Origin of the sequence: Planctomonas psychrotolerans (assembly GCF_008642235.1) — a bacterium.
In the GTDB taxonomy this organism is placed as follows: Bacteria; Actinomycetota; Actinomycetes; order Actinomycetales; family Microbacteriaceae; genus Planctomonas; species Planctomonas psychrotolerans.
Genome location: NZ_SJEV01000001.1, coordinates 173,015 through 288,357, shown reverse-complemented (window position 1 = coordinate 288,357; position 115,343 = coordinate 173,015). Strand labels below are relative to the sequence as shown.

The 115,343-nt window shown below is 67.1% G+C and carries 96 protein-coding genes, 1 tRNA gene and 2 pseudogenes (2 of these 99 running past the window's edge); 67 read left to right on the top strand and 32 right to left on the bottom strand.

Translation table 11 applies throughout. From position 1 onward, the window contains the following. The 5 genes and pseudogenes from scpB to der form a co-directional block, all read left to right on the top strand. On the top strand, positions 1-320 hold the end of the coding sequence (gene scpB / locus EY822_RS01205) for an SMC-Scp complex subunit ScpB (RefSeq protein WP_150306604.1). 445 nt of this gene lie to the left of the window's left edge; only the last 320 of its 765 coding nucleotides appear in the window; the start codon falls outside the window, past its left edge; it ends in the stop codon at positions 318-320. A 490-nt stretch (positions 321-810) separates the two neighbouring features. Further along, positions 811-1,527: pseudogene (locus EY822_RS15220) on the top strand (pseudouridine synthase); the annotation flags it as partial. Between the two features lie 1,637 nt (positions 1,528-3,164). After that, complete coding sequence (locus EY822_RS01195) at positions 3,165-4,250, top strand: prephenate dehydrogenase (RefSeq protein WP_150306602.1); 1,086 nt, start codon at positions 3,165-3,167, stop codon at positions 4,248-4,250. 47 nt (positions 4,251-4,297) lie between these two features. Continuing rightward, positions 4,298-4,978, top strand: a complete 681-nt coding sequence (gene cmk / locus EY822_RS01190; RefSeq protein ID WP_150308698.1) for a (d)CMP kinase — start codon at positions 4,298-4,300, stop codon at positions 4,976-4,978. Between the two features lie 2 nt (positions 4,979-4,980). After that, positions 4,981-6,561 (top strand): ribosome biogenesis GTPase Der, encoded by a 1,581-nt coding sequence (gene der, locus EY822_RS01185; protein WP_150306601.1) that lies wholly within the window; start codon positions 4,981-4,983, stop codon positions 6,559-6,561. A gap of 369 nt (positions 6,562-6,930) precedes the next feature. On the opposite strand, the gene EY822_RS01180 is transcribed toward der, so the two are convergent. Further along, positions 6,931-7,278, bottom strand: a complete 348-nt coding sequence (locus EY822_RS01180; protein ID WP_264673997.1) for a VOC family protein — start codon at positions 7,276-7,278, stop codon at positions 6,931-6,933. Positions 7,279-7,384: 106 nt separating this feature from the next. On the opposite strand from EY822_RS01180, the gene EY822_RS01175 reads away from it, so the two are divergent. Then, positions 7,385-8,293: an NUDIX hydrolase gene (locus EY822_RS01175; RefSeq protein ID WP_150306599.1), complete on the top strand. Its 909-nt coding sequence runs from the start codon at positions 7,385-7,387 to the stop codon at positions 8,291-8,293. A gap of 75 nt (positions 8,294-8,368) precedes the next feature. Here the strand turns inward: EY822_RS01175 and EY822_RS01170 are convergent, their stop codons facing one another. Next, positions 8,369-10,081: an ABC1 kinase family protein gene (locus EY822_RS01170; protein ID WP_150306598.1), complete on the bottom strand. Its 1,713-nt coding sequence runs from the start codon at positions 10,079-10,081 to the stop codon at positions 8,369-8,371. 5 nt (positions 10,082-10,086) lie between these two features. After that, positions 10,087-10,632, bottom strand: a complete 546-nt coding sequence (locus tag EY822_RS01165; protein ID WP_150306597.1) for a PadR family transcriptional regulator — start codon at positions 10,630-10,632, stop codon at positions 10,087-10,089. A gap of 345 nt (positions 10,633-10,977) precedes the next feature. Between EY822_RS01165 and EY822_RS01160 the strand changes: the two genes are divergently transcribed. The 5 genes from EY822_RS01160 (at position 10,978) to EY822_RS01140 (ending at position 16,736) form a co-directional block, all read left to right on the top strand. Beyond that, on the top strand, positions 10,978-13,296 hold the full coding sequence (locus EY822_RS01160; protein WP_150306596.1) for a glycosyltransferase family 2 protein: 2,319 nt from the start codon (positions 10,978-10,980) through the stop codon (positions 13,294-13,296). Continuing rightward, a complete protein-coding gene (locus tag EY822_RS01155; protein WP_150306595.1) occupies positions 13,293-14,894 on the top strand; it encodes a chitinase in 1,602 nt (533 codons plus the stop codon). Before EY822_RS01160 ends, EY822_RS01155 begins: the two co-directional genes overlap by 4 nt. Before the next feature lie 149 nt (positions 14,895-15,043). Continuing rightward, positions 15,044-15,826 carry a dienelactone hydrolase family protein gene (locus EY822_RS01150; protein WP_150306594.1) on the top strand — a complete coding sequence of 261 codons (783 nt, stop codon included), beginning with the start codon at positions 15,044-15,046 and terminating at the stop codon, positions 15,824-15,826. Positions 15,827-15,919: 93 nt separating this feature from the next. Then, a tRNA-Pro gene (locus EY822_RS01145) sits at positions 15,920-15,993 on the top strand. Between the two features lie 191 nt (positions 15,994-16,184). Beyond that, positions 16,185-16,736 carry a hypothetical protein gene (locus EY822_RS01140; protein ID WP_150306593.1) on the top strand — a complete coding sequence of 184 codons (552 nt, stop codon included), beginning with the start codon at positions 16,185-16,187 and terminating at the stop codon, positions 16,734-16,736. Positions 16,737-16,923: 187 nt separating this feature from the next. Here the strand turns inward: EY822_RS01140 and EY822_RS01135 are convergent, their stop codons facing one another. Continuing rightward, complete coding sequence (locus EY822_RS01135; protein ID WP_150306592.1) at positions 16,924-17,376, bottom strand: very short patch repair endonuclease; 453 nt, start codon at positions 17,374-17,376, stop codon at positions 16,924-16,926. Between the two features lie 246 nt (positions 17,377-17,622). Between EY822_RS01135 and EY822_RS01130 the strand changes: the two genes are divergently transcribed. The 7 genes from EY822_RS01130 to EY822_RS01100 all read left to right on the top strand — a co-directional run bounded on the left by EY822_RS01130 (position 17,623) and on the right by EY822_RS01100 (position 33,544). Continuing rightward, a complete protein-coding gene (locus tag EY822_RS01130) occupies positions 17,623-19,155 on the top strand; it encodes a DNA cytosine methyltransferase (protein WP_150306591.1) in 1,533 nt (510 codons plus the stop codon). Positions 19,156-19,906: 751 nt separating this feature from the next. Then, the gene (locus EY822_RS01125; protein ID WP_150306590.1) at positions 19,907-24,631 is read left to right on the top strand and encodes a DEAD/DEAH box helicase; all 4,725 of its coding nucleotides are present in this window, start codon (positions 19,907-19,909) and stop codon (positions 24,629-24,631) included. Next, positions 24,615-26,387: a UvrD-helicase domain-containing protein gene (locus tag EY822_RS01120; RefSeq protein WP_227496926.1), complete on the top strand. Its 1,773-nt coding sequence runs from the start codon at positions 24,615-24,617 to the stop codon at positions 26,385-26,387. The genes EY822_RS01125 and EY822_RS01120 overlap by 17 nt, the downstream gene beginning before the upstream one ends. Positions 26,388-26,604: 217 nt before the next feature. Next, complete coding sequence (locus EY822_RS01115; RefSeq protein ID WP_227496925.1) at positions 26,605-29,592, top strand: helicase-related protein; 2,988 nt, start codon at positions 26,605-26,607, stop codon at positions 29,590-29,592. After that, positions 29,579-31,303 carry a DUF1998 domain-containing protein gene (gene drmB / locus EY822_RS01110; RefSeq protein WP_150306587.1) on the top strand — a complete coding sequence of 575 codons (1,725 nt, stop codon included), beginning with the start codon at positions 29,579-29,581 and terminating at the stop codon, positions 31,301-31,303. Before EY822_RS01115 ends, drmB begins: the two co-directional genes overlap by 14 nt. A gap of 1,261 nt (positions 31,304-32,564) precedes the next feature. Beyond that, positions 32,565-32,798, top strand: a complete 234-nt coding sequence (locus EY822_RS01105) for a helix-turn-helix transcriptional regulator (RefSeq protein ID WP_150306586.1) — start codon at positions 32,565-32,567, stop codon at positions 32,796-32,798. Between the two features lie 86 nt (positions 32,799-32,884). Further along, complete coding sequence (locus EY822_RS01100; RefSeq protein WP_150306585.1) at positions 32,885-33,544, top strand: hypothetical protein; 660 nt, start codon at positions 32,885-32,887, stop codon at positions 33,542-33,544. Here the strand turns inward: EY822_RS01100 and EY822_RS01095 are convergent. After that, entirely contained in the window at positions 33,541-34,650 is a 1,110-nt protein-coding gene (locus EY822_RS01095; protein ID WP_150306584.1) for a DNA cytosine methyltransferase, read from the bottom strand. The two genes, EY822_RS01100 and EY822_RS01095, sit on opposite strands and share 4 nt — an antisense overlap. Before the next feature lie 515 nt (positions 34,651-35,165). On the opposite strand from EY822_RS01095, the gene EY822_RS15215 reads away from it, so the two are divergent. From EY822_RS15215 to EY822_RS01060, 10 genes and pseudogenes are all read left to right on the top strand, one after another. Next, complete coding sequence (locus EY822_RS15215; protein WP_227496924.1) at positions 35,166-36,086, top strand: DEAD/DEAH box helicase family protein; 921 nt, start codon at positions 35,166-35,168, stop codon at positions 36,084-36,086. Continuing rightward, complete coding sequence (locus tag EY822_RS01090) at positions 36,002-37,636, top strand: helicase C-terminal domain-containing protein (protein WP_227496923.1); 1,635 nt, start codon at positions 36,002-36,004, stop codon at positions 37,634-37,636. Before EY822_RS15215 ends, EY822_RS01090 begins: the two co-directional genes overlap by 85 nt. 309 nt (positions 37,637-37,945) lie before the next feature. Then, positions 37,946-38,146: a BTB/POZ domain-containing protein gene (locus EY822_RS01085; RefSeq protein WP_150306583.1), complete on the top strand. Its 201-nt coding sequence runs from the start codon at positions 37,946-37,948 to the stop codon at positions 38,144-38,146. Positions 38,147-38,347: 201 nt separating this feature from the next. Next, positions 38,348-38,986 carry a DNA cytosine methyltransferase gene (locus EY822_RS15210; protein ID WP_227496922.1) on the top strand — a complete coding sequence of 213 codons (639 nt, stop codon included), beginning with the start codon at positions 38,348-38,350 and terminating at the stop codon, positions 38,984-38,986. Positions 38,987-39,725: 739 nt separating this feature from the next. Continuing rightward, a complete protein-coding gene (locus EY822_RS01075) occupies positions 39,726-41,480 on the top strand; it encodes a DUF262 domain-containing protein (protein ID WP_227496921.1) in 1,755 nt (584 codons plus the stop codon). A gap of 157 nt (positions 41,481-41,637) precedes the next feature. After that, positions 41,638-41,741 (top strand): annotated as a pseudogene (locus EY822_RS15590) (IS481 family transposase); the annotation flags it as partial. Further along, the gene (locus tag EY822_RS15585; protein ID WP_406609771.1) at positions 41,697-41,912 is read left to right on the top strand and encodes a helix-turn-helix domain-containing protein; all 216 of its coding nucleotides are present in this window, start codon (positions 41,697-41,699) and stop codon (positions 41,910-41,912) included. The pseudogene EY822_RS15590 and the gene EY822_RS15585, both read left to right, overlap by 45 nt. Positions 41,913-42,061: 149 nt before the next feature. Continuing rightward, a complete protein-coding gene (locus EY822_RS15580; protein ID WP_406609769.1) occupies positions 42,062-42,559 on the top strand; it encodes an integrase core domain-containing protein in 498 nt (165 codons plus the stop codon). Between the two features lie 460 nt (positions 42,560-43,019). Then, positions 43,020-43,340: a nucleotide pyrophosphohydrolase gene (locus EY822_RS01065; RefSeq protein ID WP_150306581.1), complete on the top strand. Its 321-nt coding sequence runs from the start codon at positions 43,020-43,022 to the stop codon at positions 43,338-43,340. Beyond that, complete coding sequence (locus EY822_RS01060; protein ID WP_150306580.1) at positions 43,327-45,114, top strand: DUF2075 domain-containing protein; 1,788 nt, start codon at positions 43,327-43,329, stop codon at positions 45,112-45,114. The genes EY822_RS01065 and EY822_RS01060 overlap by 14 nt, the downstream gene beginning before the upstream one ends. 206 nt (positions 45,115-45,320) lie before the next feature. On the opposite strand, the gene EY822_RS01055 is transcribed toward EY822_RS01060, so the two are convergent. After that, positions 45,321-45,587, bottom strand: coding sequence for a hypothetical protein (locus tag EY822_RS01055; protein WP_150306579.1), 267 nt, complete (start codon positions 45,585-45,587; stop codon positions 45,321-45,323). A 248-nt stretch (positions 45,588-45,835) separates the two neighbouring features. On the opposite strand from EY822_RS01055, the gene EY822_RS01050 reads away from it, so the two are divergent. Next, positions 45,836-46,507, top strand: coding sequence for a VOC family protein (locus EY822_RS01050; protein ID WP_150306578.1), 672 nt, complete (start codon positions 45,836-45,838; stop codon positions 46,505-46,507). Between the two features lie 117 nt (positions 46,508-46,624). On the opposite strand, the gene EY822_RS01045 is transcribed toward EY822_RS01050, so the two are convergent. After that, a complete protein-coding gene (locus EY822_RS01045) occupies positions 46,625-47,677 on the bottom strand; it encodes an aldo/keto reductase (RefSeq protein WP_150306577.1) in 1,053 nt (350 codons plus the stop codon). A gap of 215 nt (positions 47,678-47,892) precedes the next feature. On the opposite strand from EY822_RS01045, the gene ppk2 reads away from it, so the two are divergent. Further along, positions 47,893-48,798, top strand: coding sequence for a polyphosphate kinase 2 (gene ppk2, locus EY822_RS01040; RefSeq protein WP_227496920.1), 906 nt, complete (start codon positions 47,893-47,895; stop codon positions 48,796-48,798). Between the two features lie 25 nt (positions 48,799-48,823). Here ppk2 and EY822_RS01035 read toward each other — a convergent pair whose 3' ends face one another. Continuing rightward, positions 48,824-49,561: a phosphotransferase family protein gene (locus tag EY822_RS01035; protein WP_150306575.1), complete on the bottom strand. Its 738-nt coding sequence runs from the start codon at positions 49,559-49,561 to the stop codon at positions 48,824-48,826. A gap of 146 nt (positions 49,562-49,707) precedes the next feature. Between EY822_RS01035 and EY822_RS01030 the strand changes: the two genes are divergently transcribed. Together EY822_RS01030 and EY822_RS01025 are read left to right on the top strand one after the other, a co-directional pair. Next, on the top strand, positions 49,708-50,208 hold the full coding sequence (locus EY822_RS01030; RefSeq protein ID WP_150306574.1) for an AAA family ATPase: 501 nt from the start codon (positions 49,708-49,710) through the stop codon (positions 50,206-50,208). Positions 50,209-50,361: 153 nt separating this feature from the next. After that, positions 50,362-50,613, top strand: coding sequence for a glutaredoxin family protein (locus EY822_RS01025; RefSeq protein WP_227496919.1), 252 nt, complete (start codon positions 50,362-50,364; stop codon positions 50,611-50,613). A 28-nt stretch (positions 50,614-50,641) separates the two neighbouring features. Here the strand turns inward: EY822_RS01025 and EY822_RS01020 are convergent, their stop codons facing one another. Continuing rightward, positions 50,642-50,833, bottom strand: coding sequence for an RAMP4 family protein (locus EY822_RS01020; RefSeq protein WP_150306572.1), 192 nt, complete (start codon positions 50,831-50,833; stop codon positions 50,642-50,644). Between the two features lie 299 nt (positions 50,834-51,132). Between EY822_RS01020 and EY822_RS15205 the strand changes: the two genes are divergently transcribed. Next, on the top strand, positions 51,133-51,303 hold the full coding sequence (locus tag EY822_RS15205) for a hypothetical protein (RefSeq protein ID WP_227496918.1): 171 nt from the start codon (positions 51,133-51,135) through the stop codon (positions 51,301-51,303). A gap of 187 nt (positions 51,304-51,490) precedes the next feature. On the opposite strand, the gene EY822_RS01015 is transcribed toward EY822_RS15205, so the two are convergent. Next, entirely contained in the window at positions 51,491-51,736 is a 246-nt protein-coding gene (locus EY822_RS01015; RefSeq protein ID WP_150306571.1) for a hypothetical protein, read from the bottom strand. 202 nt (positions 51,737-51,938) lie between these two features. Here EY822_RS01015 and arfB point away from each other — a divergent pair, with 202 nt between their 5' ends. Next, positions 51,939-52,361: an alternative ribosome rescue aminoacyl-tRNA hydrolase ArfB gene (gene arfB / locus EY822_RS01010; protein ID WP_150306570.1), complete on the top strand. Its 423-nt coding sequence runs from the start codon at positions 51,939-51,941 to the stop codon at positions 52,359-52,361. Between the two features lie 95 nt (positions 52,362-52,456). On the opposite strand, the gene EY822_RS01005 is transcribed toward arfB, so the two are convergent. Then, positions 52,457-52,663, bottom strand: a complete 207-nt coding sequence (locus tag EY822_RS01005) for a dodecin family protein (RefSeq protein ID WP_150306569.1) — start codon at positions 52,661-52,663, stop codon at positions 52,457-52,459. A 242-nt stretch (positions 52,664-52,905) separates the two neighbouring features. On the opposite strand from EY822_RS01005, the gene EY822_RS01000 reads away from it, so the two are divergent. Then, positions 52,906-54,576, top strand: coding sequence for an alkaline phosphatase D family protein (locus EY822_RS01000; protein WP_227496917.1), 1,671 nt, complete (start codon positions 52,906-52,908; stop codon positions 54,574-54,576). 116 nt (positions 54,577-54,692) lie between these two features. Here EY822_RS01000 and EY822_RS00995 read toward each other — a convergent pair whose 3' ends face one another. After that, positions 54,693-55,883: a glycosyltransferase gene (locus tag EY822_RS00995; RefSeq protein ID WP_227496916.1), complete on the bottom strand. Its 1,191-nt coding sequence runs from the start codon at positions 55,881-55,883 to the stop codon at positions 54,693-54,695. Between the two features lie 142 nt (positions 55,884-56,025). Here EY822_RS00995 and EY822_RS00990 point away from each other — a divergent pair, with 142 nt between their 5' ends. Continuing rightward, complete coding sequence (locus EY822_RS00990) at positions 56,026-56,886, top strand: UbiA family prenyltransferase (RefSeq protein WP_150308695.1); 861 nt, start codon at positions 56,026-56,028, stop codon at positions 56,884-56,886. A gap of 67 nt (positions 56,887-56,953) precedes the next feature. Then, the gene (locus EY822_RS00985) at positions 56,954-58,408 is read left to right on the top strand and encodes a phytoene desaturase family protein (protein WP_150306567.1); all 1,455 of its coding nucleotides are present in this window, start codon (positions 56,954-56,956) and stop codon (positions 58,406-58,408) included. Between the two features lie 64 nt (positions 58,409-58,472). On the opposite strand, the gene EY822_RS00980 is transcribed toward EY822_RS00985, so the two are convergent. Beyond that, a complete protein-coding gene (locus EY822_RS00980; protein ID WP_150306566.1) occupies positions 58,473-59,387 on the bottom strand; it encodes a phosphotriesterase family protein in 915 nt (304 codons plus the stop codon). A gap of 202 nt (positions 59,388-59,589) precedes the next feature. Between EY822_RS00980 and EY822_RS00975 the strand changes: the two genes are divergently transcribed. Further along, a complete protein-coding gene (locus EY822_RS00975) occupies positions 59,590-60,492 on the top strand; it encodes an alpha/beta fold hydrolase (RefSeq protein WP_227496915.1) in 903 nt (300 codons plus the stop codon). Positions 60,493-60,580: 88 nt separating this feature from the next. On the opposite strand, the gene EY822_RS00970 is transcribed toward EY822_RS00975, so the two are convergent. Beyond that, positions 60,581-62,077, bottom strand: a complete 1,497-nt coding sequence (locus EY822_RS00970) for an MFS transporter (RefSeq protein ID WP_150306564.1) — start codon at positions 62,075-62,077, stop codon at positions 60,581-60,583. Between the two features lie 334 nt (positions 62,078-62,411). On the opposite strand from EY822_RS00970, the gene EY822_RS00965 reads away from it, so the two are divergent. The 3 genes from EY822_RS00965 (at position 62,412) to EY822_RS00955 (ending at position 66,071) form a co-directional block, all read left to right on the top strand. Beyond that, positions 62,412-64,472 (top strand): PhoX family protein, encoded by a 2,061-nt coding sequence (locus tag EY822_RS00965; protein WP_150306563.1) that lies wholly within the window; start codon positions 62,412-62,414, stop codon positions 64,470-64,472. Positions 64,473-64,594: 122 nt separating this feature from the next. Continuing rightward, entirely contained in the window at positions 64,595-64,939 is a 345-nt protein-coding gene (locus EY822_RS00960; protein WP_150306562.1) for a TfoX/Sxy family protein, read from the top strand. A gap of 121 nt (positions 64,940-65,060) precedes the next feature. Next, complete coding sequence (locus tag EY822_RS00955) at positions 65,061-66,071, top strand: putative FMN-dependent luciferase-like monooxygenase (protein WP_150306561.1); 1,011 nt, start codon at positions 65,061-65,063, stop codon at positions 66,069-66,071. Between the two features lie 104 nt (positions 66,072-66,175). Here the strand turns inward: EY822_RS00955 and EY822_RS00945 are convergent, their stop codons facing one another. Together EY822_RS00945 and EY822_RS00940 are read right to left on the bottom strand one after the other, a co-directional pair. After that, a complete protein-coding gene (locus EY822_RS00945; protein WP_150306560.1) occupies positions 66,176-67,279 on the bottom strand; it encodes a COG1470 family protein in 1,104 nt (367 codons plus the stop codon). Between the two features lie 112 nt (positions 67,280-67,391). Beyond that, on the bottom strand, positions 67,392-69,233 hold the full coding sequence (locus EY822_RS00940) for an alkaline phosphatase (RefSeq protein ID WP_227496914.1): 1,842 nt from the start codon (positions 69,231-69,233) through the stop codon (positions 67,392-67,394). A gap of 467 nt (positions 69,234-69,700) precedes the next feature. On the opposite strand from EY822_RS00940, the gene EY822_RS00935 reads away from it, so the two are divergent. The 9 genes from EY822_RS00935 (at position 69,701) to EY822_RS00895 (ending at position 79,415) form a co-directional block, all read left to right on the top strand. Continuing rightward, positions 69,701-70,531 (top strand): ABC transporter ATP-binding protein, encoded by an 831-nt coding sequence (locus EY822_RS00935; protein WP_150306558.1) that lies wholly within the window; start codon positions 69,701-69,703, stop codon positions 70,529-70,531. Further along, positions 70,528-71,286 (top strand): ABC transporter permease, encoded by a 759-nt coding sequence (locus EY822_RS00930; RefSeq protein WP_150306557.1) that lies wholly within the window; start codon positions 70,528-70,530, stop codon positions 71,284-71,286. Before EY822_RS00935 ends, EY822_RS00930 begins: the two co-directional genes overlap by 4 nt. After that, the gene (locus tag EY822_RS00925; RefSeq protein WP_150306556.1) at positions 71,283-72,038 is read left to right on the top strand and encodes an ABC transporter permease; all 756 of its coding nucleotides are present in this window, start codon (positions 71,283-71,285) and stop codon (positions 72,036-72,038) included. The genes EY822_RS00930 and EY822_RS00925 overlap by 4 nt, the downstream gene beginning before the upstream one ends. A 147-nt stretch (positions 72,039-72,185) precedes the next feature. Beyond that, the gene (locus EY822_RS00920) at positions 72,186-73,259 is read left to right on the top strand and encodes an ABC transporter substrate-binding protein (protein ID WP_150306555.1); all 1,074 of its coding nucleotides are present in this window, start codon (positions 72,186-72,188) and stop codon (positions 73,257-73,259) included. 89 nt (positions 73,260-73,348) lie between these two features. Then, the gene (gene add / locus EY822_RS00915; RefSeq protein WP_227496913.1) at positions 73,349-74,416 is read left to right on the top strand and encodes an adenosine deaminase; all 1,068 of its coding nucleotides are present in this window, start codon (positions 73,349-73,351) and stop codon (positions 74,414-74,416) included. Next, a complete protein-coding gene (locus EY822_RS00910; RefSeq protein ID WP_227496912.1) occupies positions 74,413-75,819 on the top strand; it encodes an NtaA/DmoA family FMN-dependent monooxygenase in 1,407 nt (468 codons plus the stop codon). Before add ends, EY822_RS00910 begins: the two co-directional genes overlap by 4 nt. Positions 75,820-75,874: 55 nt before the next feature. Beyond that, the gene (locus tag EY822_RS00905) at positions 75,875-76,492 is read left to right on the top strand and encodes a TetR/AcrR family transcriptional regulator (RefSeq protein ID WP_227496911.1); all 618 of its coding nucleotides are present in this window, start codon (positions 75,875-75,877) and stop codon (positions 76,490-76,492) included. A gap of 114 nt (positions 76,493-76,606) precedes the next feature. Further along, the gene (locus EY822_RS00900) at positions 76,607-77,971 is read left to right on the top strand and encodes an NtaA/DmoA family FMN-dependent monooxygenase (protein ID WP_227496910.1); all 1,365 of its coding nucleotides are present in this window, start codon (positions 76,607-76,609) and stop codon (positions 77,969-77,971) included. 73 nt (positions 77,972-78,044) lie between these two features. Next, complete coding sequence (locus tag EY822_RS00895) at positions 78,045-79,415, top strand: NtaA/DmoA family FMN-dependent monooxygenase (RefSeq protein ID WP_150306551.1); 1,371 nt, start codon at positions 78,045-78,047, stop codon at positions 79,413-79,415. A gap of 170 nt (positions 79,416-79,585) precedes the next feature. Here EY822_RS00895 and EY822_RS00890 read toward each other — a convergent pair whose 3' ends face one another. Further along, positions 79,586-80,146: a flavin reductase family protein gene (locus EY822_RS00890; RefSeq protein ID WP_150306550.1), complete on the bottom strand. Its 561-nt coding sequence runs from the start codon at positions 80,144-80,146 to the stop codon at positions 79,586-79,588. Continuing rightward, the gene (locus EY822_RS00885) at positions 80,143-80,694 is read right to left on the bottom strand and encodes an NADPH-dependent FMN reductase (protein ID WP_150306549.1); all 552 of its coding nucleotides are present in this window, start codon (positions 80,692-80,694) and stop codon (positions 80,143-80,145) included. Before EY822_RS00885 ends, EY822_RS00890 begins: the two co-directional genes overlap by 4 nt. 294 nt (positions 80,695-80,988) lie before the next feature. Between EY822_RS00885 and EY822_RS00880 the strand changes: the two genes are divergently transcribed. Then, complete coding sequence (locus EY822_RS00880) at positions 80,989-81,618, top strand: GyrI-like domain-containing protein (RefSeq protein WP_150306548.1); 630 nt, start codon at positions 80,989-80,991, stop codon at positions 81,616-81,618. Between the two features lie 25 nt (positions 81,619-81,643). Here the strand turns inward: EY822_RS00880 and EY822_RS00875 are convergent, their stop codons facing one another. Continuing rightward, positions 81,644-82,051 (bottom strand): DUF6157 family protein, encoded by a 408-nt coding sequence (locus tag EY822_RS00875; RefSeq protein ID WP_150306547.1) that lies wholly within the window; start codon positions 82,049-82,051, stop codon positions 81,644-81,646. A gap of 194 nt (positions 82,052-82,245) precedes the next feature. Here EY822_RS00875 and EY822_RS00870 point away from each other — a divergent pair, with 194 nt between their 5' ends. The 5 genes from EY822_RS00870 (at position 82,246) to EY822_RS00850 (ending at position 87,018) form a co-directional block, all read left to right on the top strand. Continuing rightward, on the top strand, positions 82,246-82,842 hold the full coding sequence (locus EY822_RS00870) for a peptidoglycan-binding domain-containing protein (protein WP_227496909.1): 597 nt from the start codon (positions 82,246-82,248) through the stop codon (positions 82,840-82,842). A gap of 95 nt (positions 82,843-82,937) precedes the next feature. Beyond that, positions 82,938-84,461: an ATP-dependent DNA ligase gene (locus EY822_RS00865; RefSeq protein WP_150306546.1), complete on the top strand. Its 1,524-nt coding sequence runs from the start codon at positions 82,938-82,940 to the stop codon at positions 84,459-84,461. A 7-nt stretch (positions 84,462-84,468) separates the two neighbouring features. Next, positions 84,469-84,771: a DUF1905 domain-containing protein gene (locus EY822_RS00860; protein ID WP_150306545.1), complete on the top strand. Its 303-nt coding sequence runs from the start codon at positions 84,469-84,471 to the stop codon at positions 84,769-84,771. A 154-nt stretch (positions 84,772-84,925) separates the two neighbouring features. Then, positions 84,926-85,984, top strand: coding sequence for a zinc-dependent alcohol dehydrogenase (locus EY822_RS00855; RefSeq protein WP_150306544.1), 1,059 nt, complete (start codon positions 84,926-84,928; stop codon positions 85,982-85,984). Beyond that, positions 85,981-87,018, top strand: coding sequence for a glycoside hydrolase 5 family protein (locus tag EY822_RS00850; RefSeq protein WP_150306543.1), 1,038 nt, complete (start codon positions 85,981-85,983; stop codon positions 87,016-87,018). The genes EY822_RS00855 and EY822_RS00850 overlap by 4 nt, the downstream gene beginning before the upstream one ends. A 39-nt stretch (positions 87,019-87,057) precedes the next feature. On the opposite strand, the gene EY822_RS00845 is transcribed toward EY822_RS00850, so the two are convergent. Next, positions 87,058-88,860, bottom strand: a complete 1,803-nt coding sequence (locus tag EY822_RS00845; RefSeq protein ID WP_150306542.1) for a DEAD/DEAH box helicase — start codon at positions 88,858-88,860, stop codon at positions 87,058-87,060. A gap of 179 nt (positions 88,861-89,039) precedes the next feature. On the opposite strand from EY822_RS00845, the gene EY822_RS00840 reads away from it, so the two are divergent. After that, positions 89,040-89,312, top strand: coding sequence for a hypothetical protein (locus EY822_RS00840; RefSeq protein WP_150306541.1), 273 nt, complete (start codon positions 89,040-89,042; stop codon positions 89,310-89,312). A 117-nt stretch (positions 89,313-89,429) separates the two neighbouring features. Here EY822_RS00840 and EY822_RS00835 read toward each other — a convergent pair whose 3' ends face one another. The 4 genes from EY822_RS00835 to EY822_RS00820 all read right to left on the bottom strand — a co-directional run bounded on the left by EY822_RS00835 (position 89,430) and on the right by EY822_RS00820 (position 92,600). Next, positions 89,430-90,383, bottom strand: a complete 954-nt coding sequence (locus tag EY822_RS00835; RefSeq protein ID WP_150306540.1) for a manganese catalase family protein — start codon at positions 90,381-90,383, stop codon at positions 89,430-89,432. Between the two features lie 174 nt (positions 90,384-90,557). Further along, positions 90,558-90,800 (bottom strand): hypothetical protein, encoded by a 243-nt coding sequence (locus tag EY822_RS00830; RefSeq protein ID WP_150306539.1) that lies wholly within the window; start codon positions 90,798-90,800, stop codon positions 90,558-90,560. A 177-nt stretch (positions 90,801-90,977) separates the two neighbouring features. Further along, positions 90,978-91,235 (bottom strand): hypothetical protein, encoded by a 258-nt coding sequence (locus EY822_RS00825; RefSeq protein WP_150306538.1) that lies wholly within the window; start codon positions 91,233-91,235, stop codon positions 90,978-90,980. A 390-nt stretch (positions 91,236-91,625) separates the two neighbouring features. Continuing rightward, positions 91,626-92,600, bottom strand: coding sequence for a serine hydrolase domain-containing protein (locus tag EY822_RS00820; protein ID WP_150306537.1), 975 nt, complete (start codon positions 92,598-92,600; stop codon positions 91,626-91,628). A 247-nt stretch (positions 92,601-92,847) separates the two neighbouring features. On the opposite strand from EY822_RS00820, the gene malQ reads away from it, so the two are divergent. Beyond that, entirely contained in the window at positions 92,848-94,980 is a 2,133-nt protein-coding gene (malQ, locus tag EY822_RS00815) for a 4-alpha-glucanotransferase (protein ID WP_150306536.1), read from the top strand. Between the two features lie 60 nt (positions 94,981-95,040). On the opposite strand, the gene EY822_RS00810 is transcribed toward malQ, so the two are convergent. The 4 genes from EY822_RS00810 to EY822_RS00795 all read right to left on the bottom strand — a co-directional run bounded on the left by EY822_RS00810 (position 95,041) and on the right by EY822_RS00795 (position 98,967). Beyond that, complete coding sequence (locus tag EY822_RS00810) at positions 95,041-95,679, bottom strand: TetR/AcrR family transcriptional regulator (RefSeq protein WP_150306535.1); 639 nt, start codon at positions 95,677-95,679, stop codon at positions 95,041-95,043. An 81-nt stretch (positions 95,680-95,760) separates the two neighbouring features. Beyond that, on the bottom strand, positions 95,761-96,639 hold the full coding sequence (locus tag EY822_RS00805) for a carbohydrate ABC transporter permease (protein WP_150306534.1): 879 nt from the start codon (positions 96,637-96,639) through the stop codon (positions 95,761-95,763). Continuing rightward, positions 96,636-97,595, bottom strand: coding sequence for a carbohydrate ABC transporter permease (locus EY822_RS00800; RefSeq protein WP_150306533.1), 960 nt, complete (start codon positions 97,593-97,595; stop codon positions 96,636-96,638). The genes EY822_RS00805 and EY822_RS00800 overlap by 4 nt, the downstream gene beginning before the upstream one ends. 43 nt (positions 97,596-97,638) lie before the next feature. Then, positions 97,639-98,967, bottom strand: a complete 1,329-nt coding sequence (locus tag EY822_RS00795; protein WP_150306532.1) for an ABC transporter substrate-binding protein — start codon at positions 98,965-98,967, stop codon at positions 97,639-97,641. Positions 98,968-99,412: 445 nt separating this feature from the next. On the opposite strand from EY822_RS00795, the gene EY822_RS00790 reads away from it, so the two are divergent. The 3 genes from EY822_RS00790 to EY822_RS00780 are packed head-to-tail and all read left to right on the top strand — an operon-like array spanning position 99,413 to position 102,206. Continuing rightward, a complete protein-coding gene (locus EY822_RS00790) occupies positions 99,413-100,477 on the top strand; it encodes a Gfo/Idh/MocA family protein (RefSeq protein WP_227496908.1) in 1,065 nt (354 codons plus the stop codon). Further along, positions 100,474-101,274, top strand: a complete 801-nt coding sequence (locus EY822_RS00785) for a hypothetical protein (RefSeq protein ID WP_150306530.1) — start codon at positions 100,474-100,476, stop codon at positions 101,272-101,274. The genes EY822_RS00790 and EY822_RS00785 overlap by 4 nt, the downstream gene beginning before the upstream one ends. Before the next feature lie 2 nt (positions 101,275-101,276). Beyond that, positions 101,277-102,206, top strand: a complete 930-nt coding sequence (locus tag EY822_RS00780; protein WP_150306529.1) for a zinc-binding dehydrogenase — start codon at positions 101,277-101,279, stop codon at positions 102,204-102,206. Positions 102,207-102,318: 112 nt separating this feature from the next. Here the strand turns inward: EY822_RS00780 and EY822_RS00775 are convergent, their stop codons facing one another. Further along, positions 102,319-104,097 carry a glycoside hydrolase family 88 protein gene (locus tag EY822_RS00775; protein ID WP_150306528.1) on the bottom strand — a complete coding sequence of 593 codons (1,779 nt, stop codon included), beginning with the start codon at positions 104,095-104,097 and terminating at the stop codon, positions 102,319-102,321. A gap of 204 nt (positions 104,098-104,301) precedes the next feature. On the opposite strand from EY822_RS00775, the gene EY822_RS00770 reads away from it, so the two are divergent. After that, entirely contained in the window at positions 104,302-105,045 is a 744-nt protein-coding gene (locus tag EY822_RS00770) for a Pr6Pr family membrane protein (RefSeq protein WP_150306527.1), read from the top strand. A gap of 82 nt (positions 105,046-105,127) precedes the next feature. Here the strand turns inward: EY822_RS00770 and EY822_RS00765 are convergent, their stop codons facing one another. Continuing rightward, on the bottom strand, positions 105,128-105,325 hold the full coding sequence (locus EY822_RS00765; RefSeq protein ID WP_150306526.1) for a DUF1918 domain-containing protein: 198 nt from the start codon (positions 105,323-105,325) through the stop codon (positions 105,128-105,130). A 219-nt stretch (positions 105,326-105,544) separates the two neighbouring features. Between EY822_RS00765 and EY822_RS00760 the strand changes: the two genes are divergently transcribed. Continuing rightward, a complete protein-coding gene (locus EY822_RS00760; protein WP_150306525.1) occupies positions 105,545-106,840 on the top strand; it encodes an endo-1,4-beta-xylanase in 1,296 nt (431 codons plus the stop codon). Between the two features lie 82 nt (positions 106,841-106,922). Continuing rightward, positions 106,923-107,711 carry a transglutaminase-like domain-containing protein gene (locus tag EY822_RS00755; protein WP_150306524.1) on the top strand — a complete coding sequence of 263 codons (789 nt, stop codon included), beginning with the start codon at positions 106,923-106,925 and terminating at the stop codon, positions 107,709-107,711. Positions 107,712-107,790: 79 nt separating this feature from the next. Here the strand turns inward: EY822_RS00755 and EY822_RS00750 are convergent, their stop codons facing one another. Continuing rightward, positions 107,791-109,017 (bottom strand): MFS transporter, encoded by a 1,227-nt coding sequence (locus tag EY822_RS00750; protein ID WP_227496907.1) that lies wholly within the window; start codon positions 109,015-109,017, stop codon positions 107,791-107,793. Positions 109,018-109,231: 214 nt separating this feature from the next. Between EY822_RS00750 and EY822_RS00745 the strand changes: the two genes are divergently transcribed. From EY822_RS00745 to EY822_RS00735, 3 genes are all read left to right on the top strand, one after another. Then, positions 109,232-111,799: a cell wall-binding repeat-containing protein gene (locus tag EY822_RS00745; protein ID WP_150306522.1), complete on the top strand. Its 2,568-nt coding sequence runs from the start codon at positions 109,232-109,234 to the stop codon at positions 111,797-111,799. A 125-nt stretch (positions 111,800-111,924) separates the two neighbouring features. Next, positions 111,925-112,893 (top strand): nucleoside hydrolase, encoded by a 969-nt coding sequence (locus EY822_RS00740; protein WP_150306521.1) that lies wholly within the window; start codon positions 111,925-111,927, stop codon positions 112,891-112,893. Positions 112,894-112,967: 74 nt separating this feature from the next. Continuing rightward, the gene (locus tag EY822_RS00735) at positions 112,968-114,758 is read left to right on the top strand and encodes a helicase HerA-like domain-containing protein (RefSeq protein WP_150306520.1); all 1,791 of its coding nucleotides are present in this window, start codon (positions 112,968-112,970) and stop codon (positions 114,756-114,758) included. Between the two features lie 180 nt (positions 114,759-114,938). On the opposite strand, the gene EY822_RS00730 is transcribed toward EY822_RS00735, so the two are convergent. Continuing rightward, positions 114,939-115,343, bottom strand: partial view of a choice-of-anchor I family protein gene (locus EY822_RS00730; protein WP_227496906.1) — the 3' end only. The gene runs 3,216 nt beyond the window's last position; the window shows 405 of its 3,621 coding nt (coding positions 3,217-3,621); its start codon lies off the right edge, out of view; its stop codon occupies positions 114,939-114,941.

Below are 115,343 nucleotides of genomic sequence, written 5' to 3'. Positions count from 1 at the left end.
TGCGCGACTACGTGCTCACCCAGAACCCCACCAAGCTGTCGCAGGCGGCACTCGAAACGCTCGCGGTCATCGCCTACAAGCAGCCGATCAGCCGCGGCGCCGTCGCCGCAATCCGGGCCGTGAACGTCGACTCGGTCGTGCGCACGCTGCTCGCCCGTGGCCTCATCTCCGAGGTGTACACCGACAGCGAGACCGGCGCCATCCACTACGGGACGAGCGACCTGCTCCTCTCCCAGCTCGGGATCAATTCGATCGACGAGCTACCACCCATATCGCCACTTTTGGCCGACGGAGCGGAGGGCTTCCATGACGGCCCCTGAACACGATCACGATTTTCCCCACGACACCGCGGATGCGGAGGAGCACGGCTCCCCCGAGGGAGGGCGCGACGCGGAGACGCCGACCGAGTCCGTCGACCCCGTCGTCCCAGGAGTCGACGAGCACGAAGGTGACCCGCGCGACGTCGTTGAAATCGGTAACGATTCGCACGGTGACGCTTCTGATGACTCCGTCGACACCAACACCGACGAGACCGAAAGCGACGCCGACGAATCCGATGATTCCGAAGATGACGCCGACGATTCCGACGACGGCTTCGACGAGTCTGCGGACTTCGACGAGGAGGATGCCGACACCGAGGACGCCGCTGCCGCAACCGCCGAATCCCGTGCTGACGGCGACGTCAGCGAGTCCGATGACGACGACACCGACGACCTCGGGGACACCGAGCCGGCGACCGACGAGACCCTCGGCTTCGGGGACGCCCTCACCGAGGAGGAGCACCCCGACGGCGTGCGCCTGCAGAAGGTGATGGCCGCGGCCGGTGTCGGCTCGCGCCGCGTCTCGGAAGACCTGATCGCCGCCGGACGCGTGCGCGTGAACGGCGTCGTGGTCACCGAGGCCGGCCGCCGCGTCGACCCGGTGAACGACAAGATCTCCGTCGACAACACCGCCGTGCAACTCGACACCACCAAGCGCTACGTGATGCTGAACAAGCCGGTCGGCGTCGTCAGTTCGATGCGGGACGGCCGCGGCCGCCCCGACCTCACCCAGTTCACCGACGCGTACGAGGAGCGGCTCTTCAACGTGGGGCGTCTCGACGCCGAGACGTCGGGGCTCCTCATCCTCACCAACGACGGCGACCTCGCGCACGTGCTCGCGCATCCGTCGTTCGGCGTGGACAAGACCTACATCGCCAAGGTCACCGGCCGGGTCACCCCGCAGACCATCGCCACGCTCACCCGCGGCATCGAGCTCGACGACGGCCCCATCGCCGCAGACAAGGCCCGACTGCTCGCCGGGCTGCCGGATGGCGGCGACGCGTCGCTCGTGGAGATCACGCTGCACTCCGGTCGCAACCGCATCGTGCGGCGCATGCTCGAGGCCGTCGGCCACCCGGTCGTGGAGCTGGTGCGTCGCCAGTTCGGACCCCTGCACCTGGGCTCGCTGCCCGTCGGGCGCTCCCGGCACCTCACCCGCGAGGAGCTCGGCTCGCTGCTCACGCTGTCGCGCGCCGCCCAGGCGCCGGATGCCGCCGCGAAGGCCGGCGCGCCGGACCGCGCGTCGACATCGCGCGAGGAGCGTGCGCCGCGGGGCGAGCAGTCGTCCTCCCCGCGGGAGGATGCCGACGAGTTGCCGAGCGCGCAGCTACGCGACCGCAGCCGCCCGCAGGACTACAAGCCGTCGCAGGGGCGTGAGCGGTCTCGCGATTCGCGACCGCCGCGCGCCGGTGCACCGGGCACCGATCGCGGTGGTTCGCGGGATGCGCGTCCGCCGCAGTCCGGTGATCGCTACGACCGCGGCGCCTCGCGCGACGCGCGTCCGCCACGCGACGACGACCGTCCGCGCGGCTCGTGGCGCGATCGCGATGCGTCGAAAGACGGCGGCCACTACGACCGCGGAACTCCGCGACCGGATCGCACGGGCGACCGGAACGACCGAGCTGGCTCGCGCGACGCGCGTCCGGCGCAATCCGGCGACCGGTACGACCGTGGCGCTTCGCGGGATGCGCGTCCGCCGCAGTCCGGTGACCGCTACGACCGTGGTGCCTCCCGAGATGCGCGACCGCCGCAGGGCGGTGACCGTTACGACCGGGGCGGCTCGCGCGACGCGCGTCCGCCGCGCGACGGCGATCGCCCGCGGGGCTCGTGGCGCGACCGCGACTCGTCGCAGGGTCAGGATCGCACTCGGGGTGAGCGACCCCCGCAGGGCGGTGACCGGTACGACCGGGGCGGCTCGCGTGACACGCGTTCGCCGCAGTCCGGCGACCGGTACGACCGCAGCAACTCTCGTGATGCGCGTCCGCCGCGGGAGGGCGATCGCCCGCGTGGGCAGTGGCGTGACCGTGACGAGCCGCGCGGTGGCGGTCACTACGACCGCGGAACGCCGCGTCCGGATCGCACGGGCGACCGGAGTGACCGGGGCGGCTCGCGTGATGCGCGTCCGCCGCGCGAGGGCGATCGCCCGCGTGGGCAGTGGCGTGACCGTGACGAGCCGCGGAGTGGGGGTCACTACGACCGCGGAACGCCGCGTCCGGATCGAACGGGTGACCGGAACGACCGGGGTGGATCCCGCGATTCCCGTCCGCCGCGCGAGGGCGACCGCCCGCGTGGGCAGTGGCGCGACCGTGACCAGCCGCAGCACCGGGACCAGGAACGGAACCGTGCGCACGACTCGCGTCCGGCACAGGACCGCGGTGACCGCTACGACCCGAACCGCTCATCCGATGCGCGACCGCCCCGCGACGACCGTCCCCGTGGGTCGTGGCGCGATCGCCAGCAGCCGCAGACCGACCGCGAAGACGCGCCGCGATCCAGAGACGAGCGCCCGCGCACGGAGAACCGTCGCGACTCACGCGACGCGTTCCCCTCGCGCACCGACCGCACGGACCGGCCCGACCGCACGGACCGGCCCGACCGCACGGACCGGCCCGACCGCGGCGGCCGCCCCGATCGCACGGACCGCTCCGATCACGCTGACCGCACCGACCGTGGCCGCCGCGAGTACCCGCTGCGCAACCGCTCCGACGATGCGCGCCGCCCCCGCGATGACGAGCAGCGTCCCTCCCGTCCGCGGAACGACGAGCAGCGTCCGTACCGGTCGCGCGACTCCCGGCCGCCGCACGACGGTCCCCGGAACAACCCACGTCGCGATCGGGACGGGTCGTGACCGATAGTCGCCTCGCCGGCGTGACCGTGCGCGTGGTCGGCACCGGCCTCCTCGGCACCAGCGTCGGCCTCGGGCTCCGCGCCCGCGGGGTCGACGTGGTGCTCGACGACGCCTCGCCTGCGCAGCTGCGGCTCGCCATCGACTACGGCGCCGGTCGGGCGACCGCGCCCGACGACGCGCCCGCCCTCGTGGTCGTGTGCGTGCCACCCGACGTGACAGCTCGCACCGTGGCCGCGGAGCTCTCCGCGTACCCGGACGCCATCGTCACCGACGTCGCGAGCGTGAAGGTCGCCCCGCTCGAGGAACTCGCCGCCGCGGGCGCGGACCTGTCCCGCTACCTGGGTTCGCATCCGCTCGCCGGCCGCGAGCGAGGGGGAGCGGTCTCCGGGCGCGCCGACCTGTTTCTCGGCCGCCCGTGGGTCGTCGCCGGTCACGACGCGATCCCGTATCGCGGTGGTGCGCTCGTGGAGGACATGATCCTCGATCTCGGCGCTGTGCCGCTCGAGATGACCGCCGAAGAGCACGACCGCAGCGTGGCGCTCACCTCGCACGTGCCGCAGCTCGTCGCCACGCTGATGGCGTCCCGGTTGGTCGACGCCCCGGAAGCGGCGCTCGGCCTCGTCGGCCAGGGCATCCGCGACGTGACGCGCGTGGCCGCAAGCGCCCCCGAGCTCTGGCTGCAGATCCTGGGCGCGAACTCGGCGTTCGTCGCCGAGATCTTGCGCGACCTCGCCGCCGACGCCACCGAAGTGGTGCGCTCGCTCGACGACCTCGACGCGCCGGGCGCCCGACGTGCCCTCGCCGAGCAGCTGGCCGCCGGCAACACCGGCGTCGCCCGCCTCCCCGGCAAGCACGGCCAGGACCGCCGCTTCAGTCAGGTGATCGTGATGGTCAACGACACCCCCGGACAGCTCGCGCGTCTGCTCACCCACATCGGCGAGATCGGCGTGAACCTCGAAGACCTGCGCATCGAGCACTCGCCGGGCGCCCAGATCGGGCTCGCCGAGATCGGCGTGCTCCCCGAGGTGGAGCTCCGCCTCACCGAGGAACTGGCCAGCAGAGGATGGAGAATCGCCGGATGAGCGACCCCGCTACGGTCCCCACTACGGTCCCTGAGCCTGTCGAAGGGATGCGCCGCAACACGCCCCACCCCGCCGTCGTCGCCATTGACGGCCCCGCGGGCAGCGGCAAGTCGAGCGTGAGCAAGGCATCCGCCCGGCGACTGCACTTCGACTTCCTCGACACCGGTGCCGCCTATCGCGCGCTCGCCTGGTTCGCGCTGGAGAGCGGCGTCGACCCCGAGGATTCCGCGATGGTCACCGCCCTACTCGAGGGCTTTCCCTACGCAATCGGCACGCAGCCCGATGACTACTTCGTGGCGGTCGGCGGCACCGACGTCACCGACGCCATCCGTGAGCCCCGCGTGACCGCCGCAGTGAGCGCCATCGCCCGCGTGCCCGAGGTGCGCCACCACATGGTCGCGCTGTTCCGCAGCATCATCCGCGGCACCGCCCGCGCCGGGATCGTGGTGGAGGGGCGCGACATCACCACGGTGGTCGCACCCGACGCGGATGCCCGCATTCTGCTCACCGCATCCGAAGAAGCTAGAATGGCGAGGCGTTCAGCGGAATTGAGCGGGCAGTCCGCAGCTTCGGTGGGCGACGCGCTCGCCTCCCGCGACCGGCAGGACTCGCGGGTCGTCGACTTTCTGAACGCCGCCGATGGTGTGACCACCATCGACTCCACTTATCTCGACTTCGACCAGACCGTGCAGGCGGTGGTCGATCTCGTCCAGCTACGAACGGCGTGACCATGTCTGACAGCCCGAAGAACGACTCTTTCGAGAACGACTTCGCCGACGGCGAGGATGTCGAGGCCGCCAATATCGAGAAGGACTTCCCGGAGTTCGAACCGACCGCGGTCGTCCGTCCGGGCGACGACGCCTTCGTCGACGACGAGGATGCCGCCCAGCGCGCCGCGACGCTCCGCCGCGGACTCGCCGACTACGACCTCCGCGACGAGGACCTCGACCTGCTCGAGGCCTCCGCCGAGGGACCCGAGGCGATCACCTACCTCCCGGCGCTGCCCGTGCTCGCGATCGTGGGCCGGCCGAACGTGGGCAAGTCCGCCCTCGTGAACCGCATCCTCGGCCGCCGCGAGGCCGTGGTGGAGGACGTGCCCGGTGTCACCCGCGACCGCGTGTCGTACAAGGCGGAGTGGAACAACCGCCGCTTCACCGTCGTCGACACCGGCGGCTGGGAGCCCGACGCGAAGGGCATCAACGCCTCCGTCGCCCAGCAGGCCGAGATCGCGATCGAGCTCGCCGACGCCGTGCTCTTCGTGGTCGACGCTAACGTGGGCGCCACCTCCACCGACGAGCACGTCGTGCGGATGCTGCGCAAGACCAAGAAGCCCGTGCTGCTCGCCGCCAACAAGGTGGACGACGCGCGCCAGGAGCCGAACGCCGCCGGCCTCTGGTCGCTCGGGCTCGGTGAGCCGCGCCCCGTCTCGGCCCTGCACGGCCGCGGCGTCGCCGACCTGCTCGACGAGGTGCTCCGCGTGCTGCCCGAGGTCTCCGCCGTAGCGAAGGACGAGGTGGGTGGACCCCGCCGCGTCGCCATCCTCGGCCGCCCCAACGTGGGCAAGTCATCGCTGCTCAACAAGGCCGCGGGCGAGGAGCGCGTGGTCGTCAACGAGCTCGCGGGCACCACCCGCGACCCGGTCGACGAGCAGGTGGAGATCGCCGGCAAGGTGTGGCGCTTCGTCGACACCGCCGGCATCCGTCGCCGCGTGCGCCAGTCCCAGGGCGCCGAGTTCTACTCCTCTCTGCGCACCAGCGCCGCGCTCGAGAAGGCCGAAGTCGCCGTGGTGATGCTCGACGTCTCCGATGTGATCAGCGAGCAGGACGTGCGCATCATCGACCTCGTGCTCGAGTCGGGCCGCGCTCTCGTGCTCGCGTTCAACAAGTGGGACCTGCTCGACGACGACCGCCGCCGCTACCTGGAGCGCGAGATCGAACAGGATCTCGCCCACGTGGCGTGGGCGCCGCGCGTGAACATCTCCGCCCGCACCGGCCGCCACCTGGAGAAGCTGGTTCCGGCCCTCGAGGTCGCGCTCGAGTCATGGGACACCCGCATCCCCACCGGCAAGTTCAACGCGTTCCTCGCCGAACTCACGGCCGAGCACCCGCACCCCGTGCGCGGCGGAAAGCAGCCGCGCATCCTGTTCGGCACGCAGGCCGCGTCGCGTCCGCCGACATTCGTGCTGTTCACCACGGAGTTCCTCGACCCGCAGTACCGTCGCTTCATCACGCGGCGCCTGCGCGAGAACTACAGCTTCGAGGGCAGCCCCATCCAGGTGAACATGCGGGTCCGCGAGAAGCGCAAGCGCTAGGCGCGGTGCCGGCTGCCGCGGCGCTCTGCCCACGGTCCCTGAGCACATCACGGTCCCTGAGCTTGTCGAAGGGACGCAACGCAACGCAGGTCCGCGGCGGGCGGCGCCAGATGGCTACGCCCATAGATGCCCACCGAACCCCGAGCCATCCGACACCGCCCGCCGCTCAGTCCGTTGACTCACCCCACGGTCCCTGAGCTTGTCGAAGGGACGCGACGTCGGTCCCTAAGCCTGTCGAAGTAATGCGGCGCTGGGGGATATCGCTTCGACAGGCTCAGCGACCGCGTTGCCCCATTCGGTCCCTGAGCCTGTCGAAGGGACGCAGCTTCCACGGTCCCTGAGCTCGTCGCAGGGACGCAAGGCAACGCGTCAGGCCCCGCCCGCGTCCTCCAGGTACACGAGCCCGTTCCCATCCGGATCCTCGAAGTGGAACATGTCGGGCACACCCTCCATTCGCACGAGGTCGTCGTTGTGCAGCGTCACCCCCGCGGCGCGGATGGCGTCGTGCGCCTCCTGTGCGTTGGGCGTACCCAACCGCACGGCGACCGGGATCTCGCTGTCGGGAGGCAGCAGCACCAGCCCCACGCTCGACCCGGGCGGCACGACCTCCACGTAGCGGGCGCCCGGCCACACCTCCACATCGGTGACCAGCTCGCAACCGAGCACCTCCGTGTAGAAGCGGAGGGCGGCATCCTGATCCGCGACGGGAATCGTCACGCTGAGAACCTTTGTTGTTCTGGCCATGCTTCATTGGATCGGCCGTTCCGGTTCCCGTCAAGAGGCCCGTACCGCACGCTCAGCGACGGCACCATACGCTGAATCCATGACTCCGACTCGCGATCCCGGTGACGCCTGGGTCGAGGGGCCGAACGGGTCGCGTTTCTGGGGTCGCTTCGGCGCCGCCGGGCTGCTGCTGCACGATCCGGCCCGCGGCATCCTGCTGCAGCACCGCGTGGAGTGGAGCCACTTCGGCGGTACCTGGGGCATTCCGGGCGGGGCGATCCAGGCGGGGGAGCGGCCCGTCGACGGCGCCATGCGCGAGGCGGCCGAAGAGGCCGGCGTGCCGCTCGACTCGATCGAGCCGCGCTTCACGCACGTGCTCGACCTCGGCTTCTGGTCGTACACCACCCTCATCGCGTCGATTCGGCGCTCCTTCGAGCCGGTCATCTCCGACCCCGAGAGCCTCGAACTCCGCTGGGTGCCCGTCGACGAGGTGGATGCCCTGCCACTCCACCCCGGCTTCGGTGCGGCGTGGCCGACCCTCCGCCGAGACCTCGACCGTCACATCCATGTCGTGGTCGATGCCGCGAACGTGGTCGGTTCCCGTCCCGACGGCTGGTGGCGCGACCGCCGCGGTGCCGCCGAGCGCCTCCTCGCGGAGGTGGTGGCCCTCGCCTCCGCGGGTCTCCCCGCCTACGAGCTGGAACTGCCGCATGCAACGTGGTGGCCGTCATTCACGGTGGTGGTCGAGGGTCAGGCCGGCGGTGCCGCCCTCCCCGGCGATGCTGCGCGCACCATCCGCGTCGTCAGCGCTCCGGCCAGCGGAGACGATGCGATTGTCGCCGAGGTCGAGACCCTCCTGTCATCGGCGGATGCCGCAGACATTCACGTGGTCACCTCGGACCGGGGTCTCCGGGATCGAGTCACCGCGTTCGGTGCCCAGGTCCACAGCACCACCTGGCTCCGCAACCACCTCGACCGTCCGGGCTCCGAGCCCGGTGACGGTGTCTAGAGACCTGAGCGGCTAACTCAGAGCGTCCCGTCAGCGGCGACGCATTCGGCCGCCAGCCTGCACCGGCGCCGGTCGTCAGCGACTGCGGCGACCCGCAAACAGCGCGTGCAGCAGAGGAACGACCGACACCGCCATCAGCACCGTGCCGAGCACCGCATCATCGGCACGGAGCACGACGCCGGCGACGAGCAGTGCGCCGAATACGAGCGCCGACACCGCTTGCCGCGCTGCCGACTCCAACCGGGCGACCCGCCGTTCGAGATCCGGGTTTGACAGCGCTACCGAGCCGTCCTCGATCCGGGTGGCGAGGTCATCCAGCCGCCTCGGTAACCGCCACGCGATACGGGCGATCTCCACTGCATCCCGAGCGAAGTCTCTCGCGACGTTGCCCCCTTCGTCCCGCACCAGCTGCGCGCCGTACGGCTCGATCGAGTCCCAGATGTTGAAGGCCGGATACAGCGCGCTGGCCACTCCCGAGGTGAGCGACATCGAGCGGATGACTAGGAGGAAGTTCTCCGGCAGCTGGAAGGGCAGCGACCGCACCACCTCGCCGAATTGCAAGGCGAAGTCGCGGAACTCCCGCGGGTCGATCTCGCGCAGCTCGGCGAAACCCACGCCGCCGAACCGGGCGAAGAGCTCGGTCATCGCCCTCTCGAGCTCCACCGTGTCGGCGGAGGGCACCAGCACACCCACGTCCCGGAACGCATTGACGAGCCCCTTGCCGTCGCGTGTTGCGGCGGCGATCAGCACCTTCCGCAGGCTGCCGCGCATGCTCGCCGGCACCTCGCCCATCATGCCGAAGTCGATGAAGGTCAACTTCCACGTGCGCCCATTCGGCCCGGGAGGGGCAGGGGTGACGAAGATGTTTCCGGGATGCGGGTCCGCGTGGAAGAAGGCGTTCAGGAACAGCTGATCGAACATCACCGCCGCGAACACGGGAGCGACGTCGGCAGGGTCGATGCCCGCCGCGAGAAGCGCCTCCGTGTCCGTGACCTTGATGGCCGTCACATCCTCGAGGGTGAGCACGCGGCGGGTCGTCCGCTCCCAGACGACGGCGGGCACGCCTACCCGGTCGTCATCGGCAAAGTCGGCCGCGAACCGCTCGGAGTTCGCGGCCTCGTTCAGGTAGTCGATCTCTTCGAGACTCGTAATCGCGAACTCCTCCACGAGCGCGGGCATGTCCGCCCGGTCGGAGACGAGCCGCACGTGGGTGAGCCATCCACCGATCTTCCGAAGGGCCGCAAGGTCGACGTCGACGATCGCGCCGATGCCGGGCCGTTGCACTTTGAGCACCACGTTCGTCAGCCCGGTCTCCGCCGCATCCGTCGGGGAGAGCCGCGCCCGGTGCACCTGACCCAGCGAGGCGGCGGCGATCGGCGTCTCGTCGACCGCCACGAACGCCCGCTCCAGCGGCACTCCGAGCTCCGCCTCGGCGAGCGCGCGGATCTGCGCGAACGGCACCGGCGGCACCTCGTCCTGCAGTCCCTCGAGCTCGGAGGTGAGCTCGGGCGGCAGCACGTCGAGTCTCGACGACATGTACTGCCCGACCTTGATCATCAGTCCGCCGAGATCCACGGCGAGCACGTGGAAGCGCCGAGCGAAGCGCTTCATCCGCCGCGGTCGGGTGCGCTTGGCGATCGACGCGAGCCCGATGCGCGGCAGGAACAGCTCGTACCACCACGTCACCGCGAGGTGCCATGCGGCGAACCGCAGGATGCGGCGGTATCGGGCGCGGGTGTTACCAGCGCCGGGATGCCTGTCGTCCCGCTCCCGACGAACCGACGTCACCCGCGTCAGACCTGAGCGAGGATCGAATAGAGCCGACGGCGTGCCTCATCGAGCACCGTCACCGCCTCCTGCACCTGCTCGGGGGAGCCGGTGCGGCCGACCTGAGCCGCCGCCTGTGCGAGTTCGACGCCAGCCCGGGGGAGAGCGGTGAACCTTGCTCCGGCGGTCGCGGCAGAGGACTCCCACGGGGCGGACATGTCCGAGCCGGCAACAACCTCGCGGCCGGCCTCGGTGAGGGAGTAGATCTTGCGGCCGTTGGACTCCTCCACGCTGATGAGGCCCTCGTCGGCAAGCAACTGGAGAGTCGGGTAGACCGAACCCGCGCTGGGCTTCCAGGCTCCACCGCTGCGCTCCTCGATCTCGTGGATGATCTGGTAGCCGTGCATCGGCTTCTCGGCGAGCAGCGCGAGCACGGCGGCTCGCACGTCACCACGGCCGACGCGCGAGCCCGCGCGCTTCTCGAACCCCGACCGCATCTCCTCCATGGCCTCCCACATGCCCTCGATGTTGTGGCCTGCGCCGAATCCGCCTACGGGGAACGAACCCTTCATGATGACTCCTCGATGTGTCGGTGAACGATACTCAACGATACATCCGAGAACCTGCGAACGATATAGGGGCGCGTACCCGTCGATGCGTTCCCCGGCATCGGCACCGCAGAGGCATCCCGACCTCTACCTCACGCTTCGTGTCCCCTTTTTTGGGGACCCGGAACATCTGCCTTCTACCCCACAGCGGTCGCGGGAATCAATAGGGTCGGAAAGTCGGCACACCCGAACCGCCCGTCGACCACGTTCTCCGTAACCTGAAATTGCGCAGCGCGTGAATTCCCCCACCCACCGACGCGTTCTTACCCGAATTCCGGAACGCGGCGGTTACACCCGACAGGATGAGCCATGCCCCCGAAGGCCCTTACTTCGCACGCCCGAAAACGACAAAGGGGAGCAGAGCGTGACGCCCCGACCCTCGCTTCCGTCCACTCGATCCCCAGCGATTCCGCGATAACCCGTGGACGGTTGGCGATCCTCGCCACCGTTCTCGCGTGGTTCGTCTACGTCGTCTACACGATCGTTCGTCAGTTCCTCAACAACGGCACGGAGAGCTTCCGCTTCACCTCGGAGGCGTTGTCCTATGTCGTCGTCGTCACCTTCCTCACCTTCTCCGCGCTGATGTACCTCGTGGCGAGACAGGGGGCTCTGCAGCGATTCCGCGACCACGTGCGCGTGCCACGAGCCGAGCTCGACAGTCACTTCTCCACCCACCAGGGAACGATGACCGTGCTCGTGCCGTCGTACGCCGAGGAGGCCGCCGTCGTGCGTGCCACCCTCTGGTCCGCGGCACTTCAGGAGTACCCCGCAATCCGCGTGGTCCTGCTGCTCGACGACCCGCCCTACCCCACCGATCCGGCAGTGGCAGAGCGGCTCGAGGGCTCCCGCAGAATCGCCGAGGAGATCTCCGACGCCCTGTCGGTTCCCCGGACGCGATTCGCCGACGAACTCCGCCTGTGCGAGATGAGCCTCGCCGAGGATCCGTCGGTCAGCGTTCGCGCGGTGCGAGAACTTGCTGAGAGTTACCGCTTCGCCGCCAGCTGGCTCACCCGCATGGGCGAAGCGGAGACGGTGAGCGATCACGTCGACACCTTCTTAGTCGAGCAGGTGCTCGGCGGGCTGGCGGACGAACTGACGGGCATCGCCGTCGCACTCGATGCCGCCGCGGGCGAGGGCTCGACCTTGGCACCCGAGCGGATGCTCGAACTGCACCGTCGTCTCGCGTGGACGTTCTCGTGCGAGCTCGACACCTTCGAGCGCAAGCGGTTCTCCTCGCTCTCGCACGAGGCGAACAAGGCGATGAACCTCAACGCATACATCGGTCTCATGGGTGGCCGCTACTCCCGTGAGGAGGGGCCGGATGGTGCCATCCTGCGGCCGGTCGCATCCGACGCTTCCGCAGACCTGGTCGTGCCCGACTCGGATTACCTGCTCACTCTGGATGCGGATTCACTCCTGCTGCGGGACTACTGCCTGCGCCTGGTGTACTTCCTCGAGCAGCCCGACAACGCGCGGGTCGCCGTCACCCAGACCCCCTACTCGTCGTTCCGCAACGCACCGACACGGATCGAGCGCCTCGCCGGCGCGACGACAGACCTGCAGCACATCCTGCACCAGGGCATGTCGTACTACGGCGCCACCTTCTGGGTGGGCGCGAACGCGGTGATCCGCAAGCGCGCCCTCGAAGACATCGTGGAGGTCGAGACCGTCGGCGGATTCGAGGTGAAGCGCTTCGTGCAGGACCGCACGGTCATCGAGGACACCGAGTCGAGCATCGACCTCGGCACCCACGGGTGGACGCTCGTGAACTACCCGGAGCGGCTCAGCTACAGCGCCACTCCTCCCGACTTCGGATCCCTCGTCGTGCAACGCCGGCGCTGGGCGAACGGCGGGCTGCTCATCCTTCCGAAGCTGCTGCGTCAGGTGCGGGCGCGCAGGAACAGCGGCAACGCCATGAGCCTGCTGGAGTTCTGCCTGCGGGTGAACTACATCACCTCGATCGCGTGGGCGAGCTTCGGTCTGGTGTTCCTCCTGGTGTACCCGTATGACAGCCGGCTGCTCAGCCCGGTGGTCGTGCTCGCTGCGCTGCCCTACTTCCTCGCGATGGCCAGCGACCTGCGCTATTGCGGCTATCGATCCAGTGACGTGTTTCGCATCTACGGGTTCAACCTCGTGCTGCTCCCCGTGAACCTGGCCGGCGTGCTCAAGTCGCTGGAACAGGCGCTCACGAGCAAGAAGATCCCGTTCGTGCGCACGCCGAAAGTGCGCGACCGCACCGCCGCGCCGCTCCTGTACGTCGTGGCCCCGTACCTCATCGTCGCGTTCTCCGGACTGACCCTCTGGCGCGATGTTCTCGCCCAGAACTGGGGCAACGCGGTCTTCGCCGGATTCAACGCCCTGCTGGCGACGGTCGCGATCCTCGCGAACATCGGCGTCTGGAACTCCATCGTCGACACCTGGCTGGGGCTCACCCAGTGGCTCTACGTCGAGAAGAAGCCGCGTGCAACCCGGATGCCGCAGCCGGCGGTGGTGTCGCCGGCCGAGGTGGACTGGCGGGCGGTGCTCTACCACGGCCATGCGCCAGCGGATGCGCAAAGCCCGCCGATCGTCGTCGCCGCGTCGACCGTTCCCGACCAGCGCCCCTTCGCACACGGGAACGCAGCATGAGCAGCGCGCGGAAGAACGCCCGGCCGGCTACGCCCGCCGCACCCCAGCCCGGACGCCGCCTCTCGGCGCTGCGAGTGCTGCTCTCCCTCGTGCTCGTGAGCGCGCTCACGGCGGGAGGGTTCGTCGGCTGGAACTGGTGGAGCACCGCCCAGGCGGCTGAGCCGCACGAGCCGTGGTTCGCGGCGTATGTCGACGTTACCGCGACGCCGACCTTCCCCTTCGAGACACCGGATTCTGACGCAGCACGGGACGTCGTACTGTCATTCATCGTCGCCAGCAAGGACGACCCGTGCGAGCCCACCTGGGGCACTGCCTTCACCCTCGACGAGGCTGCGCAGGCGCTCGATCTCGACCGGCGCCTCGAGCGACTGGAGCGATCCGGTGGTCAGGTCATCGTCTCGTTCGGCGGACTTCTGAACGACGAGCTCGCGACCGGATGCACGAACCAGGACGAACTCGTGGACGCGTACGCCACCGTGCTCGACCGCTACGACGTCACCACCATCGACCTCGACATCGAGGCGGGCAACCTCACCGATGGTGAGGCGGGGGACCGGCGAGCGGCGGCGATTTCCGAGTTGCAGGCCGATCGCCGGGCCGACGGAGACGACCTCGCCGTGTGGCTCACCTTGCCGGTCGCGCCGTCCGGGATGACGGAGGACGGCACCACCGCCGTCCGCCAGATGCTGGACGCCGGTGTCGATCTCGCGGGCGTGAACGTCATGACCATGGACTACGGCAGCAGCCTCCCCACGGGCGACACGATGGCCGAAGGATCCGCCAAGGCTCTCGAGTCCACGCACCGGCAGCTCAGCGCGCTGTACTCCCGGGCCGACATCCCGCTCAGCTCCGCCAGCATCTGGTCGAAGATCGGGGCCACGCCGATGATCGGGCAGAACGATGTGCGCGACGAGGTCTTCGGCATCGCCGATGCCAAGGAGTTCGCCGCCTTCGCCCTCGAAAAGCGCATCGGGCGCATGTCGATGTGGTCTCTCAACCGCGACAGGACCTGCGGTGACAACTACGCCGACCTGAAGCGCGTCTCCGACAGTTGCAGCGGCATCACGCAGGGCGACGTGAGATTCGTTGACCTGCTCGGCAGCGGATTCGAGGGTCGCCCCGAGCTGTCCGCATCCGCCGTCACCACGGAGGATGTGCTGGAGGAAGTGGTCGACGATCCGGCGACCAGCCCGTACCCCATCTGGGCCGCGAAGGCGTCGTACCTGAAGGGCACGAAGATCGTGTGGCACCGCAACGTCTACAAGGCGAAGTGGTGGACGCGTGGCGAGCTTCCCGACAACCCCGTTCTCAACGAGTGGGAGACGGCGTGGACCCTCATCGGTCCGGTGCTGCCGGGGGAGAAGCCCTTCGAGTTGCCGACCGTGCCGGCGGGCACCTACCCCGAATGGGACGGCCCCGCCGTCTACCAGAAGGGCAACCGCGTCCTGTTCGAGGGCACGCCGTATGAATCGAAGTGGTGGAACCAGGGCGAGAGCCCTGAGGCCGCATCATCGAATCCGGATGGATCGCCGTGGGCGCCCCTCACCGCGGCCGACGTCGGCGCGCTGACGGAGGCACTCGAGGAGTCAGCCGGCTGATCGCCACCGGTCGTGCGCATCCGTGTGCACGACCGGTGCGCACGGGCGCGGTCGTGTGCCCACCACACCGGACTCGCATCGACCTCGTTCACGGGACGATTCCCGCGAACGAGGTCGGTGCTTCGTCCCGGCGGTGATTAGCTGGACCAATGACTCCCTCGCACCCTCCCGCCTCTTCGGCTCTCCTCGAGACGGTCCCGCTCCGCGCGGGGGCCTCCATCTCGACGGACCGCGTGATCTATGCTCACGACGGCGTCAGCCTCGATGGCTATCTCGCCCTCGACGAATCGATCGACGGACCCCGCCCCGGCATCCTCGTGCTGCACGACTGGACCGGCGAGGGCGACTACACCCAGGTGCGCGCGCAGATGCTCGCCCGCCTCGGCTACGTCGCCCTGGTCGCGGACCTCTACGGCGCGGGTGTGCGCCCCACCGGCGACGGAGCCGCCGCGGAGGCCGGCAAGTACTACGGCGACCTGCCGCTGTTGCGCGCACGAGTGCAGGCGGGCTTCGACCAACTCGCCGCGCATCCCGCCGTCGACGCGGCGAACATCGTCGTCATCGGCTACTGCTTCGGCGGATCCGCGGCCCTCGAGTTTGCCCGCACCGGCGCCGACGTGCGCGGCGTCGTCTCCTTCCACGGCGGGCTCATCGCCCACAACCCCGCCGACGTCGACGCCATCCGCGCGTCGCTCCTCATCCTCACCGGCGGGAACGACCCGGTCGTGCCCGACAGCGACGTGCAGGCGTTCCAGGACGAGTTGCGCACCGTGCCGGATCTCGACTGGGAGGTCGTCACCTACAGCGGCGCCCCGCACGCGTTCACGCTGCCCGAGACCGACATGTACCGACCGGTGGCGGATGCGCGCAGCTGGCAGCGCTTCCTCGCCTTCCTCGACGAGGTGCTCGCGCCCGTCCCCGCCGCCGCGTAGGCCTGGGACGCGGGTCGCGGACGGTCGCGTTTCGTCACCGTCCGCGACCCGCTAAGATAATCAAGTTGTCTTCGCCGCGTGCGGCGAAGCCTTCGGGCTGTGGCGCAGCTTGGTAGCGCACTTGACTGGGGGTCAAGGGGTCGCAGGTTCAAATCCTGTCAGCCCGACAAAAAGTCTCGGAAACTCAAGGGTTTCCGAGACTTTTCTGGTTAGGGATTTGATGTTCCCATCACAAACCCATCATTTACTCCTCCGCACACGCCCTCAGACGCCTCCGTCAAGCGCGCTGACGGCGTCCGTTTCGGTCCATCCCGGTCGTCCGAAGAACTCGAGACTCACCGACACTGAGGTGTCTGATGTGATCCACTCCGATGCTTTCGGCCCGCTGACCGCGGAGCTCCGCCGCGCCGAAGCCGAGCACCACAACGTGAACCGGCTCTTCCCCGCCCTCGTACGCGCACGCGGTATGGACGGCGCCGACGATGCCGCCGCGGTACTCCTCTCACGCCTCGGAAAGGCCACGGCCCGGGAGTCATCGCGAGGATTCGGGCACAAGGCGCCGCGCCTCATCGTCGGACTCATCCCTGAAGCGCTCGGCCCGACGACGCCGGAGATGCGCCGCGCCCTGGATGAACGACGAACCCTGATCGAGCAACGAGCCCGACACCTCACCGAGCGAGCCCTCACAAGACACGAGGCCTGGACCGAGGGACTGGGGACCGAGCCCGAAGGCACCGCCGGGGCAGTATGGCGACGCCAGATCCGAATCGTCGCCGCCCACCGCGACCGGTACGGAATCACCGGGCCCCGCCCGCTGGGCACTGCGCCGGCATCGAGTGCAGAGGAGCGGGATGCTGCGGGCACGGATAGCGATCAGGAATGCCCGACGTCTAGGGCAAGACTTGCCTGATCCGCAGGCAGGAACGCGGTCTAGCCGTCGCAGGCTCGGCTCTTTCGTCCGGTGATGGTCTCATCGTGACACTGCCCGGTTCCACTTTGATCACAACGTAACCTCACAGGTACCTCCAAAAAGCGCGACGGTCTGACGGTCGAGCAGTGTGGTTGCGAACTCGCTCAGACGTCCATGCGGTCAGCGTTCAAGCCTTCCTCGCAGTGTCAGGATTCACGGGTGCCTGGACGACTGAGCAGATACGGTCGGCCACCGATTGCGTGTCCTCGTGCTCCCAGAACCGCAGCACGCGCCAGCTCGCCAAACTCAGCAGGTCGTCTGTCTCAGCATCCCGCACCATATTTCGTCGAAGCTTGACGGCCCACCAGTCGGCGTTCGCGCGCGGCTGGGTGCCGTGCTCCGGGCAGCCGTGCCAGAAACACCCATCGATGAACACCGCGACCTTCGCCTTGGTGAAGGCGATATCGATGCTGCGCCGCGCCATCCCCGGCACCGGGTACGCGACGCGGTAGCGAAGGCCGCGAGCGTGCAGGACCCTACGAACGTCAACTTCCGGCTTGGTGTCCCGACGTCGTGCCGAGCTCATGCGCTGGCTTACTGCCAGGCTTGATGCCCCTGGATGGGGACCGATCATGGGCATCAAGCCACGCTAGCCCAAGTGCCGGATCCTGTAGCGGGTTCGCCGTCGCTGATCCCGCCAGAACGCTAATATTCTGTCGAATTGTTGCCGTCCGTCACTGAATGTCGCTGTTGTGTGGAGGCCTCGTTACCACCCGTCTTGAGTCTCCGTGACCATTGTCTGAGGTGTGAATCGCTGACGAGACTTGAGCGTTGCGCCCCTGCTCTCAGCCGAATGAGTAGTGGGCGGGCTGGCTAATATTGGCAAGTGACATCCGAGGGACACAGCCGCGCCCACATAACTGTTCTGGACCTTTTCGCCGGCTGTGGCGGCTTGACCGAAGGATTTCACCAGTACCGCCCCGATGGCGTTGCAGACCCGGTCTTCCGGACCGTCGGCGCGGTCGAGTGGGAGCCCGCGGCCGCCGCGTCGTACGCAGCGAACTTCGGCGCCGGATCGTCTCGACTTGGTGCTCATGAGGCACCGGAGATCGTCTGCCGCACCATCGTCGGCTGGGAGCCACGATGGAAGCCAGGTGAGATCGATGTTGTGGTCGGGGGCCCGCCGTGCCAGGGATTCTCGGGACTTAACCGCGAGAAGGTGCGTCCAGAGCGGAATATGCTTTGGGAGGAGTTCATCCGCGTTGTGGTTGCACTTCAACCGAAGGTGTTCGTGATCGAGAACGTTGATCGATTCCTACGGTCCCCGGAGTTCCAGGACCTGAAGTACCGGATTGGCGGAGCGAACCTCACCAATTACCGCCTTGTCGACCCTGGTTCGAAACCTAATGACACCGAGCTGGACCGTGACAAGCGCTACCTGCTGAACGCAGCAAATTACGGTGCTGCGCAAGCCCGTCGCCGCGCCATCGTGATCGGTGTTCGTACTGACGCCGGTCTGACTTCTGGCTCTCTGCGTTACCCCAAGCCGACGCACTCTCGGGGTTTCGCTGGAAAGAAGGCGCCGCTCAGGCATCTCGGCGAATCGTTCGGCGTGCCTGCCGAGCAGACCGCGTGGGCCACCGTAGACAAAGTGTTCGAGGAGAGTGCGCTCAAGGATATCGCCGCTGATCTGCCGGCCGCCTCTGCGCGACAGATCCCTGGAATGAGCGGCAGGTTCCTCGGCCCGTTCTTGACGACCGACCTTCATATTGGCCGCCGACCAGAGCCGATCTCGTTGTGGCGCTATCGCGCAATCCCGAGAGGTGGGAATCGAAAGGACCTCCGAGGTCGATATGTGTGCCGCTTCGATGACGGGAGCGAGGTCATCCTGCAGAAGGAAGGAGACCACAGGTGCGACGAAGGGGCGTTGAAGGTTAGTGGCGCGCACACCGTCGTGGTCGACGGCGCGGCCACAGAGCGCCGAGTTATCGTGCGGTCCGCCAGTCCCGTTACAGATTGCAGGAGCACGGGGAGCCGTCGCAGCAAGTCGGAAATGTTTCACGTTGTTCTCAATGAAGGTGAAGCTAATCGGACGGCTGTTCTCGAGTACCTCTCTACTGTGGCGTGGGACTTGCATGACTCCGGCTCGGGGGACGTCATGGGCCGGCTCCGAAGTGGTGCACCCTCTGTGACGATCCGGACGGAGTTCTTCAAGCCTGAGAAGGGTCGATACCTTCATCCGATTGAGGACCGCCCGATAACTCACTTCGAAGCGGCCAAGCTTCAGGGGTTCCCTGATGACTTCAGGTGGTACGGGTCCAAGCTTCAGATCGCGAAGCAGATCGGCAACGCCGTGCCCATCCCGCTTGGCCGCAAGATAGCCGAGTCGATCTACCTATACCTGCACGCAGCTGAGTGATTATTTGCTCGCCAACGTTTCAGTGTGGCGCAGCGAAACGGCTAACGATGCCTTACTGCCCTTTCGCGGCAGCGATAGTGCCACGACGCCTCCTCCGTTCACGTCTCCAGCGTGTAAATCGGGTTGCCCCGGGCGCTTCCGAGTGACTAGAGCCCGAACTGTGACCACGATCAGCCAGCAGACCGCCATCGTGGCCGTCCCAGCCGACTACGACGAGTTGGGTATCACGATGAGTGCTTTGGGTGCTGTTCTACAAAGCTTGCCTGAGGCAGAAGTGACTACGACGCGACGGACTTGAGGAGTTCCGGGTAGGGGCACAACCGAGAGCAGACGGAATTCGTTCAGCTATCACTCGGGGCTTAACCGCTGGACCGCCAGCAGTCCGGCGGCGGTACCGCCCCCGAATTGGGGGTGAGATGTCGTGGCCGTCGTCCGCCTTCTAGCGAATTACCAGCTGAGCGCCAGATACTCCGACGACTACGCTGGCAAGCACCCTTCGTCCCAATCAACGCCGATGACCCGAAATGTGAGCGCATGCCTTGCCGCGTATCTCCTTTAATCGCGACCTTCCACGAGTCGAGTTGCGTTCCCCTCTGTCTGGAGGCGCAGAGCTCCCTACGCCGTCATGGAACGAGCGCACTGCCATCGAGCACCGATCGATGACCGGCGGCTCACGAAAGTGCCCTGTTGTCCTGCGGACTGAGCGCTCGTGAAGCCATGGGGGCCTGCTCAGCGAGAACTAGTCGACGTCGTGTGGGATCAGACCGACATCTGCCTGAACGTCTATGCGAAGGATTCAAGCCGGGTCCTTCAGGACGCGAACAACGAGCGTCGCATCTCCGAAGGCGGGTATGCCACACGTCAGCTGGAGGAGCTCGTCCAGAACGCGGTCGATGCTGCTCGAAAAGGCGGCGGACGGATCGAAGTGCTTTTGACCCGCAACGCGCTCTACGTTGCGAATGATGGCGAGCCGTTCGACGAAGCAGGTGTGCGATCTCTGATGGCGTCCGACATCTCGACCAAGGACGACGAGCGTATCGGCAAGTTCGGCATCGGATTCAAGTCGATTCTCGCCATCTCGCAGAGCCCGAAAGTGCTTAGCAGGTCGGTATCGTTCGCCTTTGAAAAAGCGTGGTCCGGGGCCACGTTGAGGGACGCGGGCTACGCTTCCGGCGCGTACCCGACGATGCGACTCGCAAAGACGATCGACGCAGACCTCGAAGCGGCGAAGGACACGAACCTCGTCCCACTAATGACCTGGGCGAGCACTATCGTTGTGGCACCGCTCTCCGGCGACCATTTCGAGATATCGAACAAGCTTTTCGATTTCAGATCCGAGTTCGTCCTGTTCTCGCCGCACGTCACAAAGGCAACCCTGCGAAATGAGACGGGGGCCGACCCGGATGGGCGACCGGGGAAAGCCTCGCGGCCACAGCACCGTGTGATCACCCAGAGCGTGGACGACGACGGGCTGGTGACGCTGCGAGTCGAGAATCAGCCACCGACTCGCTGGAGCGTGGCGAGAGCTACCCAGGTGCCGACAATCGCGGATCTCGCCGATGGAGGCTACGTCGCCGCCCGTTCCCAGGTAGAGCTCCAGTATGCGACCCAGATCCCGCCGGCGAGTGCGGATCGCCTTGGTTCCTTCTGGGCATACTTCCCGACCCGATTCGTCACTACGCTTTCAGGTCTGCTCAATGCCCCGTGGAAGTTGAGCGACGATCGTACCGGCTTGCTCGAGGGTCGGTTCAATCGCGAGCTACTCAAGCAACTGCCTAAGTTGGTGGCGGAAGCGGTTCAGGCATTCAGCGGGACCGAGCACGCCAAGACCGTCCTCGACCTCTACCCGGCCCGTGGGGACGAACGGCGGAACTGGGCTGACGACTTCATCAACGATGAGGTATACGCCCGACTTCGCATGGTTCCGTCGCTGCCGAATGCAAGGAACGACCTCTGTCTTCCTAGTGCGCTGAATTGGGTGAATCTCAGTGCGCAGAATGAGATCGAGAACAGCTGGCTCGAGGCGTGGGCAGAGGTGCCGGAAGCACCTCTGCACGAATGGGTCCATCCACATGCATACCGGACGAATGAGCGCATTCAGAAGGTCGATCGCCTGAAGCGTCGGACTTGGCAGCGATCTGACAAGCCACATAGCGCAGCGGGAATCGACGTCTGGTTGACGAGTCTCATGCGTGACGGCAGCGTTCAGCAGTCGGCCAACGTGATCGCACTGGCTGCGCGGATCCTGACGGAGAATGAGCGCACGCGTGACGCGGACAGGCAAGCCCTCATTCGCCGCGAGGTCATGAAGGCACCGTTAGTGCGACTCGCGGACGGGTCCGCCGTGGCGCCCCTCCGCGGGAGAGTGTTCGTACGTGTCGACGGAGACGCGCGCGAAGGAGTCCAGTTCGTGGATCCCGAACTTGCAGCGGTCCCTGGAGTCCGGGAGGACCTCGCGAAGCTCGGCGTAGTGGTCATGGACCGGGCGGGCGAACTGCGAGCGCTGCTCGAGCGTGTCAAGTCATCCGCGTCAGGCGCCGCCTCCTCATGGTCGACGATCTGGTCGATCCTGCGTGAACTCCCGCGCGAGACATCACTTCGAATCCTTCAGGAAGACCTCGGCGAACCGCTCGCGTCCAAGGTTCACGTCCGGGTCGCCTCGGCGCAGTGGGCGACGATAGATCGAGCCTTCCTCGGCGGCGTCATCGTGCCAGCCGACGGGAGCCGCGACCGTGGGTTCCTCATCGATCCGATCACGCATCGTGAGGACGACGAGCTCCTCCGCGACCTCGGTGCGGTCGAAGCGCCGACGCTTCATCATGGCGCACTCAGGGAGTCATGGATGCACGATTACATCCAGATGGCCGCAGACGCATTCATCGATCAACAGAAGGGTGCAAGGCCGGACCAGGACAAACTGGTGTTCGACGGTCCGCCAGCCCCATGGCCGATGCAGCCCCTGACCTCGATGTCCGCCGAGTCCCGTGCGGCGATGACGCACTACCTAATCTCGAAAGGCCTGGATTCCGACTGGACCGTGAAGCACGCTACGAACCGCAGCTATGGCCGGTTCACGGTCATCGCACCATCGGCGTGGTTCCTCCGCAAGTACGGGATGCTTCGGACGACTTTCGGATTGATGAAGCCCAGTCGAGTCCTTCGTGCCAGTGAACTCGTCGATCCTCAAGTGCTACCTGCCCTGGAGCTTCCGGAGAAGATCGCTCGCGCACTCCAGCTCACCGAGGACCCAGCGGACTATACGAAGAACGACTGGAACACGCTCAAGGCGATCGCCGATTCGTGGACGTCTACAGACGATGACGACATCCGCCGCTCCGAGTTCTACTCATGGCTTCCTGGCCAGATCGATCCCGGCGAGATCGTCGTCCGTGTCGGGCGCGGTCGCCAGAGCGTAAGGGTCGGCAACGTCGGAGTGACGACCGACGCATCGGTGTACGAATCGATGCTCGAAGCGCAGATCCCCGTCCTGCTCGCGTGCTCCGCAGAAGACGAAGAGCGCTTTCTCGAACTTTGGGAGATGCCAAAGGCGACCGACCTCCTACAGGAGGAGACCGTCGTCGAACCACTGGGCGAGCCGAGCTACCTCACCGACGTGTTCCCGCCGCTCAAGCTTTTCATTGACTTCTCCGATGCCGACATCAAGCTCCAGTCTGCGGCGCGGATCGTCAAGATGGTCGCGACCCCCAACGGACAGATCCCGAGACCGATAGCGGCGCGCCGTGAAGGAGACACGGTCTATGTCACGGCCCACGATGAAGCGGCGCGGCTTCAACAGATCTCGACGGTCCTCGGGCTCGGCCTCGACCGCCTGCACATCAATAAGATCCTCGACGATATGGCCGCGATGGCCGCCGACCAGCGCAGAACGAAGATCAAGGCGGCCGCCGACGATGACCAGCGTCTGTTGGAAGCGGTAGGCGTCGACGCGCTACGACGGACGGTCCCTGCGCAGGCCCTGTCCATCCTCGAACAGCGCCCCGGAGGGATTGAGCCTACGGAGGTCGCAGCGCTCGCTCGTTCGGTGCACGGCGTCACCATCCTGAAGCATCTGCGAACCGCGCTTGACGAGCGCGGACTGCAGCCGCCGAAAGAATGGGCCGGTCGCCGCGTCACACGACATTGGGTCGATTCCCTCGGATTCCCTCCTGAGTGGGCGGGCTTCGCCAGCAGTTCCAGGCCAGCGGTGGAGATCATCGATGGGCCTGCCGTTCTCGGAGAGCTCCACGTCTATCAGGAGTTCGTGACCGAGCGGATCACCGCCCTGCTCCGGAATATCGGACCCGATCGCGGGATGGTCTCGCTCCCGACTGGTGCCGGAAAGACTCGAGTCACCGTGCAGGCACTTGTGGATGGAGTGCGGAACGGTGACATCTCCACGGACGTGCCGCTGCTGTGGATCGCGCAGACGGATGAGCTCTGCGAACAGGCCGCGGAGACATGGACGTACGTGTGGCGTGCCATCGGGCCGCAGGCACCCATGCGGCTCGGGCGCCTGTGGGCTAATAACGAAGTGCCTGAAGAGCCCGGCGCCTTCCAACTGATCATCGCGACGATTCAGAAGCTCGGCTCGATCGTGGATCGTGATGCTTCGGACTATGAGTGGCTTCGCGCACCGTCCGTGGTCGTGATCGACGAGGCCCACACCTCAATCGCGAGTTCCTACACGTCGGTTCTCGAATGGCTCGGGCGGCACACGCGTGGTCGTGTCAAGGATGAGCGGTTGCCGCTGATCGGGCTGACGGCGACGCCGTTCCGCGGCGTCGACTCAGACGAGGAAACCAAGCGACTGGTGGCCCGATACGACTCCAACCGACTCGACCGGGGAGCTTTCATCCGAGAGGACCCGTACGAAGAACTGCAGGAGATGGGGGTGCTCGCGAATGTCCGACAGCGGATTTTGGATGGCGTCGACGTCCAACTCTCGGCCGGGGACGTCGATGAAATCGAGCGACTCGGCCGCATTCCTGTAGGAGTCGCCGAGGAACTCGGAGCCAACGAGCTCCGCACACTTCGCGTCGTCGACACCATCGCCGACCTCCCAGATGATTGGAGCATCCTCGCTTTCGCCCCCTCGGTGGAGAACTCTCGCGTTCTTGCTGCCCTTCTCTCACACCGCGGTATCCCTGCGGTCTCGATTTCCTCGGATACGGACCCAGCAGCTCGCCGGCACTACATCGACGAGTTCAAGGCCGGCCGGATACGGGTGCTGACGAACTTCGGCGTCCTGAGCCAGGGATTCGACGCGCCGAAGGTACAGGCGGTCGTCCTGGCTCGACCGACCTTCAGCCCGAATGCGTACCAGCAGATGGTCGGGCGCGGGCTACGCGGTCCGAAGAACGGAGGATCGAACGAGGTCCTCATCGTCAACGTCCGTGACAACTTCTCCAAGTTCGGAGACAAGCTCGCGTTCAACCAGTTCGAATACCTGTGGAATCCACGTGAACCTCGACGATAGTCAGCGCAGAGTTGTCGAGATCACGGCGGATGAGCGGCAAGTCGTCGTCGCGGGGCCTGGAGCAGGCAAGACCGAGGTGGTCGCCGCGCTTGTTGAGCATCTCATCGACGAACAAGGCGTCGACGCCGACGGAGGGGTCCTCGTCGTCAGCTTTTCGAATGCGGCAGTATTCGCAGTGGAAGCACGACTCCGCAAATCGCAGATAGGTCCGGTCACCGTCCGAACCATGGACAGCCTCGCCGGCGAAGCACTGGGAGATCTCGCCGAAGACGAGACGGAAGGACTGAGCTTCGATGAGCGAATCGAAATGGCCACCCGAATCATCGCCGACGGATGGGAACGACTCGAGCGAATCGAACACCTGATCATCGATGAGGTTCAGGATGTCGTCGGTGTTCGCGCCGACTTTCTGATCCAGGTGGTTCAGGCGCTGCCCGAGGATTCAGGATTCACGGCCCTCGGCGACCCGGCTCAGGGAATTTACGACTTCCAGATCCGTCCCGACAACAATGGTCGACCCCCGAAGTCGACTACAACATCGCAACAGCTCATCACTGAACTCGTCGAATCCGGCGGGGCTGTCGAGCGCGTACTCGAAGGCCAGTACCGTGCACGCAGTCGGGACGCCGTCGCTGCGGCCGGCCTGAGGCGACTCGTGCTCATAGCCGACGGCAGCAGCGCGATAGAGGACTTCGTCGCCCGGACCCCGCGAGGAGGCACCGTCGCCGACGTGGTCAGGACGGCAGAACGTTGGCCCGGGCGGACAGCGTTCCTGACGGAAACCAATGGTCAAGCACTCCTCACCTCGGCGGAGATCGCTGCATCAGGCGCATCGGTCGAGCTCCGTCGGCGAGCGGATCAACGGGTGCTCGCATCCTGGATCGCGAAGCTGCTTGCCGACGCGCCGGCGAAAACCCTCTCGCGCGGAGCCTTCGACGACCTCCTGGATGAACATGACACGGCGCTGGACGGGCACCGATCCTGGCTTGGTATCCGAGGTCTCGTCGGGGGGCGCGGTTCGGAAATCGACATCCCCAGACTCGCTTCGAGATTGAAGTCGAGGCGAGCGCTTCCCCCGAACTTCCTTGATGCACCTGCAGCAGATTTCGTCGTGTCGACCGTGCATCGCGCAAAGGGCCTCGAGTTCGACAACGTCGTCCTCGTGGAATTCCAGGACAAACCATGGATAGCCGCTAACGAGCCCGCCGACGAGAGCCGGCGACGCTTCGTCGCGATCACGCGGGCGAAGAACGTCATTGTCAGGGCGAACGGGCCCGATGATCGCAACGTCGTGCGAGGACGGGCGTCACGATGGTTCGTCAAAGGGCGGATGCGCTGGCAGACGTTCGGCGTAGAGCTCACGGTCGGTGATCTCGATCAAACCAAGCCTGGCGGTGCCGACCAAGCAGTGGTTCAGGCCCGCCTGCAACACGACATGGGGATCGGAGATCCGCTCGCGTTCCGGCTCGACCCGATGCGTTCGACCCTTGAACTGCCGGTCTATGACGTGCTGCACCAAGATCTGGTCATTTCGCGGACATCGACCGAGTTCGGGGAGTCGCTCTCCAGCCGTCTGGGGCCGAGAAAAGGACGCGCGCCCTGGCCTGCGCTGTCCGGTGCCAGAGTCGAAAGCGTTGGCACCGTTGCGGGCCAACCGCAAACAGGGTCTGTCGGCCGCCACGGACTGTGGCTGGCACCGTTCGCAGTGGGGATGCTCAATGTGAGTTGGAAGGGAACGGACGATGTCAAAGCTTGACCCGTGGTACGAAGCGCGGGAACGAATGGTCGAAGCGGTCGTCTCGGACCTCTACGGCAGCTCGAACGATGAACAACTCACGGAGCCGCCGCTCGATCGATTCGTGATGGGCATCCTGCACCCGACAGTCAACGGGGGGCTCGGGACCGCCGAACTCGCGAACGAGCAGCCGGACGCGGAGGCCGGCACCGCGCCCGACGCTGACTTCGATCCCGGAGTGTCGCTGGCGCACATGCGGTATCCCTCTACGATCGGCATGACCTTCGGCCTTGCAGCAGGGACGAAGCGGCTCGAGATCGAGATCGAAGCAGACCGCTATGAGCTCGTCGAAGGTGAAGCCGCCGAGAGTGACGACGAAGTCGGAGCGCGGGTCACGCGCGGGCCGAAGGGCATGTGGCGGCGGGTTTCCCTCGAGCATCCGACGACGAAGATCGAGGTAATCGATGACGGTCATCTCGCCCGGGTCCCGGTTGCTGACGGCCTCGACTTGCGTGTCCTGCTCCGTCCGAACAAGGACGGCGTGATCAGCAGCACACTCGTGCTGCAGAACACGTTCCCGCGCCCCGAGAAGGGTGGCACGGATGCCGTTTGCTGGTTCCGTCCCGTGGTCCGTGTTCGGGCGTTCGATGGTGAGTTCGTCGATCGTCGGCGGAGCGACTACTTCACACATCTCGACAAGGACGAGCAAAGCGGAGAGCTCCTGTACCGCCAGCAGCGGCACCTCGCGATCGGTCATGGGGTGGCCGTGACCTGGGCCGAGGACGACATCGTCACGGAGGTGGCGACCACGTTCTTCCCGCAGCACGACCTGAAGCTGGCGAAGGCCGATCGGGATGACGTGCCGGCGCTCGGGATGGATGATCTTGCGAAACCAGGGCAATTCGCACCCTTACATGCACTTGTCGACTCGTATGAATCATGGATCGAGCTGAAGAGGGGTGAGACTTCGGCCCTAGGGTCGGACTTCGTCGGCACCGCGGAGTCCAACCTCGATGACGCCCGTATCGCGGCCGACCGCATGCGGCGAGGGATCGCATTGCTCGAGAACGACCCGCAGGCGGAGCGGGCGTTCCGAGTCATGAATTCGGTCATGCGGCAGCAGCGTCTTCGGCAAGAGATGATCCGCCGGGGGCTGGATGAGCCGCCCGAGGACGTCGCCGCCGAATGGCGGCCGTTCCAGCTCGCATTCGTGCTCATCAACATCCAAGGCCTCGTCGACCCGTCGAGCCCGGAGCGCGATTTGGCCGACCTGCTATGGTTCCCGACCGGTGGTGGGAAGACCGAGGCCTATCTGGGGCTCATCGCATTCACCCTGGTGCTCCGACGACTCCGAGAGGAACGCGGCGTCGAAAGCGGGGCCGGTGTCGGCGTCATCATGCGATACACGTTGCGGTTGCTCACCCTGCAGCAGTTCGAACGAGCGGCCGGCCTTATTTGCGCGCTCGAAAACTATCGCGAAAGCGCGGATGGCACGGATCTTGTCGCCAAGGCGCCCTTCTCCGTCGGCCTCTGGGTCGGCCAAGGTGCGACTCCGAACGACCTGGCGAAGGCCGCCGCAGCACTTCGGAAGCGTCGCGCAGGTGAGGACGCAGGTGAGAACGGCGACCCCGTGCAGCTGCTGAAATGCCCGTGGTGCGGTTCCGATCTGAACCCTGACGACTACCACATCGACAAGCCAGCGGATCGGATGCTCGTCAAGTGCCCGAACGGGGATTGCCGCTTTCGCAGTGGGCTCCCGGTGCATCTCATCGACTCCGACGTCTACGCCGAGCGTCCCTCACTGGTCATCGGCACAGTCGACAAGTTCGCGATGCTCGCGTGGAACGAGCGGAGCGGCCGGCTGTTCGGTGCGGCAGGCGATGCAACTCCAGATCTCATCGTGCAGGACGAACTGCACTTGATCAGCGGACCGCTCGGCACGTTGGTGGGATTGTACGAGACCGCGATCGATCGACTGTCGACGGATGACGAGAGTGGCGCGAGGCCCAAGCTCGTCGCGTCGACGGCGACCATCCGTCGGGCCGATGAACAAGTGAAGGCGGTATTCGCGCGTGAATCGAGGCAGTTCCCGCCACCGGGCCTCGATGCGACCGACTCCTTCTTCGCGGTCGATGCGCCCGCCGAGGAAAAGGGAACCCGACGGTACGTCGGGTTGTTGGCCCCGACGACGAGTCATGCGACGCTCCTGGTCCGGACGTATGCCGCGCTGCTCCAGGGCGCGAGCGACCTCGACGCCCCTGACGAGGTGAAGGATGCGTACTGGACGCTGCTCGGATACTTCAACAGCCTTCGGGTTCTGGGCGCCGCATACATCCAGTCAATCGACGACGTACGTGACCGCATCAAGGTCGTGGCGAAGCGCAACGGACGTCAGATGCGCGAGACCCGCGATCCCGGCGAGCTCACATCTCGCATCAAGTCGAGCGACATTCCGCGGGAGCTCGGCATTCTCCAGAAGTCGATCCCGGATCCTGAAAGCCCGGACATCGTGCTCGCCACGAACATGATCTCCGTCGGCGTCGACGTCGACCGGCTCGGGCTTATGGTGGTGATGGGGCAGCCGCAGACCACGGCGGAATACATCCAATCGACGAGCCGTGTCGGTCGTCGTCACCCCGGCCTCGTGTTCGCGCTGTTCAACGCACAGCGCTCGCGCGACCTCTCGCACTACGAGGGCTTCACGACGTACCACCGCGCACTGTACAAGCAGGTCGAGGCCACTGGGGCGACACCCTTTGCCGAGCGTGCCCTGGACCGCGGGCTGCACGGTGTGCTCATCATCCTGGCTCGACACCTGACCGCCGGAGCCGCGAGCGAGAAGTCGGTGGCGGTCCCGATCGAGATGGAGACTCTTCGAACGCTTGCACGGGTCATCTCTGAGCGTGCGGAGCAGGTGAGCCCGGAAGCGGTGGAGCAGGTCGAAGAGGCGCTCGAGGAGCTCGTGCTCACTTGGGGTCGCGCAGTCGAGGACAAGGATGTCGTGCAGTACGCGAACTGGAAGGGCGTCTCCGGCATCAAGTCGTTGATGGTTCCCGCAGGTGTCCTTTCGACGAAACCCGGCGGGGATGACGGCCTAGCCGCTGAGTTCCCGCCGACCGAAGTGTCGTGGGCGACCCTCACGAGTCTCCGAAACGTCGATCAGGAAAGCACACTGAAGATCATCAGCCCGAGCAAGAAAGCGGTGACGCAGCATGGCGACGAGTGAGCGCCCCAAGGCCCGGCAGAGCCAACTCGTGAGCACGTACGGGATCGGTTCGCTCTTCCCGGCCGGTGATCAAAGCTTCATGATCTGCGGACTCGATGACTGGTATACGAGCGACAGCCTGCGAGTCGAGGAACCGAGGCTCGCGAGGTCGCTGAGAGTGAGCGGGTTCTATGCGCCGTCGACCGGACGAAAGACCGGCGACGTCCCTGCGGTTCGCTTCCCCGCTTACCAGTACTGCCCGCAGTGTCGGACGCTCGCACCGTTCTGGAAGTTCGACTCGAAGCGAATGGTCTGCGCAGGGTGCGAGCGTGACATCACCCCGTCGCGTTTCGTCGCGTGCTGCGAGAACGGGCACATCGAGGAGTTCCCCTACTTCCAATGGGTCCACCGCGGGGAAGCGCCTGCGGGCGGTAGGCATTCGCTCACATTGAATTCGCGTGGAGCCTCGTCCTCTCTCTCGGACATCGTCATCAGCTGTTCGTGCGGCGTGAAGTCGTACTCGCTTGAGGGCTCCTTCGCGCGGAATGCGCTTCGGACGATCAGATCGTGCGGCGGCAAGCGTCCGTGGCTGCCTGACTCGGCCGACGAGACCTGTGACAAGCCGCTCCGAGCTCTCCAGCGCGGCTCGTCGAACGTTTGGTTCGCTGAGGTGCGGTCGACGATCTCGATCCCGCCGTGGTCCAGCCCGAACTCTCAATTCGTGACCAAGAACTGGACCGTGCTCGAGCACTTCCCCCTGGAGAATCTAAGCGCGGCGCTCCCGGCGATGATTTCTGGAAAGCCAGGGTTGGACGCGGCGGGGATCCTTGACACCGTGCGTCGGCGCAAGGCGCTCCAGTCCGACTCCGAGCCGACTGAAGCCGAGCTGCGCGAGGAGGAGTACCACGCCCTGATCGCCGGCCATGACGGTGGGCGTCTGGATACGTTTCGCTGTACCGAAGTCGACGTCGACGCGCGCCTCGACGGCGTTCTCGAACAAGTGTCGAAGGTCTCCCGCCTTCGCGAAGTCCGGGCCCTGCACGGCTTCACCCGAGTGACGTCGAGCCCGACGGCATCTGTCTCGCCGCGCAGCGCCAAGCTCAGCGAGCAGGCACCTTCGTGGCTCCCAGCAACCGAAGTGCTTGGCGAAGGTATCTTCGTTCGTCTCAGTGAGCAGTTCGTCGCTAAGTGGGAATCGACCGGACTCGCCGCCTCTCAGGTGGCGAAAATCACGGAATCGCTGTGCTTGCGCGCGGCGGAGTCCGACCTGCCAGCACCTGAAGGCCCAGCAGCCCGATTCGTCGCGATCCACTCGTTCGCGCACGCCTTGCTGCAGGAGCTCAGCCTCGACGCAGGATACCCGGTCGGCTCGCTCCGCGAGCGTGTGTATGCTGCCCCTGATCAGGCTGGGGTACTCATCTACACGGCGTCGTCCGATGCTGCCGGCAGCCTCGGCGGGCTGGCGGCGCTTTCGAAGGACGAAGTGCTGGCAGACACCATTATCCGTGCGCTATCGCGAGCGAGCTGGTGCACTAATGACCCGGTCTGCGCGGAGTCCGGCCCCTCCGGCAGCGACGGCCTCAACCTCGCCGCTTGCCATGCCTGCCTCCTGCTGCCTGAGACCAGCTGCGAGTACCGCAATCAGTACCTCGACAGAGTCACGATCATCGGCTCCATCAGCGGCGAGGAAGAGGGCCTGCTGAGTGAGATCCTCGTGTCGGCCGAAACCTGAGGGCGCGTGTAGGGCGAAACCCCACACGTCTCTCTCGAGCTTCGAAAACGCACGCGTACTCAGGATGACTTGAACGACGCCGCACAGGAAAGAACCTGATCGGATCCAGATCACTCGAGGTGGCAAGGCGTGGGTTGATGCCCACCGTCGCTCGCTGGAGCCGTCGGTCATGGGATCAAGTCCCCCTATTGAGAACGGCCGACTAGGGGCGAGTTCTTCGTCGTCGAAATCCTCGAGACTTGGCGCGCAAAGGCCGATTCGGCACTAAGTCGACACTCATAGCTGCGGGATCGCCAGGATGGGCACCTCCACGCGGGGAGGGGACCGGCGACCGCACTTCGCCGCCAATATAGGTGATCCGCACGGATGCGACTTCATGGGTGCGCCCATACAGCTTGAACCCGCTAAAACGGGCCAAGCTGAACCCAGAACCACGTCGGTCGTGGAAGTCGGGCAAGTCCAGATTCACCACTGCCGGTTCGGAGCCGTCGAGAATCCCATCTTTTACCCATCACAAACAACCGCGAGCGACCAGGAGAGACGGGGTAGAATTGGAGGCAGCGAACCGCCTGGTTCACATCAAACCTCAGGTAATCCGCGAGTTTCTGAGACGTCTGGCGAAAGCCGGAAAAGTGAGGAATCCTCCAAGGGGTCGCAGGTTCAAAATCTGTCATCCCGATAATTGTCATGTGTCGGGACATCGTTCACAGATGTCTCGAGACATGGTTCACATTTCGCTCTCCTTCGGGAGGGCGTTTTGTGGTTTTCGGGGTTGGTAGTCCTTGGTGGGGTCGAGGGTGAGCTCGCGAAGCAGCTGTCCGGTGTCGGTGTGGATGACGCGGATGTGCCGGCGTGGACGAGCAGCCGGACGCGCTGTCGTTTGTGCTCCCGGCCGATGCCGATGTGGTGGAATTTCGAGTTGTAGCGGATGGTGACGACGCCGGAGTCGTCGGTGCCGCGGGGCCAGCTCTACTTCGCGCGTCCTAAGCCTCTAGAACGTGCGGCGGTCCAGCGAGATCAGCGCATTGGCGACCATCAAAACAGTAGGAGAGAAGTAGAAGGTACGTTCATCCGACCCGGTGCTTCGCCGCCCGTGCAGCGGCGCCTTCCGACTCCTTCTGGTGCATAGGGAGGCCCACTTCCGCGGTGGGCGAATACGAACCAACTTCGAAGCGGGACCTTCGAGTCTGCCCTTCATGTGCATGCGATACGCTACTTATAGTCTGTCGACTTATAGTCAGCACTTCGATGGACTCTTCTTATGAGTTCGTCGCCCAAGCTTCAGCAGCGGTTGCAACTGTTCGGCGAGAACATTAGGCGCGTGCGTCTCGAGCGATCGTTGTCGCAGGAGCACTTGGCGCACGCTGCCGGAGTGCACCGTACGTACCTCGGTTCGGTCGAGCGCGGCGAGAGAAACGTCGCACTTGCCAACTGCTATGCGATCGCAGATGCTCTCGGGGTGCCGCTCGAGGATCTGCTGCGAGCGCCGCAATGAGGATGCCGTTTCGCGATCGTCCACCCTCGAACGATGAATTAACACGCCTGCGGTTGATATTGAGTTCATTTCGTGACGGAAGCGGAATGCAAACGGTAGGCGGACAGACGATGCCAGGTTGGCGAGACGCAGAGCGTGCTGTAGCGGCTGCGTTCAGCGGCCTAGCGCCTGAGGGTAAGGGTGTATTCGATGTTCTCATTCCATCAGGGGACTCGCCGTTGCCCTATGGATTGTCGATCAAGACCTCGAGAATCACCAGCGAAATCTATGTTCTGAGCGAGCTGCACAACAGTGCTAAGAAGGCGCACGATCGTTTGAATGCCCTGGGATTGGACTGGAATGAGCAAGCGAAGGAGGCTGGGGATGCGCTGATCCACCAAGTGATTGAATGGCATGAAGAAGAACGGCGGTTAGTAGATGTAGCCAGGAGTAGCTACCTGCACTTGGTACACGATTCGACCTGGACACAGTGGCGAATATTGTGGTTCCCTCTAACCTTGCTGGAGCCTAACAATCTTTTGTGGGAGCGCGCTGGTCAGCGAATCACCGGATATACGCCTGACGGCTACCGGTTGTGGGAGTGGTACGGCCAGAGCGGCGGACAACTCAAGTGGTATCCGAAAATACTCGACGCGACATGGGATAGCGGTTACTTCCTACTAGAGCCTGCGCCACCGTCGACGCTTGCCAGCAAGGCGCAAACTCTTTATGCCGACCTGTGGCCGGTCGACGAACAAGAGCGTTAGAACAGAACAGGAATCTCATCTGTAGTTTTGGACGCGGGATGTGATTCTGCGCGTCGATCAGTGAGCCCGGATCCGGAAACCAGCGACTTTAAGACCGCCTCCGCAAGTCGCGGCGGAACGGCATTGCCAACCTGTTCGAATTTGCGTTCCGTCGTCCCCGACGGAACGAAGTCAGCGGGGAACGTTTGGATTGCTGCCGCTTCGCGCCATGATAGACGACGAGGCTCCTCCAGGTGCATGCGATCCTCATGTCCAAGAAGATGTTCATATTCGCCGTGCTGGAAATCCCAACGCTGCTTGAAACCATCCGCAAGGTTCGACCAAGTCATTGTCATGATGGGAGACGCCGGGTGCAGCGTTGTATGCCTCCAATTGGCAACGACGGTGAATCCTGGGTCATCCCATCGAGCCTTGCGGTTGCGACTCATGTAGTACCAAGACCAGTGGCCCTCGGGATCATGAGGTCGCTCGTAGAATTCGCCGGACGGCCATTTCGGAAGATGCGCGATCGCGTCGCCATGAGAGGCGAACGGGAGTAGGCCCAATCGCGATGCGTCAGTCGCCTTTGCATGGGTTGGTCGCGGAAAGTCGTAGAAGGCGCCCTGATCCCTACGGACTCCCACTATGAAAAGTCGACGTCGCTTTTGTGGAACGCCATAATCCTCGGCCTTTAGGAGCGAGTAACTGAGGTTATAACCGCCGAGCTTCCCCAAACCGCTGAATAAATCGAGTTGTTCGCGAAGCCAGTGACCTCCCTGCACGCTCTTCAGCCCGCTTACGTTTTCCGCTACGAAGAATTTTGGGTTGACTGTGTCTACTGCCCGGGCGAAATCGTTGTAAAGCTGCGTCCGCCGATCGTCCTCCGGCTTGCGGCGTCCGCCCATTGAAAAGGACTGGCAGGGATAACCGCCGACGATCAGGTCGGCGGCAGGCCAGGAGTCGATTTTCTTTATGTCGCCATGCACAAAGTCGACTTCGGGAAACTGCTCTCGGTATGTTGCGGCAGCCTCGTTGAGGATGTCGGAGGCGTAAATCACTTCGGCACCAGCACTCGATGCGCCAATGTCCATCCCGCCGCATCCGCTGAACAATGAGACCGTTTTCATGTATCGATCTTATGCAGAGGCACTGACATTCCTGCCTCGCTTGAGGGTGACTCGCTAGAGCCTGTACAGGCACGAATTGAGTAGCGGTGGGCGCCCCTCCGGCGCCGAATCGCAATGATGATTGGGTCTACATCGTTCTGCGTCCGGCTGCGGCGTCGATCGAGGGTGTTCGGGGTGGTAGATCAGGTCAAGGAGTGGCTGGCCGGTGTTTTTTTGAACATCGCGGACAAGCGGTCGTAGGTAAGTGGTCCTGTGCCCTCCCGCCTGCGTTTCCGGCCGGATGCGGCGCGGTTTTGCTTCATAGCGGATGCTCTCCGCAGTTGGCGGTCCTGTGACCAATGAGCTCATGGACCTCCTTCGGAGAACTAGAGGTGACTTGAGCGCCACGCCCATGGCGTCGTGGACGGCTGATCTAGGAAACAGTTCTCGATTCCAACGCGATCGATTCATCAAGGATGGAAATGTGCACCATGATGGATGGGGCTGCTGTTTAGCTTCCATCGAAAGGGGACGACGTGGTCGATTTCGCCGCAATGCTCAAAGAATCCGAACAGGACGCTCCGGTTGAGCCTCGGGAGCTCTACGGTCAGCTGAAGAAATCTTCCGGGTACGGATACCTTCGCGATGTTCAGGCGCAGGTGCTCACGGCATGGCACAAGCGTCGCGATGAGAAAGACATTGTGATTAAGGTCAACACGGGCGGCGGTAAAACCATCGACGGTCTCGTTATCCTGCAGTCTTACCTCAATGCGGGCGAGGGCCCCTCTCTGTACGTAGCGCCCAGCAAGTATCTTCAGACGCAAGTCATCGCCGAAGCCGAGAGAATTGGGATCGCGACTACGACTAATGTTGACGGCGCGGCCTATCTGCGGAGCGAAGCAATCGGGGTGGTGAACGTCCATGAGCTCGTGAATGGACGCACTAAGTTCTCCGCGAAACGTTCAGCAAAGCGGGCTCCAATAGGCGCGGTTGTCATCGATGACGCGCACGCTGCACTCGCGACGACTCGAGAGAAGCTGACCATTCCTCGCGGGAACTCCGCATTCGACAAGCTACTCAGCCTGTTCGAGCCGGACCTTCGAACTCAATCCATCGAAGGCTTCCTCGATGTGAAGGATGACCGGCGTGGCGCGCCGGTGCGAGTTCCTTTTTGGGCATGGCGAATCAAGCTCGAAGAGGCTCGCGGAGTCCTCCGTGAGGAAGCAACTGATGGCAACGAATTGTTCTTCGATTGGCCTGGAGTCGCCGACGTCTTGGCGCTCGCCCGTCCAGTGTTCGCCAACGACAAGCTCACTATCACGCCTTACTGCCCGCCGACCACGTCAACTCATTCATGGAGGCACCCCACCGAGTGTTCCTCACAGCGACGCTCGCCGATGACAGCGTCCTGGTTACCGACTTCGGCGCGGACGCGGAAAGTGTGGTGGATCCGGTAACGCCTCTCTCCGCGGGCGACATCGGTGAACGTATGATCTTGGTGCCGCAGGAGATCAACGCGGATCTGACCGGCGAGCAGATCCGGAACGAGATTTTAGAACTCAGCAAGACGCATAACACGGTAGTTCTAGTTCCCAGTATCAGATGGGCTGAGAGGTGGCGTCCTCATGCGGAGGTTGTCGCCACGACAGATACGATCGAAGAAACGATCCAGCGACTGAAAACCGAGGAACATGTCGGCCTCGTGGTCCTTGTCAACCGATATGACGGTATTGACCTTCCCGACAACGCGTGCAGGGTACTCGTCATTGACGGACTCCCGGAAGCATTTTCTCCGGAGGAGCGGCTAGATGCCCTAGTAACGAATGAAGACTCGAGCATCGATACTAGGCAGGTGCAGCGAATCGAACAGGGCATGGGACGAGCTGTACGCAGCAACGAAGACCATTGCGTCGTATTCCTTCTCGGCCCGAGGCTTGCCCAACTGACCGTCGACCCGCGCACCGAACCGATGTTCAGTCCCGCAACGCGCTCGCAACTGAAACTCTCTCGGACGGTGGCTTCCGCTATCACGAACCGGCCAATCTCCAACATCATCGACACAGCCAACCAAGCGCTGAATCGCGACGAGAACTGGGTGCAGCTGGCGCTGACAGCACTGCGCAACATAGCGCCGGCGGCCGGGAAAGTCAGTGACGCCGCCGTCGCACGTCGGGAAGCATTCGTTTTCGCCACGAACGGTGACCCTGCCGGTGCCCGCACACGCATAGAATCGGCGATAGAAATTGAGTCGGACGAGCTCGTCGTCGGCAGTCTTCTAGAGATGCAGGCCATCTATGCTGACCTGGCTGACCCCGAGCTCGGTCAGCAGATCCTGTTGCTCGCTCGTGGGAAGAACACGAACGTCACCAAGCCCCAGGCCGGACTGGCATACAAGCCGCTAGATACGCACTCTCAACAAGTGGCGATGTGCGTACAACGAATCACCTCGCGATACTCCAGTGACGTGCAACTCCGCCTAGATTTCGAAAGCGTCGTAGAGGAGTTGATCTTCGACGATTTGCGTGTGGAGCAGTTCGAAGAGGCCATGCGAGAGGCGGGCTTCTTAATAGGGCTCGGGTCACAGCGCCCCGAGCACGACAATAACGGGGGGCCCGACAACCTCTGGGCGCTGGGCGACAACAAGTTCTGGGTCATCGAGGCGAAAACGGGCGCGCGTTCCGAAGCAATCGGCAAGCGGGACATGGGCCAGCTCGGCCAGTCGATGTTGTGGATCGGAGAACGTTACGACCCGGCCGCAACTCATGTGCCGGTCATGATCCACCGTGCGCAGAAGATCTATGGCGATGCAACATCGATTCCAGGAATGCGGATCATTCGCGAGAAAGGGCTGGGAGAGCTCGCTGCAGCCTTACGCGCGTTCTCTGTCGCATTGGCGAGCGACGAATGGAGGGATCCTGTTGTGGTTGAACGTCTGCTTAGAGGCCACGGGCTCCTTGCGGGACAGCTTGAAAACTTCACCGTTCCTCAAGTCGGTGTGAAGAGTTAACCATACGCACCGAGCAGATGAATGGGCGACTCTCGTTGTCGCACGAGCTGAGGAAGGCATCACCAATCCGCGCTTTCGCAGATACGGGTCACCTACGACGACGCGACAAAGAACGGAGTGTCTCCTCGAGGAGGTGTTGACGGAACGAATCCTCCTGTGCGGTGCTGGTGGTAGTCGCTATCTGGTTGTGGTTGGGGGCCCGCCGTGCCAGGGATTTTCGAGACTGAACCGCGAGAAGGTGGGCCCGGAGCGGAACATGCTTTGGGAGGAGTTCATCCGCGTTGTGGTCGCGCTCGACCGGAGGTTTTCGTGATCGAGAACGTCGCTAGATTCTTCCGATCCGCGGAGTTTGCGGACCTAAAGTACCGGATCGGCGGAGCGGACTTTGCGAACTATCGCCTTGTCGACCCTGGCTCGAAGCCCGGCGAGACCGAGCTGGACCGTGACAAGCGCTACTTGCGGACGCAGCAAACTACGGTGCTGCGCAAGCCCGTCGGCGCGCGATTGTGATCGGTGTTCGTACTGACGCCGGTCTGTCTTCTGATTTACTGCGTTACCCCAAACCGACGCACTCCCGGGGTCCCTCCGGGAAGAAGGTACCGCTCAAGGGTCTCGGCAAATCGATTGGCTTGATCGCCGAGCAGACCGCATGGGCCGGCCCCCTCCCCGCGACATGTCCCCGGACTCGAAGGCAGCTTCGTCGGCCCGTTCTTGACGACTGACCTTCACATTGGCCGCAGACCAGAGCTGATCTCGCTGTGGCGCTATCGCGCGATCTCGAAAGGTGGCAACCGGAAGGACCTCCGCGGTCGGTATGTGTGTCGCTTCGATGACGGCAGCGAGCTCGTCCTCCAAAAGGTGGGCGACCACCGACACAACGATGGGTCGTTGAACGTTCTTGGTGCGCACATCGTTGTGGTCGATGGTGCCGCCACAAAGCGTCGATTCACCGTGAGCACTGCCAATCCCGTCTCGGAGTGCACGAGGTCGAGGAGCCGTCGCAGCAAGTCGGAGATATTCCATGTTGTTCTCACTGAGGGCGACGCACATCGGACGGTTGTCCTCGAATACCTCTCTACCGTGGCGTGGGACTTGCGCGACGCCAGCTCCGGAGATGTCATGGGTCGGCTCCGGAGCGGGGCGCCCTCTGTGACGATCCGGACGGAGTTCTTCAAGCCTGAGAAGGGTCGGTACCTCCACCCGACTGACTTCGAAGCGGCCAAGCTTCTGGGGGTCCCTGATGACTTCGAGTGTTACGGGTCCAAACTGCAGTTCGGCAACGCGGTGCCCATCCCGCTCGGACGCAAGATAGCCGAGTCGATCTACCTATACATACACGGGGCTGAGTAAAGACGGGGCGTCCTGGACCGGCGCTTTGCAGTGCTTCCCAGCTCCGCACAGACTCCAACAAACGCCCATTTGCCGTTCGTGCCTGCCGGTCGACACCGAACGTTTTAGAGTATAGGACGCGCAGATAGAGGTTCTCGGCAATTTCAGCTCCCTCACAGGCGTCGTCTGCGGGGGCTGGTTGCGGTTGGCCGGAGTCGCTACGGGCTCGCGACCGATAGGCCAGAGAGCGGCGCACACCTGACGTCCACGTCCGGGGCGCAGCGGCAGACTCCCGATCGGAACGATGCCTATGCCGATCAGCGTCGAGCCACCGGGTTGCGATGTCGACCATGCCGTATCGCTGCTTGGCCCACCGATCAGGAATGTAGCCGCTTGAGAAGGCTGAGGTCGGCTGCGCTCGAGCGAGCGTCCGCGGTTTTGGCCTGGTGCCAGTACGGGTAGGGGAGCGGGTCGCACTCGCGTCATTGAGTCGCACAAGCTCCGTGTCGGTCAACTTCAGGTCGGCGGCGCCGAGGTTGTCCGTCAGCTGCTCGTCGTGCGAGCATCGACAATCGTGGACGTGACACCGATATTAGCCAGCATCCAAGCCGTGTATCGGGCAATTTTTCATTCGGGGAAAAGGATGGCACTTCACCGTCTAGCGGCACCCCTGCCCTACGCTGATGCAGTGTCTAGGAGAATCTCCAGCTGGAATTCGCACACGACTATTCACACCAACTACTGGCAAAGAAGGGACCCTGTGTCGATTGTCAAGCTGACAAACAATACCCACGAAACAGACATCGGCTCGCTCATCGGGCGAGACGCAATATTCGTGATTCCTTTCTTCCAGCGGCCATATAAGTGGATGCCCAAGCGCCTCGTACAGTTTGAGAAGGACCTTCTGGCGCTCGTTGACGGAACCAATGACGTGCACTTCCTTGGCGCTGTGATTCACCATGGCCTTTACACCGATCCGTCTGATCCCGACGCCTACCAAGTCATCGACGGTCAACAGCGACTCACGACCATCTACCTCTACCTGTGCGCGGTTGTGCAGATGTATATAGAGCTTGGTGAGACAGTCGAAGCTCAGAAGATATTCCGGAAGTACATAGCTAGCGGCGGGTATCACAACAAGTCGAATATCAAGCTTCAGTCGTCCAAGGAAGACCAAGGGGACATGAACGCGGTCATTCGAGAAGTACTGGCTACCAGAAACTTCGACAAGAGCCTTGAGGGATTCAAGCTCAGCCCACTACCGAGCAGTGTGGAAAGCAATCAACGGGTGGCGACCAACTATAAAGCTGCAAAATCGTTCTTACGCAAACAAGTCAGAGTCGAGGGTGCCGCTCGGCTTGGCCAAATATACGCGCGTCTAGTTCAGTCAATGACGATCGTGCAGATCGACATCAAAGACCCAACTAATGGGCCGAAAATCTTCGATAGTCTGAATTCCGGCCAGGAGCCGATGACGACTGGGGACCTCGTCCGTAACGATGTCTTCGCGAAGACCGCAGCGGACGATCCGGACGAAGCAGTCCGGGTGGACACCCATTACTGGGGCCCGTTCTATCAGAAGTTCAAGGTCGACAAGAAGGAATATTTTGACGACTACTTTTTTCCTTTCGGACTCATCTACGATTCCAACCTCAGGAAATCCGACGTCTACGCGGCCCTGAAGTCACATTGGGTGGGGAAGAAGCCGGAGGACGTGGTCGAAGAACTTTCGGTGTACCAGGCGCCGTTCCTCGATTTGAAATTCGGCACAAATTCTAGCAATCATCCCAAATCGATCAGGAAGGCATTTCGCCGGTTCTACGGTATGGGTGCGCCCAGTTCCATATATCCATTCCTGATGAACCTTTCCGTTGGTATATCGAGGGGTGACGTCAACGAATCGGATGCGTTGGAAACCATGAGAGTGCTCGATTCTTTCCTCGTTAGACGCGCGCTCTGCGGGCACGAGCCAACAGGTCTTCATGCCGTATTCAAGGGCCTGTGGGGAGAAGTTGACGGGAAACCGTCGGGTGCTAACGTTTCTGCGAGAATTGCCACCCGTAAGACAGTTCAGTGGCCATCGAGCTATGAGGTTAGGGAGTCAGTCAAAACTCTTCCCCTTTACGGTACTTCGATCGATCGCTATGTGCTCATGCAATATGAGGAGTCGCTGGGCGGGGACGATGTTTCCTCTCTCACGATGTGGATAGAGCACGTTCTACCACAAGCGTCATCGAAGAACTGGTCGAAGTTCTCGGCTTCTGAGCACGCCCGTCAGAAAGACCTTTTCGCCAACTTGATTCCGCTCAGTTCCCAAATGAATGGGCAGTTGCAAACAAGTGCCTACAGTGTCAAAGCGCCGAAGTTCGAGTCGATGTCTGCCTTCACCAGCGCACGCACATTCGCCAAGAAGTATCCAGATTGGACTCCGGCCGAGGTCGACTCTCGGAGTACTGAACTGGCAGATTGGTGCATTGAGCGATGGCCTCACGAAGCACCACAGAATGCCGTCTAGTTGTTCTCGGCCGTGACGTTGGTGACACTTTCGGGCTTGTGATGTAGCGAGACCCCTGGCTTGATGGAGCTGACTAGTTCAACCATCGCCAGGAGGTCCCCTGCTCCACGCTAATGCTCGTTTGACGACCCGCGGGAGGGCTTTGCTTGTTCACAGAGTGATCCGTGAGGGCCGGCACGTCGCTCACGTGACCAAAGAACTCGGTGTTTCGCGCCAATGCGCGCACCGGTGGGTGCACGCTTTCGGGCCGAAGGCGTTGCAGGGTTGGCCGACCGGTCCAGTCGGCCCCGCACCACGCCAACCCGGGCCACCCCGCAACGCGAGGCAGCCGTGCTCGAAGCGCGGACGCGCCTGCGGTTCGGGCCCCCCCGACTAGCGTCGGTGACCGGCGTCCCGGCCCGGACGATTTCCCGCATCCTGACCCGGCATTAGGTCCCGCCGCTGGCGTGGCTCGACCCTGTCACCGGGCCTCGATCAGGGCGTCCCGGTCGACGGCGAACCGGTACGAACGGGACAGACCAAGGTGAGCTGGTGCATGTCGACGTGAAGAGGCTTGACCGCATCCCGGACGGTGGCGGATGGTGAGTTCACGGCCGTGCCGCGGGCACGAACGACCGGAAGAACCGGATCGGGTTCGACTACGTCCACGCCGCGGTCAAAGACCCACCCGGCGCGCCCACGCCGAGATCCACCCCGATGAGAAGGCCATCACTGCAGCCGGGTTCCTCTCCAAAGCGGCGGCCTACTTCCAAAGACACGGCATCGAGAAGATCGAGCGCGTCATCACCGACAACGCTTTCGCTTACCGGAAGTCGGCCGCGTTCCCCGCCGTCGCCGTGCTCGGCGCCACTCAGAAGTTCATCAAGCCGCACTGCCCCTGGCAGAACGGAAAAGTTGAGCGCTCCGACCTGACCCTCGCAACCGAGTGGGCCTACCGGCAACCATTTACCTCGAACACCGCTCGGGCCGACGCCCTTTGCGCCCTGGATCGCGCACTACAACACTGGTCGAATCCACTCCAGCCACGGCCTCACACCCGCAGCCTGAGTGTCACCAACTCGATGGCTCAGTACAGCTAGGCGCTGGGCAAGTGCGGTCGCAGAGGAATTTCGTCGCATCCGAATGCAGTCGATGCTCAGGCGTCGAAGATTGCCCTCAGCGGCCCCGATGATGTGTGATGAAATGACCCGGCGCGCTTTTCGGTTGTCGCGCACCTCCTTCAATCGGTCGCAAGTTCGGTAGGTCAAGAATCTCTTTTCGGCTCGCCCTGCCGTGGGCAATGCGAACCGGTCAGACAGCAGCTATGCAACCTCGCCCAAGTCGCCTGGCGTCACCCAATAGAGCCGATCAAGTTCGCGCCGCACGCTAGTAGTTGAGCTGCAGCGCTTCACGGTGAACATGCGAGCCAACCTAGCGAACGAAGGAGGCCGCGCAGGCTGCGGTAATTGACGAAACCTGCTTGGTTGGTACGTGAGGGCTCGTCTGCAGGATCGTTGTTCGGCGGAGTATGGGCTCAGGTGTGCTGATACGGTCGCGAGTGTGACAAGTGAGCGTGTTCAGCGAGCCTTAGAGGCGTTCGTTCGTGAGCGTGACTGGGCCCAATTTCACACTCCGGCGAACCTCGCGAAAAGCATTTCGATCGAAGCGGGCGAGCTGTTGGAATGCTTCCAATGGAACGACGACGGCGACCAGTCGCGAGTATGCGAGGAGCTAGCCGATGTCGTGACGTACTGCACGTTGCTTGCAGCGCGATTGGGCGTCGATCTAGACGAGATTGTGCTGGAGAAGCTTGCCTCCACGGAGGAGAAGTACCCCGCAGAACGCGCGAAGGGACGGAGTACAAAGTATGACTCCCTTTGAGCTCGAGCAGTTCCACTTCACCGCGCCCGCGATCTCGAGTTGGGCGTCCGGCGATGAACGCCGCCGGAACTGGCCAGTCGTCTACGTACTCAATTGTGCGGACTCGCAGGGCGCCGCGACCGTATATGTCGGCGAGACGGTCAATGCTGCTTCTCGCATGCGCCAACATCTCGCGAACCCTGCCAAGAGCGGGTTCGAGAGCGTGCGTGTCGTCATCGACGAGACCTTCAACAAGTCCGTGTGCCTCGATCTGGAATCACATTTGATCCGGTGGCTCGCCGGTGATGGGCAGTTCCGGGTGATGAATGGCAATGAGGGCATCATCGATGCTCGTTACTACGGGCGCGACCTGTATCGGGAGAGCTTCCGCGATATCTTCGAGCAGCTACGGTCAGCGGGGATCTTCCAGCGAAGCATCCCTGAGATTGAGAACAGCGACCTGTTCAAGCTTTCGCCGTTCAAGGTGCTCACGCCTGAGCAGGCGATCGCCGTTGAAGACATCGTCGAAGGGCTGCTAGAAGACCTTCGCACGGGTGCTCAGTCGGCGAGCGTGATCGAGGGGTATCCAGGAACCGGCAAGACAATTGTTGCCATCTTTCTCATGAAACTCCTCGCAGACATCCGCGACTTCGAGGACGCAGATGAGATTGAGCCCGATTCGATATTCGCCGAGTTCTTCGTCCCAGAGAATCGTGCACTGCTCGCAGACATTCGGATCGGATTGGTCGTGCCGCAGCAATCCCTACGGGAGTCGATCAAGCGCGTGTTCAAGAAGACACCGAAGGTAAATGCGAGCCAGATAATCACGCCGTTCGACGTGGGGGTATCCGATCAGTACTGGGACGTTCTTATCGTGGATGAAACGCATCGCCTGAATCAACGCGCCAACCAGTCGTCCGCTGTCAACAACACAAGGTTCTCGGCGATCAACGAGAAACTGTTCGGCGCCGACGACCACTCGAAGACGCAACTAGATTGGATCCGTGCTCAAAGCGCGCACCAAATCTACCTGCTCGATGCCGAGCAGACGGTGCGGCCGGCTGACCTTCCGCAGAAGGTCCTCCGCTCGCTCGTCGATGAAGCCCACTCGGCACATCGCCGGTACCCGTTGTCCACTCAGATGCGGGTGCGCGCGGGGACAAACTACGTGAAATTTGTTCGGGCGCTGCTGCGCGGCGAAACCAACCAGTCGAGCCGCCCCGACTTCGGCGATTATGATCTCAGGATGTTCGATGATCTGGCAGCGATGCAACACGAGATCCTCGATAGGAACGCCGAGCACGGTCTTGCTCGCCTCGTAGCAGGGTATGCGTGGACGTGGAAAAGTAAGCGCGACAAGTCAGCGTTCGACATCGAACTGGATGGTGTGAGTTTGCGCTGGAATAGTCAAGAGAAGGACTGGATCAGCAGCCCGGCGTCAATCCACGAAGTTGGCTCTATCCACACTGTCCAGGGATACGACCTGAACTATGCAGGAGTCATCATCGGCGATGACCTCCGTTATGACGCCGAGTCACGTTCTTTCTACATCGACCGCGCCTCGTACCGCGATGCGAGAGGTAAACAGAACAACAAGCAGCGCGGGATCGTCTACTCCGATGAGGAATTACTTGAGTTCATCCGCAATATATATGGCGTACTGCTGACACGCGGGATGCGTGGCACCTACATGTACGTGTGCGACCCGTCCCTTCGGGAGTACATTGCCGACGCACTTGGTAGCCCCACTGGCGAAGCTTCTCCAGTAACCAAACCTCGCCGTCGAACAGGCTGATCAGGTCGCCAGCCGCTCCGGTAGAGCTGAGCCGTGGCTAGCTGTCGAGGGAGCCTGACTCTCAGGGAAGTGAGCAACCTTACGAGGGGGCGCAGGTTCAGTTCTCGTTGGATCGACAGCTGTTCGCGAAAGCACATCCGAACCGTCGCAATCCTGGCAGCAGATGCACTGAGGATCTTGATGAGCAGAATCACCGGCCGGTCGACCTACCAGATGATCCCGCCTCCGAGCGAGATGCCGCCCCACGTGAGCGAGATGAAGATCGCGGCGAATACGACAGGTGCGATCCCCTTGCCGCTGCGCGCGAGCCCCTTGAAGAGGGCGATCGCGGCGAGGATGGCAGCGACGATGGAGAGACCGCCGCCCAGGATCAGCCCGATGAACAGCGGGATGGGCATGAGCACGAGACCCGCCAACGCGAACCAGAATGCGGCCCAGGCGAGGGGATTGGAGCGGCGTTCGACGAAGGACATGCCTCATTATCCCGTGTGCGCAACCCGCGGCCCGCAAGTTCGCAGCCCGCGGCCCGAGGCCCGCAAGCCCGCAGCTCTGCCGGCCGACGGCTCGGCCCGTCAGCGCCGCACGAACTCGTCGGCACCGGTGCCGGAACAGGCGTCCGACGGGCTTCCGGGCACCCTCACGCCACGAGTACTGTGCTGACCACGCGGGGCTATCGCCTGCTTGCGGCACGCGACCCGGGAACACCTTGAAAGGAGTGCGCGTGAGCGAGACAACGAGCAGTGCCGAGTGGATCTCCCCGGCTGAGTTCCACCGGGCGCACGGGGTGGCCGACTGGCGAGTGACCGCAACCGGCCCGCAGGCCGTATTCGTCGCGCCATCCCTCGTCGACGCTGCGGCGATCGTGCCCGCGGTCGTCGACGCCGCAGCGCGGTTCGGCGTATTGCCCGACATCGACGTGCGACCCGAGGCGGTGGTCGTGCGCATACCCGACCGCACCTTCCAGGGCATACCCGCGGCGGCACCGGAGTTCGCGGCGGCCGTGTCCGCGGCGGCCAGGGAGCTGCGGCTGACCGCCGATCCGTCGCGCGTGCAGTCGATTGGCATCTACGTGGCGCAGCATTCCGAGGCCGACGTCCGGCCATTCTTCGCGGCGGCTCTGGGCTACGAGGACTTGGGCGACACGGATGCCGTCGACCCCCTGCGCTGCGGACCGCAGCTCGCGTTCAACCCGATCACCGGCGACGCCCCGGCGCGGGGCCGCACGCACTTCGACGTCTTCGTGCCGGACGACCAGGCCCGGGCACGGGTGGATGCCGCGATCGCCGCGGGCGGCAGGCTGGTCGACGACTCGAACGCCCCCGCCTGGTGGACGCTGGCATCGCCCGACAACCACGGCGTGGACATCGCGTCCTGGACCGACACGACGGACTGAGACCTCGGCGACCGCGCGCCGCCGAGCCGCATCGTCGCGATAGCCCGCATGCATACGAGCGGGTCCCGGTGAACGGTCGCGGTACGGCCCCGCGGCGTACCGCAGGGCCGTACGGGACTAGTTAATGTGTCGCGCGATGAGGCTGAGGTCGGCCGCGCTCGACCGTCCGTCGGCCGTGTTGGCCTGGTGCCAGTACGGGTAGGGGAGGGGGGTGGCGCTTGCCTCGTCGAGTCGCGCGATCTCGGCATCCGTCAGTTGTAGGTCGGCGGCACCGAGGCTGTCCGTCAGCTGCTCCTCGGTGCGAGCGCCGACGATCGTGGAGGTGACGCCGGGCTTGGCCAGGGTCCACGCCAATCCGACCTGAGTAGCGGACGCATTACGGTCGTTCGCGATCTCGACCAGCACCTCGATGGTGGTGTAGAGGCGGTCCTCGTCGTAGATGGGCGGTTCGGTCCAGCCCTCGAAGCGGCGCGAGCCCTCGGGCGCATCCTGGCCCTTGCGGTATTTGCCGGTGAGCAGTCCGCCGGCGAGCGGGCTCCAGACGAGGATGCCGAGGCCCTGGTCGAGGGTGATCGGCACGAGCTCGTTCTCCGCGTCCCGGGACTGCAGCGAGTAGTAGATCTGCTGGCTGGCGAAGCGCTCGCGACCGTGCTTGTCGGATGACCAGAGCGCCTTCATCAGGTGCCAACCGGAGAAGTTGGACGCACCGATGTAGCGGACCTTGCCCGAGCGCACGAGGTCGTCGAGGGCGGAGAGGGTCTCCTCGAGGGGAGTCTTGCCGTCCCAGCCGTGCAGCTGGTAGAGGTCGATGTAGTCGGTGCCGAGGCGGCGCAGGCTGTCCTCGGCGGCCCGGACGATGTGGTGGCGGGAGAGTCCGGCGTCGTTCGGTCCGTCGCCCATGCCGCCGCGCGCCTTGGTCGCGATGAGCATCTGGTCGCGCTTGGCACCGAGGGCCTGGCCGAGGATCTCCTCGGAGGCGCCCTCCGAGTAGACGTCGGCGGTGTCGATGAGGTTCACGCCGGCTTCCTGCGCGATGTCGATCTGCCGGCGGGCGCCATCCACGTCGATGTGGCCGACCGGGCTCGCCCAGCCGGTGCCCGCGAAGCCCATCGTGCCGAGGCTGATGGTGGAGACCTGAAGTCCTGTGTTGCCGAGATAGCGGTATTCCATGATTCGACCCTACTCAGGGCGGGAGAGCCTGCGGAGGTGGAAGGGGGAGGCGCGTCGCCCGTGCGTCGGGCACCACCCGAGTAAGAGTCGACCTCGACTCATTCATGCGCCGCGGGATGAGTCGCACAGCGGAGGCGCCCCGCATTCACCCCCGCGTCGGAGGAGGCGACCATAATGCAGTACGGAAACGACGTCGGTCGGGTGAGGAGTACGCGTTGAGCGATCTGCAGGTTGAGGGACTCCGGGACTACATCGAGCACCTTCGGCAGTCCGGCTACTCGGTTCAGGACGGGCACACGCCCGATCCCGACCTCATCGATCCGGAGGGCAACCCGGTCTACACATGGCAGGAGGGCTATCCCTATGCCGAGCGGATGGATCGCGACGAGTACGAGCTGGAGAAGTACAAGCTGCAGGTCGAGCTGCTGAAGTTCCAGTACTGGCTCGAGGACAATGGCCGGCGCGCGATCATCCTCTTCGAGGGGCGCGACGCCGCGGGCAAGGGTGGCACGATCAAGCGGTTCACCGAACACCTCAACCCGCGCACCGCGCGTGTGGTAGCGCTCAGCAAGCCGACCGAGCGCGAAACGGGTCAGTGGTACTTCCAGCGCTACGTGCAGCATCTGCCGACCGCGGGGGAGATCGTGCTGTTCGACCGATCCTGGTACAACCGTGCGGGTGTGGAGCGGGTCATGGGGTTCTCCACAGACGCGCAGTACGAAGAGTTCATGGTGCAGGCGCCGCTGTTCGAGCGGATGCTCGTCGACTCGGGCATCCACGTGACCAAGCTGTGGTTCTCCGTCTCGCGAACGGAGCAGCGCACGCGCTTCGCGATCCGTCAGCTCGACCCCGTGCGTCGGTGGAAGCTCTCCCCGATGGATCTCGCCTCGCTCGATCGCTGGGAGGACTACACGGCCGCCAAGGAGGAGATGTTCCAGCGCACCGATAAGAAGCACGCGGCGTGGACGATCATCCGGTCGAACGACAAGAAACGCGCCCGCCTCAACGCGATGCGCTTCTTTCTCGGGCAGTTCGATTACGAGGGCCGGGACAACTCCGTCGTCCGCAAGCCCGACCCGCTGCTGGTGATGCGCGGTAAGCAGGAAACCGCCGACGAGTAGGCGGAGGGCAGCCGGGTAGCGGCAATCACATCGCGGAGCGGAGGACGTCGAACTCGGCACCCCGCGAGGACGGGTCGAAGCCATGCTCGATCAGCCAGCGCGCCGCCACAAGGCTCCGCCACGACCACCATCCGCGGATGACGTCGAGGTCGACGTCGGTGCCGTATCCGGCGACGACATCGGCGAGGTGCTCCTCGTGTCCCAGCGTCAGGGTGGCGAGGTCGTACAGTCCGTCGCCGGGCGCGGCCTCTGACCAGTCGAGCACCCCGGTCACCTCGTCGCCGTCGACGAACACATGCGTGAGCTGAAAGTCGCCGTGCGCAAAGACCGGCACCCACGGCCGGAGTGCGGCCTCGGCGAGCCGGCGGTTGCGCGCGACGAGGTCCGCGGGCAGGACCCCGTTCCGGACGAGCCAGTCGCATTCGTTCGCCAGTCGCGCTGCGAGCGAGTCGAGACTCTTCCCGGACCAGGCCGGCAGCGGCGCGTCGTGCAGCATCCGCGCGGCCGCACCCGCTGCCGACCATGCCGCGGGCGACACGGGAGACGGCTCGCCGAGCACGCCGAGCGCCTCGCCGGGGAGCGCGGCGAGCGCGAGCACGGGCGGCGTGCGCCACAGGATCTGCGGCGTCGGGATCGGCGCCAGAGCCACCGCGGCGACCTCGATGTCGGTCAGCGACGAATCGGAGTCGATCTTGAGGAACACGTCGCCGACGCGCAGCGTCGCGCGCTCACTGTGGGCGACGACCACCTCGACTTCCGCCATGCCGCCATTCTCGCGTGCCGGCCGGCGCCGTCGCCACAGCCGCACGATCCGCCCGGACCAGCCGGCGCTCTTTCGCGCGAGCGGGGTGCTGGGTCGCGGCAACGCGGCATCATGGGGAGACGAGTAGAAGAGGTGGGGGCGAGGATATGACGCTGGGAGCCGACAGCACCGAGCGACCCGCGCTCATCCTCTTCTGCGGCCTGCCCGGTTCCGGCAAGACAACCGTGGCGCGCGAGCGAGCACGAGAGGCGGGCGCCATCCGGTTCAGCACCGACGAATGGATGGCCGATCTCGGCGTCGACTACTTCGACGAGATTCGCGACCGGGTGCAGGCGCGGTTGGACGACCTGTGGAAGGAATTGCTCGAGCACGGACAGAGCGTCCTCCTCGAAGACGGGACGTGGAAGCGGGACGAACGGGATGCGCTTCGCCGGGTCGCGGCGCGGCTCGGCGCCAGCACGGAGCTGCACTACTTCGACATCCCGATCGACGACCTGTGGCGTCGGCTCGACCTCCGCAATGCCAATCCCACCTACGGGTCGGCACCGATCTCGCGGAACCTGCTCGACGAGTGCCTGACCCGGTTCGAACGCCCAGACGACGCGGAGCTGCTCCTCTTCGATCGCTGCGTCGTGCACCGCTCGTGAACCGGACCCGGGATGCGGTGGCACCCTCGGGTTCGGCGCTGCCGGGAGGGCAGTCGGTGGTGCACCCAGCACGGTAGAGAATGATGAATGCGGGTGCCGTCTGTCGTCCGGCATCCGATCGCCCGCTCCCACCCGAACGAGAATGAGGTCCCCGTGAGTAGTCCCATCCGCGTCTTCGGTGCCGACTGGTGCCGCGACTGCCGACGCACCAGCAAGCAGCTGAAAGACCTCGGTGTGCCCTTTGACTACGTTGACCTCGTCGCCGACGAGGCCGCCGCGGAAGTGGCCCGGCAGATTTCGGGGCGAACGAACATCCCCGTGGTCGTCTACCCGGACGGCACCCACCACGTCGAGCCGAGCAACGCCGACGTGGAGACGAAGCTGCGCGAGCTCTCCCTCATCTGACCCGGTCGATGAGCGCAGCTTCGCAGGGCTAAGCGAGCAGGCTGAGCAGGGCGAGCGTTGCCGCGGAGCCGCCCATCACGGCTCCCGCCGCGGCACCTCGGCTCATCCTCGAGCCTGTGTCGCGGCCAGCCCAGGCGACTCCGACCGCTGAGAAGCCGACCACCACCGCTGCGAGCTCCGCGAGCAGCCACGGTGACACCGGGTAGGCGATGTCCGGCATGGGAAAGACGGCGCCAATCAGCCATGAGTACGACAGAAGTCAGGCGGTCACGGCGACGACGCCGAGGGCGAGAGCGGTGCGCTCGGATCGACTGGACGTATCCATGCACGGACGGTACTGCTGCGGTTAGGGGAGTTCAACCACTGCGGCTGGCGGAAGGACGCAGATCTTGCGTGGGGAGGCAATCGGTGCGTCCGACTTCGGCGTTGCTCGCAACGGGGATGCGCCGCGCGCTGGGTCACGCTCGGCGCAATGGGACGATCGAATACGCTCTTCAGATACCGACCGAAGGATTCGACGTGTCCTCTACTCCCGAGCACTCCCCGCACGATCACGTACCCGGCCCCGACGAGTCGGCCGTGCCGGAGCTCGAGGACGACCAGACTGTCGCGCCGCGTCCGGAGGAGGAGATCGCCGACGTGCTGCGGGCCGAACCGGATGTCGAGGATCACAGCCAGCATTCGGAGTGACGGCGTCTCGGGCGGGCACTCCGCCACAACCCCGGAAGGACGAGTGCCGTGCGGCTCGCCGCTCTAGGCCTGCCGGAGCTCACCACCCGGGCTTCGGCATGTGCGACGGTGACGGTCACGTCAATCGCGTAGGCGGTATTGACCCGGAACTCTCACGCGACGGCCGTCGATTCATGGAGAGCCGTTGCTACTGGGTCGGTTTGAACACGTCATCGGCTGCACGCTGGAGGACCCGCTCGATGTCGGCGACCCGCATGTCCCGAACGTCGACGACCCGGATCTCGTCTGTCGCCTTCTCGTTGCGGGTCGTCAGGTGCTCGGGCTCATCCGCGGGCGCGTGCGTTCTGCGCGGCCAGAAACGCCAGATGATCGAGAAGACGATCAGCGACACCAACGTGGAAAGCAGAATGATCAGCTGCACTCCGAGGTCCACGTTCGCGAGAGTACTCGACCGCTCTGGTCCGATCAATCGTCCTGAGCAGGGCGGAGTGCCACACGGTCCTGCGCGGGCGGCTGCCACCCCGGCTCGACGATAACCGTATCGATCGCGGGTTTCCTCATCAGAGGCGGCGTGACCGTCGCACATTCACGCTGTGGTCGACTGCCAGAGCACGGATCAGTGGGATCCTGATGGCATGGATCTCGAGGTGTCGCCCAACCTCACGATTCCCGCATCCGAACTGCAGTGGAAGTTCTCGCGCGCCTCGGGGCCGGGCGGCCAGCACGTCAACACCTCGGACAGCAGGGTGCAGCTGACGTGGAGCGTGACCGAATCGGCCGCGCTCACCGATGACCAGCGGACGAGGCTCCTCACCGGGCTCGGGCGGCGACTCGTCGGGGGAGCGATCACCGTGACGGTGTCGGAGCGCCGCTCCCAGTTGCGCAATCGCGAGTCCGCGCTGGGCGGTCTCGCCGATCTCGTGCGTGGTGCTCTGGCGCCTCCCGCGCCCGTCCGCCGACCCACCCGGCCGACGCGCGGGTCGGCGCGGCGTCATTCTGCGGCGAAGAAGCTGCGCTCCGAGACGAAGCAGCGACGGCAGCGGCCGACCGGCGAGTAGTCCGACGCGACCGGCCCGCGCGAACGGCGGGCGCGGACGGCGAACGATTACGGCCTGAGCAGACCGCGACCGTCAGCCGTCTGCGCGATCAGCGATCAGTCATCGAGTACGAAGGTGACCTCGAGCACCACGTTGAAGCTCGTGATCGATCCGTCGGAACACTCGACCGTCTGCTCCTTGACCCACGCGCCGCTGATGTTCCGCAGCGTGGAGTGGGCCCGCTCGATGCCTTCGCGGACGGCCGAGTCGAAGCTCTCCGTCGAACGGGAGCTGATGGTGGTGATGCGAGCGACTGTGCTCATGACAACCTCCTTGTTGTGTGACCCGAGTCTTCACCCGCCCGGCGGGCTCGCACAAGGGTTCACCGATTCGACGAACGAGGATCCCTGCGTGCCGACGGTGGACCCGCGCACACGAGCGCATACGCGCAGACCAGCACACCCCAGCGCACTTGAGCGAGACCGGCGCACACGAGCCGCACGTCAGGTCCGAGAGGCGACCTCGGGCCCTTGGCCGACCGGCGGGTACGCGGTAGAACAGGGTCATGGCACGCTCGCTGCTGCTGGGACCGATGCTGCGGTACGTCAATGAGACGACCGCGAGCATCTGGGTGGAGACGCGGGCCGACGGCGTGGTCGGCGTGCACGCCGCGGGACGATCGTGGCAGTCGCGCACCTTCGCCGTGCACGGTCACCACTACGCCCTCGTCGAGGTCGACCAGCTCGCGCCAGGCAGCGTGTCGCCCTACACGGTGGAGGTCGACGGGGTGCAGGTGTGGCCGGAGCCGGACTCGGAGTATCCGGAATCCGTCATCGCCACCCGCACCCCCGGCCGACCGCCGCGGATCGCCTACGGATCGTGCCGCACCAGCGTTCCGCACGACCGTGCGGGCAACCTCACCCACGGTGTCGACGCGCTGCGCGCGTTCGCTCTCGCGGTGGCCGACGGCACTGAGGCCAGGCCCGACCTGCTGCTCTTCCTCGGCGACCAGGTGTACGCCGACTCCACGACCACGGAGATGCAGGAGTTCATCAAGGGCCGGCGGGACATCCACGAAGACCCGGGCACGGAGCTCAAGGACTTCGAGGAGTACGCCCACCTCTATCAGCTGGCGTGGTCGGACGAGGCCAATCGGTGGCTGCTGTCGACGGTGCCGACCGCGATGATCTTCGACGACCACGACATCCGTGACGACTGGAACGCGTCGCTCGACTGGAAGAAGAAGATGGAAGCCACCTCGTGGTGGCAGAAGCGCATCGTCGCAGGTCTCGCGTCGTACTGGGTCTACCAGCACCTCGGCAACCTGTCCCCCGAAGGACGTGCTCAGGACCCGCTGTGGCGCCGGATCCGCGCCCACGATGCTGCCGGCCCGCTGGATCTCAGCGAGACGCTCGACGCCTTCGCCGACCGCTGCGACAAGGTCCCGAACAGCTACCGCTGGAGTTACTGCCGGGACTTCGATGACGTGCGACTTCTCGTCGTCGACTCCCGCGTGGCGCGGGATCTCACGCCGTCCGCCCGGGGGGTGCTCAACGAGCGGGAGGCCGCCTGGTTCGACGAGCACATGCAGGGCGGATTCCGCCACTATCTCGTGGGAACGTCCCTGCCGTTCCTGCTGCCAGTGGGGCTGCATCACCTCGAGGCATGGGACGAAGCCATCTCCATGGGGGCCTGGGGGCGACCGGCCGCGTGGCTCGGGGAACGATTGCGGCAGGGCCTCGACCTCGAGCACTGGGCGGCGTTCCAGAACAGCTTTCAGTCGGTTGCCCGGATCGCGACGGAGGTGTCGGATGGTGCCCGCGGTCCGTCGCCCGCGACGGTGACCTTCCTGTCGGGCGACGTGCACTTCTCGTACCTGGCCGAGGTGGAGCGCGAGAGCGGTGGCCGCATCCTGCAGGCCGTGTGCTCACCCGTGCGGAACCCCCTGCCCCGGTTCCTGCGCTGGTTCTCGGGGGCGATGTCGTACGGTGCAGCGACTCCGCTGGGCGCGGCGTTCGCGCGTTCCGCGAAGGTTCCCGACCTACCCTTCCGATGGAAGACCGTGAAGGGTCCGTGGTTCGACAACAACTTGGCGCTGCTGCAGACCGGGCCGGACGGCCTCACGTTGACCTGGCACCGGGGCGTCGTCGAGAACGGGAACGAGCAGCGCCCCCGGTTGGAGAAGGTGGCATCCGTCACCGTTTCGGCGACGAGGGACTCCATTTCGCCGTCCTAACTGCCGCCGCCGCAGGCATCACGACCGCAGCGCCCGGCGACGCGGTCGTGATGTCGACGCAGCGCCTGTCGACGCGGTGCCCGTCGACGCAGCGCCCGTCGACGCAGCGCCCGTCATCAGAGCGACTCGAGCACCCGCAGCGCGGCGGCCAACCCGTCCTCCTTGCGCATCGCGTGACCCATCCGCTCCGCCCGGTCGCGCAGAGTGAGTGCCTCGGCGATCGCGGCGGACAGTGAGTCGGCCGTCAAGCGTGACGAGGGAATCGGCTGTGCCGCGACACCCCGCTGATGCAGCCGCGCACCCCAGAAGGGCTGGTCGGCGGAGAAGGGCACCACCACCGACGGGATGCCCGCTCGGGCGACCGCGTGGCTAGTGCCGGCGCCGCCGTGGTGCACGGCAAGCACTGCACCGGGCAGCACGGCATCGAACGGCGCCGCCCGCACGGCGAGCACGTCAGGCCCGCGGCATTCGTCAGGCACGGCCAGGCCGCCCCATCCGGTGAGGGCCAGAACTCCGAGCCCGTGCGCACGGGCGGCCTCCATCACCGCACGACCGCGGGCCCGCGCGTCCCCCGCCGCCATCGACCCGAAGGACGCGACGAGATACTCACGGTCCCGCACGAAGTCGGCGACGGCCGGGTCGACGGACGCCTCGGCCGCAGAGTCGTGCCAGGCGCCGGTGAGGTGCACCTGCTCCGGCCAATCGCGTGGCCGCGGCAGCAGCTCGGGGCTCACCGCCATGAGCGTCGCGCGAGACGGCGAGCGGTGGGCGGGAGCCTGCCCGCCCGGCACCTCGGCGGCCGCTCTCGCCACGTCGCGGTCGAAAAGCCGCGCGGCGGCCCGCGGCACGGCATAGGTCGCCCGGTTGTACCGACCGAGATCGCGGGTCGCGGTCGGCCCGCCGGGCGCGGTGAACTCGGCGCTCGGGGTGGCGACGGGGGAGAACTCGACGAGCACGCGGGGAACGCCCAGAGCGTCGGCGACCATCGGCGCGCTGAGGATGAGCGGGTGGTGCACCACCATGTCGGGTGCGAACGCCACCGTCTCGCGCACTGCGGCGGCGAACATGCGGCGCAGGGCGGGGCGAACCTGCCGCTGCACGTGTCGCAGGAGCGTCCACGGGAGCATGCCGGACTCGGGCAGCAGGGGACCGAACCGCAGATCGAGGCGAACGGCATCCACCCCGGTAAGGTCCACACCGCTGTCGTCTGGCACCGCCAACCGAACCTCGTGGCCTCGGGCCGAGGCGTATCGCGCGAGCGCCGCGAAGGGCTCCACATCACCCCGTGTTCCGGCTGTGAGCAGCATCAATCGCACCCGGATAGTCTGTGCCCTGGGATGGCGGTTTCCGAATCCATACCCACGGGCGACCGCTCCGTCGCCCCGGTCGAAGCACCACGCGAGGGGGTCCGCCGTTTCTGTTTCCCAGCCGTCGGCACCCGGCAATCCGATCGCCGTCGCCAGCGCCTCTCTTCGGCGTCTCGTGCACATCTCGCGTCCCGTGCTGTGGATCAACACCATTGGCACAGGGGTTGTCGGTGTCTGGCTGACCGGGTCGCTCTTCGACTGGCGCGCTCTGCCGGTGATCCTCTGGCTCACCCTGCCGTTCAACCTGCTGATCTACGGCGTCAACGACATCTACGACCAGGACACGGATGCGCTCAACGCGCGCAAGGGGTCGATCGAGGGAGCGAGGATCGAGCCGCGCGAGGTGCGATTCATCGCGTGGTCGGTCGCGGCGGTCAACGCGCCGTTCCTGCTCTACTTCGCGATCGCCCTTCCGATGCTGGCCGTCGCGGCGATCCTCCTCTACATCGGTGTGTTCGTCTTCTACTCGGCCCCGCCCCTGCGGTTCAAGGCTCGGCCCTTTCTCGACTCGCTGAGCAACGCCGCGTACGCGCTGCCGCTCGTGATCGTGCCCGCCGCCCTCGATGAACCGCCGCTCTGGGCCGCGGTTCTCGGGCTCATGGCGTGGAGCGTTGCCAAGCACGCGTTCGATGCCGTGCAGGACATCGTCGAGGATGGCGACGCGGGCATCACCACAACGGCCGTGCGCCTCGGGCCGGCCGGGGTGGCGATCTGGAGCGGAGTCTGGTGGATTATCTCGACGGTGCTCTTCGCCATGGTGAACCTGCCGGTGGCGGGAGTGAACGCGCTGATCGCGGGCATCCTCGTGGTGTCGCTGCTGCGCGATCCCACGCCGGAGACCGGTCATCGCCTGTACCGCCTGTCGGTCGCCTTCCCCTACATCGCCGGGTCGGCGGCCGGCGTGCAGCTGACGCTCGCGATCGCGACCGGGGTGTACCCGTGACCGCGCGGATCGTGAGGATCGCACGGGTCGTCCGGGTGGTCGGCGTCCGGGTATGCGGGGGAGCGTCGTGAGCCGCGTCGTCGTGGTCGGCGGCGGGATCGGCGGGCTCGCCGCATCCGCCCTGCTGGCGTCGGCCGGGCACACCGTCACGCTGCTCGAGAAGTCGACCGATCTCGGCGGCAAGAGCCGACGGGTGCGGGTGGGCGGTCAGCAAATCGACACGGGTCCATCGCTCGTGACGTTCCCCGCCGCGTGGCACGAGCTGCGGCGACGGCTCGGACACGGCGACGCCGCGGGTGAGGCGGCCGCAAGCGGGTCGTCAAGCTCGGCGGTCGGCGAGCTCGACCTCGTGCGCATGCCCGAGGTGGGGCGGTACTACTACCAGGGTGAGACCGTGACCCTCCCGGTGCCGCCGGGGCACCCGTGGTACCCGGCGTGGCGCCGGTTCAGCGACGAGCACGCGCCGCTCGCCGACGACGTCACCAAGCTTCTGCTCACCGACCCTCTCGATCGCGCCGCCCTGCCGGGCATCCGCCGATTGCTCGGCGTCTACGGCAGCCGGCTGACCACGCGGGCGTACCTCGACGGACTCGACTGGATGCCCGACGGCCTGCGCGAGATCCTCGCCATCCACACCCTCAACGCGGGCGTATCCCCGTCGAGAACCGCGGCGCTCTACGCGAGCATGCCCGCGATCATGGCGGAGACCGGCGTGTGGGTGCCGCGCGGCGGCGTGTACGAAGTCGTGGAGGCCCTGGCCACGCTGGCGGATGCGGCGGGCGTCGCGATCCGCACCGGGCAGACCGTCACTCGCATCGAGCGGGGCCGGGTGCGCACCGCCGACGCGGTGTACGAGAACGACCTCGTGGTCAGCGCGCTGGATGCCGAGCTGCTCGGGTCGCTCGTCGGGCCGCGCCTTCCCCTGCTGTCCCTGCTTCCCCGGCCGCACCGCACCCTCTCCTGCTCGGCGATCGCCGTGTACGGGGTGCTCCGCGAGGACCTCCCGGTCGGGATCGCCGCGCACAGCGTGGTGCTGCCGACCAAGCCGGCGGCCCTGCACCGAAGCCTCGAGGCGGCCGATGAACCGGCGGACACCATGGCGTTCGTCAACCTGTATCGCGCCGGAGGGGTGCATCCGAACGAGCGCAGCACTGTGGGGATCCTGCTGACGTCTCCGTCCGATGGGGCCGAGTACACGATCGAGCATCCGTTCGTGCGTCGCGAGATCGAGCGCATCTCGACGGCGATGGGACTCCTGGCTCCGCTCACCGACTACCTGGACGAGCACGTGGTGCTCGACCCGCGGTACTACGGCTCCTTCGGCGAGCCGCATGGCGCGCTGTACGGCACCGCGCGCCCCGCCTGGCTGAGCGGACCGTTGCACGTGCCGTCGTACGTCGACCCGTTCCGACCGTGGCTCTGGCGGGTGGGCGCGTCGGTGCACCCCGGTGGCGGCCTCCCCGCCGTGCTCGGCGGCGCGATGATCGCCGTGTCGCGGATGCTGAAGAAGTTCCCCGCCTAGGGGCCTTCGTTGCGGCGCCCACCGGCCGTGTCACCGGCCGCCACGGCCAGGCTAGCGGGCCGCGTTAGCGCGCGAAGGCGTCGAACGGATTGTCCTGCGTGAGCCGTCGCAGCGTTCCCTCCGGAATCCCGGCCGCCGTGAGGGCGGGGAGCAGCGACCCGACGAGGTGCGTGTAGGGGAGCGGTGAACCGCCGTCGGGCTGGGCGGGGTCGTACCAGCCCCGGTCCTGGCTGATGAGGAGCCGGCGTTCGAGTCCATGCTCGATCGCCCGGCCGATCATCCGCACCAGCTCGTCGTCCGGCACCCGGCCGACGTGGTCGTACTCGATCCAGGCGCCTCGCGCTGCGACGGTCTCGTGCAACGCGAAGTCCGGCTCCTCCTGGGTGTGGATCCAGACGAAGCGCCCCGGGTCGACGCCTTCCGCCGCGAGGATGTCGAGTTGCTCGAGCACCACGCGGCCGCGGATGGTGTGCGAGCCGATCGTGGCGCCGGTTCGCGCGGCCGCGCGCGCCGCCGCCCGCAGGATCGACGTCTCCAGCGGAGTGATCCCGTCATCCCCTGCACTCACCTTGATCCACGCGGCCTGCACCCCGGTGTCCTCGATTCCCTCGGTCAGCTCGGAGTGCATCCACGTCTCGAGCTCGGCCTCGGTCGCCTCCGCCACCCATCGCGGAATCCACGGTTCGCGGTAGTTCCCGGTCGCCACCACGATGGGCAACCCGGTGGCCTGCGAGACGGCGAGCGACACGTCGGCGCGCCTCCCGACGCCGCCGGTGGCGCAGTCGACGAGGGCGGTCACCCCCTGGGCCGCGATCGCCTCGATCTGCGGCGCCATGAGGCGTACGACAGATGCCGCATCGACGCTCCGATAGTCAGATGCCTCGGGGTGCCGGAGATCGACGAAGACGTGCTCGTGGGGGAGGATCAGCCCCAGCTCGGAGCGTTGTCGGGGGCCGAGGGTGGTGATCAGCTGCGTCATTGCGGTGCCTTTCCGTCGACGACGGCATCACGGCCGGAGGGCAACCGGCGGAAGCGTCTGCCGACCATTCTGTCGGAGCGGATCACTCGTGCCTCGCCGTCGCGCATCACGATGTCGCTTCCGTCCCGAAAACGTCTGCGCATGGAGCGCCCGCGGTCGTATCCTGATGGCACCACGAACCCAGTGCCACCGGGGGTGCGACATGCCCATCACGAAGTCGGCCAAGCCCGAGATGCCGGTCGTCGCCGGGGTGGACCACGCGTTCGTCGCTCTGCCCGACGGGCGCATGCACGTTGCCACCTCGGGCGAGGGCGAGCCGGTGCTGCTGCTGTCGGGATTCGCGCAGACCTGGTGGGAATGGCGTGACCTCATGCCCGCGCTCGCCACCGCCGGATACCGGGCGATCGCTCCGGATCTGCGGGGCGAGGGGTGGAGCGACCTGCCCGCCGACGCGATAACCCGGACGCGTCGAGCTGAGGACGTCCTCGCACTGCTCGACACGCTCGGGCTCGACCGGGTTCGGCTGGTGAGCCACGACATGGGCGCAATCAGTGCATTCCAGCTCGCGCTGGACTCCCCGGAGCGTTTCTCCGCCCAGGTGATGCTGTCGGTACCGCCCCCGCAGATGAGGTTCTCGTTCGACATGGTGCCCGGCATGCGGCACCTCTGGCATCAGGAGGTGCTCGCCATTCCCGGCCTCGGGCCCGCGCTCCTGCGTGCAGGACATCTGCCGCGCTTCCTGTTCTCGCACTTCTCCGCGCGACCGCTCGACTCGGGGGTCGTCGCGTTCTACGTCGCTCTCCTGCGGCATCCGGAGCTCGCTCGAGCAGCGGGACCACTCTGTCGGCGGATGGTGCTCCCCGAGCTCGGCCGGATCATGCGAGGGGTCTATCGGAACAGGCGGTTCGCGATGCCGACCCTCTTCGTCTTCGGCACCGAGGACGTCGGGTTCCCTCCGCACATCACCCGCAAGGTCTTCGCCGACGCCACGACCTTCGGGGACAATGTGCGGCTCGCGCTTGTCGAAGGCGCCGGCCACTTCGTCATCGACGAGGAGCCGGACGCCACCTCGACCCTTATCGTCGAGTTCTTCGCGTCGGTGTGATCGGCGGAGGACCCGGACATCCATGATCCCCGCCAACACGGCATGGCAGGATCAACGCGCACGCACGGCTGACAGCACGCGTTGATCCTCAGCGCCGCAGTTGCGCCTCCGCTGTCGCATCCCCTGCCGCAGCACCAGCGCCCGCACCAGCGCCCGCACCTGCGTCCTCCGCCGGAACCGACTCCGGCTGGTCCAGGTACTGCGCCGAGATGCGGCGGTACGACTTCGTGAAGAACGCTGCGAGAGCCGCGAGCACCATGATCAGCCCGGCGAACAGGAACACGAGCGCGATACCGCGCGCCTCGCCCGCCCCTAGGAGCCAGCCGAAGCCGCCGCGTCCCGCATCCGACTCCATGAACGGGATGATGAAGAACTCCGCGATCGGCGCGATGAGGAACGCCGTGATGGGGGCCGCCGCCGACTCGAACGCCGCGGCGAAGCCGAACACGCGCCCTTGCTCGCGGAACGGCACCACCTTTTGGATCACCGTCTGCTCCGACGCCTCGACCGCCGGGATCAGCGTCATGTACAGCCAGATGCCGCCGGCGTACAGCCACCACCAGTCGCGGATGGTGAACAGCGCCCCGAGCACACCCATCGCCATGACGAGCAGCAGCATGGTGCGGATCGGGTTACGGCCGAGCCCGAACTTCGCGACCAGCAGCCCGCCGATGATGAACCCGGTCGAGGTGACGCCGAGCACGATTCCCCACACCTCGACGGGGAAGAGCTCGAGGCCGTAGGGGTCCATGAGCGCGATGTAGACGCCGCCGATGAAGTTGTTGAACGTGGAGAAGATGATGAGCGCGAAGAGACCGGTGGCCGCCCGCACCGCGGTGATGCTGCCGCGCAAGTCGACGAACGGGCGTCGCTCGCCATCCTGGACCGGCTGATCCTCGGGAATGCGGAGGAAGAGCAGGTGCGCCAGCGCCGCCGCCGAGAGGGCGATGGCGATGACGAGCGTCCAACCCATGCCGAGCAGTCCGATCGCGAGCCCGCTGAAGACACTCGTCACCATGAACGCGAGTCCCTGCACCGTGCCGACGAGCCCGTTGGCGTTCGCGTGCCGCTCGACCGGGATCAGCAGTGTGACGGTCGTCGACAGTGCGATGTTCCGCATGTTCTCGATCACTGCCCCGAAGAGGATGATCCCGCTGAACAGCCAGAACATCGGCCCGCCGAGGTCGAGCAACGTGGACTCCGGGAACGCGACGTACAGCCCGCCGCTGACACTGAACGCGACCAGCGTCACCGCCCCCGCGAACACCATCACGCGGTGCTTGCGATGCCGGTCGACGAGAGTGCCGAACGCCATCGAGAACACGGCGACGAGCAGCATGTACGCGCCGCCGATGATGCCCGTCGCGAGCACCGAACGGGTCTCGAGGTAGACCCAGAACGTCAGGGCGAACCAGAGGAAGCTCGTCGTGACATTGGCGACCGCGGTATTCACCAGCACCTGGGCGAAGGTGCGCGCGCCATCGAGCGGAGTGACGACCCCCGACGCAGGTGAGGCCGTTGCTCCGTCGGGCGGGGGCTCGATCTCCGACGAGGATGCGGCCTGCGCGTCGTCCGCGTTGAGCATGCGTTCGTCCTCCCTGACTGCGCCCCAAACCGCCCTCCCGTGCTCGAACGACAGTCGCGGATTTCGACGGCCGCAGCCAGGCGGTGGACGCTGTCCACATTGTATTGAGGCGCCGCGATTTCGTCACTGACTATTTTTCCGCCGTCGCGTTCGCGTGTGGGAAGGGGAGGCCCCACGCGGACAGCTGCATCCCCTCCTCGGCGGCTTCCTTGCCGACCCCCTGGACGGTCCACCTCCCGGCCCGCCCGCGTTCACCCGAGCGCAAGCGCGCGGCCACCTCGACCGTGTTCCGTTGACCGGGTCGGAACCGGCCTTCGAAGGGGAAACAAAAAACATGCCGCAGCAGGAAACACGACTCAGCCTCCCAATGGCAGGCCACGTCAAGGGCAAGCGCAGCGCGGTGACGTGCCAGCTCAAGTGCGGCAACGCCTGCGCGATGGGCGTCTGCAACCAGTCGGACAACGCGTACTTCAAGGACATCGCCGGTGTCGCGCTAACCCGCCGCTCGATGCTGATGGGTGCGGGCGCCGGCGCGCTGGCGCTCACCTTCGCCGTGAATGACTCCCCGCTCGGTGCAGCCGGTGCGGCCGTCGCCGCCCCGCTGCCCGGGCTGCGGTTCTCGGCCATCCCGCCGGTCGACGCGATGGTCGACGACTTCGTCGTCCCGTCCGGCTTCCAGTGGACGCCGATCATCCGCTGGGGCGACCCGATCCTGCCGGGCGCGCCCGAGTTCGACATCCACAACCAGACGCCCGAGGCGCAGGCGCTGCAGTTCGGCTACAACAACGACTACCTGGACATCCTCGTCACCCGGGGCCACCGCGCTCGGCGCGGCCTGCTCGTGACGAACCACGAATACACGAACCCTGCGATCATGTTCCCGCCGGCCGCGGATGAAGAGGAGCGGTTGCAGCAGCTGCGGATCACCATGGCCGCGCACGGGATGGCCGTCGTCGGTCTCGAGCGCACCAGAAGAGGTCGCCCGTGGACGTATTCGCGGACATCCGAGTACAACCGTCGCATCACGGCTCACACGCCGTTCCGTCTGACCGGACCGGCCGCGGGACACGACCTGATGAAGACGCAGGACGATCCGACCGGCACCACGGTGCTCGGAACCATCGGCAACTGCGCCGGCGGCACCACCCCCTGGGGCACCGTGCTGTCGGGCGAGGAGAACTTCAACAACTACTTCCGTTCGCCGGGCGCCACGGTCGGGCAGATGCGCTACGGCCTGTCGAACCAGCCGTCCTCGTACGGCTGGGAGGCCATCGAGCCGCGCTTCGACGCCGTGGCGAACCCCGGCTTCGAGAACGAGCCGAACCGATTCGGCTACATCGTGGAGATCGATCCCCACGACCCCACGTCCACTCCGGTGAAGCACACCGCGATGGGCCGGATGAAGCACGAGGGCGCCAACGTGACCGTCGCCCCCGACGGGCGCGTCGTGGCCTACATGGGCGATGACGAGCGCTTCGACTACCTCTACAAGTTCGTCTCGCACAAGACGATCCACCCCGGCAAGGGCGACAAGGCCCGAGCGCACAACAAGACGATCCTCGAGACGGGCGACCTCTATGTCGCCCGCTTCAGCGGGGACTCGCCCGCCGCGGAGATCACCGGCGACGGCACCCTGCCGAGCGACGGCGCCTTCGACGGCAGCGGCCAGTGGATCCCGCTCACGCTGAACGGGGCGAGCGCCGTTCCCGGCTTCACCGTCGAAGAGGTGCTCGTGCACACCCGGCTCGCCGCGGATGCGATGGGCGCCACCAAGATGGACCGCCCGGAAGACGTGGAACCGCACCCCACGACCGGCAAGGTGTACGTCGCGTGCACGAACAACACGCAGCGCGGTACGCTCGGCAAGGCGGGGGTGGACGAGGTCAACCCGAGAACCATCAACCGTGACGGTCACGTGATCGAGATCACCGAGGCGCGGAACGACGCCACCTCGACGAGCTTCGCGTGGAACATCCTGCTGGTCTGCGGCGACCCCGCCGTCAACGGCTCGACCTACTTCTCGGGATTCCCGACCGATCAGGTCTCGCCGATCTCCTGCCCCGACAACCTGGCCTTCGACGGATCCGGAAATCTGTGGATCTCCACCGACGGTCAGCCGAACACGATCGGCTACAACGACGGGTTGTTCCGGGTCGGACTCGAGGGCGCCAACCGCGGCCGGGTCGACCAGTTCCTCGCCGTCCCTCGTGAAGCCGAGACCTGCGGCCCCGTGATCTGGGAGGACGAGCGCATGGTCTACGTGGCCGTGCAGCACCCGGGCGAAGACGGCACCTTCGCCGACCAGCACTCCCATTTCCCGGACTACACCACGAAGAACAGCACCGGGACATTCGCCGGGCCGCGTCCGTCGGTCGTGCAGGTCTGGAAGGGCTAACGACGGCCACAGTCAAGGGCACTGGAGCGGCCCCGCTCCAGTGCCCTTGACAATGCGTAGGCGTGGCTCCATATTCGGCTGGTATCCGTGACCGAGGAACGAGCAGGAAGTGACTCGCCGCAATGACGACGCAACGCCCCAGCCCGCGGGACGCCCTGGCGCAGCGGCTCCGAATCCTGCTGGAGTCGCAGCCGAACGTGCGCGAGGTTCGCATGTTCGGCGGCGTGTCGTTTCTGGTGGACGAACGGATGGCGGTCGCCGCCGGACGCGACGGCGACCTGCTCGTGCGCACGGATCCGGCCCGCTACGACCACCTGATCGCGCGCGGCGGTCAGCCGGCCTTCATGGGGAAGGATCGGCCGATGGGCAACGGGTGGCTCACCGTGCCGAGTGCACTGATCGAGGACGAGGCGGAACTCGGCTACTGGCTCGGGGTGGGTATTGACTCCCGAAACACGGTGCCCTGACGTCGCGAGCCGATGCCCGCCGAGCGAGGCCCCATCGCATCCGCCGGATGACACACGACGACACGATGCAGTCGTCGAATGAGACCGTGTATATCGTCGGACGGGTGAGCTCCTCCGACGAATGCAGAACCCCGTGACCGCGCCCCATGTCGGCATCTTCACTCGCGTGCTCGATGCTGGGAGCGCCGCCGATCGCTACCGGAAGGCGACGGAGCAGATCCTGCTCGCCGAGGAACTCGGCCTCGACACCGTGTGGGTGGCGCAGCATCACTTCCACGAGGCGGAGGGCGGGCTGCCGTCGCCGCTCGTCTTCCTCTCGCACATAGCCGCGCGCACGAGTCGCATCCACGTTGCCACCGGCATCGTCACGCTGCCGACCGAGGATCCGGTTCGCCTGGCCGAGGATGCGGTGGTGCTCGACGTGCTGTCGGGCGGCCGCTTGCAGCTCGGCGTGGGCAGCGGCGGCAACCCGACTGCCTTGTCGGCGTTCGGCAGGTCGGTCGAGGACCGCCGGGCGATCTACGACGCCGGCCTGGCCACCCTCGCCACCGCGCTCACCGGCGGCGAGCTCGCGGGCGGCAATCGCCTGTACCCCGCGCCCGGCACGCTGGGGGAGCGGATCTGGGAAGCCACGTTCTCTGCCGAGGGAGCCGAACGCATCGGCGGTCGCGGTAACGGGCTCCTCCTCTCCCGCACCCAGCCCCGTGCGCCGGGTGATGACCGCACGACCCCGCAGATTCAGCAGGAGGTCGTGGCGGCGTACCGCTCTGCGCTTCCGGAAGGCGTCCCGGAGCGGATCCTCGCCTCGCGGTCGCTCGCCGTCGGTGCCGACCGGGACCGACTGCGCACGCTAGCCCACGACAACCTTTCCCGGCTGCTGACCGCTACCGGACAGTCACTGACGTTCCCCACCGCCGATCCGGACCAGTTACTGGCCTGGCACGACGTGCACGTCGGCACCGTGGAGGAGGTGACGGCGAGCCTCACCGCCGACCCGATCCTCGCCGAGGTGACGGACATCGCCTTCCAGGTGCACCCGGTCGATCCGCCGCACGAGGACACCCTCGAGTCGATCCGCCTCATCGCCGGGGGAGTCGCTCCGGCGCTCGGCTGGGTGCGGAGCGCCGGATAGCCGGTCGCGACGTCCGACGCCGGCGGTTCGCCGGTCGCGTCGTTCAACTCCGGGGGCAGGTGGGTCCCGCCGTCCGCCTCCGGGGCGAACCGGGCTCGACCGACTTACCCCCGCGACACCGTCTCGTGCTCGCGGATATCGGCCGCCTCCGGTGAAGAAACAGGGCCGGCATCCGTAACGACCGCCGCTGAGACGGAGCGGCGGCGGCGTCGTCGTCGAGCGAGCATCCCCGCCACGAGAACTGCCGCGAGGAGCGCGAGAATGGCGAGTCCCGTCCAGGGGATCGAGACCGAAGACACCCGAACCTCCTGCACCGGCGGCACGGGCACGTCGTCCTCACCCACGGTCATGCCGGTGACGGTCGCATTCCCGCTGACGACGAACGCCGGCCACGCGGTGGCGTCGAGCACGACCGTTCCGGCATCGCCCGGAAGGAGCTCATCGAGAGTGCCGCTCGTTCTCGTGCTCCCGATCCCGAAGGGTCCGGCGAGCTCCGCCGTCACCCCGGCACCCAGGCGCACGTTCCCCTCATTGGTGACCGGCACCTCGACGCGGACCGTGCCGGGGGCGAACGGAACCCACGACGGTGTGAACGTGGTCGTCGCCTCGCCCACCGACAAAGCCGTCGTGATCTCCCCGGCGACCTGCAGGTGCACGCGCACGCCGATCCGGTTCGTCACGGTCACGCTGTCGTCCGTGCGCGAGAGGGCGACCACCACACCGGCGGGGTGATCGCCGGGCACCGCCTCGGCGGGGATGGCGATGGAGAGCGGGAGCACGCGGGTCTCACCGGCCGCCAGGGCGAGCTGTCCGTCGTCGAGACCGGCGATTCCGATCCACGAGCCGGAGTCCTCCGGTTCAGCGGCGGCGATGTCGAAGGCGCCGTTCGCGCCGAGGATGCCGTCGCCGGCGAGCACGCTGAAGGTGCCCGGTTCTGCGCCGAAATTGGTGACCGCGATGGCATCGTCGATCGTCTGTCCGGGGTCGCCCACGTGGCGCAGCGACACGCGGCCGTCGGGGCCGTCGGCATCGGCGGGCGCGACCGACCATTGAACGGGCGAGGCCGTGGCGGCGTGCGCCGGGTCGAGCACGATCGCGAGAGTGCCGCCCAACGCGAGGGCGAGGGCGAGCACGCCGGAGACGACGAAGCGTCCGCGGCCCTCGAGCCGGCGGACAGGGAAGGAGGGGGAAGTGGGCCGGGGATGCACCGGGATGTCCTTTCTCGCCGCCCTAGCGACGAATGACCCCGCGGACCGGAACCACGTTCCGATCCGCGGGGGAGGGCGGGGCAAGCGAGGCTGCCCCGCCCGGGTCGATCGATCAGTCCTTCGCGAACAGCGTCATCGTGATCTCGCTGCCGTAGCGTCCGCTCTCCGCCTCGGCGGGGATCGTCAGCGCGAGGTCGGCACCGGCGACGGTTTCTCCGACGCGCGTCTCGCGGTCGGCCTCGGCCAGGGTGGCCGGGGCCTCGAGGGTGTCGGTGCCACCGGCGGTCGCACCGGACTCCGAGCGGACGATGAACGGCGACCACGCGAGGTTGTCGGCGCCGAAGGTGCGGTTACCGGCGACGAACGTGCTCGCGGCGCCGGAGACGGTCCAGCCCTTGCCCTGCGCCTGGGCTTCATTGCGAGTGTCGTGCACGACCACCTCGGGCAGCTCGGCGTCGTGGGTCGCCCCGTTACCGGCACCGCTGAACATCACCGGTGTCGCGGACGGCACGGCGAGGCTGAGAGCGCCGCTCCGGGTCGGGAGCGGAATGGTCGCCTCGACCGGCACGGCGGAGTCCGATTTCGGGGCGGCGTGCCCCAGCAGGTCGAAGATCGTCTTGCCGATGTCGGTGTTGTCGAGGTAGGCGCCGCGCACGACGTCCCAACCGGTGGCGCGCGTCTCGAGGATCTCGGACCCGGCGCCCTTGGCGAAGACGGGAACGAGAGCGTTGGTGTGACCACCCGAGTGCCAGTCGACGTTCGGGAGCTGTTCGGCCTCACCCGTGAGCGGGGTCCAGCCGTCGTCGCCGCCCGAATCGGGGCCGGCGAGGTAACCGGTCTCGTGGTCGGCGGTGACGATGACGAGGGTCTCGTCCCAGTTGCTGTTCTCTTCGACCCAGTCGTTCACCGCGCCGACCGACTTGTTGAAGTCGAGCTGCTCTTCGATGACCCGCGTGGTCTGGTTGGCGTGACCCGCCCAGTCGACCGCGCCGGCCTCGACCATGAGGAAGAAGCCGTCCTCATCCTGTTCGAGCACGTTGAGGGCTGCCTCGGATGCCGTCTCGAGCGAGGGCACATCGGCGATCGCGGGGTCGGTGTAGGGGAGCACGTCGTTGTTGGCGATCCCGGGGCGGTTGTACTGGAAGGTCTCGGCGACCCGGGCCAGGCCGAAGAGCTTGTCCGGCACGTTCTCGCCCGCGGCGACCTGCTCGAACTGCGACTTCGTCTCGATGTAGGTGTAGTCGGTCTCGCCGGTGCTCACCCGGGCGAAGTCCTCCTGCGAGATCCAGGAGCCGTCACCGAAGTCGGATGCACGTGAGGTGCCCGCATCGGTGTAGTTGGGGTGGCCTCCGCCGATGATCACGTCGGCGCCGCTGTCGATCATCTCGGTCGCGAGGCCGTGGTAGTCGTTGCGGCTGGCGTTGTGGGCGATGAAGGATGCGGGGGTGGCGTGGTTGAACGGCACCGACGTGACGAGTCCCACCTTCTTGCCCACCTCCTGCGCCTGCTCACCGACGGTGAGCAGGCGGTTGCCCTCCGGGTCGAAGCCGATGACGCCGTTGTTCGTTTTAACACCCGTGCCGAGTGCCGTGCCTGCGGCACCGGAGTCGGTCGCACCCTCCTTGACCCAGTCGAACGAGCCCCATGCTTCCTCGGGCGTGTAGCGGCCGATGCCGTTCGCCGAGAAGTGCGCGAGCGCGAGCTGAGTGGGGTAGGAGTCGTACACCTCGGACGGCGTGCTCTCCGACGTCTTCACGGCGCCGGTGCCCGGGTCGACGGCGACCTGCTCGTAGCTCGTGCCGCTGGTGAACAGGCGGGCGGCGTCGAACTGGTTGTATCCACCGCCGTCGGAGATCAGAACGATGATGTTCTTCGGTGCCGTCACCGTCGTGTCGTCGGCGGTCGCTGCCCAGGCGGGAACCATCCCGATGGCCACACCTGCCACCGTTCCCATGACGATCAGGCGACGAACCGGCCTGCACGCACTCGTTGTCATTACTTCCTCTTTCGTTGTTGGTGCTTACCCCTGCCCGGGCGGATGCCCGCCCGGTGCCCCCGAAAGGGTGACAAGCCCGATCGAACGACGGGGTGCCCCTGAGCGACGGCAGTGTGAACAGCGAGGGTGGGTGAGTCGCTCCCGATCCGGTGGTGACGGGACGTTGACGGAGCGTCACTTTCTCTTCGTGGGGAATTCAGCCGCCGTGCATCAACTCGCGTTGAGCACGGCTGACGCGGGGATCGACGGATCGGGCGGGCCGGGTCGACGGCGTGCCGGCGCGGAACGTAACACGACGCGTATGCCCGTGTCACGCGACCGAAACAGGACGTTCCTAACGTTGAACTAATCGATTCACTCGGTCTGGAGCGGCAGGCTTGCCGCACGTCGACCAGGGGATCGTTCTCACGGAATGGAGTCTCCCGATGTCCACTATTGCCACACTTCCCGCCATCGCGGCAGACCCCACGGAACCGGCCACCCGGACGGCTGTGTCGGTGATCGGAGCCGACAAGATCTTCACCCTCGGGCGGGGCAAGAAGCTGCAGGCCTTGGCCGAGGTCGACCTGGAGATAGCCGAGGGCGAGTTCGTGGCGATCATCGGACCGTCGGGATGCGGCAAGTCAACCGTGCTGCGTCTCGCCGCCGGGCTCGACGAGCCGACCAACGGCCGCGTCGAGATCTTCGGTGCCGAACCGCGCCAGCTGGCGCGGCAGCACCGTCTCGGTGTGGCGTTCCAGGAGCACGCGCTCCTGCCGTGGGCATCCGTGCGCTCGAACATCGCGCTGCCATTCAAGGTCGCCGGTCGTCCGGTCGACGATGCCCGAGTGGACGGGCTCATCGACCTTGTCGGACTCACCGGATTCGAGAAGGCGCGCCCCAAGCAGCTCTCCGGCGGTATGCGCCAGCGGGTGTCGATCGCCCGGGCGCTCGCGCTGAGTCCCGACCTGCTGCTACTCGACGAGCCGTTCGGAGCGCTCGATGCGGTCACCCGGCGCCGGATGAACGCGGAACTCGCCCGCATCTGGGGTGAGGAGAAGATCACCACCATCCTCGTGACCCACGACGTGGACGAGGCGCTCATCCTCGCCGACCGCGTCATCGTGATGACCGGGCGACCCGGGCACGTGCGCACGGTGAAGACGGTCGACTTCCCGCGGCCGCGCGACGCCGAGATCACCCGGTCGAGCGAGTTCCACGCGCTCGTCGACGAGCTCACCTGCCTGCTCGACGCCTCCGACGGCGCGGCAGCATGAACACCGCCCCCCGCACCTCGGTGAAGGTCGCCTACGCGATCGCGGGCGGCGCGCTGCTCATCGTTCTCACGCAGCTCATCGGCACCTTCGAACTCGCAGGTCGCGCCTGGCCGCCCCTCGCCGACGTGCTGTCCTATGTCCTCACGCCCACCGGAGCCGGCCTGCTGGTCCGCAACTCACTGGTCACCTTCACCTCCGCAGCCCAGGGCTTCGCGCTCGGTTCTGCCGTAGCCGTGCTCGGAGCGGCGCTCGCGCTCGTGGTGCCGATGTTCCGCCCGGGTCTCGACCGCTTCGCCGCCATCCTGCACGCGGTGCCCACGATCGCGCTCGCGCCGCTCCTCATCACCACGGTGGGGCGTGAGGATGCACCGGCCGTCATCGCCGCGCTGAGCGTCGGTTTCGTCATGTTCGTGACGATGGCGTCAGGCTTCGCGAACACCGGTTCGGCCCAGCATGACCTCTTCACCGTGTTCGGCTCCAACCGGGCGCGACGCCTCGTGCGACTCGAGCTTCCCCGGGCCGTCCCCGCCTTCTTCGACGGGCTCGCCCTCGGCGCGCCCGCCGCGGTGCTGGGGGCGACGATCGGGGAGTGGTTCGGCGCCCCGATGGGCCTCGGCCTCGTCATCGTCAGCGCCATGCAGAACTACCAGATGTCCCTGCTGTGGGCCGCTGCGCTGGCGGCGACCGCCATGTCGCTCCTCGCCTACCTGATCTTCGTACAGCTGCAGCGGATCGCGATGAGGAGATTCACATGAGCCGCCTTCGCTCCGCGGGCGTGAACCTCGTGCACCTCTGGCCCGTCGCTTTCTTGCTCATCTGCTGGGACGTGTGGGTGCTGGTCAACGGCTACACCTCCACCGTCGCGCCGCGACCCTGGTTTGTCATCCAGGACGTGCTCGCCGGCTTCGCGGACTACGTCCCCTCGATCAGCTACACGCTGGGGATGGCTCTCGGCGGGCTCATCGGGGGCACTCTCATCGGCTTCGTCGGCGCCATCCTCGTCTGGTGGTCCGCCGCTCTCTCCGGGATCGTGACGCCCACCGCCCTCATCATCCGGTCCGTCCCGATCACGGCGCTGATCCCGATCATCGCCCGTATCGTCGGGTACGGCGACCCCGCGGTGCTGGCCTCGACGACGCTGATCTGCTTCTTCCCCGCCTTCGTCTTCACCCTCTCCGGGCTCGCGGCGATTCCGGAGGCCGGACGAGACCTCTTCAGCGTGCTCGGCGCGAACAAGGCGCAGGTTCTCGGGCGCCTCGGTGTGCTCTACGCCCTGCCGAATCTGATGGTGTCGGTGCGCATCACCGCGCCGAGCGCTGTGCTCGCCGCCATGCTTGCCGAGTTCCTGATGGGCACCAATGGCCTCGGTGCTCTGTTCTCGGAGTCGCGCAGCTACATGGACATGGAGCGCGCGTGGGGGACCGCTGTGGTGGCGACGGTCGTGTCGGTGCTGGTCTTCGTCGGCGCGCAGGTCGCCGAGCGCCGCGTCGACGCCCGTCTCACCTGACGTCTCCGGATCTTCATCCGACTCTCGTCCCTTCCGCGGTCCCGACTCGGCGGGACCGCTCCTGATCCCCTCGGCCGCGCTCCGATGTCCACCACCGCGCCCCGATCACCTACCCCGTAACCCGTCCCGACCACCTCTAGGAGAACCGTGTTTCCGAACCGTGCGAACCGCACCTCGCCCCACCGCCACCGCGCCGCCACAACCGCCGGGCTGGCCCTCGTCACCGCCCTTGCCCTATCCGGGTGCGCCGCCGGCGGTGCGACCGCCACGACCGAGGATGGGGAGGAGCTCACCACCATCCGGGTTTCGCTCGGCTGGATCAAGAACGTCGAGTGGGGAGGCTTCTGGATCGCCGATCAGAACGGCTACTACGAGGAGGAGGGGCTCGACATCGAGTGGATCGGTGGTGGGCCGAACGCGCCCAGCACCATGGCCACCGTGGCCGCGGGCGATGCCGACCTCGGTATCGTGCCGAGCACCCAGCAGTGGCTGCAGACCTTCGCCGCCGGTAACGACTGGACGGCCATCGGCGCGCTCTTCCAGGAGAGCCCAGGGGCGCTGGTCTCCCTCGCCGACGATCCCGTGCGCAGCGCCGAGGACCTCGTCGGGGCGACGGTGCTCGGGCAGGAGGGCACCCAGATCAATTACGACGCGGCGTTCACCATCGCCGGCCTCGAGCCGGACTACGAGTTCATCCCGGTCGGCTTCGACATCGCCCCGCTCGTCGAGGGCCAGGGCAAGGCCTACACCGCCTACGCCACCAACCAGCCGATCATGCTCGAGGAGCAGTACGGGCTGGCCCCCGACGACTACGTGGTGACCCTGTACGCCGACCTCGGCATGCCGCTCTACGGCAACATCGTCTACGGCGACTCGGCGTACATCAGCGACAACGGCGACGACATGGAAGCCTTCATGCGGGCCTCGATCCGCGGGTGGCAGGAGAACGGCGAGGACCCGTCGGTGGGCGCGGAACTCTCCGTCACTGAGTTCGGTGCCGACCTCGGCCTCGACCTCACGCAGCAGACCCGCGAGAACGAGCTGCAGCAGGAGCTCGTCGTCGGGGAGTACGGCGACCCGCTCTTCTGGATGGACCCCGAGACCATGCGCGACGTGATGTACCCCGGCCTCGAGGCTGCCGGTTACACCGACCTGCCCGCACCGGAGGACTTCATCGACATGAGCTACCTCGAAGCGGCCTACGCCAGCCTCGAGGAGTGACGCGGCGGGGACCGGCAGCGCTCGCTCCGGTCCCCACTGTCCCCGCCCGCTCGCAGCGACAAGTCCCGACACCCATCAAGGAGAACCCCATGACCCTCACCGACACCGAACCCACGCTCCGCAGCACCATGCCCGCCCGCGACCTTCAGGCCCTCCCGAAGGGTCACCTGCACCTGCACATGGAAGCCGCGATGCGCCCGGCGACCCTGATCTCGCTCTCGGACGTGCTGGGCATCGAGCCGGTGAAGACATCCGGCTTCAAGGGCTTCACCGCCTTCAGCGCCACCTACAAGACGCTGCTGGACGCGCTGCGCCACCCCGAACACCTCGGGATCCTGATGGATCAGATATTCGAGGACCAGGCCGCGGAGGGCGTCGCGTATCTCGAACTGAGTGTCAGCCCCCGCTTCTACGCGGAGCAGTACGGCTCCTTCGACGGCGCGATGCGGGAGCTCATCGACCTCGCCCGGTCGGCGTCGGTCACGCACGGGGTCGCGTTCGGCCTCATGCCGACCATCGACCGCACGGCCGGATTGGAAATCGCCGTGCAGATCGCCGAGGTCGCCGCGCGCTTCGCCGGTGACGGCGTCGTCTCTCTCGGCCTCGCGGCGGACGAGCGCGGCTACCCCTGCGCCGATTTCGCCGAACCCTTCGCGATCGCGAAGGCGGCGGGACTGCAGTCCACCCCGCACGCTGGTGAGCTGGTTGGCCCCGAGTCGGTGCGCGAGGCCATCGACGTGCTGAAGGCGGACCGCATCCTGCACGGCGTGCGTGCCATCGAGGACCCCGAGCTGGTGGCCGAGCTGGCCGAACGCGGCCTGCCCCTCGACGTGTGCCCGACCTCGAACGTGATGCTCGACGTCGTGGAGAAGATCGAGGAGCACCCAATGCCGCACCTGCTGGAGGCGGGCGTGCGCTGCTCGATCAACGCCGACGACCCGATCCTCTTCGGCCCGGACATCCTCGCCGAGTACGAGCTGTGCCGCACCAGCATCGGTCTCACCGACGAGCAGCTCGCCGCATGCGCCTGGACCTCGATCGAAACCACACTGGCCCCGGCCGAGGTGAAGGCCGACGTGAAGGCGCGCATCGACACCTGGCTGAGCGCGGACCCCGTGTCCGGTGTTGGCACCGCACCGGCGGGAGCGCACGCGTGAACCGGAGCGCAGACAAGGCGCTGCACTTCGGCGTGTTCGAGGTGATGGGGCCGCAGGTGGGGGGAACCTACAGCTGGGCGCACCCGCGGAGCGAGAGCGCCAACTACCTGAACACCGACTACTGGATCTCCATCGCGCAGACCCTGGAGCGGGCCGGCTTCGACTTCCTGTTCTTCGCGGGCGGCTACGGCTATCCGATCGTGGACGGGGACCTGTCGGAGGTGGCCGTCCGGCACGGCATCAACTTCTCCGGGCTCGATCCCGACTACCTCATCCCGGTGCTCGCGCAGCACACCGACACCCTCGGATTCGTGGTCACCCAGTCGACCGGACTCGACCATCCCGTGCAGTTGGCGCGTCGCTTCTCCACGCTCGATCACCTCACCGGCGGCAGAATCGGCTGGAACATCGTCACCGGGGCGTCGCAGAACGCCGTCGCCGAGGTGTTCGGCCACGAGCGGATGGTGCCGCACGACACGCGGTACGAGATGGCCGCCGAGTACGTGGAGCTGGCCGCCCGGTACTGGGAGACGGCGTGGGACGACGACGCGCTCGTCGTCGATCGCGCCAGCGGCGTGTTCGCCCGCCGTGACGGCATCCACCGCATCGTCTACGACGGCAAGCACTACCGGTCGCGCGGCTATTACGGCGCGCCCCCGTCTCCGCAGCGCACACCGGTGCTCTTTCAGGCCGGCACATCGCCCACGGGACGGGCCTTCGCTGCGGAGCATGCCGAATGCGTCTTCGTGCAGGCCACCACGCCCGCCCGAACGGCGGCGGCGGTCACCGACATCCGTCGTCTCGCCGCGGAGGCGGGACGGGACGCGGACTCGATCACGACGATGGCCGGGCTCACCGTGTTCCTCGCTGAGACGGAGCAGCGGGCGGTCGAGCTGGCGGCCGAGTTCGACGCCATGCAGACCGACGAGATCGTGGCATCCCTGTACGCCGGCAACACCGGCATCGACCTGCTGGCGCTCGACCCCGACCGCACGCTGCACCAGGTGCTCGACGCGGGCGGCCCGGTCGGGCAGATGGGAACAAGCAACATCGAGCGCTTCCTCGACGACGACGCGCCGACGGTGCGCGAGATCCTCGACCAGCTCCGCGGGCTGGGCACCCGGGGGTTCCGCATCGTCGGGGACCCGATCCAGATCGCCGACGCCATTGAACGGCTCGCGGCCGAGACGGACCTCGACGGCTTTCTCATCGAGCCCGTCTTCGAGCCGGTCGATCTCGAGGACTTCGGTCGGCTGGTGATGCCGATTCTCCGGGAACGCGGCCGGTTGCGTGACGGCGAGGCAGGTTGCAGCCTGCGCGCGCGGATCACCGAGCAGCCGGGTCACGACCGGCTCGGCGACGCCCACCCCGCGCTGCCGGCCCTCGTATCCATGCCGGTCTGAGGGAACCGCGGGGCATGCGCCGTCCCGCTGCCCTCGGGCTCATAGTATGGGCGTCGTGGATGGCACCTCGGAGCGCGAGCGTCTGCTCGGCCTCGTCGTCGACCTGATTCTCCGTGAGGGCGTCATCGACCTGAGTCTCAGCGCCGTCGCGCGCGGCATCGGCTCGAACAACCGGATGCTCCTCTACTACTTCGGGTCGAAGGAGGACCTCCTCGACGAGGCGTCGGTGCTGGCCTTCGAGCGGTTCCCCAAGCTGCGCGACATGTTCGCGAGACTCGAGCGTGCGGGGGACCTCGAGGAGGGCCTCCTCGAGGCGTGGGACGACCTGTCCGCCCCCGAGAACCATTCCTTCCTGCGGCTGTACTTCCAGCGCTTCGGCATCGCGATGCGCGACGCCGAGCAGTGGACGACCTTCATCGAGCGCGCCGGTCGCCAATGGGTCGGGCTCACCCGGGCCGTCTTCGTCCGCGCTGGATACAGCGACGCGGACAGTGTGATTGCGGCCACGCAGATCATCGCCCTGTGGCGCGGCCTGCAGTTCCTCCTGCTCACGGGAGTGGCGGCCGACCAGCTGGACGCGGCTCACGCGGCCGGCATCCGGGCGCTACTGGCTGAGCTGACCCCGCCGGACGCGGCGTCGCGCCGGAGCGCCGCCGAGCTCGCCCCGCGCTGACCCGCGCTGACCCGCGCTCCCGCAAACGTCTCGCCGCCGTAACACGGTCGAAATAGCGGACTCCTAGCCTGTGAACTGTTCGGTTCAATGCTGCGGAAAGTGGAGGTATGCGACGTGACAACGGCGTGGAAGATCGGAATGTTCCAGTGCGCAGGCCTCATGGGAACGTGGAAGCTGGCCGAGAACACGGCCACTGACTTCCTCGACCTCGGCCACTGGCTGACCATGGCGCGACGCTGCGAGGAGGCGGGGGTCGACTTCCTCTTCTTCGCCGACGACTACGGCTATCCGGTGGTCAACGGCGGCCTGCCAGCGACGGCGGTGCGCAGCGGGGTGCAGTTCCCGAAAGGCGACCCGATGGCGATCCTGCCGGCCCTCGCCGCCGTGACGGAGAAGCTCGGGCTCGTCACCACGCTGTCGACCACGGTGGAGAAGCCGCCGATGGTCGCCCGCAAGATGGCCACGCTCGACCACATGACCAACGGCCGGATCGGCTGGAACGTGGTGACCGGGGCGGGACAGAACGCCTCCGCCCGCCTGTTCGGCTCCGAGCTCACCGAGCACGACAAGCGCTACGAGATCGCCGCCGACCACGTGGACCTGTCCCTCAAGCTGTGGGAGGGATGCTGGGACGAGGGCGCCCTCGTCGTCGACCGTGAGGCCGGCATCTACGCCGACCCCGACAAGGTGCGCGAGATCGTGCACCGGGGCCCGCACTTCTCTTCGGACGGGGTGCTCACGGTGCCGCCCGGCCCGCAGCGCACGCCCGTGCTCTTCCAGGCCGGCGCGTCGGCCCCCGGCCGCGACCTCGCCGCGAAGTACGCCGAGGCCGTGTTCCTCGCCGCCGAGGTCCCCGCCCTCGCGGCGCAGATCGCAGACACGCGTCGGCGCGCCGAGCAGTACGGCCGGGACCCCGCATCCATCAAGTTCTTGATGGCGGGCACCTTCGTCGTGGCGGAGACCGAGGCCGAGGCCCGGGCCATCCGCGAGCGTGCGACGGCGACGAGGACGCTGGACGACGCGGCCGCCTCCTACGCCTTCTTCACCGGGTTGGACCTGTCGGTGATGGATCCCGACAAGCCGCTCGACCCGAGCGCGGCCCTGACCCAGACGGGGCGTACCAACGTGGAACGCTTCCTGGGGCCGAACGCCCCGACCGTGCGGCAGATCCTCGAGGAGTTCCAGCGCAACAGCGTCATGGGCGCGCCGTTCATCGGCACCGCCGAGCAGGTGGTCGATCAGGCCGAGGTGGCGATGGCCGCAACCGGTGCGGATGGCTTCCTCGTGCAGCCCGACCACACCGGTACGTTCGACAGCTTCATCGATCTGGTCATGCCCGAGCTGCGCGCCCGGGGGCTCGTGCAGACGGACCAACCCGCGATGACCCTGCGCGAACGCCTGCTGGGCACGGGCTCGCCGCACCTCGCCGCCGAGCACCCGGGCGCCGTCTACCGCAACAGCGCCGCCGCGCGCCAGTGACGAGGCGCAGCCGATCGGTGACCGTCGCCCCGCAACGGTCGGCCATCCCGAATCCCCGAAGGGAAGAGACGAAATGACTAAGCAACTGACCATCGGCATGTTCCAGTCGGGTGCCGTTCGCCGCACCTGGAACATGGCCGGTCGCGAGACCGACCGCAACTTCACCGACCTCGAGTACTGGACCGACCTCGCCCGCACGTGCGAGGCCGCCGGGGTCGACTTCCTGTTCCTGGCCGACTCCTACGGCTACCCCACCCTGAACAGCACGATCATCCCCACGGCCGTCGAACGCAATGTGCAGTTCTCGACGATCGACCCGCAGATGCTCATGTCCGCGCTCGCGTCGGTGACCCGCACGCTGGGGCTGGTCACTACGGTGTCGACCATGGTGGAGAAGCCGCCGACCGTGACCCGCCAGTACCGCACCCTGGATCACCTCTCCGGAGGACGGATGGGCTGGAACATCGTCACCGGTTCGGCGCAGGCCGCCTCGGCCCTGCTGTTCGGCGAGCCGCTCATGCCGCACGACGACCGCTACGCGAAGGCGGACGATCACGTCGAGCTCTCTCTGAAGTACTGGGAGGGGTGCTGGGAAGACGACGCTCTGAAGATGGACAGCGCCACGGGCACGTGGGCCGACCCCGCGAAGGTGCACGAGATCGTTCACGACGGACCCTTCTTCTCCGCCAAGGGTGTGCTCGTCACACCACCCAGTCCGCAGGTCACGCCGACGCTGTTCCAGGCGGGGGCGTCGTCCGCCGGTCGCGAACTCGCCGCGAAGTACGCGGAGGCGGTCTTCCTCGCGGCGGAGTCGAAGGCGCTCGCCGACCAGATCGCCGACATCCGCCGCCGTGCCGACGAGAACGGCCGCGGCCGCGACGCCGTGAAGTGCCTCATCGCCGGCACCTTCCGCGTGGCGGACTCGGCCGAGGACGCCCTCGCGCAGCACCAGGCGCAGATCGAGAGCATCTCGCTCGAGCATGCCGCCACCCTCTACGCCTACTACACCGGGGTCGACCTGCTGTCGCTCGACCTCGACCGGGCCATGCCTGCGAGCGCGGCGAACACCGACAGCGGCCGCACGAACGTGGAGCGCTTCCTCGGACCGGATGCGCCGACCGTGCGCGAGATCCTCGAGGAGTTCCGGGCGAACGGCGTCATGGGTAAGCCGTTCCTCGGCACGCCCGAGGAGGTGGTCGACCAGGCCGTCGCCATGATCGAGGCCACCAACGCCGACGGCTTCCTCGTGCAGCCCGACCCGGACAGCGGGCACGATCTCTTCCTCACGAGAGTCATGCCGGAGCTGCGTCGACGCGGTCTGATCAAGGACGAGCTGCCCGGCACCACGTTGCGCGAGCATCTCTTCGGCGAGGGCCGGACCCGCCTGCCGGACTCGCACCCCGGCGCCGCGTTCCGACCGGCGAACCTGCGCGTCCTCGCCTGATCGCCGGTGCGGGTCGGCTCGAGCGCACACGTGTGTCCGTGCGCGCTCGGGCCCGCGGGCGCACCTCGGCGTGCGCGTGCGCGTGCGCGCGTCAGCAACGCCGGTCGGCGCAAGCTGTCCGCTGCCCCGGATCGCGTTCGCGTCCGGGGCAGCGACTCAGAAGAGCGCCGTCACGCGCCGGGGTGCAGCCGGCGGAACGCCGAACCGTGGTACACCAACGGCTCGGTGTTCGACTCCACTCGGAGGCTCTTCACCTCGAGCAGCACGACGTGGTGATCACCGGCGGGGATCTCGGACATCACATGGCAGTCGAGCAGTAGCGTGGCGCCGCCGAGGAACAGCGATCCGCTCTCCGTCACCGAGATGTCGAGGTCCCGGAAGCGGTTGCCCTTGCGGGAGGCGAGCTGGCTCGCGACGGAGCTCTGGTCGGAGCCGAGCACCGAGATCCCGATCGACCGGGCGGTGCGCAGGAGCGGCCACGAGCTCGAACTGTTCTGCATGGAGAACATCACGATGGCGGGATCGAACGACACTCCTACCGAGAACGACGACACGACAACTCCGACGGGGACCCCGTCGATCTCGGCGCACACCGCGGCGATACCCGACGGGAACCGATTGAACGCCGCCCGGATCTCGGCCGCATCCTTGCTCGCGGTCTCGAAGCCGTGCGCGGGCACGTGCGCGGTGACGGGCGGATAGGTCGACGTGCGCTGGTCGATGACGCTCATGCGAACACCCCCGCTTTCTCGGGGTGACGGGCGAGCACGCCGTCGACGAGCGGCTGCAGCAGGTGCAGCACGCCCGCGTTGTCCTCGGCCCACCCCTCGATCAGCGCATCGAGCTGATCCATCTGGCTGGCGATGAAGTAGACGCCCCTGGTCGGCACGCTCGCGCCGAGCTCCACGAGCAGCGGGCGGAGATTCACGTCGACGCCCATCGAGTGGGTCGCATCCGCGCCGGTCATGACCGGGATGGCCGTGACTCCGCGGAGGCCGTTGTGCGGGTAGCGGTCGAGGAACGACTTCAGCAGTCCCGTGTAGGTGGCCTTGTAGGTCGGGGACGCGACGATGACGAGGTTGCTCGTCGCGACGAGCTCGTTCAACTCGTTCATGGTCTCCGACGGCCAGCGGAAGAGCTCGGCCGAGTGGTCGGCAAGGTCGATCACCGAGAGCTCGTAGGTGCCTTCGGCGAGGAGCTTCTCCACGACGGTCGTGGCGACCCTCAGGGTGCGGGATTTGGGCTTCGGATTACCCACGAGTACAGCTACTTTCAGCATGGTCCAGCTTTCCAACGTCGATTGCGATTGACAGAAGGTCAGGCGACGAGGGGGAACCACCGTGCGGGTGCGCAGAGCAAAGCCGGGGGTATCCACGTCGATGACATACCGGCGAGGTTGGTGTCCCGACGGATCCACAACGGCTTACGTTGTCCATCCAGTCTGCCGCTCGGCGTCTTACGTCGGAATAACGCCCTTGTTAAGGTTCTGTTTCGCCGCAGCGGGCGGCTCGTCCCTTGCCGCGGGCGCATCCGGTGCAGAGGATGGGCGTATGCCCGAGTGCCGGTGCCTCCCATGACCGCAGCGACCGAGAAGGTCGACCTCATGAAGAGCCTCGACAGCTACCGGGCCACGCCGGGCGAGTTTCGCATCGTCGAGGTCCCCGACCTGCGGTATCTGATGCTCGACGGGCACGGCGACCCGAACACCTCGCGCCTCTACGCCGAAACGCTCGGGACGCTGTACCCGCTGGCGTACGCGCTGAAGTTCGCCAGCAAGCGGGAGCTCGGCAGGGACTACGTCGTCCCGCCTCTGGAGGGTCTGTGGTGGGCCGACGACATGGACGCGTTCACCACGACGCGAGACAAGTCCCGGTGGAGCTGGACCATGATGATCCTGACCCCCGACTGGATCGACGACCGGATGGTGGCGGCCGCCGTTTCACACGTGGCTGCCCGGAGTCGACCGGTTCGACTCGATGACGTGCGCTGGGAACGGCTGTCGGAGGGGACCTGCGTGCAGACCGTTCACGTCGGCTCATTCGACGACGAGGCCCCGGTGCTCGCTCGCCTGCATTCCGAGTTCGTTCCGGAGAACGGTCTCTGCATGACCGGCAGGCACCACGAGATCTACCTCAGTGACGCGCGAAGGGTCGCCCCCGAGAGGATGCGCACCGTGCTGCGTCAGCCCGTCCGCAGGCGGTGAGTCGGCACCCGCTGTCGCGGCAGCGCTACGCCCGGGACGACCGCATCGCCGCCGTGTGCGCAAGGTCGGGAGAGCCCGAGAGGCGCTCGTACTCGGGAGTGCCGACGCCGTAGACGGCGACCCGGCCCTGCTCGTCGTGATGGGTGCCCCAGCCGTACCGCTTGCCGAGGGGCGACGCGCGCAGGCACGCCTGGCTCTTCGCCAGGAACCGGGTCCTCTCCTCGTTCAGCTCGGCGTCGGCGATGCCGGCGCGGATGGCGTGGACCGTGAAGAGCAACTCGTCCGAGGTCAGCTCGTACGGTCGCTCGGACAGCAGTTCGTACTGCATCGCCGCGACCGACGGTTTCGCGGCGCTCGCGGGCGGTATCGCGGGGGCGTCGACCGGGCAGTCGGGCGCGACGGTGATGAAGGTGTTGACGTAGTTCGTGGTCACGCCTCATCGTCCCGCACCGTGCTCGCGCTTGTCACCGGGAATCGTGAATCGCCTGCGCCATTCGGTACCGGGAACGTTTCCGGAGCGTGACCCTCGGAATCCGCGGTTCACAGTCCGGGAACGGTTCCGAGAAGGAGTGGAGCCGGAATCCGGTGAGGACTAGCGTGCGCGCCAACCCTAAGGAGGTTCCACCCATGAAAGCCACAACTCGAGGGCTCGCCGTAGCATCGGTGCTCAGCATCAGCCTCGTCGCCGCCACTCCGACGCAGGCGGCTCCATCCGTATCATCCGTAGCACCGGCACACGTCAGCGCCGACGTGCAGGCCGCCACCGCGATGCTCAGTACCTGGCCCGTGCTTCGGCAGGGCAGCAACAGCGTGTGGCCGCCGGTCACCGTGCGGTCCCTGCAATACCTGCTCAACGCGCATGGCGCGCGCCTGACGGTCGACGGGATCTTCGGGCCGGCGACGGATGCCGCAACCCGGGCGTTCCAACGCTCCAAGGGCCTGGCCGTGGATGGCGTTGTGGGTCCCGCAACCTGGTCGTCCGCGATCGTCACGGTTCGCCGGGGGAGCACCGGGCCGGCAGTGCGTGCAGTGCAGGACCAGATCAATCACCGCAACCTCCGAGGTTCGAACTACCTCGTGGTCGACGGGATCTTCGGGCCGAGAACGGAGGCGCCGATCATCGGCTTCCAGACCGCGATGGCGGCTCAGATGCCGTTCGCGGTCGATGGCATCGTCGGACCGAACACCTGGAAGGCGCTCGTCATCGGCTATCTGGCGGGCTGACCCGGGTACGACGGGCGCGCTGGCGTCGCGCCCGTCGGCCGCCGTCGGTTCCGGCGAGTTCCTCCTGCGTCGGTGGTGGGTGCAAGACTGGCCCCGTGCTGCTCGAGGACCTCGTCGGAACCGCCGAAACCGTGACCTCCACCCGCTCGCGGCTGGCGAAGGTGCAGGCGCTGGCCGACGTGCTACGACGCCTTGACGCGGCGGAGATCGCGCCGGCGGTCGGATTCCTGGTCGGCAAGCCGCGACAGGGCAGGGTCGGCGTGGGCTGGCGCTCCGTGTCGGGGGCACTGGGCGATCCTGCGGCCGACGCCACCCTCACCGTGGCGGAGTTCGACGCCCTCTTCGATCGCCTCGTTCGCGTGTCGGGCAGCGGATCGGATGCCGCCCGCGCGTCCGCATTGCGGGACGTGACATCGCGGGCGACGGCACGCGAGCAGGATTTCATCGCCCGGGTGCTGATGGGCGAAATCCGCACCGGGGCTCTCGAAGGCGTGCTCACCGATGCGATCGCGGCCGCGGCCGACCGGGGCGTCGACGCCGTGCGACGGGCCGCCATGCTCTCCGGCGACCTGGGCGAAACGGCACGGCTCGCCCTCACCGGCAGCGAACAGGATCTCGCCGACGTCGGACTCGTCGTCGGCCGACCCGTGCTGCCGATGCTCGCCGCCACGGCGTCGACTCCGACGGAGGCGCTGGCCGGCACGGGCGAGGCATCCGTGGAGTACAAGCTCGACGGCGCGCGCATCCAGGTGCACCGGTCGGGCGACGACGTGCGCATCTTCACCCGCACCCTCGCCGACGTGACGCACCGGCTGCCCGAGGTCGTGGAGATCGTGCGGCGGATGCCGGCGGACCGCGTGATCCTCGACGGCGAGACGCTGTCGCTCGACGAGGACGGTGCCCCGCGCCCGTTTCAGGAGACGATGTCGCGGTTCGGAGCGGATGCCGCCCGCGACACGATCCTGCACCCGTGGTTCTTCGATGTGCTGCACGTGGACGGTCGCGATCTGCTCGAGGAGCCTCTGTCCCTTCGCATTGCGGAGCTCGAGCGCATCGCCCCGGCGCACCGCATCCCGGGAGAGATCACCACCGACCCCGATGCGGCGGAGCGCGTGTCTCGGGATGCGCTCGCCGCCGGACACGAGGGCGTGGTGGTCAAGGCCATCGGCTCGCCGTACGCGGCCGGTCGTCGCGGCTCGAGCTGGGTGAAGGTGAAACCCGTGCACACCTTCGACCTGGTGGTGCTCGCCTGCGAGTGGGGATCGGGCCGGCGCAGCGGGATGCTGTCCAACCTGCACCTCGGCGCGCTCGATGCGACGGGGGAGTTCGGCGAGGCGGGCTCCTACGTCATGGTCGGGAAGACGTTCAAAGGGCTCACCGACGCGGTGCTCGCCTGGCAGACCGAGCGGTTCCAGGAGATCGAGCTCCGTCGCACGGCCAACACCGTGTGGGTCGACCCGGTCACCGTGGTGGAGATCGCCATCGACGGCGTGCAGCGGTCGTCGCGCTACCCGGGCGGGATCGCTTTGCGGTTCGCCCGGGTCAGGCACTACCGCGAGGACAAGCCGCCCGCCGAGGCGGACACCATCCAGACGCTCCGCGCCCTGCTGAGGGAATGAGCAACCCGTGCCGCTCACCTACGAGTTCACCGCGACCCTCTGGCCGTGGGAGTCGCGGCGGGATTTGTGGACGTTCGTCACCCTGCCGGACGACGCCGCCGACGAGATCGCCGCGCTCACCGACACCACGGCACGCGGATTCGGCGCGGTGCGCGTGCAGGCCCGCGTCGGGACGGTGGTGTGGCGCACGTCCGTGTTCCCGCAGAGCACGGGCGGATCCTACGTGCTGCCCGTGAAGCGTGCGGTCCGCGACGCCAACGTGCTGAAGGTCGGCGACCCGGTGTCCGTGTGGCTCGACGTGCTCGGCTGATTGCCGGAACGAAACTTTCCTGATCGGGGAACGAACTTTACATCGCCCCGTACCTGAGTGTTGGATGGCCGGAAGGCGCTTGCCACGGGCGTCGACGTTGCGGGTCACGAGGTCGTGCCGCACGGGATGCGGAGAACTCAATGGGTGAGGAACGATGCGCGCACTGACGATCGAGAGGCCGGGCGAGTACCGTCTCGCGAATCGCCCGAGGCCCGCGGTCGCGAGCGACGAGGTGCTGATGGCGCCCCTGGCGGTCGGGCTCTGCGGAACGGATCTCGAACTCCTCGACGGGACGATGGCCTACATCCGTTCCGGCCGCGCGACGCTTCCGATGGTGCCCGGCCACGAGTGGGTCGCGCGAGTCGTGGACATCGGGTCGGACGTCGTCGGCTTCGCTTCAGGTGACCTCGTCGTCGGTGAGTGCAGCATCGGCTGCGGGCACTGCGACCTCTGCCTCGCGGGCGACTACAACCAGTGCGGCGACCGGCGTGAGACCGGGGTGATGAACCTCGACGGCGCGTTCGCGGGCTATCTCGTGCTTCCGGCCAGCAGCGTGCATCCCGTTCCCGATGCGGTCGACGTGGAGGACGCAGTCTTCACCGAGCCGACCGCGATCGCCCTGCGGGCCGTGCTCCGCTCGTCGTGCGGCGAGGGGGAGCGGGTTATGGTCACCGGTGGTGGAGCCATCGGCTGGTTGATCGCGGCGATCCTCATCGAATTGTACGGGGCCGACGTCGCCGTAGCGGAGCCCGAGGCATCCCGGATGGCACGGCTGACCGAACTCGGCGCCAGGGCGGCGCGCCCCGGTGAGACGTTCCCCATCGTGTTCGAAGCCAGCGGATCCGCCTACGGCGTGGCCGACTCGTTCGGAAATCTGGCGAACGGCGGTCGACTCGTCGTGGTGGGCCTGAACGGCCTCGGCGCCCTCCCCATCGACCTGGATCGCGTGGTGATCAACGACCAGACGATCGTCGGCTCGCTGGGGAGCCCCGGCGTGTGGCCGCAGGCGCTCGAGCTGCTCAGCTCGGGTCGGGTGCACCCGGCACTCCTCGTGTCCGACCGGTTTCCGCTGTCGGAGTTCGACGACGCCATCGATCGGATGAGGGCGCATTCGTCGGGCAAGATCCTGATCCTCCCCGACGACTCGGATCGTGATCAACCCACAGATTTCCACCTTCACCGCACGATCAACGATGAGAAAGGCACGACGTGAAGAGCAGCGATGTGTACGGCTTCAACTACGACGGTTCCTGGGGGACGAGCGGCCTCGACGTCTGGCAGCACCACGACCACGGGACCATGGCGGTCGAGATCGCCCGCGGCAAGGCGGCGTTCCCGAAGTGGAACACCGCACGGTGGTGGCTCTCCCATGAGGCCTACCAGCGCAACCCCGAGCGGTTCCTCGCGAACTTCGAGGCCGGGCTGACCCTCTTCGCCTCGCATGACATCCTCGTGATGCCGGTCATCTTCAATCGCTGGCGCGACCCTGTGTGCGACTTCGGCGGGGTGGCGCTCGATCACATCGTGCCGGGCCTCAGCTCGTGGACCCGCGCCGAGGACCTCTTCGACCTGGATCGTGCCGAGGGAGCCCCGGTCGCGGTGGCCGAGAGACTGTTCACCGAGTACCTCGAGGGCTTGATCGGTGCCTACGCCGACGACCAACGCATCTATTCCTGGGACCTTTGCAACGAGCCGCTCATGGGCACGTACGGACTCGACCCCGAGAACCCCATCCGGATCGCAGAGCTCACGTGGCTCACCTGGGTGTACAAAACCTGCAAGAAGCTCGGCGCCACGCAGCCCCTCACCATCGGCAATTACCCCCACATCGAGGCGCTGAGGGCCACCGAGCACATCTCGGACATCCTGTCGATGCACCCGTACTGGATGTGGAATTCGGTGAGCGCGCACAACACCACGGCCACGAAGGAGGGCTTCGAGAAGTACCTCGACGAGTGCGTCGCGATCGCCGAGGCGTCGGGGAAAGGCCTCATCGGCAACGAGACGGTGTGGGGCGCGAACGACGACGAAAAGCACGTCGAGGTGATGCGGTACACGCTCGGTGAGCTGAAGAAGCGAGGGATCGGCTTCACGGCGCACGCGCTGCATCACAGCCTGATCGCCGACCTGCACCGAGCCGAGTACGGTCCGGTCGGCTGGCCGGAGACCCTTCACTTCATCGAAGCGGATGGCACCGTTCGCAAGGGTCACGAGGCGTTCAATGAGTTCGCGCCGACCGGCGAGTAGGGCCGGCGCGCGTGTTGTGACGGACCGGTGCTCGGTGCGCTAGTCGTGTCGGGGCTTGCGGCCCGGGCGCTCGGCGCCGTCGCGGCGGGCACCGGGTGCGCCGCGGTCCGGACGCAGCTCGATGAGCTTGCCGCTGATGCGGGTGCCGCTGAGGCGCTCGAAGACGTCGTTCGGCAGGTCGGCCGGCAGATCCACGAGGGAGAAGTCGGGACGGATGTCGATGGCCCCGAAATCACCGCGGGTGAGCCCGCCCTCGTTCGCGAGGGCGCCGACGATCTGCCGCGGCTCCACCCTGTGTCGCTTGCCCACCGCGATCCGGTAGGTGGTGAGCGACGAGTCGGACGCGCGGCCGCGGCGCTCCGGACGGTCACCCGAGGGACGGCGGTCGCCCGATCCGCGAGCATCCCGGCCGCTGGACCCGCCCGAGCCGCTCCGCTCCCGGTCGTCGCGCTCACGTTCGAAGCGCTGCGCGCGCTCGTCCTGCGGCGTGAGCAGCAGCGGGGTCTCGCCCTGCGCTACGACGGCGAGCGCTGCAGCGACGTCGGCCTCGGGTACGTCGTGATGGGACACGTAGTGTCCGATGATGTCGCGGAATCCTTCGATGCGATCCGTCTGCTCGAGGGCGGCCGTGATCTGGTCGTCGAAGCGCGTGAGCCGGGTGGCGTTCACGTCTTCGGCGGTCGGCAGTTGCATCTGGGTCAGCGGCTGACGCGTGGCGCGCTCGATGGCGGTGAGGAGGCGACGCTCGCGGGGCGTCACGAAGCTGATCGCGTCCCCCGACCGACCCGCGCGACCGGTGCGGCCGATGCGGTGCACGTAGGACTCGGTGTCGATGGGGATGTCGAAGTTGACCACGTGGCTGATGCGGTCGACGTCGAGGCCGCGCGCCGCGACATCCGTGGCGACGAGGATGTCGAGCTTGCCCGACTTGAGCTGGTTGACGGTACGCTCACGCTGAGCCTGCGCGACGTCGCCGCTGATGGCCGAAGCCGAGTACCCGCGGGCGCGCAGCTTTTCGGCCAGCGTCTCCGTCTCGTTCTTCGTGCGCACGAACACGATCATCGCCTCGAAGTTCTCCACCTCGAGGATGCGGGTGAGCGCGTCGACCTTCTGCGGGTACGACACCACGAGGTAACGCTGGGCGGTGTTCGCCGACGTGGTGGTCTTGTTCTTGACCGTGATCTCTTCGGGGTCGTGCAGGTACTTCGCCGAGATGCGGCGGATCTGCGCCGGCATCGTCGCGGAGAACAAGGCGACCTGCTTGGTGTCGGGGGTGTCGGCGAGGATCGTCTCCACGTCTTCCGCGAAGCCCATCTTCAGCATCTCGTCGGCCTCGTCGAGCACGAGGTACTTGAGCTGGGTGAGGTCGAGGGTGCCCTTGTCGAGGTGGTCCATGATGCGACCGGGCGTGCCGACGACGATGTGCACGCCACGGCGCAAGGCCGAGAGCTGTACCCCATAGGCCTGGCCGCCATAGACCGGGAGCACGTGTACGCCGCGCAGATGCGAGGCGTACGACTCGAACGCCTCGCAGACCTGCAACGCGAGCTCGCGCGTCGGCGCGAGTACGAGGGCCTGCGGAGTCTTCTGCGTCATGTCGAGGCGGGAAAGGATGGGGAGTGCGAAGGCGGCCGTCTTCCCGGTTCCGGTCTGCGCGAGTCCGACCACGTCGCGTCCGTCCAGAAGCAGCGGGATGGTGGCGGACTGGATGGCCGAGGGCGTCTCGTAGCCGACGTCCTTGAGTGCCTTCAGCACCCTCTCGTCGAGTCCGAGGTCGGAGAACGTCTGCGTGGCACCGCTCGCGTCGGATTCGGCGGGGGCGGTGGCGTCAGCGGAAGTCATGAGACAACGGTACCGGTCCGCATCGCGCCTGACGGCCTGAAGGTGGAGTCGCTGCGGGCGCCCCCGTTACTGGGGCGCCGGGCACCGTAGGTCGAAAAGTCGCCGGATTCTAGACTCGAGCCGGGTGCACTCACCCGAAAACAGTGCACTCAACCCACCCGAGAGAAATGGATCCACCCATGTCCACACACCGCGCCGCCACCGCATCCAAGACCAAGGGCATCCTGTCCCTCGTCTTCGGCATCATCAGCATCGTGTTCTGCCTGTTCCTGCCCATCCTCTGGATCTTCTTCGGCATTGCTGCCGTGATCCTCGGTGTTATCAGCCGGAAGAACGAGCCGGGTGCAGCCAAGATCGCGCTCGCCGGCATCATCACCGGCTCGATCGGCATCGTGCTGAACATCGCCTCGATGGTGCTCGGCGCCGTTCTCGTCGCCCAGTACATGCAGTAAGGCGCTTCGCCCGACGCGCCCCTTGGCACAGCACAGCGCCCCGGCGCGATGCCCTTCGGATTGGATCCGAGGTGGCACCGTGCCGGGGCGTTGCGCGTGCGGCTGGGAGAGTTCGCGCTACTTGGCGGTGGGGCCGTAGAACGACGAGATCTCGTCGAGTTCCATCTCCGCGGTCTGCTGGATGAGCGCCAGAAGATCCTTGTCGAGACCCGGGGAGAATTCCTCGAGGCGCTCGGGAGCGATGAACGACGGAGCACCGGCGGGGGCCTGCTCGGTCGCGCTCAGCACCGTGCCATCGTTCGACGGCGAAGCGCCGCGGAAGATCTTGCCCGCCTCGCTCTTGTCATCGAGATCGAAGCTGTACTGCTTGCTTTGCAGGCCCAGGTCGAGCAGCTTCTTCACCTCGGGGAACTGCTCCGCATTCGTCTTCGGGATCGGCAGCAGTGTGTTCCACGCGACACCGAGCGTCTCCAGCGCGCGAGCGAAGGCGTTCTCGTGCGCCTGATCGCGCACGATGAGGTAGGCGACGGTGCTGCGGGCCGTGGGGTTGTCGGTCATCTCGTAGATGCGGCACTTCTGCAGGCGTCCGGTCGACTCGAGCATGAGGTTGTACAACAGGTCGAGGGGAAGGTTGCCCGAGTTGTAGACGTAACTGCCGCTCCACGGGTTGCCGACGGAGTCGACGGGCAGCGCGCCCTGCGCTCCCACCAGGTAGTGGTGGATGTTGCCGGTGTCGAGCGCGATGTTGAGCGGGGTCGCGCCCTTCTTGCCGGGCTCGTCGAGCGGGTCGGTGAGTTTGCCCGAGTATCCGGGCGCACCGTCGAGCAGTCGGGAGATGGTGGTGCCGATCAGCTCGACGTGGCTGATCTCCTCGGTGCCGACGCCCTGGATGAGGTCGCGGTACGGCTTGGCCGACGTACCCCGGAAGTTCATCGCCTGGAAGAGGTACTGCATCATGGTGCGCATTTCGCCGAACTGGCCGCCGAGCCCCTCCTGCAGCGCGTTCGCGGCGGCCGGATCCGGCTCGCCGTCAGCGATCTCGTTGATCCAGGTTTGAGCGTGGAAGTACATGGGGGCTCCTCGCGGTAGGGACGACCACGTGCCGTCCCTTTCCACCCTTCTCCTCGGGAACCCGAGGAGTTCCTTCCTGTGGGAATTCTCAGGGAGTCGAAGTGACGACGAGGACGGAGCGGTGCTGCGTCGTCGTAGTCACCGACCTATGCGCCCTTTTCGCCGTGCTCCGGCTCAGTCGCTCAGGTCAGTGCGGAGCTCGTCCTCGTCCACCGAGTCTCCGGCTTGGGGCGTACGGAACGGCGGGTCCTCCCGCTCGTCCAGGTCGGGTTCCGGGGTGCTCGGCTCGTTCTCGCCACCCAGGAGGTCGGGTTCCTCCGCCGATTGCGACAGCGGCGCACCTTCACCCCCGGGCTCGGCCGCCGCGGTGCGGTCATCGTGCGAGGGGTGCGGAAGGAACGGCTCAGACATCGACATGGGCAGATCCTCCTCCATCGCCGGGGCGACTGCGTGAACATCGGGTGAAGTCGCGGGCTTTTGCGGGCGCTCGGATTGCGGGTCTCCCTCGAGGGATGAAGCCGTGACGTCGCCGCGACGCGACAGAGGGCCGGCCGCGTGTGCGGTCGGCCCTCATCCGTTTTCCTGTCGCCGTGCTCAGGCGATGCGGTGCAACGTCGCCAGTTCGTCCGCGGTCGGGGCCTGCTTGGCCGGATGCTCCACCAACGCGATGACGCGGTTCGCCATGAAACGGGCGGTGCGCACCGCGGTTCCGCCGCGGGTCACCTCGCTCACCTCGACCAGGCCGCGCCCGTGCGCGATCTCCAAGCGCCGACCGGCCCGCGTCGCTTCTATCTCGTATGTGCGGGTCGCGTCGCCTGCATCGACGACGATCTCCACTCGATCACCCTTCATGCCCTGTCTCCTCACGTGTGCCTACTGATACAACAACGCTGGTCACGTGCGCATTCCGCCTTCGCGGTGGGAGTTCGGAGGGTGGTCCGGGCAAGGGCGGGTTGCGTCCCTTCGACAGGCTCAGGGACCGTGCGGGCTCAGGGACCGTGGGGATGCGTTCTCGCGGTACGGTCGCTGAGCTTGTCGAAGCGACGTGAGCCGACGTTCTGTCGCGGGGGTGCGGTCGCTGAGCTTGTCGAAGCGACGTGAGGTGGTTGCGTCCCTTCGACGGGCTCAGGGACCGTGGGGGTACGGTCGCTGAGCTTCTCGAAGCGACGTGAGCCAACGTGCTGTCGCGGGGGTACGGTCGCTGAGCCTGTCGAAGCGACGTGAGCGGGGCCCACGGCCGCGTCAGGGGGTGAGGTCGGCGAGCATCGCGAAGCCGTGGCGATCGACGGACACCGACCGGGCGGCGAGCACGACGACCGCGGTCCCCGCCTCGCGGTCGAGCCCCATCCAGGAGCGGAATCCGCCGGTGCCACCGTTGTGCCACGTGATCTCGCGACTCCTCGCGCTGAGAGTCAGCCAGCCCGCACCGATCCGCACCGCCGGACCGGTGAAGGTCGTCACCGGGTCGAGCGCGGTGACGCCGGGCGCCGTACCGTCGAGGAGAGCGCGGGCAAGCCGCGCCATGTCGCCGATCGATGAGCGGATGCCGCCCGCCGGCGCGATGCCCGCGCCCGTCCATGGCTCCATCGTGCGACCGGAGCGGCTGACGCCGACCACGGACGAAGGGCGGAGCTCAGCGGCCGAGGACGGGGCGTGCATCGTCGAGAGTCCGAGCGGCTCCGTGATGCGCTGGCGCAGGATGTCGGGGTAGGTGGACCCGGCCGCGCTCGCCACCGCGTGACCGAGGAGCTGGAAACCCAGGTTCGAGTACCTCGGCCGGGGTGACCCGAGCGTCACGCTTCGCGCCTGTTCGAGCAGCTGGTCCACGGTTTCTCCGTAGGGGTTGGTGCCGCTCCGCCACAGGCGCAGGGTGCCCCTCAGGGGTTGAGCGGCGGGCGGCAGGCTGGGCAGTCCGGACGAGTGGACGGCGATCGACGCGAGCGTCACGGTCTTCAGGTCGGAGTCGCCGAGAGGCAGCAGGTCGCCCAGCGTGGTCTCCGACGACACCTCCCCGCGGGAGAGCGCATCCGTGTAGAGGAGGCCGGTGACCCCCTTCGAGATGGAGCCGATCTCGAAGTCCGCGTGCTCCGGTGCGCCGATCACCGCGGTGGTGATGCCGTCGGCGGTCACCGTCGTCGCCGCGGCCGTGCGAGTCCGCGCTCCGAGCCGTCGCCGCACCTGGCTTGCCAGCTCTTCCCTCGCGATGGGCGCGGTCATCGGTCACTTCCTTCCGCTATTCGGCCCGGCCACCGCTTGTGTCGTCCGCCCGTGGTCATGTGCTTCCCTTCGTGTTGCCCGTGTCCCGGCTCCGTGCAGCCGTGGCTCGGGAAGGGCCCGACCGTAGCGGATCCGGGTGAACGCACAGGCGCCGATGATGTTCCTGTGGCCCAGCACCCGCCCTCGACGGGCCCGCTTCGGTCCGCCCAGGCTCGCACCGCGGCGCGCACCCGGTCAGAATCGACACATGGCTTCTACTCCCGAACCCTCGACTCCCTCGTCCCCGCTGCATCGGCTCGCGGAGGCGTACGGCGTGTCCACGTCGTTCGAGAACTGGCAGGACGACGTGGTCGCCGTGCCCGACGATGCAATCGCCGAGGTGCTCGCGGCGATGGGGGTGGATGCATCCGACCCCGAGGCCGCTCTTCGGGCGCGGGACGAGGACGCGTGGCGCCGTATGCTGCCGCCGTCCCGTGTGATCCGGGAGGGTGACGATGCCCACCTCGTGACGCATGTTCCCGGTGGCGCCGCCGTCGAGGTGACCGTGACCCTCGAGTCCGGCCTCGAGCGAGCACTCGACGCCGCGACGACGCCGTCGGAGTCGCGCACGATCGACGGGTCGTCCGTCGACGCCATTCCCGTGGCCCTTCCCGCCGACCTTCCCCTCGGCTACCACACGGTGCGAGCCGCGGCCGGTGACAGCACCGCGGAGGCCGCGCTCATCGTGACGCCCCGCTGGCTCGGTCTGCCCGACACCCTCGGGGAGGGATCGTCGTGGGGCTTCGCCACCCAGCTGTACAGCGTGCGCTCCGCTCAGTCCTGGGGCGTGGGCGACCTCGCCGACCTGACGGACCTGGCGGTGTGGTCGGCGAACCTCGGTGCCGACTACGTGCTCGTCAATCCGCTGCACGCGGCGGAACCGGTCGCGCCGGTGCAGCCGTCGCCGTACCTCCCGTCGTCTCGCCGCTTCTTCAATCCGCTCTACCTGCGCATCGAGGACGTGCCGGAGTACGCGACCGCGGACGCCGACACCCGCACCCGCATCGACGCCCTCGCCGCCGACGTGCACGAGCGGCTCGACGGAACCGACGTCATCGACCGCGACACCGCCTGGACCGCGAAGCGCGAGGCACTCGGTCTGCTGCACGCCCTCCCGCGGCGTGCGGGCCGGGACCTCGACTACCGCGCGTACTGCGAGCGACAGGGCGCGGGGCTCCGGCAGTTCGCCCTGTGGTCGGTGCTGGCCATCCGCCACGGCAACGACGCACGAGAATGGCCCGAGTCGCTGCGGAACGTGGCGAACGCCGAGGCCGAGGTGGGCGCCTCCGTGTCGGAGGACGAGATCGACTTCGAGATGTGGCTCCAGTGGGTGCTCGACGAGCAGTTGCAGCGCGCACAGGGCAAGGCGGCGACCGCCGGCATGTCCCTCGGCATCATGCACGACCTCGCGGTGGGTGTGCATCCGGGCGGGGCGGATGCGTGGCGGCTCCGCGACGCCTATGCCACCGGCATCCGCGTCGGTGCGCCGCCGGACGCGTTCAACCAGCTCGGGCAGGACTGGCAGCAGCCGCCGTGGCGACCCGACCGACTGGCGGAGCTGGCGTATGCGCCGTTCCGTGACCTCATCGCCAACGTGCTGCGGCACGCGGGTGGCGTGCGCATCGACCACATCATCGGTCTCTTCCGGCTGTGGTGGGTGCCCGAGGGCCGCAGCCCGGCCGAGGGAACCTACGTGCGATACGACCACGAGGCGATGATCGGAGTGCTCGCCCTCGAAGCGCTGCGCGCGGGCGCCGTCGTGGTAGGCGAGGATCTCGGCGTGGTGGAGGAGTCCGCGCGCGAGTACCTGCTCGAACGGGGCATCCTCGGCACCTCGATCCTGTGGTTCGAACGGGACGAGGACGGCGACCCGCTGCCCGCCGAGAAGTGGCGGGAGTTGTGCCTCGCCTCGGTCACCACGCACGACCTCCCGCCGAGCGCCGGTTACCTCGTGGGCGAGCACGTGCGCCTGCGCGACCGGTTAGGGCTGCTGACCCGCTCGGCCGAGGAGGAGGCCGCGGCCGACGAGAAGGAGCGGGGGAGTTGGCTCGACGAGCTGCGCCGTCGGGACCTGATCGGCGCCGAGCCGTCGGTCGAGGACACCATCACCGCGTTGCACGAGTACCTCACGCTCGCGCCCTCGCGCCTGCTGAACGTGGCGCTGACCGATGCGGTCGGCGACCGGCGCACTCAGAACCAGCCGGGGACGCTCGACGAGTATCCGAACTGGCGCATCCCGCTGTCCGGGCCCGACGAGAAGCCGCTGCTGCTCGAGGACGTGCTGCGCTCGCCTCGCGCCGCCGCCCTCGTGGCGGCGATGCGCGACCGCACCGAGCGGTAGGCGGCGGAGGCGACGTCGACGGAACCGCACGATCATCGGGATCGGTGCCGTCGGCCGGGCTCATGATGCGGGACGAGGGGAGGACGGCGACACGCGCTGCATCAGCCGATCGACGTAGGTGCCGAACGAGCGCTCGAGGTCGAACGACGGGTTGATGAGGAACTGGATCTCGAGCCCGTCCATGGCGGCCAAGAGCCACTCGGCTTCCCGGGCGATCTCGGTGTCATCCATGGGCCGGAAGTGTCCGGATGCGGTGCCATCGACGAAGAGCTGCTTCATGTTCGTGAGGGTGGCGGCGTAGCGGTCGGTCATGAAGCGATGGGCCGGATGCTCGGCCGACGTGGCCTCCACCGCCATGGTCGTGTAGATCTGCAGGAGTCCGGTGTGGGCCACGTGATAGGCCATCAATCGTCGGAGACCCTCGAGGTGGGCGACGCCCCGGCTGTCCCGGCCCACCACGTCGCCGGTCACGGTGCCCCAGTGATCGAGCACCGCGATGAGGAGGTTCTCCTTGTTGCCGAACAGCTTGAGGATGGCGGCGGGCGTCCCGCCCACGCGTTCGGCCACCTGCTGCAGCGTTCCGCCCCGGAATCCGTTCGAACCGAAGACCTCCATCGCGGTCTCGACGACCTCGCGCCGGCGCTCGATGCCCCGCTTGTACGGCCCGCGCGGGCCGCGAGAGCTGGGGGAGTCGGGCACCGACGTAGCGTATCCCGCCAACGCACCGACGCCGGCATCCGCAGAAGCGGAGCCGGCGTCGGGAATCGAGCGGGTCACGGGTCACCGCCCGGCGAGCGAGCCTCCGATGCCACCCACGCTGAAGTGCTTGTTCAGGAAGATGAACAGGATGACCGGCGGCAGCATCATCAGAACGGCGACCGTCATGACGAGACCCCAGTTGGTGGCGTTCTGCTGGAAGAACGACTGCAGCCCGATCTGGAGGGTGAAGTTGTCGTTCGACCGCAGGAACACGACCGCCACCAGGTAGTCGTTCCACGCCAGCAGGAAGGAGAAGATGGCGGTGGACAGCACGCCCGGGAGGGAGTTGCGCAGCACGACCCGGGTGAAGCTGCCGAACACGGAGCAGCCGTCCATCCAGGCGGCCTCCTCGAGCGTGATCGGGATCGAGTCGTAGTAGGCCGCCATCATCCAGATCGCCACCGACATCGTCGAGCCGACGTAGATGATCGTGATGCCGACGAGGCTGTCGACCAGCTGCAGCTGGGCGAAGAGGATGAACAGCGGGATGATCGCGGTGACGATCGGCAGCGACTGCACGACGAACAGCACCAGCGAGTACCCCGACACCAGCTTGCTCCGGGACCGCGACAGCACGTAACCGGCGGGCGCCGCGACAATCACCGAGATCAGCACGGTGACGAGGGTGACGGAGAGGCTGTTGGCCATCCACCGCGCGACGTTGGTCCGCTCGAACACGGTCGCGTAGTTCTCGATCGTCCAGTCGGCGGTCGTCGTGCTGCCCAGTGAGGGTTGCAGCGACAGCAGCACGACCGAAGCGATCGGCACGAGCACGATGGCGGTGATGGTCAGGATGAGTCCGAACCGCCACCACTGACCACGTGAGGCGGGGTCGGGCTTGCGCGCCCGGTTCGTGGTGGACACGGTGGACAGCGAATGGCCCACGGTTACGCTGCTCATTCGACGTTAACCTTTCGGATCTGGCGGTACAGCACCACCGAGACGATGACCAGGACGAGCGTCATGATGAAGGCGATCGCGACGCCGGGGCCGGTCTGGAAGTTCTGGAACACGGTGCGGTAGGCGAGCACGACCAGGGACGTCGTCGCGTCCACCGGACCACCTCCGGTGAGGAGGAAGATCGTGGGGAAGTCGTTGACGCAGAAGATCGTCATGAGGATCCAGCTGATGTAGGTGGACCGGGAGATCAGCGGCATCGTGATGCCGGTGAACGCCTGCCAGTTCGTGGCGCCGTCCATCTTCGCCGCCTCGTACACGTTGATGTCGACCGACGCGAGTGCCGACGACATCATCATCATCATGAACGGGAAGCTCACCCACACCTTGAAGATGCACACGGTCACCTGCGCCAGCACCGGGTCCGCAAGGAACAGCACGTTGCCCATGCCGAGTGACTGCGCCAGCATCGGCAGCGGGCTCTGGGGTGTGGCGACCAGCCAGTTCCAGGAGGTTGCCGACACGACCACGGGTACCACCCAGGGGAGCAGGAGGAGGACCTTGAAGAATCCTCCTCCTGGCACCTTGGTGCGGAGGAGCAGGGCGAGACCCAGCCCGACCATCCAGCTGCCGAAAACACCGACGATGGTGAAGATCAGGGTGAACCGCGTGGCGTTCCAGAAACTCCTGGACGTGAGCACGTCCGTGTAGTTCTGCAACCCGACGAAGTTGCCCGGATTGATGAGGTCACCATCACGCACGGACTGGATGCCGGCGTAGATCACCGGATACAGGTTGAGCAGCACCAACAGGAAGAGCGACGGAGCGGCGAATGCCACCAGCGTCCACGTGCGTGGGCTGATCCGCTTCTTCTTGCGCGGATTGATGGACCCGCCGCCGGATACGCCCACGCCATTTCTGGCGCGCTCCATCCGGCTCGCGACGGTATTGGTCGACATTCGTACTCCTTCGTCTTCTGTCGATGCCTTCGAGCCGGGGTGGTTAGGCCAGCGCGTCCTCGATCGCGGTCTGGAGCCGCGTGAGCGCCGCGGTCGCGTCGGTGCTGCCGCCCAGAATGGACTGCGTGAAGGTGTCCATCGCCGGCGTTCCGTCGACGGTCGTCACACCGAAGAACAGAGCGTCTCCACCGGGTGCCGCCCACGTGCGGGCGATCGGCTGCCACTCCTCGATGATCTTCACGTTGTTGGCGTCGGCCTGGAACTCCGGCGTCTCGGTGATGGACTTCAGCGGCGGCAGGCCGATGCCTGTGCCTTCTGTCCACAGCGGCGCCATGTTCTCGTAGTAGTACGTGAGGAACGCCTCGGAGCTCGCCTGGTTGGGCGTGTTGGTGTACATCATGATGCTGTTCGGGAAGAACAGCGCACCCTTGTCGCCCGACGGCGCGACGAGGGGGCTGTTGACCCGCAGGACCGGGCCGACCTCCCCACCGATGTTGTTCGCGAGGCCACCGCCGTTGTACCCCATGCCAAAGGTGCGAGCCTCCCACTGACTTTCCACGTTCGCCGAGGTGTACGTGGCGCTGGCCGGGTCTACGTAGCCCTTGGCGACCATCTCGAGGACGAACTCCATCGCTTCGATGTTGGCGGGGGTGACGCAGTCCGGTTCCTGGTTCTCGTTGAAGAGACCACCGCCGTTGTTGATCATCCAGGAGACGAGCGCGTGCGTTCCGGTGAACGCACCCGCGCCGGCACCCGTGCCGTAGCCGTAGACGTTGATCGCCTTGAGCGCCTCGCACGCCTCGAGGTAGCTCGGCCAGTCGGTGGGCGGCGTTGCGCCGGCCTGCTCCATGAGCTCCTCGTTGTACCAGATGACGCGCATGTCGAGGTTGTAGGGAACGGCGGCGTAGCCGCCCTCCACCTTGAGGGTGTCGATGAGGCCCGGCAGGAAGTCGTCGTAGAGCCCGGTTCCCTTCCAGCTCTCCAGGAGGTCATCCGCGTACGCGATCTTGTCCTGAGCCTCGAACTGGAACGCCTGCGTGCCACCACCGGAACTGACGGCGGGGCCGGTGTTGGATGCGATGGCGGACGCGAAGGTCTGCGTGAAGTTGGCCCACTGGATGACCTGGTAGCTCGCGTCGCCGAGGCCCTCTTCGGGCTCGTAGTCCAGGGTGATCTGTTCGTCGAGTTCGTTGAACGCGGGGCTGCCCCACGGCATGTTCCAGAACTTGATCTCGCCGTCGCCACCGCCGCCGCCGCCCCCGCCGCCGCCGCTGGGTGCGCACGCCGCGAGCAGACCCGCTGCAGCAACGCCGCCCGCGACTCCGATGAATCCGCGCCTGGTGAATGCGGCGCCGTTGGACTGTGATGCCATGAGGGGCTTCCCTTCCGATGGCGGGGCCTCTGCCTGCACATCGTTTATTCGTCGTTGAACAAAAACTTTCGAAGGTGTCGAGCTCAATCGCGCGACGGTGTGGAGCGATACTAACAACGTTCTTCGCCTGCTCCGCCAGTCGTATAACGCAGTGAGGAGAGCAGGCTGGCTCAGAATAGCCGAGCGCGATACGAAAGTGTAAAACATCTTCGCGAAAATCTCCGCGAGAACTTCCTCCGACGTTACCGCCGAACGATCGCCCCGTCCAGCATGCGCGCGCTGGCCGCTCCTGCGGTCACGTCCGGGCGATGCTGATTCCCGATCGTTACCTGAGCACTGCCGTTGTGGAAAGGTGTACGCCGGTATACCTTTGAGGCTCGTCGTCCCCGGTGGTCGGGAATCGTCCGCCACCGGCGGGACGATGTTCCGTCCACTGGAGGAAGAGATGACCGAATCGACCCTCGGCGTGGGGATTCTGGGCGCCGGCCCCGTGACCCAAGCCATCCATCTACCCACGCTCGCACGGCTGCGGGAGGTCTTCCATGTCGCGCGCATCATGGACGTCGACCCCGCGATAGCCCAGTCGGTCGCCGGCCGTGTCGGGGCGGCGTGGACCACCGACGTCGACGAACTCCTCGCGGATGACGAGGTGCAGATCGTCGTCGTGTGCAGCCCGCACCAGTTCCACGCCGAGCAGGTCATCGCGGCCTGTCGGGCCGGAAAGCGTGCGGTGCTCTGCGAGAAGCCCTTCGCCATGACGCAGACCGAGGCGGAGCAGATCGCCGCGGTGTCCACGGAGACCCGCGTACCGATCATCGTCGGCGCCATGCACACCTTCGACCCCGGGTGGATCGCGGCGAAGGAGAACTGGGGCGACCTCGTGGAGACGGCGCATACCATCCGCTACACCATCGTGCTTCCCCCGAACGCCCGCTACGAGGACTTCGCCACGGAGGTCATCACCCGTCCCGTGTGGCCGCCGCGCGACCCCACCGACCCGGAGGTCGCCGCGGAAATGATCCGGGGCAACATCATGGGCCTCGCCATCCACGACCTACCGCTCGTGCGGGTCTTCTGCCCGGACTTCACCGACCTCGAGGTGCTGTCGTCTCAGGTACTGAGCCCGTCCGGATACCTCGTCAATCTACGGGTGGGGGATCGCAACGTGCAGGTGCACGGAGCGCATTCGAGCAGCTGGCGTCCGGAATGGACGTTCGAGGCGATCGCCGACGACGCCTCGCTGCGCGTCGACTTCGCGCCGTCGTACGTGCAGGCGGGATCCGCGATCGCCCAGTTGCGACGAGGAGACAGCACCGAGGTGTACGGCCCGTACCGTGCCAATGGTTACGAGGCCGAATGGCGTTACCTCGCCGCGTTGGCGCGAGGTGCCGCCGAACCGCTCGACGTCACCGTGCTCATCGATGACCTGACCTTCGCGCTCGACGTCGCCGACCAGGCTTCGGAGTACGTGCGCACCGCGCTGACGACCACGCAGGGAGCACACGCATGACCACTCGGCTCACTGTGACGGCCGCGCCCGCCGCGAAACTCATGGGAGACGTGGCGCAGGTCATCGCGTCGCTCCCGGTGTCCTTGCATCACGCCCCCGAGGCCCAGGGTGCCGACCTCGTCGGTATCGCAGGGAACGCCGGCTGGGCGGCCGAGGCGATCGCCGCGATCGGGGCGGGTGCCCGCGGTGTGATGATCATCGACCCGGTGGGTGAGGATGTCGGCGCGCTCATCGACGCGGCGGCTGCCGCCCGCGTGCCCGTGGTCATCGACTCGACCTGGTCGCACAACCCTGCTGTGGCGAGCGGTGCGGGCGCCTTCACCGAGCAGCACTCGGCGGACAGCTTCGTCGAGTCGCGGGTGAACGCCCCCGTTGGCTCCGACATCGACCGCGTGCTGCTGAACCAGCTGGCACTCGTCCGCGCGGCCGTCGGGCCCGTGCGCACGATTCGGTTCGCGCGCCGGAACGGCACCGGGTACGACGCGCTCGCCACCCTCGCCAGCGGCGCATCCGCCGGTCTCTCCGGCATCCTCAGCGACTCGGTTCCGGTCTCGGCCAGCCTCCGCATCCTGCGGTCGGAGACCGCGGCGGAACTCACGCTGCCCGGCCCCGAGACGGCGACGCCCGGGCAGGCCGTGGTGTCCGGTCCGGACGGGGCGACGCTGCTCCCGACGCTGTGGGAGACGGCTCACCGGGCGGCGTGGCGTCGCCTGCACTCCCTCGTCATCGACGGCGGGACATCCGACGATCTCGCCGGCTTCGCCGAGGACGTGGCGGCGACGCGGGCGGCGAGCTGAGCGTGCGGTACCTGCTCGCCACGGGCGCGCGCACGGTGTCGGTGGAGTCGGGCGTCGCGCCCGATCTGCCCGACGGTTCCGTGCGGGTGAGCGTGGCCCACGTGGGGATCTGCCATAGCGATACCGCTCTGGTCGCCGAGGGGTCGGCGGATTTCCCCCTGCGGCTCGGTCACGAGGTGTCCGGCGTGGTCACCGAGACGACGGTGCAGGCGGTTCCCGTGGGCGCCCGGGTCGCCGCCTACGTGACCGATGGGTACGCGACGGAAATCGTGCTGCCGGCGGACCAGGCTGTGCTCCTGCATCCCGACTGCTCGCTGCTCGACGGTGCGCTCGCCGAACCCCTCGCGTGCGTGATCGGAGGCATGGAGATGCTCGATCTCGCTCACGAGTCCGAACTCGTGCTGGTCGGTGCAGGCTTCATGGGTCTGATGGCCCTCCGCTACCTCGTGGCAGGTGGTCATCGCGTGACCGTTCTCGAACCGCGGGAACGCGCACGGGCCCTCGCCCGGGAGTGGGGCGCGGACCGGGTTCTCCCTCCCGATGAGGTGCCTCCGTCGATGTCGGCTGGCGCGTCGGTGGTGGTGGAGGCGACGGGGAGTGCGGCGGGACTCGCCCTCGCCAGCGACCTCGTGGCGACCGCCGGAACTCTGGGCATCCTGGGCTACCACCAGTCCGCCAGGGGAATGCGAACGGTCGACATGCGGAGCTGGAACTTCCGCGCTCTCCGTGTGCTCAGCCTCCACCATCGGAATCGGGCGGACGTGCTGCGCTGGATGGACCGGGCGCAGCGCATGAGCGCGCACCGCATCCTCACCCCCTCCACCCTCGTCGACGTGCGGGTGGGGTTGGACGACCTGCCCGCGCTTTTCTCGGCCGAGGGAACGCCCGATTCGATCAAGGCCGTGCTGGACCTGACCGACCCGTCGAGCTGACCGACCCCGTCGAGCTGACCGAACCCGTCGAGTTGACCGAACCCGTCGAGTTGACCGACTCGCCTTCCCCCGCGCACCCGAGCCTGCGAAGCGTGCGGGGAGGCGGGTGGCGTCAGCCGCTCCGGCGGGCGCTCACGTCGTCGAAGGTGACGCCGAGGGTGTTCGGCCTGCCGGCCGCGCTGAGGTAGGTGGTGAGCGCGATGGCCCCGGGGCCCTGCAGGGCCGCGGTCGAGTCGGTGGCGGTGAGCTGCCATCCCGCGGGCTCCGCCGTCCCGGCGCGCCAGACCTTGGCGCGCAGGGTGGTCGGAGACGTGCCGACGACCTGCAGTCTCAGCGTCAATCGGTCACCGGCGGCGTAGGTGATGTGCGGCACGGCGGCGGTGGCGAGGGTGGCGTCGGTTCGACGGAGCTGCAGCCGCATCGCACCGGTCGGATTCACGACCACCCGACCGGAGTAGTCGGATTCGCCGACCCGTCTGCCCTGCACGCCGACGTACGCGCTGCCGAGGGTCGGTCGGCCGAAGCTCACCGTCGCCCGCAGATCCGTGCGCACCGAGGAGACGCCCGACTGGAAGGCGTTGCGGGTGGTGCCCGCGGGTGTGCTGATCCGAGCCCGCCCGGCGTTCACCGCGTAGCTCGCCGGGTTGCTGGGCATCGTCCACACTCCGCCGGTGGCGGCGGTGCCGAGCCCGTTCGTGCCGGTGCGCGTGAACGCGTCACTGGCGAGCACGTCGCCGAGCTTCGCCATCTCGACGGCGGCGAGCGCGAACGCCCCCACACAGTAGGCGATCGAGGTGGTGGTGCTGGGGTTGCCCGGAGCCTCGGCGACGAGCTGGCAATTCGAGACGAATCCGGACTCGGTCAGCCCGACCTCGGTGAGACCGGCCCACGCCTTGGTCACCACCGGCAGGTAGGTGGCGCGGTCGAGCACCCCCGTGCGGATGCCGTGTGCCATGGCATAGGTGAAGAGGGCCGTGCCGCTCGTCTCCGGAGCCGGGTGCAGCGACGGGCTGAGCAGGTTGGTGCGCCACATCCCGTCCGGGCCCTGCAGCTCCGCCACCCGGGCGGACATCCGCTGCATCATCGACCGGTACTCGGCGTACTGCGGATCGGTCGGGGGCAGCACCATGAGCGTGCGCGCCAGCGCGGCGAGGGTCCACCCGTTCCCGCGCGACCAGAACACCTTGTTGCCGAGGGCATCGCGCTCGGGCACGTATTTGCAGTCCCGCCACCAGAGATCCTCGGTCTCGTCGAAGAGGCCGGTGTTCGGACATCCGGGACGCCAGGAGGTGGCACCCTGCGTCTTCAGGTAGGTGTAGAACTCGGCGTGCTTCGCCGCGTACGCGGGATCCCCGGTGCGCTCCTCCCACCTCGGCCAGAGGGGGAGCCCCATGAACAGCGCGTCGATCCACCAGTAGGTGGGGGCGGGAACGGCGAGATCGGCGGCCATGAGCTCGTCCGACGGCACGAGGTCGACGGTCACGCCGTCGGCGACCGCGTCGTACCAGACCTGCATCGCCGCACGGCTGTCGGGGTTCGACGTCGGGGTCGCCGGCGTCGACGCCAGCCACCGATTGCGGTCGCCCCAGGACTGGATCCACGAGCGGTATTTCGCGTTCCCGGTCTCACGGTAGAGCGCCTCCGCGCCCATGAAGAACGGCGTCCACCGCCAACCGTCATTCGCCGTCGCCCCGCCGTCGTTCGCGTAGAAATAGTCGAGCGCCGTGGCGGCCGCATCCAGCGCTTCGGTGCGCGTGGGGAGTGCGGCGGCGGCGACCGGCGCGACCTCACGCTCGAGGTCGGGTGCGGATGCGGCCACCGCGGGCGCGGCACCGAGTGCGGTCGTTGCGGCCAGGAGCGAGGCGAGCAACGCCGCGGAGAGTTTCATCATCGGAAAAGCAGTGCCGTTCGTGAGAGGCGGTCGCCGAAGCGCGATTTCCCCACCGTAGGCGTGACCACCCACCCTGGCAATGGCAGGCCGTGGTTTTGCCCTCACGACGATGGCGTTCGGCCCTCGAGGTTTCAGGTGACGGCGTTGTGCCGGAGCGCCGCGTGGCGTAGTTTCGGGGCCAGGTTCACCGCGAAGGAGCGGACCATGCGTGCGGAAACCGGGGCAACGTCGTCCGGTATGCCCCCCGGCCGGCGGATCGTCATCGTGTTCGGCTTCGCGCGCGCCGTCGGAGCGCTCGTCTACGTGATCGCGGTCACCGTGCAACTCGTGCACAGCATCGGATTCTGGTCGGCGCAGGACGGCGCCGACATCCCCTTCCTCGTGCTCGGCTTCTTCAGCTACTTCACCATGCAGACCGGTTCGGCCGCAGCGGTTCTCCTCGGGGTCGGCGCGTGGCTTCTGCTGTCCCGATCCCGTCCGCCTCGGTGGTTCGTCGCCGCCCGCGCGCTTCTCGTGACCTACGCCGTCACGACCGCCCTCGCCTACGCCGTGCTGCTGCGCCCGATCGAGGTGGACGACGGGTCCTCCGTGCCGTGGTCGAACGAGTGGCTGCACCTCATCGGACCGCTGTATCTCCTGCTCGATTGGGTGGTCGCGCCCGATCGACGTCCGCTGCGCTGGCGCACCGTCGGGATCGCGGCGATCTACCCCATCGCCTGGGCGGCGTACACCTTCGCGCGCGGCCCGGGCGCACTTGACACCCGCACCGACACGAACTGGTATCCGTACCCGTTCCTGAATCCCGAGACGTCACCGGGCGGGTACGCCTCGGCACTCGGCTACGTGGCGGTGCTGGCCACCGCGGTGCTCGCGGTGGCGGCGCTCGTAGTGCTGCTGTCCCGGTATGGGCGCCGCATCGGAAGCGACGAAGCGCCGGAACAGGCGTGATCCGGCCGGTCCCGTCCGGGGGACCGGGGGACCGGGCGGCGGGCGGCGACGGCGACCGGCGGGCGTCGATGGACGAGGATGCCTACCGCTCGCGCCCCGCGGGCTGCACCACGGCATCCGGCCCCGGGAACACCAGAGTCTCCCGCGTGTCACCCTGCCACCGCACGACGTACGGGGGACCGCCGTCGCTCCCGCGCACCTCCCGGATCTCGCCCTCCCGGGGGAGTGCGTCGTCATGGTGGGTCTTGATGATCAGGTGATCCCCGATGGCAGCGTGCATGTGTCCTCCATCGCTCGAGGTCGTCCACCGCAGCCTCTGCGGGTTCCGGCTGCGATGCCCTGATCCTTTCCGGCTGGGCCCTGCCCGAGTAGGGCCGAAGGTCCCTTGAACGCCCGTCACGAGTGCGCTCACTGGCCGAAACCACTCGAAATATTGCGATATCGAGTGGAAAGTTTCGAGAAACTCTGGCAGGCTGGCATCCCCGACGAGGAGGACTTCATGGCCGCAGCAGTACCCACGCCCGATCCCGCACTGCGTCACCGCATCGCCGACGCGACGTTGACCGTGCGGGGACCTGACGGTGCGCCGCTGCGCTCTGCCGACGTGATTGTCGAGCAGGTGCGTCACGCGTTCTCGTTCGGCAACATCGGGTTCGACTTCCTGCCGCTCGCCAACGGCGAGACCGAGCTGCACGCGTCGGCCACCTCCGTCGAAACATTCGGAAGCGCCTCCCTCGAGCGTCTTGACGAGTTGTCGAACCTCTGGCTCGACCTCTTCAACACGGTGACCCTCCCGTTCTACTGGGGGCGCTTCGAGTCGGAACGGGGCAAGCCCGACACGGAGCGGCTGCGCACCACCGCCCGCTGGTTCGCCGATCGCGGCGTCCTCGTGAAGGGTCACCCCCTCGTCTGGCACACCGTGACCGCCCCGTGGCTCCTCGACCTGCCGCTGGACGAGATCGAGAAGGTGCAGCGCAAGCGGATCCGACGCGACGTGGCCGACTTCGCCGGCGTGATCGACACCTGGGACGCCATCAACGAGACCGTCATCATGCCGGTCTTCACGAACGGCGACAACGGCATCACGAATCTGGCGTACGACCGCGGACGCATCGCCATGGTGCGCATGGCATTCGAGGAGGCCCGGGCGATGAACCCGAGCGCCACCCTGCTCATCAACGACTGGGACCTGTCATCTGCATACGAGTGCCTGATCGAGGGCGTGCTCGAGGCGGGCATTCACATCGATGCGATCGGCCTGCAGACCCACATGCACAAGGGCTATCGCGGGGAGGACGTCGTCCTCGGTGCTGTCGACCGTTTCGCGCGATTCGGGCTGCCCATTCACATGACGGAGAGCACCCTCGTCTCCGGCGACATCATGCCGTCGCACATCACCGACCTGAACGACTACCGGATCCCGAGCTGGCCCAGCACGCCGGAGGGCGAGGAGCGGCAGGCCGAGGAGATCGAGCGCCACTATCGGTCGCTCGTGTCCCACCCGTCGGTGCAGGCGATCAACTACTGGGGCATCACCGATGACGGTTCGTGGCTCGGTGCACCCGTCGGTCTCGTGCGCACCGACGGCACGCGCAAACCGTCGTACGACGTGCTGCACGGCCTCATCAAGGGCGAGTGGTGGTTGCAGCCGACGCGGCTGTCGACCGATGCCGACGGCCGGGTCGACGTGAGCGGGTTCCTCGGCGACTACCGCGTCACGTCCGACGCGCATTCGGGTGAGGTGACGCTGGCGACCGCCGGTGCGTCGGACCTCGAGGTCACGCTCCGCACGTGATCCGCAGCCGGTATCCCGTGCCGCAGGTTACGGCTCTGTGAACTGTCGCCGGTATCCCCGCGACGGATGACACCATCGGGGTATGAAACGTAGCGCTGCAGCCCACCTCGAGTTCGACGTCGCCGGCGCGGCGGAGATCGTGCTGTCCGTCGCGGTGGCGGGATCGCCGACGCGGGAGACGCTGCTCGCCACCCTCGACGGCACCCCGTTCGCGTTGCGGGAGGTCTTGGATGCGCACGGCACCCGGCTGCACGTGGCCGACTGCCCGCCGGGCCAGGTGGTCGTCGACTACACCGTCGAACAGGGGGGGCCGCTTCCGCCCGCCGAGGTGGCCGAAATCGACACCCTGCGCTACGTGCGTCCGAGTCGCTACTGCGAGTCGGACACCCTCGGTCCGACGGCCCGCTCGCAGTTCTCCGGTCTCGCCGGGCGCGCCCTGCTCGAGGCGGTGAGCTCCTGGGTGGGGCAGCAACTGGCGTACGTGCCGGGGTCGAGCGCGCCCACCGACGGGGCGGTGCAGACCCTGCTCTCCCGCCGAGGCGTGTGCCGCGACTTCGCGCACCTCGTCGTCACGCTGCTGCGCGCCCTCGACGTGCCGGCCCGTCTCGTGTCGGTGTACGCACCCGGCCTGTATCCCATGGACTTCCACGCCGTGGCCGAGGCCTACTTCGACGGCGAGTGGCACGTCATCGACGCGACCGCTCTCGCGCCCCGCCAGTCACTGATGCGCATCGCGACCGGTCGCGATGCCTCCGACACGGCATTCCTCTCCACGAGCGGCGGCTTCGTCTCGCTCGTCGGCATGGAGATCACCGCGGTGGTCGACGAGCTGCCGACGGACGACGTGCGGGACCTCGTGCGTCTCGGCTGAGCGTCGCCGCAGACGCCGTTCTCGCGGGAGGGCAGTTGCCCAATCCGCCGGACGCGCCGGACGCGCCTCGAGCGACGCGTCAGGCCGTGACGGGGCGGGCGCGCCGGGCGGAGGCGGCCCGGGCCACGTCCGCGGCGACACTGAGGGCGAGTCCCACTCCGACGAAGGCGATCGCCACCGGAGGGAGCGAGCGGATGCCCGCCTCGTCGAGGAGCACGCCGCCGAGGAGGGCGCCGCCGCCGATGCCCACGTTGAACGCGGTGGTCTGCAGCGCGGCCGCGAGGTCGCGCATACGGAACGAAGCAGTACGCAGCATCCGCGTCTGCAGCATGGCGGGCAGGCCGCCGAAGGACGCACCCCACACGACGAATGCGGCGACCACCACGACGGGGTTCTGCGAGGCCACCGCGAGCACCATGATCGCCACCATCACGCCGAGCACCGCGAAGCCGAACCCCCGCTTGGGGAAGCGGTCGGCGGCGAATCCGGCCAGCACGAGGCCGATCACGCCCGCCCCGCCGTAGAGGAAGAGGATGACGGCGATCGAGGTGGACGGGAACTGGGCCACGTCGATGAGCCAGGGCGCGATGTAGGTGTAGAAGACGTTCTGCCCGGTGACCATGATCAGGATGACCATGCAGACGATGATCACGCCGCGCAGGCTGCGGTCCTTGCGCAAGGGAAGCGGGATCTCACCGGTGCGCAGCGGCACGTGGTGATTGACCGCGGGCAGGAACTTCATCACGGCGAGCGTCAGCAGGACGACGACCATGGCGATGATGCCGAACGCCGCCCGCCAGCCGAGCGCGTGACCGAGCGCCGTGCCCACCGGCACGCCGAGCACGAACGCGGCGGACGCACCGCCGGAGGTGATGGCCACGGCGCGACCGAGTTGCTCGCGGGGAACGAGATGCGCGGAGTAGGCGGCGACGACCGCCCAGAACAGGCCGTGAGCCAAGCCGCCGAGAATGCGGGCGCCGACGAGGATCTCGTAGCTCGGCGCGATCGCGGCGAGCACATTCGCGAGCGCGATGACGAGCAGCACGATCACCACCAGGAACTTGCGCGAGTAGTTCCGGGTGAGCGCCGCGAGCGGAGTGGTGGCGATCACCACCGTGCCGGCGAAGATCGTGACGAGCAGCCCGGCCGTCGACAGGCTGACGTCGAGGTCGCGCGCCATGTCGGGGAGGAGCCCGGTGGGCAGGAATTCGCTCGTCACCGAGACGAAAATGGCGCCGGCGAGCGTGACCAGTCCGATCCAGGGGAAGGGCTGGGCAGTCGCGGTCGTGGGGGATTGCGCAGTCACGAGGGAACCGATCCGAAGGCGAGGAGGGCGGAGTCGCCCGGAAGTGCCGCTCGCGCGGCACGACCAGCCTAAGCGGTGGGCGCGGCCCCGGGGGCGAACGGCACCCCCGCACTGGGGGGATTTCCGCCGACGTGTGCAGCGCGCCGTTGTCGCCGGTGTGGTGCACAATGAGACACCCGGGGGCATCGGGCGACGTTAGGGGGAGCGTATGCACGTGCGCGCAGACGGTTTCCGAATCACCGGCAGGACGCTCGTTCGACGGACCGCGGTCCTGGCCCTCGCCGCCTCGCTGGTGGCCCCGATTTCGACCGGTGCCGTCCCCGCCTCCGCGACGGGATCCGATGCCGCCATGATCGGCACGGATGACAGCACCGGCACGGGCACTGAGCTCCGCATCGAGGGCATGCTGCTGCGTCTCTCCGGGCAGGATGCGCATGCGGGCGAGCACGAGGATGTGCACGCGGGTGAACATCACACCGACCTGCTGCCCGATCGCGTGCAGGTGCTCACGGCCGACGGTGCCGCCGTCGATGTGACCGGACCCCTCGTCGATGACGCGGAAACGGGGTCCACGTTCTCCGGTTCGGTGGGCATCCCGCAGGAAGCGGAGCCGGACATCGTCGCCGAACTCGACGTGCGACGGATGCCGTTGTCGTCGATCGACGGCGGGTCCGCGCTGGGGAAGGACATCCTTTCGGCATCGGCTGCGCTCGACGTTCCGCTCCCGGTCGTCTCGGGCACCGTCAGCCCCGGTGCCACCGGCCCGAGCCGTGCGGTGCCGAGCACTCCCGATGCGGGAACCGATCCCGATGCTGCGTTCGACGTCGACGCCGTGGTACCGGCCACCGCGCATTCGCTCGCCTTCGCCGTGGTGTCGCTCCCGTCGCGACCGACGGAGATCATCGTGTCCGACGCCGACCTCGCCGAGAAGGCCCGTCGCCTCAGCACCTACTGGACCGGTCAGTCCGGCGGACAGGTGGCGGGCATGAGCCAGGTCGGGCCCGTCGACCGGTTCACTTCCGCTTCGGCGTGCGACGCCGACACCGTGTGGAGCGAGGCCTCCGCCCGCATGGGCGTGTCCAAGGCGTCGTGGGTGCAGTCCCCGAGCAAGCACCTCGTGGTGATCGTTCCGTCGTCGTGCGGCGGCGGGTCGGGCTACGGCAGCGTCGGATCCACGCTCACGGGTGGACTCGTTTGGGTCTCGTTCAGCGCTCCCGTGGCCGAGCTCACCCTCGCCCACGAACTCGGGCACAACCTCAGCCTCCGGCATTCCAACTCGGTCGAATGCGGAGTGGGCATGACCGAGGGCGTGAGCTGCGCCGACAGCGAGTACCGCGACTTCTACGACGTGATGGGCGGCGGCCTCACCGTCAACGGTGACGGCAGTCCCAACCTGATGGCACTGAACGTCACCCACCGGAGCGCGATCGCTGCCCTCAACGCCTCCGATCTCGCGTCCGTGCGGCTGCCGGCGGGTGCGGGCACGGCGGCGACGAGTCACGTGCTGTCCCCGTCCTCCGCCCCGTCCGGCGTTCGGGGGCTGCGGATCAGCGACCCGTCCACGGGGGAGCAGTACTTCGTCGAGTACCGGTCGGGCACCGGCATCGACGCCGGGTCGATCTACGCCCGATCCGTCTTCCCGGGTCACGCGCCCGGTGTGCGGGTGCTCACCCTGCGATCCGACAAGAGCTCCGCCGTGTTCACAGTGCCGGCGGCGAACGGCACGACGCGCAACAGCTACCTCGCCGTCGGCCAGTCGTTCACGTCGAAGTCGGGTCGGGTGAGGATCGATGTGACCGCGGTGGGCAGCAGTGCCACCGTGGGCGTCACCCTCGGCGCGGCGGTGTCGGCCACCGACCCCGGACCCGCCGTCCTGCGCCTCGGCGGCACCGACCGCTTCGACACCGCGGTGCGCGTGTCGTCCCGTCACGCCCCGGGGGTGCCCGTCGCGTACGTGGCGAGCGGCGCCGCCTATCCCGACGCCCTCAGCGCCGCACCCGCGGCCGCAGCCGGGGGCGGTCCGCTCCTTCTCACCCTGCCCGGCGAGCTGCCCGCCTCGGTGCTCGCGGAGCTCCGACGCCTCCGTCCGGCGGCGATCGTCGTCGTCGGTGGCACCGCATCCGTGTCGGACGCCGTGTACAGCCAGCTGACGACCCTCGCCCCGACGACCACGCGGGTGTGGGGTGCCGACCGCTATGCCACTTCCCGCGCCGTGATCGAGCATGCATTCGGCGCGAGCCGCGTCGGCCGGGTGTACCTCGCCACGGGACGCAACTTCCCCGATGCGCTCTCGGCGAGCGCCGCCGCAGGCGCCCAGAGCGGCGCGGTGCTGCTTGTCGACGGTGCGGCCGACACCCTGGACGCCGAGTCCACCGCCCTGCTCCGGCGGGTCACCCCGGTGGACGTCGCGCTGGCCGGGGGTACCCACGTGCTGTCGGCGGGGATCGAGCGGGACGCCATGCGCCTCGGCTTCTCCGGAGGAGTTCGGCGCATGGCCGGCACCGACCGGTTCGGCACCACCCGGATGGTCAACGCGGACGTGGGATTCGCCTTCAGCTCGGCGGACTCCGTCTACCTCGCGAACGGCTACTCGTTCCCGGATGCGCTGGCCGGTGCCGCCCTCGCCGGGCAGCGGAAGGCGCCCCTGTTCATCGTCCCCGGCGCGTGCGTGCCCGCCGGCATCCGCGGAGACATCCTCGACTTCGACCCCGACACGCTGGTGCTCCTCGGCGGTCGGGTGTCGTTGACCACGGCGGTGGAGTCGCTGACCCCGTGCGCATAGCCCAGCCGCCTTCGCCCCTCTGATCGGCTGCAGGGACGTCGTCGACTCGTGCCTGTCCGCGGTCGGGCCGGCGACATCCGCCCATCGGCCGTGCACCGTTCGCTCGAACGCGGCAGTCTTGTGTCGTGACCACTCCTCCGAACACCCGCATCCTTCTCGACACCGACATGGCCATGGGCGTGCCCGGATCGGACATCGACGACGGCTTCGCCCTCGCTCTCGCGCTGGCGGACCCCTTGATCACCGTGGACCTCGTGACCACCGTCAACGGCAATGCCGATGTGGAGAGCGGATCCTTCCTCAGTGGGGAGCTGCTCGACCGTCTCGGGTTCCCCGACGTGCCGGTGGTGCAGGGGGCGGCGGCGCCGCTGTCCTTCCCCGATCGGAGACGCGGCGCCCCCGAGGAGATCCGGCAGCAGTTCGGCTTCCGTGCGCCGCACCCCGGGTACGCCGCGCACGAACTCGCCCTGAGAGCGGCGGCGGAGCCCGGACAGCTCACGGTGGTGGCCATCGGACCGTTGACCAACATCGCCACGGCGATCGCCCTCGATCCCGACTTCGCCACGAACGTGCGGGAGATCGTGATCATGGGCGGCGTGTACCGGGAGCACACCAACGACCGCGGTATGCCGGGGGAGTTCAACTTCTGGGTCGATCCGGAGGCCGCGGATGCGGTGCTGCGGTCCGGCGCCGCCATCCGGCTCGTGGGGCTCGATGTGACGCTCAAGGTGCAGTTGACCCGGGCGCACGCGGCACGGCTGAAGTCGAGCGACAGCCGCTTCGGGGCCTTCGCGGGCGAGTACACCCTCGGCTGGATCGACTACCTGGCGGCACGGAACCCCGGTGACCCCATCGCGGCGGAGTCCTGCGCCATGCACGATCCGCTCGCCGTCGCCGCGGTGGCGCGTCCCGATCTGATCACCTGGCGGGATGCGCACGTCGGCGTGGTGACCGGTCCGAGCATCGCGCGCGGTGCGGCAGTCGCCGACTTCCTCACCTCCGACGAGCCGCCCGTCCCCAACGCGAGCGTGGCGGTCGACGTGGATGTCGACGGGTTTCTCGAGTACTTCCTCGAACGGATCTCGTCGGTCTGAGCACGCCGCGCGCGCATCCGGCCCCGCGCATCGCCCGCGATTGCTCGGGAACCGCCGCTGGCTAGGCTGACCCCATGTCAGATGCGGTCGAAGCGGCGAAGAAGGCTCTCGAAGAAGCGCAGGTCGCGCTGAGGGCGGCGGAAGCAGAAGCGGCGGCGCACGCGGCGACAGCCGGCGAGGCGGTGCACGAGGCGGCGGCCACACCCGTACCAGCCGGGTCGACGCCGGCCGGCCCGCTGTCGGCGGAGCAGGTCGAGGCCGTCCGGGCGGGTTACGCGTTCGATGGGGCGGCGCTCGAGCTCGGTGCACTCGTGAACGGGTCCGCGCTCGTCGACGTGCCCGTGCGCATCCCGATCGCCATGACGAACCGGCACGGGCTCGTGGCCGGTGCCACGGGCACGGGCAAGACGAAGACCCTCCAGGTGCTGGCGGAACAGCTGAGCGCGAACGGGGTACCGGTGTTCGCGGCGGACATCAAGGGCGACCTGTCCGGGATCGCGAGCCCCGGCATCCCTTCCGACGCGGTGATCGAGCGCGCGGATAGCGTGGGCCAGCAGTGGACCCCCGCCGCCGCGCCGACCGAGTTCTACAGTCTGGGCGGCAGCGGCGCGGGCGTGCCGATTCGAGCCACGGTGTCGAGCTTCGGGCCGCTGCTGCTCAGCAAGGTGCTGGGCCTCAACGAGACGCAGGAGAGCTCGCTCGGTCTCGTGTTCCATCACGCGGACGGCGCCGGGCTGCCCCTGCTCGATCTGGAGGATCTCCGCAGCGTGCTCGTGCACCTCACCGGCGACGAGGGCAGAGCCGAACTGAAGGAACTCGGCGGGCTGTCGAAGGCCACGGCCGGGGTGATCCTGCGGGAACTCATCACGTTCGCGTCCACGGGAGCCGATCGGTTCTTCGGTGAACCGGAATTCGACACCGCGAACTTCCTGCGCACCGACCCCGCCGGCCGCGGCATCGTGAGCCTGCTCGAGGTGCCGAGCGTGCGCGAGCAACCGGCCCTTTTCACGACCTTCCTGATGTGGCTGCTGGCCGATCTTTTCAACGACCTGCCCGAGGTGGGCGACACCGACAAGCCGAAGCTCGTGTTCTTCTTCGACGAGGCGCACCTGCTCTTCCGCGACGCGTCGAAGGACTTCCTCGCCAGCATCGTGCAGACCGTGCGTCTCATCCGCTCGAAGGGAGTGGGGATCTTCTTCGTCACGCAGACGCCGAAGGACGTCCCGGACGATGTGCTCGCTCAACTCGGCAGCCGGATCCAGCACCAGCTGCGGGCGCACACGCCGAACGACGCCAAGACCCTGCGCGCCACCGTGTCCACCTATCCCGTGAGCGGATACGCGCTGGGCGACGTGCTGACCTCGCTCTCTACGGGGGAGGCCATCGTCACGGTGATGAACGAGAGCGGCGCGCCGACCCCCGTGGCGTGGACCCGCCTGCGGGCTCCGCAGGGATCCATGGCGCCCACCGACGCCGCCGAGGTGGAGCGCCTCGTCGCCGCCAGCCCGCTGTCGGCGGAGTACGGAACGCCGCTCGACCGCGAGTCCGCCCGGGAGATCCTCGCCGCCCGCATGACGGCCGCCGCCGAGGCGGATGCCGCGGAGGAAGCGCGGGAGGAGGCGGATCGCCTCGCCGCCACCCGGGCGAAGGAGCGCGCGAAAGCCGAGCAGGACTATGCGAGGGCGCAGCGCGAATGGGATGCTGCCGAGCGGCGCACGTCGACGCGTCGTTCGACGACCCGTCGCACGGCGTCCCGCGGCAGCCGGGCCGCCGACCCCGTGTCCGACATCCTCGGCTCCGCCCTCGGCACGACGGTGGTGCGCGAGGTGCTGCGCGGCGTGTTCGGCACCCTCAAGCGCCGCTGAGCGCGCGGGAGACGTTCCGTCGACGGAGCAGCGTCCGTCCCTTCGACGGCCTCAGGGACCGCCCTTCGACGGGCTCAGGGACCGCCCTTCGACAGGCTCTGGGACCGGGGCCCGAACGACGCGAGGGAGCCCGCGTGGTCCGCGGGCTCCCTCGTCGTCCGGCATCGACCGGGACCGTGCTCAGATCGAAGGCACTGACGCCGCGGATCGGGTGGCCCGGGTCGAGCGACGCACCAGCAGCAGTCCGCCGATCAGCAGCAGCCCGGCGAGGGCGGCGATGGGCGCCGCGTCGGATCCGGTGTAAGCGAGGTCGTCGCGGCCGCCGTTACCGGTCGTGACCCCACCGTCCTCGTCCTCACCGGAACCTGCGTCACCGCCGTTATCGGCGCCGCCGCCTCCCGGCGCGCCGGTGCCCGGAGTGCCCGTACCGGGCGTTCCCGGGGTGCCCGGAGTGCCCGGCTCGCCGTCCCCCGGAGTGATCGGCGTGCCCGGGTTGCCCGCGTCCGGCTCGGTGACCATCGCCCGGCCCAGGGGGGCGGGATCGACGATCTCGAACGCCTCGAAGTAGCTCACGGCGGCGACGAG

Excerpts from the sequence above, each read along its gene's own strand:
- EY822_RS00960 (WP_150306562.1), top strand. The coding sequence starts at position 64,595 with ATGACGACGCAACGCCCCAGCCCGCGGGACGCCCTGGCGCAGCGGCTC.
- EY822_RS01160 (WP_150306596.1), top strand. The coding sequence starts at position 10,978 with ATGCCCCCGAAGGCCCTTACTTCGCACGCCCGAAAACGACAAAGGGGA.
- EY822_RS01175 (WP_150306599.1), top strand. The coding sequence starts at position 7,385 with ATGACTCCGACTCGCGATCCCGGTGACGCCTGGGTCGAGGGGCCGAAC.
- EY822_RS00820 (WP_150306537.1), bottom strand. The coding sequence starts at position 92,600 with ATGACCGCGCCCATCGCGAGGGAAGAGCTGGCAAGCCAGGTGCGGCGA.
- EY822_RS00790 (WP_227496908.1), top strand. The coding sequence starts at position 99,413 with ATGACCGAATCGACCCTCGGCGTGGGGATTCTGGGCGCCGGCCCCGTG.
- drmB (WP_150306587.1), top strand. The coding sequence starts at position 29,579 with ATGGCGACGAGTGAGCGCCCCAAGGCCCGGCAGAGCCAACTCGTGAGC.
- malQ (WP_150306536.1), top strand. The coding sequence starts at position 92,848 with ATGGCTTCTACTCCCGAACCCTCGACTCCCTCGTCCCCGCTGCATCGG.
- EY822_RS00885 (WP_150306549.1), bottom strand. The coding sequence starts at position 80,694 with ATGCTGAAAGTAGCTGTACTCGTGGGTAATCCGAAGCCCAAATCCCGC.
- EY822_RS00870 (WP_227496909.1), top strand. The coding sequence starts at position 82,246 with ATGAAAGCCACAACTCGAGGGCTCGCCGTAGCATCGGTGCTCAGCATC.
- EY822_RS01135 (WP_150306592.1), bottom strand. The coding sequence starts at position 17,376 with ATGCCCATGATCGGTCCCCATCCAGGGGCATCAAGCCTGGCAGTAAGC.
- EY822_RS00755 (WP_150306524.1), top strand. The coding sequence starts at position 106,923 with ATGAAACGTAGCGCTGCAGCCCACCTCGAGTTCGACGTCGCCGGCGCG.
- EY822_RS00785 (WP_150306530.1), top strand. The coding sequence starts at position 100,474 with ATGACCACTCGGCTCACTGTGACGGCCGCGCCCGCCGCGAAACTCATG.
- EY822_RS00770 (WP_150306527.1), top strand. The coding sequence starts at position 104,302 with ATGCGTGCGGAAACCGGGGCAACGTCGTCCGGTATGCCCCCCGGCCGG.
- EY822_RS01045 (WP_150306577.1), bottom strand. The coding sequence starts at position 47,677 with ATGGAATACCGCTATCTCGGCAACACAGGACTTCAGGTCTCCACCATC.
- EY822_RS00880 (WP_150306548.1), top strand. The coding sequence starts at position 80,989 with ATGACCGCAGCGACCGAGAAGGTCGACCTCATGAAGAGCCTCGACAGC.
- EY822_RS01165 (WP_150306597.1), bottom strand. The coding sequence starts at position 10,632 with ATGAAGGGTTCGTTCCCCGTAGGCGGATTCGGCGCAGGCCACAACATC.
- add (WP_227496913.1), top strand. The coding sequence starts at position 73,349 with ATGACCCTCACCGACACCGAACCCACGCTCCGCAGCACCATGCCCGCC.
- EY822_RS01150 (WP_150306594.1), top strand. The coding sequence starts at position 15,044 with ATGACTCCCTCGCACCCTCCCGCCTCTTCGGCTCTCCTCGAGACGGTC.
- EY822_RS00970 (WP_150306564.1), bottom strand. The coding sequence starts at position 62,077 with ATGCTCAACGCGGACGACGCGCAGGCCGCATCCTCGTCGGAGATCGAG.
- EY822_RS00760 (WP_150306525.1), top strand. The coding sequence starts at position 105,545 with ATGGCCGCAGCAGTACCCACGCCCGATCCCGCACTGCGTCACCGCATC.
- EY822_RS01020 (WP_150306572.1), bottom strand. The coding sequence starts at position 50,833 with ATGCCGGACATCGCCTACCCGGTGTCACCGTGGCTGCTCGCGGAGCTC.
- EY822_RS00995 (WP_227496916.1), bottom strand. The coding sequence starts at position 55,883 with ATGCTGCTCACAGCCGGAACACGGGGTGATGTGGAGCCCTTCGCGGCG.
- EY822_RS00805 (WP_150306534.1), bottom strand. The coding sequence starts at position 96,639 with ATGAGCAGCGTAACCGTGGGCCATTCGCTGTCCACCGTGTCCACCACG.
- EY822_RS01100 (WP_150306585.1), top strand. The coding sequence starts at position 32,885 with ATGCAAACGGTAGGCGGACAGACGATGCCAGGTTGGCGAGACGCAGAG.
- EY822_RS00955 (WP_150306561.1), top strand. The coding sequence starts at position 65,061 with ATGCAGAACCCCGTGACCGCGCCCCATGTCGGCATCTTCACTCGCGTG.
- EY822_RS00795 (WP_150306532.1), bottom strand. The coding sequence starts at position 98,967 with ATGGCATCACAGTCCAACGGCGCCGCATTCACCAGGCGCGGATTCATC.
- EY822_RS01035 (WP_150306575.1), bottom strand. The coding sequence starts at position 49,561 with ATGGCGGAAGTCGAGGTGGTCGTCGCCCACAGTGAGCGCGCGACGCTG.
- EY822_RS00975 (WP_227496915.1), top strand. The coding sequence starts at position 59,590 with ATGCCCATCACGAAGTCGGCCAAGCCCGAGATGCCGGTCGTCGCCGGG.
- EY822_RS00800 (WP_150306533.1), bottom strand. The coding sequence starts at position 97,595 with ATGTCGACCAATACCGTCGCGAGCCGGATGGAGCGCGCCAGAAATGGC.
- EY822_RS01030 (WP_150306574.1), top strand. The coding sequence starts at position 49,708 with ATGACGCTGGGAGCCGACAGCACCGAGCGACCCGCGCTCATCCTCTTC.
- EY822_RS01005 (WP_150306569.1), bottom strand. The coding sequence starts at position 52,663 with ATGAGCACAGTCGCTCGCATCACCACCATCAGCTCCCGTTCGACGGAG.
- EY822_RS00845 (WP_150306542.1), bottom strand. The coding sequence starts at position 88,860 with ATGACTTCCGCTGACGCCACCGCCCCCGCCGAATCCGACGCGAGCGGT.
- EY822_RS00775 (WP_150306528.1), bottom strand. The coding sequence starts at position 104,097 with ATGATGAAACTCTCCGCGGCGTTGCTCGCCTCGCTCCTGGCCGCAACG.
- EY822_RS00895 (WP_150306551.1), top strand. The coding sequence starts at position 78,045 with ATGACTAAGCAACTGACCATCGGCATGTTCCAGTCGGGTGCCGTTCGC.
- EY822_RS00890 (WP_150306550.1), bottom strand. The coding sequence starts at position 80,146 with ATGAGCGTCATCGACCAGCGCACGTCGACCTATCCGCCCGTCACCGCG.
- EY822_RS00855 (WP_150306544.1), top strand. The coding sequence starts at position 84,926 with ATGCGCGCACTGACGATCGAGAGGCCGGGCGAGTACCGTCTCGCGAAT.
- EY822_RS00935 (WP_150306558.1), top strand. The coding sequence starts at position 69,701 with ATGTCCACTATTGCCACACTTCCCGCCATCGCGGCAGACCCCACGGAA.
- EY822_RS00735 (WP_150306520.1), top strand. The coding sequence starts at position 112,968 with ATGTCAGATGCGGTCGAAGCGGCGAAGAAGGCTCTCGAAGAAGCGCAG.
- EY822_RS00825 (WP_150306538.1), bottom strand. The coding sequence starts at position 91,235 with ATGAAGGGTGATCGAGTGGAGATCGTCGTCGATGCAGGCGACGCGACC.
- EY822_RS00830 (WP_150306539.1), bottom strand. The coding sequence starts at position 90,800 with ATGTCGATGTCTGAGCCGTTCCTTCCGCACCCCTCGCACGATGACCGC.
- EY822_RS01105 (WP_150306586.1), top strand. The coding sequence starts at position 32,565 with ATGAGTTCGTCGCCCAAGCTTCAGCAGCGGTTGCAACTGTTCGGCGAG.
- EY822_RS00980 (WP_150306566.1), bottom strand. The coding sequence starts at position 59,387 with ATGACGCAGCTGATCACCACCCTCGGCCCCCGACAACGCTCCGAGCTG.
- EY822_RS00840 (WP_150306541.1), top strand. The coding sequence starts at position 89,040 with ATGTCCACACACCGCGCCGCCACCGCATCCAAGACCAAGGGCATCCTG.
- EY822_RS00930 (WP_150306557.1), top strand. The coding sequence starts at position 70,528 with ATGAACACCGCCCCCCGCACCTCGGTGAAGGTCGCCTACGCGATCGCG.
- EY822_RS01060 (WP_150306580.1), top strand. The coding sequence starts at position 43,327 with ATGACTCCCTTTGAGCTCGAGCAGTTCCACTTCACCGCGCCCGCGATC.
- EY822_RS00940 (WP_227496914.1), bottom strand. The coding sequence starts at position 69,233 with ATGGGAACGGTGGCAGGTGTGGCCATCGGGATGGTTCCCGCCTGGGCA.
- EY822_RS15585 (WP_406609771.1), top strand. The coding sequence starts at position 41,697 with ATGCGCGCACCGGTGGGTGCACGCTTTCGGGCCGAAGGCGTTGCAGGG.
- EY822_RS00925 (WP_150306556.1), top strand. The coding sequence starts at position 71,283 with ATGAGCCGCCTTCGCTCCGCGGGCGTGAACCTCGTGCACCTCTGGCCC.
- EY822_RS00835 (WP_150306540.1), bottom strand. The coding sequence starts at position 90,383 with ATGTACTTCCACGCTCAAACCTGGATCAACGAGATCGCTGACGGCGAG.
- cmk (WP_150308698.1), top strand. The coding sequence starts at position 4,298 with ATGCGCCGCAACACGCCCCACCCCGCCGTCGTCGCCATTGACGGCCCC.
- EY822_RS01095 (WP_150306584.1), bottom strand. The coding sequence starts at position 34,650 with ATGAAAACGGTCTCATTGTTCAGCGGATGCGGCGGGATGGACATTGGC.
- EY822_RS00965 (WP_150306563.1), top strand. The coding sequence starts at position 62,412 with ATGCCGCAGCAGGAAACACGACTCAGCCTCCCAATGGCAGGCCACGTC.
- EY822_RS01055 (WP_150306579.1), bottom strand. The coding sequence starts at position 45,587 with ATGTCCTTCGTCGAACGCCGCTCCAATCCCCTCGCCTGGGCCGCATTC.
- EY822_RS01155 (WP_150306595.1), top strand. The coding sequence starts at position 13,293 with ATGAGCAGCGCGCGGAAGAACGCCCGGCCGGCTACGCCCGCCGCACCC.
- arfB (WP_150306570.1), top strand. The coding sequence starts at position 51,939 with ATGGATCTCGAGGTGTCGCCCAACCTCACGATTCCCGCATCCGAACTG.
- EY822_RS01000 (WP_227496917.1), top strand. The coding sequence starts at position 52,906 with ATGGCACGCTCGCTGCTGCTGGGACCGATGCTGCGGTACGTCAATGAG.
- der (WP_150306601.1), top strand. The coding sequence starts at position 4,981 with ATGTCTGACAGCCCGAAGAACGACTCTTTCGAGAACGACTTCGCCGAC.
- EY822_RS00765 (WP_150306526.1), bottom strand. The coding sequence starts at position 105,325 with ATGCACGCTGCCATCGGGGATCACCTGATCATCAAGACCCACCATGAC.